This window comes from Streptomyces sp. NPDC126503, from assembly GCF_040302405.1.
GTDB lineage: Bacteria > Actinomycetota > Actinomycetes > Streptomycetales > Streptomycetaceae > Streptomyces > Streptomyces gulbargensis.
Window position 1 is genome coordinate 394,097 of sequence record NZ_JBEORS010000002.1, and the last position, 92,676, is coordinate 486,772.

General features: G+C 73.0%; 90 protein-coding genes and 2 pseudogenes (1 of these 92 running past the window's edge). 64 read left to right on the forward strand and 28 right to left on the reverse strand.

All coding sequences use genetic code 11. From position 1 onward, the window contains the following. The 3 genes from ABTY40_RS04625 to ABTY40_RS04635 form a co-directional block, all read left to right on the forward strand. Window positions 1–568, forward strand: partial view of a type I restriction endonuclease subunit R gene (locus tag ABTY40_RS04625; protein ID WP_352058128.1) — the 3' end only. Its footprint begins 2,993 nt before the window's first position; 568 of the gene's 3,561 nt are visible here — the last part of the coding sequence; the start codon falls outside the window, past its left edge; the stop codon is at window positions 566–568. A gap of 128 nt (window positions 569–696) precedes the next feature. Further along, window positions 697–2,010, forward strand: coding sequence for a restriction endonuclease subunit S (locus tag ABTY40_RS04630; RefSeq protein ID WP_352058238.1), 1,314 nt, complete (start codon window positions 697–699; stop codon window positions 2,008–2,010). Beyond that, entirely contained in the window at window positions 2,010–3,587 is a 1,578-nt protein-coding gene (locus tag ABTY40_RS04635) for a class I SAM-dependent DNA methyltransferase (RefSeq protein WP_352058129.1), read from the forward strand. The genes ABTY40_RS04630 and ABTY40_RS04635 overlap by 1 nt, the downstream gene beginning before the upstream one ends. 94 nt (window positions 3,588–3,681) lie before the next feature. Here ABTY40_RS04635 and ABTY40_RS04640 read toward each other — a convergent pair whose 3' ends face one another. Then, complete coding sequence (locus ABTY40_RS04640; protein WP_352058130.1) at window positions 3,682–4,137, reverse strand: hypothetical protein; 456 nt, start codon at window positions 4,135–4,137, stop codon at window positions 3,682–3,684. A 656-nt stretch (window positions 4,138–4,793) separates the two neighbouring features. Here ABTY40_RS04640 and ABTY40_RS04645 point away from each other — a divergent pair. The 16 genes from ABTY40_RS04645 (at window position 4,794) to ABTY40_RS04720 (ending at window position 19,300) form a co-directional block, all read left to right on the forward strand. Further along, window positions 4,794–5,249, forward strand: a complete 456-nt coding sequence (locus ABTY40_RS04645; protein ID WP_352058131.1) for an RICIN domain-containing protein — start codon at window positions 4,794–4,796, stop codon at window positions 5,247–5,249. Between the two features lie 433 nt (window positions 5,250–5,682). Further along, window positions 5,683–5,970 carry a hypothetical protein gene (locus ABTY40_RS04650; protein WP_352058132.1) on the forward strand — a complete coding sequence of 96 codons (288 nt, stop codon included), beginning with the start codon at window positions 5,683–5,685 and terminating at the stop codon, window positions 5,968–5,970. 150 nt (window positions 5,971–6,120) lie between these two features. Continuing rightward, window positions 6,121–7,008 (forward strand): ABC transporter ATP-binding protein, encoded by an 888-nt coding sequence (locus ABTY40_RS04655; protein ID WP_352058133.1) that lies wholly within the window; start codon window positions 6,121–6,123, stop codon window positions 7,006–7,008. After that, entirely contained in the window at window positions 7,005–8,063 is a 1,059-nt protein-coding gene (locus ABTY40_RS04660; RefSeq protein WP_352058134.1) for an ABC transporter permease, read from the forward strand. Before ABTY40_RS04655 ends, ABTY40_RS04660 begins: the two co-directional genes overlap by 4 nt. Then, entirely contained in the window at window positions 8,060–9,556 is a 1,497-nt protein-coding gene (locus ABTY40_RS04665; protein WP_352058135.1) for a YcaO-like family protein, read from the forward strand. The genes ABTY40_RS04660 and ABTY40_RS04665 overlap by 4 nt, the downstream gene beginning before the upstream one ends. Before the next feature lie 93 nt (window positions 9,557–9,649). Further along, window positions 9,650–10,300, forward strand: coding sequence for a TOMM precursor leader peptide-binding protein (locus ABTY40_RS04670; protein ID WP_352058136.1), 651 nt, complete (start codon window positions 9,650–9,652; stop codon window positions 10,298–10,300). A 210-nt stretch (window positions 10,301–10,510) separates the two neighbouring features. Continuing rightward, a complete protein-coding gene (locus tag ABTY40_RS04675; RefSeq protein ID WP_352058137.1) occupies window positions 10,511–12,139 on the forward strand; it encodes a nitroreductase family protein in 1,629 nt (542 codons plus the stop codon). Next, window positions 12,136–12,855 carry a nitroreductase family protein gene (locus ABTY40_RS04680; RefSeq protein ID WP_352058138.1) on the forward strand — a complete coding sequence of 240 codons (720 nt, stop codon included), beginning with the start codon at window positions 12,136–12,138 and terminating at the stop codon, window positions 12,853–12,855. Before ABTY40_RS04675 ends, ABTY40_RS04680 begins: the two co-directional genes overlap by 4 nt. Window positions 12,856–12,923: 68 nt before the next feature. Further along, complete coding sequence (locus ABTY40_RS04685; RefSeq protein WP_309049837.1) at window positions 12,924–13,088, forward strand: thiocillin family RiPP; 165 nt, start codon at window positions 12,924–12,926, stop codon at window positions 13,086–13,088. A 68-nt stretch (window positions 13,089–13,156) separates the two neighbouring features. Then, window positions 13,157–13,324, forward strand: a complete 168-nt coding sequence (locus ABTY40_RS04690; RefSeq protein WP_309049836.1) for a thiocillin family RiPP — start codon at window positions 13,157–13,159, stop codon at window positions 13,322–13,324. 97 nt (window positions 13,325–13,421) lie between these two features. Next, complete coding sequence (locus ABTY40_RS04695; RefSeq protein WP_309049835.1) at window positions 13,422–13,607, forward strand: thiocillin family RiPP; 186 nt, start codon at window positions 13,422–13,424, stop codon at window positions 13,605–13,607. A 96-nt stretch (window positions 13,608–13,703) separates the two neighbouring features. Then, entirely contained in the window at window positions 13,704–13,883 is a 180-nt protein-coding gene (locus tag ABTY40_RS04700) for a thiocillin family RiPP (RefSeq protein WP_185902699.1), read from the forward strand. Window positions 13,884–14,122: 239 nt separating this feature from the next. Further along, window positions 14,123–15,175, forward strand: a complete 1,053-nt coding sequence (locus ABTY40_RS04705) for a PqqD family peptide modification chaperone (protein WP_352058139.1) — start codon at window positions 14,123–14,125, stop codon at window positions 15,173–15,175. After that, a complete protein-coding gene (locus tag ABTY40_RS04710) occupies window positions 15,172–17,778 on the forward strand; it encodes a lantibiotic dehydratase (RefSeq protein WP_352058140.1) in 2,607 nt (868 codons plus the stop codon). The genes ABTY40_RS04705 and ABTY40_RS04710 overlap by 4 nt, the downstream gene beginning before the upstream one ends. Next, window positions 17,775–18,677, forward strand: coding sequence for a lantibiotic dehydratase C-terminal domain-containing protein (locus tag ABTY40_RS04715; RefSeq protein WP_352058141.1), 903 nt, complete (start codon window positions 17,775–17,777; stop codon window positions 18,675–18,677). Before ABTY40_RS04710 ends, ABTY40_RS04715 begins: the two co-directional genes overlap by 4 nt. Continuing rightward, the gene (locus ABTY40_RS04720) at window positions 18,677–19,300 is read left to right on the forward strand and encodes a GOLPH3/VPS74 family protein (protein WP_352058142.1); all 624 of its coding nucleotides are present in this window, start codon (window positions 18,677–18,679) and stop codon (window positions 19,298–19,300) included. Before ABTY40_RS04715 ends, ABTY40_RS04720 begins: the two co-directional genes overlap by 1 nt. 102 nt (window positions 19,301–19,402) lie before the next feature. On the opposite strand, the gene ABTY40_RS04725 is transcribed toward ABTY40_RS04720, so the two are convergent. Then, window positions 19,403–20,395: a helix-turn-helix transcriptional regulator gene (locus tag ABTY40_RS04725; RefSeq protein WP_502990489.1), complete on the reverse strand. Its 993-nt coding sequence runs from the start codon at window positions 20,393–20,395 to the stop codon at window positions 19,403–19,405. 300 nt (window positions 20,396–20,695) lie between these two features. Here ABTY40_RS04725 and ABTY40_RS04730 point away from each other — a divergent pair, with 300 nt between their 5' ends. Continuing rightward, window positions 20,696–21,391, forward strand: a complete 696-nt coding sequence (locus tag ABTY40_RS04730) for a pyridoxamine 5'-phosphate oxidase family protein (protein WP_352058143.1) — start codon at window positions 20,696–20,698, stop codon at window positions 21,389–21,391. A 201-nt stretch (window positions 21,392–21,592) separates the two neighbouring features. Here the strand turns inward: ABTY40_RS04730 and ABTY40_RS04735 are convergent, their stop codons facing one another. Continuing rightward, a complete protein-coding gene (locus ABTY40_RS04735; RefSeq protein ID WP_345287973.1) occupies window positions 21,593–21,985 on the reverse strand; it encodes a DUF6479 family protein in 393 nt (130 codons plus the stop codon). Between the two features lie 153 nt (window positions 21,986–22,138). Between ABTY40_RS04735 and ABTY40_RS04740 the strand changes: the two genes are divergently transcribed. Together ABTY40_RS04740 and ABTY40_RS04745 are read left to right on the forward strand one after the other, a co-directional pair. Then, window positions 22,139–22,648: a SigE family RNA polymerase sigma factor gene (locus ABTY40_RS04740; protein WP_352058144.1), complete on the forward strand. Its 510-nt coding sequence runs from the start codon at window positions 22,139–22,141 to the stop codon at window positions 22,646–22,648. 104 nt (window positions 22,649–22,752) lie between these two features. Next, window positions 22,753–24,078 (forward strand): hypothetical protein, encoded by a 1,326-nt coding sequence (locus ABTY40_RS04745; protein WP_352058145.1) that lies wholly within the window; start codon window positions 22,753–22,755, stop codon window positions 24,076–24,078. A gap of 139 nt (window positions 24,079–24,217) precedes the next feature. Here ABTY40_RS04745 and ABTY40_RS04750 read toward each other — a convergent pair whose 3' ends face one another. Next, window positions 24,218–25,921, reverse strand: a complete 1,704-nt coding sequence (locus ABTY40_RS04750) for a bifunctional 3'-5' exonuclease/DNA polymerase (protein ID WP_352058146.1) — start codon at window positions 25,919–25,921, stop codon at window positions 24,218–24,220. A gap of 109 nt (window positions 25,922–26,030) precedes the next feature. Next, window positions 26,031–27,275 (reverse strand): LuxR C-terminal-related transcriptional regulator, encoded by a 1,245-nt coding sequence (locus tag ABTY40_RS04755; RefSeq protein ID WP_352058147.1) that lies wholly within the window; start codon window positions 27,273–27,275, stop codon window positions 26,031–26,033. A gap of 141 nt (window positions 27,276–27,416) precedes the next feature. On the opposite strand from ABTY40_RS04755, the gene ABTY40_RS04760 reads away from it, so the two are divergent. Beyond that, window positions 27,417–28,355, forward strand: coding sequence for an NADP-dependent oxidoreductase (locus ABTY40_RS04760; protein WP_352058148.1), 939 nt, complete (start codon window positions 27,417–27,419; stop codon window positions 28,353–28,355). 81 nt (window positions 28,356–28,436) lie between these two features. Here ABTY40_RS04760 and ABTY40_RS04765 read toward each other — a convergent pair whose 3' ends face one another. The 3 genes and pseudogenes from ABTY40_RS04765 to ABTY40_RS04775 all read right to left on the reverse strand — a co-directional run. After that, window positions 28,437–29,003 (reverse strand): GNAT family N-acetyltransferase, encoded by a 567-nt coding sequence (locus tag ABTY40_RS04765; RefSeq protein ID WP_352058149.1) that lies wholly within the window; start codon window positions 29,001–29,003, stop codon window positions 28,437–28,439. Window positions 29,004–29,196: 193 nt separating this feature from the next. After that, a complete protein-coding gene (locus ABTY40_RS04770) occupies window positions 29,197–31,311 on the reverse strand; it encodes an FtsX-like permease family protein (RefSeq protein ID WP_352058150.1) in 2,115 nt (704 codons plus the stop codon). Between the two features lie 191 nt (window positions 31,312–31,502). After that, a pseudogene (locus ABTY40_RS04775) lies at window positions 31,503–32,294 on the reverse strand (ABC transporter ATP-binding protein); the annotation flags it as partial. Window positions 32,295–32,452: 158 nt separating this feature from the next. Here ABTY40_RS04775 and ABTY40_RS04780 point away from each other — a divergent pair. Further along, a complete protein-coding gene (locus ABTY40_RS04780) occupies window positions 32,453–33,586 on the forward strand; it encodes a DUF2786 domain-containing protein (protein WP_352058151.1) in 1,134 nt (377 codons plus the stop codon). 287 nt (window positions 33,587–33,873) lie between these two features. Further along, complete coding sequence (locus tag ABTY40_RS04785; protein WP_352058152.1) at window positions 33,874–35,934, forward strand: FUSC family protein; 2,061 nt, start codon at window positions 33,874–33,876, stop codon at window positions 35,932–35,934. 52 nt (window positions 35,935–35,986) lie between these two features. Here the strand turns inward: ABTY40_RS04785 and rpsN are convergent. Continuing rightward, a pseudogene (gene rpsN / locus ABTY40_RS04790) lies at window positions 35,987–36,291 on the reverse strand (30S ribosomal protein S14). Next, window positions 36,291–36,527: a 50S ribosomal protein L28 gene (gene rpmB / locus ABTY40_RS04795; protein WP_345287948.1), complete on the reverse strand. Its 237-nt coding sequence runs from the start codon at window positions 36,525–36,527 to the stop codon at window positions 36,291–36,293. The pseudogene rpsN and the gene rpmB overlap by 1 nt, the downstream one beginning before the upstream one ends. A 63-nt stretch (window positions 36,528–36,590) precedes the next feature. Here rpmB and rpmG point away from each other — a divergent pair, with 63 nt between their 5' ends. From rpmG to ABTY40_RS04820, 5 genes are all read left to right on the forward strand, one after another. Continuing rightward, a complete protein-coding gene (rpmG, locus tag ABTY40_RS04800; RefSeq protein WP_044382365.1) occupies window positions 36,591–36,755 on the forward strand; it encodes a 50S ribosomal protein L33 in 165 nt (54 codons plus the stop codon). Between the two features lie 6 nt (window positions 36,756–36,761). Continuing rightward, window positions 36,762–37,070, forward strand: coding sequence for a type B 50S ribosomal protein L31 (locus ABTY40_RS04805; protein ID WP_352058153.1), 309 nt, complete (start codon window positions 36,762–36,764; stop codon window positions 37,068–37,070). Next, window positions 37,070–38,197, forward strand: coding sequence for a CobW family GTP-binding protein (locus ABTY40_RS04810; RefSeq protein WP_352058154.1), 1,128 nt, complete (start codon window positions 37,070–37,072; stop codon window positions 38,195–38,197). Before ABTY40_RS04805 ends, ABTY40_RS04810 begins: the two co-directional genes overlap by 1 nt. A 3-nt stretch (window positions 38,198–38,200) precedes the next feature. Further along, window positions 38,201–38,440 carry a 30S ribosomal protein S18 gene (rpsR, locus tag ABTY40_RS04815; RefSeq protein WP_352058155.1) on the forward strand — a complete coding sequence of 80 codons (240 nt, stop codon included), beginning with the start codon at window positions 38,201–38,203 and terminating at the stop codon, window positions 38,438–38,440. A gap of 145 nt (window positions 38,441–38,585) precedes the next feature. Then, the gene (locus ABTY40_RS04820) at window positions 38,586–38,798 is read left to right on the forward strand and encodes a DUF397 domain-containing protein (protein ID WP_309053168.1); all 213 of its coding nucleotides are present in this window, start codon (window positions 38,586–38,588) and stop codon (window positions 38,796–38,798) included. Between the two features lie 93 nt (window positions 38,799–38,891). On the opposite strand, the gene ABTY40_RS04825 is transcribed toward ABTY40_RS04820, so the two are convergent. After that, entirely contained in the window at window positions 38,892–39,419 is a 528-nt protein-coding gene (locus ABTY40_RS04825) for an ATP-binding protein (RefSeq protein ID WP_352058156.1), read from the reverse strand. A gap of 309 nt (window positions 39,420–39,728) precedes the next feature. Here ABTY40_RS04825 and ABTY40_RS04830 point away from each other — a divergent pair, with 309 nt between their 5' ends. The 7 genes from ABTY40_RS04830 (at window position 39,729) to ABTY40_RS04860 (ending at window position 46,137) form a co-directional block, all read left to right on the forward strand. After that, window positions 39,729–40,601, forward strand: coding sequence for a Sco1979 family transcriptional regulator (locus ABTY40_RS04830; RefSeq protein WP_352058157.1), 873 nt, complete (start codon window positions 39,729–39,731; stop codon window positions 40,599–40,601). Window positions 40,602–40,659: 58 nt separating this feature from the next. Then, window positions 40,660–42,117 (forward strand): aldehyde dehydrogenase family protein, encoded by a 1,458-nt coding sequence (locus tag ABTY40_RS04835; RefSeq protein ID WP_352058158.1) that lies wholly within the window; start codon window positions 40,660–40,662, stop codon window positions 42,115–42,117. A gap of 130 nt (window positions 42,118–42,247) precedes the next feature. Beyond that, window positions 42,248–42,790, forward strand: coding sequence for a DinB family protein (locus ABTY40_RS04840; protein WP_352058159.1), 543 nt, complete (start codon window positions 42,248–42,250; stop codon window positions 42,788–42,790). Between the two features lie 47 nt (window positions 42,791–42,837). Continuing rightward, the gene (locus tag ABTY40_RS04845) at window positions 42,838–43,473 is read left to right on the forward strand and encodes a PadR family transcriptional regulator (protein ID WP_352058160.1); all 636 of its coding nucleotides are present in this window, start codon (window positions 42,838–42,840) and stop codon (window positions 43,471–43,473) included. Between the two features lie 91 nt (window positions 43,474–43,564). Beyond that, entirely contained in the window at window positions 43,565–44,518 is a 954-nt protein-coding gene (locus tag ABTY40_RS04850) for an ATP-binding cassette domain-containing protein (protein WP_352058161.1), read from the forward strand. After that, entirely contained in the window at window positions 44,515–45,279 is a 765-nt protein-coding gene (locus ABTY40_RS04855) for an ABC transporter permease (RefSeq protein ID WP_352058162.1), read from the forward strand. Before ABTY40_RS04850 ends, ABTY40_RS04855 begins: the two co-directional genes overlap by 4 nt. Before the next feature lie 159 nt (window positions 45,280–45,438). Further along, window positions 45,439–46,137: a DedA family protein gene (locus ABTY40_RS04860; RefSeq protein WP_345287916.1), complete on the forward strand. Its 699-nt coding sequence runs from the start codon at window positions 45,439–45,441 to the stop codon at window positions 46,135–46,137. A gap of 33 nt (window positions 46,138–46,170) precedes the next feature. Here the strand turns inward: ABTY40_RS04860 and ABTY40_RS04865 are convergent, their stop codons facing one another. Beyond that, the gene (locus ABTY40_RS04865; RefSeq protein ID WP_352058163.1) at window positions 46,171–47,829 is read right to left on the reverse strand and encodes a threonine/serine exporter family protein; all 1,659 of its coding nucleotides are present in this window, start codon (window positions 47,827–47,829) and stop codon (window positions 46,171–46,173) included. A 119-nt stretch (window positions 47,830–47,948) separates the two neighbouring features. Further along, window positions 47,949–48,440, reverse strand: coding sequence for an inorganic diphosphatase (locus tag ABTY40_RS04870; protein WP_309052121.1), 492 nt, complete (start codon window positions 48,438–48,440; stop codon window positions 47,949–47,951). A gap of 102 nt (window positions 48,441–48,542) precedes the next feature. Here ABTY40_RS04870 and dacB point away from each other — a divergent pair, with 102 nt between their 5' ends. From dacB to folE, 6 genes are all read left to right on the forward strand, one after another. After that, window positions 48,543–49,985, forward strand: coding sequence for a D-alanyl-D-alanine carboxypeptidase/D-alanyl-D-alanine endopeptidase (dacB, locus tag ABTY40_RS04875; protein ID WP_352058164.1), 1,443 nt, complete (start codon window positions 48,543–48,545; stop codon window positions 49,983–49,985). A gap of 73 nt (window positions 49,986–50,058) precedes the next feature. Continuing rightward, window positions 50,059–51,198, forward strand: a complete 1,140-nt coding sequence (locus ABTY40_RS04880; protein WP_352058165.1) for an Rv3626c family coenzyme F420 biosynthesis-associated protein — start codon at window positions 50,059–50,061, stop codon at window positions 51,196–51,198. Between the two features lie 221 nt (window positions 51,199–51,419). Next, entirely contained in the window at window positions 51,420–52,463 is a 1,044-nt protein-coding gene (tilS, locus tag ABTY40_RS04885) for a tRNA lysidine(34) synthetase TilS (protein ID WP_352058166.1), read from the forward strand. A gap of 41 nt (window positions 52,464–52,504) precedes the next feature. Next, window positions 52,505–53,044, forward strand: a complete 540-nt coding sequence (gene hpt / locus ABTY40_RS04890; protein WP_309056516.1) for a hypoxanthine phosphoribosyltransferase — start codon at window positions 52,505–52,507, stop codon at window positions 53,042–53,044. Window positions 53,045–53,215: 171 nt separating this feature from the next. Beyond that, the gene (ftsH, locus tag ABTY40_RS04895) at window positions 53,216–55,243 is read left to right on the forward strand and encodes an ATP-dependent zinc metalloprotease FtsH (protein ID WP_352058167.1); all 2,028 of its coding nucleotides are present in this window, start codon (window positions 53,216–53,218) and stop codon (window positions 55,241–55,243) included. Window positions 55,244–55,344: 101 nt separating this feature from the next. After that, window positions 55,345–55,950 carry a GTP cyclohydrolase I FolE gene (gene folE, locus ABTY40_RS04900; protein WP_352058168.1) on the forward strand — a complete coding sequence of 202 codons (606 nt, stop codon included), beginning with the start codon at window positions 55,345–55,347 and terminating at the stop codon, window positions 55,948–55,950. Between the two features lie 19 nt (window positions 55,951–55,969). On the opposite strand, the gene ABTY40_RS04905 is transcribed toward folE, so the two are convergent. The 6 genes from ABTY40_RS04905 to ABTY40_RS04930 form a co-directional block, all read right to left on the reverse strand. Continuing rightward, window positions 55,970–56,452 carry a DUF3180 domain-containing protein gene (locus ABTY40_RS04905; protein WP_352058169.1) on the reverse strand — a complete coding sequence of 161 codons (483 nt, stop codon included), beginning with the start codon at window positions 56,450–56,452 and terminating at the stop codon, window positions 55,970–55,972. Between the two features lie 48 nt (window positions 56,453–56,500). Further along, window positions 56,501–57,100 (reverse strand): 2-amino-4-hydroxy-6-hydroxymethyldihydropteridine diphosphokinase, encoded by a 600-nt coding sequence (gene folK / locus ABTY40_RS04910; protein ID WP_352058170.1) that lies wholly within the window; start codon window positions 57,098–57,100, stop codon window positions 56,501–56,503. Then, window positions 57,097–57,456 carry a dihydroneopterin aldolase gene (gene folB, locus ABTY40_RS04915; RefSeq protein WP_352058171.1) on the reverse strand — a complete coding sequence of 120 codons (360 nt, stop codon included), beginning with the start codon at window positions 57,454–57,456 and terminating at the stop codon, window positions 57,097–57,099. Before folB ends, folK begins: the two co-directional genes overlap by 4 nt. Before the next feature lie 143 nt (window positions 57,457–57,599). Then, window positions 57,600–58,082, reverse strand: coding sequence for a nuclear transport factor 2 family protein (locus tag ABTY40_RS04920; protein WP_352058172.1), 483 nt, complete (start codon window positions 58,080–58,082; stop codon window positions 57,600–57,602). Then, entirely contained in the window at window positions 58,079–58,939 is an 861-nt protein-coding gene (folP, locus tag ABTY40_RS04925; RefSeq protein ID WP_345287889.1) for a dihydropteroate synthase, read from the reverse strand. The genes ABTY40_RS04920 and folP overlap by 4 nt, the downstream gene beginning before the upstream one ends. A 28-nt stretch (window positions 58,940–58,967) precedes the next feature. Further along, the gene (locus ABTY40_RS04930) at window positions 58,968–60,833 is read right to left on the reverse strand and encodes a phosphatidylglycerol lysyltransferase domain-containing protein (RefSeq protein ID WP_352058173.1); all 1,866 of its coding nucleotides are present in this window, start codon (window positions 60,831–60,833) and stop codon (window positions 58,968–58,970) included. 198 nt (window positions 60,834–61,031) lie between these two features. Here ABTY40_RS04930 and ABTY40_RS04935 point away from each other — a divergent pair, with 198 nt between their 5' ends. Next, window positions 61,032–62,141, forward strand: coding sequence for an alpha/beta hydrolase (locus tag ABTY40_RS04935; RefSeq protein ID WP_352058174.1), 1,110 nt, complete (start codon window positions 61,032–61,034; stop codon window positions 62,139–62,141). Here ABTY40_RS04935 and ABTY40_RS04940 read toward each other — a convergent pair. Further along, the gene (locus ABTY40_RS04940; protein ID WP_352058175.1) at window positions 62,138–63,133 is read right to left on the reverse strand and encodes an ABC transporter ATP-binding protein; all 996 of its coding nucleotides are present in this window, start codon (window positions 63,131–63,133) and stop codon (window positions 62,138–62,140) included. The two genes, ABTY40_RS04935 and ABTY40_RS04940, sit on opposite strands and share 4 nt — an antisense overlap. Before the next feature lie 144 nt (window positions 63,134–63,277). Between ABTY40_RS04940 and ABTY40_RS04945 the strand changes: the two genes are divergently transcribed. The 4 genes from ABTY40_RS04945 (at window position 63,278) to ABTY40_RS04960 (ending at window position 66,895) form a co-directional block, all read left to right on the forward strand. Further along, complete coding sequence (locus ABTY40_RS04945; RefSeq protein ID WP_352058176.1) at window positions 63,278–63,964, forward strand: ABC transporter permease; 687 nt, start codon at window positions 63,278–63,280, stop codon at window positions 63,962–63,964. A 1-nt stretch (window position 63,965) separates the two neighbouring features. Next, window positions 63,966–64,727 (forward strand): ABC transporter permease, encoded by a 762-nt coding sequence (locus tag ABTY40_RS04950; protein ID WP_352058177.1) that lies wholly within the window; start codon window positions 63,966–63,968, stop codon window positions 64,725–64,727. Beyond that, entirely contained in the window at window positions 64,720–65,718 is a 999-nt protein-coding gene (locus tag ABTY40_RS04955; RefSeq protein ID WP_352058178.1) for an ABC transporter substrate-binding protein, read from the forward strand. Before ABTY40_RS04950 ends, ABTY40_RS04955 begins: the two co-directional genes overlap by 8 nt. A gap of 130 nt (window positions 65,719–65,848) precedes the next feature. Beyond that, window positions 65,849–66,895: a hypothetical protein gene (locus tag ABTY40_RS04960; protein ID WP_352058179.1), complete on the forward strand. Its 1,047-nt coding sequence runs from the start codon at window positions 65,849–65,851 to the stop codon at window positions 66,893–66,895. 64 nt (window positions 66,896–66,959) lie between these two features. On the opposite strand, the gene ABTY40_RS04965 is transcribed toward ABTY40_RS04960, so the two are convergent. Together ABTY40_RS04965 and ABTY40_RS04970 are read right to left on the reverse strand one after the other, a co-directional pair. After that, window positions 66,960–68,102, reverse strand: a complete 1,143-nt coding sequence (locus tag ABTY40_RS04965) for an NADH-quinone oxidoreductase subunit D (RefSeq protein ID WP_352058180.1) — start codon at window positions 68,100–68,102, stop codon at window positions 66,960–66,962. Between the two features lie 52 nt (window positions 68,103–68,154). Further along, window positions 68,155–69,183 (reverse strand): SAM-dependent methyltransferase, encoded by a 1,029-nt coding sequence (locus ABTY40_RS04970; RefSeq protein ID WP_352058181.1) that lies wholly within the window; start codon window positions 69,181–69,183, stop codon window positions 68,155–68,157. Between the two features lie 97 nt (window positions 69,184–69,280). Between ABTY40_RS04970 and ABTY40_RS04975 the strand changes: the two genes are divergently transcribed. Further along, window positions 69,281–70,483 carry a sensor histidine kinase gene (locus ABTY40_RS04975; protein WP_352058183.1) on the forward strand — a complete coding sequence of 401 codons (1,203 nt, stop codon included), beginning with the start codon at window positions 69,281–69,283 and terminating at the stop codon, window positions 70,481–70,483. Window positions 70,484–70,517: 34 nt separating this feature from the next. Next, window positions 70,518–71,192 (forward strand): response regulator, encoded by a 675-nt coding sequence (locus ABTY40_RS04980; RefSeq protein ID WP_352058184.1) that lies wholly within the window; start codon window positions 70,518–70,520, stop codon window positions 71,190–71,192. 25 nt (window positions 71,193–71,217) lie between these two features. On the opposite strand, the gene ABTY40_RS04985 is transcribed toward ABTY40_RS04980, so the two are convergent. Next, on the reverse strand, window positions 71,218–72,306 hold the full coding sequence (locus ABTY40_RS04985; RefSeq protein ID WP_352058186.1) for a DUF5937 family protein: 1,089 nt from the start codon (window positions 72,304–72,306) through the stop codon (window positions 71,218–71,220). A 100-nt stretch (window positions 72,307–72,406) separates the two neighbouring features. Between ABTY40_RS04985 and ABTY40_RS04990 the strand changes: the two genes are divergently transcribed. Continuing rightward, the gene (locus ABTY40_RS04990; RefSeq protein WP_352058187.1) at window positions 72,407–72,631 is read left to right on the forward strand and encodes a hypothetical protein; all 225 of its coding nucleotides are present in this window, start codon (window positions 72,407–72,409) and stop codon (window positions 72,629–72,631) included. 52 nt (window positions 72,632–72,683) lie between these two features. Here the strand turns inward: ABTY40_RS04990 and ABTY40_RS04995 are convergent, their stop codons facing one another. Next, window positions 72,684–73,973 (reverse strand): threonine aldolase family protein, encoded by a 1,290-nt coding sequence (locus ABTY40_RS04995; protein WP_352058188.1) that lies wholly within the window; start codon window positions 73,971–73,973, stop codon window positions 72,684–72,686. 125 nt (window positions 73,974–74,098) lie between these two features. Between ABTY40_RS04995 and ABTY40_RS05000 the strand changes: the two genes are divergently transcribed. The 10 genes from ABTY40_RS05000 (at window position 74,099) to ABTY40_RS05045 (ending at window position 82,382) form a co-directional block, all read left to right on the forward strand. After that, complete coding sequence (locus ABTY40_RS05000; protein ID WP_352058189.1) at window positions 74,099–75,175, forward strand: Rossmann-like and DUF2520 domain-containing protein; 1,077 nt, start codon at window positions 74,099–74,101, stop codon at window positions 75,173–75,175. Further along, the gene (gene panC / locus ABTY40_RS05005; protein WP_352058190.1) at window positions 75,172–76,263 is read left to right on the forward strand and encodes a pantoate--beta-alanine ligase; all 1,092 of its coding nucleotides are present in this window, start codon (window positions 75,172–75,174) and stop codon (window positions 76,261–76,263) included. The genes ABTY40_RS05000 and panC overlap by 4 nt, the downstream gene beginning before the upstream one ends. After that, window positions 76,260–77,954 (forward strand): L-aspartate oxidase, encoded by a 1,695-nt coding sequence (locus ABTY40_RS05010; RefSeq protein ID WP_352058191.1) that lies wholly within the window; start codon window positions 76,260–76,262, stop codon window positions 77,952–77,954. The genes panC and ABTY40_RS05010 overlap by 4 nt, the downstream gene beginning before the upstream one ends. After that, window positions 77,955–78,980, forward strand: coding sequence for a carboxylating nicotinate-nucleotide diphosphorylase (gene nadC / locus ABTY40_RS05015; RefSeq protein ID WP_352058192.1), 1,026 nt, complete (start codon window positions 77,955–77,957; stop codon window positions 78,978–78,980). Next, window positions 78,980–79,786, forward strand: coding sequence for a type III pantothenate kinase (locus ABTY40_RS05020; protein ID WP_352058193.1), 807 nt, complete (start codon window positions 78,980–78,982; stop codon window positions 79,784–79,786). The genes nadC and ABTY40_RS05020 overlap by 1 nt, the downstream gene beginning before the upstream one ends. Before the next feature lie 139 nt (window positions 79,787–79,925). After that, window positions 79,926–80,534 carry a hypothetical protein gene (locus ABTY40_RS05025; RefSeq protein ID WP_352058240.1) on the forward strand — a complete coding sequence of 203 codons (609 nt, stop codon included), beginning with the start codon at window positions 79,926–79,928 and terminating at the stop codon, window positions 80,532–80,534. Between the two features lie 14 nt (window positions 80,535–80,548). Further along, complete coding sequence (locus ABTY40_RS05030; RefSeq protein ID WP_345288415.1) at window positions 80,549–80,728, forward strand: hypothetical protein; 180 nt, start codon at window positions 80,549–80,551, stop codon at window positions 80,726–80,728. Between the two features lie 109 nt (window positions 80,729–80,837). Continuing rightward, entirely contained in the window at window positions 80,838–81,257 is a 420-nt protein-coding gene (locus tag ABTY40_RS05035; protein ID WP_309053945.1) for a BlaI/MecI/CopY family transcriptional regulator, read from the forward strand. Window positions 81,258–81,266: 9 nt separating this feature from the next. Further along, window positions 81,267–81,845, forward strand: a complete 579-nt coding sequence (locus tag ABTY40_RS05040) for an amino-acid N-acetyltransferase (RefSeq protein WP_352058194.1) — start codon at window positions 81,267–81,269, stop codon at window positions 81,843–81,845. 201 nt (window positions 81,846–82,046) lie between these two features. Further along, complete coding sequence (locus ABTY40_RS05045) at window positions 82,047–82,382, forward strand: histone-like nucleoid-structuring protein Lsr2 (protein WP_352058195.1); 336 nt, start codon at window positions 82,047–82,049, stop codon at window positions 82,380–82,382. Here the strand turns inward: ABTY40_RS05045 and ABTY40_RS05050 are convergent. Beyond that, window positions 82,361–82,951 carry an SCO3374 family protein gene (locus tag ABTY40_RS05050; RefSeq protein ID WP_352058196.1) on the reverse strand — a complete coding sequence of 197 codons (591 nt, stop codon included), beginning with the start codon at window positions 82,949–82,951 and terminating at the stop codon, window positions 82,361–82,363. The two genes, ABTY40_RS05045 and ABTY40_RS05050, sit on opposite strands and share 22 nt — an antisense overlap. 517 nt (window positions 82,952–83,468) lie before the next feature. On the opposite strand from ABTY40_RS05050, the gene ABTY40_RS05055 reads away from it, so the two are divergent. After that, a complete protein-coding gene (locus ABTY40_RS05055) occupies window positions 83,469–85,988 on the forward strand; it encodes an ATP-dependent Clp protease ATP-binding subunit (protein WP_352058197.1) in 2,520 nt (839 codons plus the stop codon). Window positions 85,989–86,059: 71 nt separating this feature from the next. Here the strand turns inward: ABTY40_RS05055 and ABTY40_RS05060 are convergent, their stop codons facing one another. Both ABTY40_RS05060 and ABTY40_RS05065 read right to left on the reverse strand, forming a co-directional pair. Next, complete coding sequence (locus ABTY40_RS05060) at window positions 86,060–88,759, reverse strand: NACHT domain-containing protein (protein ID WP_352058198.1); 2,700 nt, start codon at window positions 88,757–88,759, stop codon at window positions 86,060–86,062. After that, window positions 88,756–89,097, reverse strand: coding sequence for a trypco2 family protein (locus ABTY40_RS05065; protein ID WP_352058199.1), 342 nt, complete (start codon window positions 89,095–89,097; stop codon window positions 88,756–88,758). The genes ABTY40_RS05060 and ABTY40_RS05065 overlap by 4 nt, the downstream gene beginning before the upstream one ends. A gap of 465 nt (window positions 89,098–89,562) precedes the next feature. On the opposite strand from ABTY40_RS05065, the gene ABTY40_RS05070 reads away from it, so the two are divergent. Next, window positions 89,563–90,288 carry a M23 family metallopeptidase gene (locus ABTY40_RS05070; protein ID WP_352058200.1) on the forward strand — a complete coding sequence of 242 codons (726 nt, stop codon included), beginning with the start codon at window positions 89,563–89,565 and terminating at the stop codon, window positions 90,286–90,288. Window positions 90,289–90,302: 14 nt separating this feature from the next. On the opposite strand, the gene ABTY40_RS05075 is transcribed toward ABTY40_RS05070, so the two are convergent. Continuing rightward, complete coding sequence (locus ABTY40_RS05075) at window positions 90,303–90,857, reverse strand: TetR/AcrR family transcriptional regulator (RefSeq protein WP_352058201.1); 555 nt, start codon at window positions 90,855–90,857, stop codon at window positions 90,303–90,305. A 100-nt stretch (window positions 90,858–90,957) separates the two neighbouring features. Here ABTY40_RS05075 and ABTY40_RS05080 point away from each other — a divergent pair, with 100 nt between their 5' ends. Next, on the forward strand, window positions 90,958–92,559 hold the full coding sequence (locus ABTY40_RS05080) for an MDR family MFS transporter (protein ID WP_352058202.1): 1,602 nt from the start codon (window positions 90,958–90,960) through the stop codon (window positions 92,557–92,559). Window positions 92,560–92,676: the final 117 nt, after the last annotated feature.

The window sequence follows — 92,676 nt, forward strand, 5'->3', positions numbered from 1 at the left end:
TCCCCGAGAGGAACGGGCGCGAGAGCAGGTCGACCGCTGGAGCCGCCTGCTCAGGGAAGAACGAGACAAGATTGCGGCGATCTCGATCGCTCTCTCCAGCCCCCGCTCGGTAGGGCCCACCGAGGCGTACGACGCGCTCAAGGAGTTGGCGGACAAGATCCGCCGCCCCAACTTCGCCTGGACCCCTCAGGTCCTGTGGAACTACTACGAGGACCTCGGCCGCGCCACCGAGCAGCCTGGCAGCGAGGCCGGCGTACCTGATCTCATCTCGCTCATCCGGTACGAGCTCGGCATCGATTCGGAGCTGAAGCCGTACCGTGAGACGGTAGAGGAACGCTTCGAAGGCTGGCTGCTCCGGCAGAAGCAGGCTGGCGTGGAGTTCACGGAGGACCAGATGTGGTGGTTGGAGGCCATCCGCGACGTTGTCGCTAGTGACGTCGGCATCGCTCCGGCAGACTTCCGAGCCGAACCATTTAATAAGCGTGGCGGCGGTAAGGGCCTGGCCTTGGCCTTTCCGGGGCGCGACCCTCACGACCTCCTGAATGAGCTGAATCGAGAACTGGCTTGAGAAACACCGAACTGCCGCCGGGGTGGGACCTGGCTCCGTTGGCGGATCTCGTTTCAATCGATGGCGTCCTCAGTGATGGTGACTGGGTCGAAAGTAAGGACCAGGATCCCGACGGCGAGGTTCGCCTTGTGCAGCTGGCGGATGTTGGGGACGGCTTCTTTCGTGATCGGAGCAACCGATCGCTAACCCTTGCAAAGGCCGACGAGCTCCGTTGTACCTTTATTCGGGAAGGTGACGTTCTCGTAGCCCGAATGCCGGACCCGTTGGGTCGCGCGTGTATTTATCCGGGAGGAAATCGACCTGCAGTTACTGTGGTCGATGTCTGCGTCATCAGGCCGGGCCGTCACGGTGTCGACAATCGATGGCTCATGTGGGCTATTAACTCTCCGCAAGTGCGAGGTCAGATTAGCAGCCTTCAGACTGGCACAACGAGGAAGCGAATCTCTAGGAAGAACCTCGAGACGGTTCAGGTCGCGGTGCCGCCGCTTGCAGAACAGCGCCGTGTGGTCGAGGTTCTCGAAGACCACCTCTCCCGTCTTGACGCTGCCGTTCGAGACCTAGAGGCTGCCCACCGCAAGGTCTCCTCTTTCCGTAAGGCAGTCCTGCTGTCGCTCGTGCCGGGGGATTGTCCTGAGTCGTGGGAGGTCACGACGGTTGGCGAGGCAGGCGCTATCGACCTCGGTCGACAGCGACACCCGGACTGGCACCATGGCCCGGAGATGCATCCCTATTTGCGCGTAGCTAACGTATTCGAGGACCGAATCGACACGGCCGACGTCATGGAGATGGACTTCTCTGGGGTGTTCGATCGGTACAAGCTTGAGCCCGGAGACATCCTACTCAACGAGGGTCAGAGTCCCCACCTGGTTGGCCGTCCCGCGCTTTACCGAGGTGAGCCTGCTGGCGTGGCATTCACAAATAGCCTCCTGCGCTTCCGGGCGCGTCCTGATGTCTTGCCCGAATGGGCGTTGATGGTGTTTCGTCGGCACCTGCACGCTCGCCGGTTTATGCGGGAGGTTCGAATTACGACGAACATTGCGCATCTCTCTTCTAAGCGCCTGAAATCCGTGGAGTTCCCGATTCCGCCGTTGGAAGAGCAGAAGCGCCTTGTTCAGCGTTGCGAAGAACTGCTGACAGACGCAGATGCCTTGGAACGCGGGCTGAGCCAGGGCCTCCAGCGCGCTAAGAGTCTTCGCAAGGCCCTGCTTGCCCGTGCCTTCGATGGCGCCCTCGTCCCACAGAATCCTGAGGACGAGCCCGCCAGCGCGCTACTCGAGCAGATTAGGGTCGGGCGAGCATCGTCGAGCAGGGGCGTGGCGACCGGCCGAGGTCGCCGGCCACGAAAGGCGGCGGGCACGACCGCGTCCAAACCGGCTCCGGCTCCCTCGGCCGTCTCGTCCTCCGTCTCCCGTACCGCCGTTCAGCAGGAGTTTGAGCTCTGATGAGCACCACCGAGACCACTTCGACCACCCCCGCCAAGGCGGTCGTCCAGACTAACTCGCTCGTCGCTAAGCTGTGGAACTACTGCAACGTTTTGCGCGATAACGGCTTGTCGACCATCGAGTACGTTGAGCAACTTTCGTACTTGCTCTTCCTCAAGATGGCTGACGAGCTCGCCGCCGATCCATTCGCTGAGGAAGCGGCAGCTCCGATCGTGCCCGCGAACTTGGATTGGCAGTCGCTTGTCTCCAAGCGCGGTGAGGAGTTGGAAGCCCACTACCGCAGGGTGCTCACTGAGCTTGGAAAGCATCCTGGCACCACGTTGGGTACCGTTTTCGCAAAGGCCCAGAACCGGATCACGGAGCCCGCCCTCCTCGAAAAGCTCGTCGTCGAACTAATCGGGAAGACCGACTGGGTCCTCGAAGGCACGGACCTGAAGGGCGACGCTTATGAGGGGCTGCTTGCCAAGGGCGCTGAAGACACTAAGACCGGCGCAGGCCAGTACTTCACTCCCCGACCGTTGATCGACGCCATGGTCCAGGTGATGCGGCCCGGCCCCACGGATACGATCACTGACCCAGCCTGCGGTACCGCAGGCTTCCTGATCGCGGCCCACAGCCACATCCGCGAGCATCACCTCAAGGGCCTCTCGCGTGACCAGCGCCTCGCGCTTGGACAGGGGACAATCTGGGGGAACGAGCTCGTCCCCGGTACCGCCCGCCTCGCCGCGATGAACATGTTGCTGCACGGCATTGGTGAGGCTGGTGGAGAATCTCTCATCACCACGGGTGACGCCCTTGCCGACGCACCTTCTCGGCGTGCCTCGCTCGTCCTTGCCAATCCGCCGTTTGGTAAGAAGTCGGCGATCACTGTCAGGGGTACGGATGGCAAGACGGACCGGGAGGACATCAGTTACGACCGGTCTGACTTCCGTGCGACGACGACAAACAAGCAACTGAACTTCCTGCAGCACATCATGTCACTGATGGAGATGGACGGCCGTGCTGCGGTTGTCCTGCCCGACAATGTGTTGTTCGAGGGCGGGGCCGGTGAAAAGATCCGGCGGCGCCTCCTCCAGGAGTTCAACGTCCACACGATTCTGCGTCTGCCTACAGGCATCTTCTACGCTGGTGGCGTCAAGGCGAATGTCCTGTTTTTCGAGAAGAAGCCCCCGCGGGCCGACGACGTACCCAACACGTCCGAGGTCTGGGTGTACGACTTCCGGACCGGGATGCACTTCACGCTCAAGCAGCGTCCCCTCCGCCTGGCTGACCTGGCCGACTTCATCGAGGCGTACAAGGCGGACGACCGCTCGGCGCGCAAGGAGACCGAGGACGGCCGCTTCAAGCGGTTCACGTACGAGGAGCTCATCGCCCGTGACAAAGTCAACCTCGACGTCACCTGGCTGAAGGACCCGGCGCTCGACGACGCCGACAGCCTGCTCCCTCCCGAGGTCATCGCCCAGGAGATCGTGGAGGACCTCCAGGCCGCCCTCGCCGAGTTTGAGGCCATCGCTGAGGCCCTGGGCGGCGAGGTCAAGCCGGACATCGCAGCCGAGGAAGTCATCGCGGAGGCGTAGGGCAGGGCGGACCTTCGCCGGTGCCGGTCTCGCCCAAGATACGAGGCCGGCATCAGCTTGGTGGGGGAGTGCCTCGTAGGGTCCCTGTTTCTTCTCAGCGGGCTCCCCATCCGCGGTGTGCTTCGGGGCCGTGCGGGCTCCAGCCGTTCAGGTACGGCGCCAGTTCCTCGGGCTTCGGTTCACGAGCGGTGGGCATGGCGGGTAGACGGGTCAGTGGGTCGAGGCTCTGAACGTAACGGCGTGCCCAGGCTAGCCACCCTCGCGCCGAGGCCACCGCCGCCTCGTCTTCTCCGGCCGTCTCTTCCAGCCGGCGCTCCAGGGCGTTGCAGTACGCGCTCAGGTTTGCCGCTTCCTGCCACTGGCTGGCTTGCGCGCGGAGTACCTCGGCATGTTGCTCCTGGGCGGCTAACTCCTTCGCCTTCTCCATGGTCGCCCGCCAGCGAACCTCGCGCTCCGCCTTCGCCCGTTCCTCGTCCGCCTTCCGCTGGGCGTCTTCTACGGCGCGGGTCTCGATCTCCCGGAGCACTGCTCCCAGGATGTCCTCCAGCACCCAGCGCTTGCGCCCAGGGGGACTGACGGCTGGATCGGCTGTAGCCGAGTTCGATCACGAGGCTCTTCGAGCGCTTCGGATCGGTGGACTGGGGAGACTCCTGCTGGATCGTGACGGTGTAGGTGAAGCGGTTCACGACCAGGTCCAGTTCGCCCTCGCGGAGGGAAGGAAGGCCCGGTCGGACATCGTCCCGACCGGGCCTTCTCTGTTGCCCGGGGGCGGGCGGGGGAGGCGACGGCGTCGCGGGGTGGTTGGTTCCGGGCTTGCCGGGATTTCCCTGGCGAGTTGGCGCCAGGGAGCGGGCCGGATTTCGTGGCGGGAGTCGCGGGGATCGCGCCGAACCTGGGGGAGGAAGTCCGCACTCCGGAAAGATGGTCCGCAAGAGTGCAAAGAAGGGCAAACCGGTGCTCCTTTCGCTCCTGTGGACATCGAGGCGGAGGAGTGGACTCCATTTCTGTCGCCCAGAGTGGAGCGTTCCGGGGGGTGTGATCGCTGTGGGTCACCTCCTTAGCAGAGGAGTCGGGCCCGCGTCGCGGAACGCGGATTCTTGGCGCGCGGCCGATGGTGCGGGCGGCGGTATTTCTGAGCGCCGTTGTTGCCGCCGATCGGCCTCCGCTACGTTCATCGCGGCAATCAGCCACAGCGAAGGGGACATTATGTTCAAGCGAAAGAACCTGGTCTCTGCTTTTGCCTCCGTGGCCATGGCGGGGGCCGGCGTTCTCGCCATGACGGCACCGGCACAGGCCTCTGTTCCGGGCACGGAGCAGTTCCAGAACGTCGCCACGGGCTTCTGTCTGGACAGCAACGCCGATCGCGCCGTCTACACGCACTCCTGCAATACCGGTGCCTACCAGAAGTGGACGGTTTCGTCCGTCAGCGGTGGTTACACCGTGCGGAACCAGGCCACCGGATTCTGCCTGGACAGCAACGCCGCGCGGGCCGTCTACACGCATTCCTGCAACGGCGGCAGCTACCAGAAGTGGGTCATCAGCTACAGCGGCACGGGTTACGTGCTGAAGAACGTCGCCACCGGCTTCGTGCTCGACAGCAACGCCAACCGGCAGGTGTACACGCACTCCTACAACGGGGGCAACTACCAGAAGTGGAGCTGACCGCGCGCGGTCGGCGAGCGCGCTGAGCGAGCGCGCGTGCGATGAGACCGAGGCCCGCCCTGTCGCAGAGGGCGGGCCTCGGCCCGTTCATGACGGCGCCCGGCGGGTCTTCGGCGGTCAATCCCCTGGTCAGGCCCTGGTACGGGATCCGGACGGCCGTCCCTGCCGTGGTGCCGTGCCGGACATCCTCCTTCACCTCTCCGGGGGAGGGCAACAGGTCCGGACCAGGAACCCGTCGGCGCCCGTGCCCCGACGGCCGGGGCCGGCCCCCGCGGGCACGGCCGTCACCTGGGGTTTCGTGGGTCCGTCAGCTTGTTGCCGGGGGTTCTGCATCAAGCTGACACCGGAATTCGTGGAGTCCCCCCTGCCCCGCTGGCATTGTCTTCCTCAGCGGAAACGCAAGGGATCACGGAAACGGAACCCAGGGGGAAACATGCGGAACCGATTCACCTCGGCAGCGGTTTGTCTGGCGCTCGGCCTGACCGGCTGGACCATGGCGACCGGCAGCGCGGCGGCCACGGAGCGGAACGGCGACCGGAATGCGGTCGTCACCGCCGCGCCGTACAGCACCGGCACGCACGGCGGTGAGCACATGGAGTGGCCGGGACAGGCCTCGGTGCTCGTACCGCCCGCCGTCACGGAACTGATCTGCGGAATCCAGCAGAGCATCCCGTATCCGGTCCAGATCCCGCACTGCAAGCCGGTCAACGGCTGGCAGTAGTTCCCGGCTTTGCCTCAGACTGCTGATTCGAAGGGCGAGAGCAGAGTGGTCATGACAAGTCGGCTCCCTGGTTCCATGGAATTCGCGGGGCGTTCGGAATCCGTTCTCGAAGTGGCCGGTCTCCGTGTGAGATACGCTGGCGTCGAAGCGGTGGCGGGAATTTCCTTCTCGGTCGCTCCCGGTGAGATCTTCGGTCTCCTCGGCCGCAACGGAGCCGGCAAGACCAGCACCATCTCGGCCATCGCGGGCCTTCGCCGGCCCGACCAGGGACGGATCACCGTCCTCGGTGAGGACGCGCTCGTACGGACCGACGTCCTGCGCGCCTCCCTCGCCCTCCAGCCGCAGCAGGCCAGCCTCTTCCCGAGGCTCACGGTGCGGGAGACCCTGGAGACCTGGGCCGCCCTGTACCCGGCACCCCGGGACGTGGACGCGCTGCTCGACGAGATCGGCCTGGCCGAGAAGGCCCGGGCGCGTGCCGCCCGGCTCTCCGGGGGGCAGCAGCAGCGGCTGCTGCTCGCCACGGCGCTCGTCGGCGACACCCCGGTGGTCGTCCTCGACGAACCCACCACGGGACTCGACCCGCACGCCCGGCACGCCGTCTGGGACCTCATCCGCAGGGCACAGGCCGGAGGCACCACCTTCCTGCTCACCACCCACGCCATGGCCGAGGCGGAGGAGATGTGCGACCGCCTCGCCGTCCTGCACGAAGGACGGATGGTGGCGGCCGGCTCCCCGACGGAGCTGATCGCACGGCACGCGCCCGGCGGCGTCGTGTCCGTACGCACCGGTGACGCCGGCCTCGCCGACCGGGTCCGCGCCCGCTTCGGCGACGTCATGACCGCCGTCGAGTCGACCGGCCGCTCCGGCCGCACGCGGTTCGAGGTGACGGCGGACGACCCGCACGCCACGGCCGCGTGGATCACCGGCCTCGACGCCGGGGCCGACGTACGGCCGCGCCCCGCGACCCTGGAGGACGTGTTCCTCCGCCTCACCGGCACCCCGCTCGGATCCGGAACGGAACAGGAGGAGAAGCGATGACCACCCCTCTCGGTCTCGGCGCACCACCCGTGTCGACGACCCGCCAGTGGCGGGCGCTCTCCCGGGCCATGACCCGCCAGCTCCTCCGCGACCCGGCGGCACTCTTCTTCAGCGTGGTCTTCCCGCTGCTGATGGCGGTCTTCTTCGTCGTCCTCATGCAACTGACCTGGGTACGGGGCCCCTTCGAGCTCGCCGTGGTCGGTACCGGCCCGCAGGCGGCCGCCCTCCAGGAGGCCCTGGGCGACGGCAGTACGGCCGTCGCCGTCCCGCGACCGGGACCGCAGCCGGGCAAGGCGGCGCTGATCGTCCCCGACGAGGCCTCCCACACCCTGCGGATGGCCGTCGACCCCGAACAGCCCTCCGTGGTCGCGGCGGTACGCGCCGCCCTGGACGGCACCGCGTGGCAGGGCTGGGAGGTGACGGCCCTCGGCACCGACGGAACCACCCTCTTCGACCCGATGGCCTTCGTCATCCCCGGAGTCCTGGCCTTCGCGCTGCTCTCGCTCGCCCTCACCGGCACGGCCTCCGCGCTCGTGGCGATGCGGGCCAGCGGAACCCTGCGGCTGCTGTCCACCACACCGGCCCGGCGGCCCGCCGTCCTGCTCTCGCTGCTCCCCGGCCGGGGACTGCTGGCACTCGCCGTGCTCGCCCTGATGGGTGCCGGCGCCGTCGCCGGCGGACTCCTGGAACCGGCCTCGACGCTGCGGCTGCTCCTGACCACGGCCATCGGCCTGGTGATGCTGCTGGCCCTCGGCTACCTGCTCGGCGGACTGCTCTCCTCGCCCGAGGTGACCAACGCGATCTCCGGGCTGCTCACCCCGGTCCTGCTGATGAGCACCGGACTTCTCTTCCCCCTCGAACTTCTCCCCGACGCGGTGGCGGGCCCGCTCTCCTGGACCCCGCTGGCGATGTTCGGAGACGCCCTGCGCCACGACGTGGTCGGCGGGATCACCCGCCACGCCCTGTGGCTGGACTGGACAGTGATGGCGGCGACGGCCGCGGGGCTCACGGCCCTCGCGGCACGGACGTTCCGCTGGGACACGGAGCGTGGATGATGACGGCGGACACGACGACCCCGTACACGGCGGCGGTGACGGGCACGGCGGAGGCGCTGTACGCGCCGGACGCGACGGTGACGGTGACGGGCACGGCGACCGCGGCGCACACGGGCGCCGGACGGGACCGGCGGCACCCCCCGATACCGGAGTCCCTGCTGCGGATCGGCCAACTCGCCTCCCCGTACGGCCTGGTGAACCGGGTGACCCGGCTCCCCGTCGCCGAGGGCGAGCCCGACTTCCCGATCTTCACGGCCTCGCTCGGCAACCCCGGCGAGGTGCTCAGGGAACAGACGGGCTGGGAGCACAACCCCAGCTCGGGGAACTTCGACGGAGCCGGTGGCGACCTCGATCCGGAGCGGGCCGCGCACCTCGCGGTCGCCGAATCGCTGGAACGCTACTCCTCCTGCGCCCGGGATCCCGAGCAGATCATCTGGGCGACCGCCGCCGAGCTCGGCGAGGACGCCGTCACCAGCGACCGGTGGCCCCGCTGCTCGCCGGCCGAACTGGCCGACCCCCGCAGCGGCCTGGTCGCCACCGACCCCGGCGGCCCGATGCGCTGGGTCCGCGGCTGGTCCTTCACCCGCAACCGTCCGGTGTACGTGCCGGCCGTGCAGGTCTGGCTGAAGAACCCGGTCGAGTCCATGGCGGAACGTTTCGTCCATCCGGTCTCCACCGGCTGCGCCGCCCACTCCGACCCGGCCGCCGCCGTCGTCAACGGCATCCTGGAGATCGTCGAGCGCGACGCCATCGCCCTGACCTGGCTGCAGCGACTGCGCCTGCCCCGGCTGGAGTTCGATCCGGCCGAACTGGCACCGGAGTTCCGGGCCTTCGTGGAGCGGGGCAGCAGCCCCCACCTGCGGACCCAGCTGTACGACGCGACGACCGACCTCGGCATCCCGGTCATCTACGGGGTGCAGCTGGCCGACGACGACCGGGTCATCGCCCAGCTCGTGGCCGCGACGGCGGAACTGGACCCCGGCAAGGGCATCGCCAAGCTCTACCGCGAGGCCTCCTCGCTGCGGATCGCCCTGCGCCACATGGCGAAGGCCGCCGAGAAGGACGCCGCCACCGCCTCCGGCACACCGATGGCGGAGGAGGACATCGTGAGCGTCGTGGACGGCGCCCTGCTGTCCGGCCCGCTGTCCCAGCGCCACCGCTTCGACTTCCTCCTGGAGGGCGACCGGCCGGTGCACGGGCTGCGCGACCTCCCCCGGGCCCCGTCCGAGGAGCCGCTGCCGGCCCTGGCCTGGCTGCTGGCACGGCTGCACGCCCGGGGCTGCGAGGTCATCGGCGTCGACCTCACCACCGACGAGGCCGCGCAGGTCGGCGCCACGGTCGTCCGGATGCTCGTCCCGGAACTCATGCCGCTGTCCTTCGTCCACCGCGCCCGCTACCTGGCGCACCCCCGGCTGTACGCGGCTCCCGCCGCCATGGGGCACCCGGTGCGCGGCGAGGCCGACATCAACCCGCACCCGCAGCCCTTCGCCTGACCGGCCGGACCGCGGACGCCCACCGGGCGCCCGCGGCCCCGCCCCCACTCCCCCCCACCCCTGCCGCGAACCACCGACGAGGAGAGTCCGAAGATGACCGATCCGCGCCTGCTGATCCTCACCGCGGGAGCGTTCGGCGCGGCCGTCGCCGAAGGGCTCGGCGCCCGCCACCCCGGGAGCACCGTGCTCGACGTGAGCCAGGGCACCCACCCGAGCCTCTGGCCGGACAGCGACCTGATCGTCCTGGCCGCCGGACAGGACCGCGAGGTGCTGGCCGACATGGTGGACGCCGCCGCCCACACCTGGAAGCGGCCCTGGTTCCCCGTCCAGGCCGGCCCCCTCGATCTGCGGTGCGGACCGGTGGTCGTGCCCGGCCGCACCGCGTGCCACCGCTGCTACACCCGCCGCCGCGCCCAGCACACCCCGCCGACGACCGACCGCACCACCGGCGCGGACACCGGCGCGCAACAGGTCTCCGGGTACGCCCCGCACCACGTCGCCATCGCCGTGGGCCTCGCCGGCCAGGCGGTGCGCGAGGCCCTGGCCGGGCCCGGTGAGCCGGGCGCGGCGGAGGGGATCGGCGCCACGGTCCGTGTCTTCGGACTCGTGGAGGGCACGACCTCCAGCGCCGCCGTCGTCGCCGTGGACCGGTGCGACCGCTGCCGGCCGGCCCGCACCGCCGAGAGCCGCCTGGAGACGTTCGCGGGGCTCGCGGCCGACCTCGCGGCCCTGTCGTCCCGGTGAGCCCGCCGCCCCGCCCGAACCCCTGACCCCGCCCGCCCGGGGGCCGCACCGCCCCCGTACGCCCGGCCGGTACCCGTACCCCGTACGCGTACCAGGCCCGCGTACCCGGCCCCGCTCTCGCACCCGTACCGCTCGACCGGCCCGTACGCCGCGCCCCGCGCGCCTCCCGCGCGCCCCGCCCGTACGTCCCGAACCGGAAAGGAGGCCTCGATGCCGGACCACTCTGTGATCACCGCCGAAGCCATGGCCTCGGCCGCCCTGAACGACCCGCAGTTCCACGTCCCGGCACGGCCCAGGCTCCGGCGCGGGCTCTCCCTGCACCACACGCCCGAGGCCCTCGTCGTCGAAGGAACCCCCAAGAAGCAGCTGCTGCGCGGCGCCGCCGCCCGGGACCTCCTCCCGCGCCTGCTGCCCCTGCTCGACGGCAGCCGCGGCCACGAGGACGTCGCCGGCGCCCTCGGCATCCCGGCCACCACCGTCTTCAAGGCCCTCTCCCTGCTGTGGACCTGCGGCCTCATCGAGGAGGCCGCACCCCCGGAGTCGGCCGCCCGCGCCGCGGCCGTCCCCGCCCCGACGGCCGACTTCCTCTCCCGCATCGGCGACTCCACCGGCGCGAACCACGCCTGGGAGGAAGCCCTGGACCGGCTGGCCCGGGCCCGCGTCGAGGTCTTCGGCACCGGCCCGCTCGCCGCCGCCGCCCACCGCCACCTCACCGACTCGCTCGTACGGGCCGCCACCGGCACCGACCCCGGCAGGGGACCGGCACCCGGGACGACCCTCGCGGTCGCCGCCGGGCTCGGACCGGACGACTCGGCGGCCCTCGCCGCCTCCTGCGCCCTGGCCGGCGTCCCCCTCCTCCGCCTGGCGCTCACCGGCCGCACCGCGCACCTCGGGCCGTACGTGGACCTGGCGTTCACGCCCTGCCTGGCCTGCCGCACCGCCGAGGACCCGGCCGACGACCGGCCGGTGCTGCCCGGTGACGCCGACCTGGCCGCCGCGCTGTTCGCCCGCGACCTGTTCGCCCTGCTCTCCCGCAGCACGCCCGGACCGCTGCCCGCCCAGTGGCGCACGGTCGACCTGGCGGACCTCTCCCAGCAGCGCCGCTCGGCCGCCACCCGGCCCGGCTGCCCGTACTGCTCCGCCGCGCACGGCGGTGACCCGGCGGACCCGCCGCTCGCCGCGCGCTACGAGGCGGCGATCGCCTTCCCGCCCCGCGCGTACGCCGACGGCAAGGCCCACCAGGCCCACTACAAGCCCTCGAACATCGCCCTCCAGAACGACGAGAAGACCTGGCCCGTCGCCGCCGCCGTCCCCCTCCCGGAACCGCCGCTGGAGCTCCTGCGCTCCCCCCGGCCCACCGGCCTCGACGACGCGACCGCCGCCCTGCTCCTCGCCGTCACCGCGGGCCGCCGTGCCGTGCTCCCCGGCCGCGTGCAGCGCTGGACGGCGAGCGGCGGCAACATCGGCTCCGTCGTCGCCCACCTCGTGGTCCGCGACGTGCCCGGCCTGCGACCCGGCGTGTACGGGTACGTGGCCTCCGCGCACCGGCTGGCCCTGCTGTCCGCCGACCCGGGCGCGGTGCCCGGCGAGGCGCCCCTGACGGTCGTCCTCACCGGCGACTTCACCAAGGTGGCGAAGAAGTACTCGGCGTTCGCCCTGCGGATCGTCCTGCTCGACGCCGGCTGCGCCACCGCCACGCTCCGCGCCGCCGCGCACGCCCTGGACCTGCCGTGCGCCGTCCGCACCCGCTGGGACGACGCGGCGGTGGGCGCGGCCCTGGGGATCGACCCCGACCTGGAACCGATCACCACCCTCGTCGACCTGGGAGGAGCCCCGTGAGCGCCCCGCACGAACTGGCCCTGGACATGCTGGCGTCCTTCCGCGAGCAGCCGCCCGCCGCGACCGGCGTGACCGCCCTCGCCACGGCCCCCGCGCCCGCCCCCGTACCGGCGGCGCTCGGACCGGCCGTGACGGCCGCCCCGTACACGCCCCCGGCCGCGCCCCACGACCTGCTGACCACCCTGGAGCACCGGCGCTCGCTGCGCGGCTTCTCCCCCGAGCCCCTGCCGGCCGGACTGCTCGCCGACATCATGGCCCGCGCCCTGGAGCTGGACGCCGGTAGGGACCGGGAGGCGGCACAGCTGCCGCTCGAACTGACCGTCGTCGCCCACCGGCTGACCGGGATACGGCCCGCCGTCCACCGCTTCGACGCCGTCACGCGCGGCTTCACCCCGGTGATGGAACTGCCCACCGGAGCCGCCCGCTACGGCATGACGCTCCAGCCGGAGTTCTCCGACGCCGCCGCGATCGTCTCCCTCGGCGTCCCGCTGGACGCCGCCGCCCACCGCCACGGCGGGCACGGCTACCGGCTGCTGCTGACCCGCGCCGGCGCCGCCGCGTACGCGATGTGGCTGGACGGCGTCGCCCACGGCCTCGTCGGCAGCGTCTTCGCCGGCTTCATCCCGGCCGCCGTCCGCGGCCCGCTGCTCAGCGACGGAACGAGCCGCCAGCAGATCTTCGCGCTGGCCCTCGGCCTGCCGCCGTCGGCGCCCTGAGACTTCCCGCCCCGGTCCGGGGCGGGGGACCCGTGAACCACCCCACGACACCTGAGGAGGTGCCTTCCATGGAGGACATCGAGCTGTACGCCGTCGACGCCGAGGAACTGGCGATCGAGGAGCTGCCCGAGGGCAACGCGCTCGCGAGCTGGGCGTCCGCCGGATCGGCCTCGACCGCGTCCTGCCCGGCGACGTCCGCGTCGTCCCTCAGCAGCGCGTCCACCTACGGATGAGCCGCTGACCCACCGGCCGGCCCGCCCGGCCCCCCGCACCGCACCCACTCGGAGAGGAGAGCAACACCATGGAGAACGAGTTCGAGCTCTACGTCGTCGACGGTGACGAGCTGGCCATCGAGGAGCTCCCGGAGGGCAACGCCCTCGGCTGCTTCTTCTGCGCCGGATCGGCTTCGACCGCGTCCTGCCCCGGCACGTCCGCGGCCACCGCGTCGTCCGCGTCGACCCTGGGCTGACCCGGCCCCGTCCGCCGGAAGACCGCCCCGGCCACCGGCCGCCCCGCCCACCACGTGGCGGACACCCACCATCCACCACCCCTGAAGGGAACCCCTCATGCAGGACTTCGACGACCTCGAACTGGACCTGACCGCCGACGAGCTGGCCTCGGACGCGCTCGGTCTCGAGCCCCTCAAGGAAGGCGTCGCCCTCGGCACCTGGGCGACCGCGAGCACCGCCTCGTCCGCCTCGTGCCCGACGAGCACCGCCTCCTCCTCCGCGAGCGCCTCCAGCTTCGGCTAGAGCGGAGCGCCCTCGCGGCGCCCCTTCCATGCCCCCTCGCCCGCCGTCCGGGCGGACGAGGAACCCGAAGGAAACCCGAGAAAGGAAGTGAACGCCATGAACGAGAACCTCGACACCGAGCTCGAACTGTGGTCGGAGTCCCTGGACCTGGAGGTCCTGCAGGACGCGGTGAGCCCCGGCTTCACCACCGCCTTCTGCGGCGCCTGCGCCGGCTCCGCGAGCTGCCCCGTCGGCTGCGTCGGCTCCATGAGCAGCGTCTCCAGCCAGGGCGGCTGATCCCACCGAGGAACGGCCGGCCCGCCGGTCGAATCCCTGGGCTCCGGGGTGGTCCTAGTACCCCGGGGCCCAGGGCCCCCAGCCCGGTCCGCTGTTCCCGGACCGGACTGAACCCCACCAGGTTAGAACCAGGCGGCCCGGCACGGTAGCGGGCCGGCCGCCGCAGCGGAGGGAGGAACCGCGCCGTGGATGTGTGCACTGCACCCAAACTCCGGGAGGATCTGGAGATCATCAGGGGGATGGACGACCACCCCTTGGTGTTCGACCCGCAGGGCGGGACGTATCACCGGCTCACCAGATCGGCCGCGGCCCTGCTCCGCCAGTTCGACGGGACGCGCTCGCTGGACGAGCTCTCGGCGCTCATGGCCGAGCGCCGGGGCGTCCCCGCCGAGGGCGTGCGCGGTGAACTCGACACGTTCGTCGGGGAGCTCACCCGCAGCGGGCTCCTCGTCGGCAGCGAGCCCGAGCAGACCCCGAAGAAGCGCGCCGGCGGCCGCTTCGGCACCAGCATGCTGATGCCCCGCTTCGTCCTCACCCGTTCCCTCCCGGCGGTCCTGGAGCCCGTGGCCCGGCTGCTCCGCCTGGTCCCGGCCCGGCTGTCGGTCGGCGTCTTCGCCGGCGGCGGTGTCCTCGGCATCCTGCTCGGCCTCTACGCGGTGATCACCGCGGCGCCTGCGGCCCGCGACCTCCTCGGCACCGGGACGCTCGTCGCGATCGGCCTGATGCTGTTCCAGATCCTCGTGCACGAGAGCGCCCACGCGATGGTCTGCCAGGTGCTGAAGGTGCCCGTCCGGGGCCTCGGGGTGGCGCTGCTGTTCTACTTCATGCCGCTCGCGTACGTGGACCGCACCGACGCCTACCGGGTCCGATCCCGTGGCGGACGCGTCCTGCTCGCCCTCGCCGGGCCGCTCAGCGACGGCTGGTTCACCGGCGCCGCCGCCCTGCTCGTCCTCACCACGGACGGCCCGCTCGCCCAGGTCGCCGGGGCGCTGCTGATCTTCCAGATGCTCAACCTCGTCACCAACGTCAACCCCATGCTGCCGAGCGACGGTTACGCGGCACTCGAGGCGGGCTTCGGTCTCGTGGACGCCCGGGGCCGGGCCTTCACCCTGCTCAAGCACCGCCTGCTGGGCCGCCCGCTGCCGGGCTTCCTGGAGCGGATGCCGGCCCGCAGCCGCCGGCTGCACGTGACGTACGGGATCGTGTGCAGCGTCTACACCGTGGCGCTCGCCTACTTCGTGATCCAGTCGCTCGTCTGGTCCTTCGACCTGGTCGGACGGTCGATGCCATGACCGTCCCGACCGCGTCGACCGGCCTGGTCACGCCGACCGCCCCGATCGCCGTGCCCCCCGCGCCCTCCCCGGCCGCCACCGCCCCCGAGATCTCCGGCCCCCTCGTCACCCGGGTGGGCGGCCTGCCCACCGAGGCCCTGGACCTCGTGCCGTCCGCCACCCGCCGGGCCGTGGCCGAGGCCGCCGACGCCCGTGCCGTACGGGAGCGGCTCCGGCCGGCCCTGGAGGACCTCTGCTTCACGCTGGTGCCCCTCCTGGACGACGAGGTGCCGCTGCGCCGCACGGTGCTGGCCGCCAAGCGGGCCGTACACCGGCTGCGGGCGCTGCCCTGGGGCGACGACCTGCCGCCCCGGCTCGCCGAGCGGGCGGGGCCCGAAGCGGCCGAGGCCTTCGCCGGGTGGCAGGCGGCCGTCCGCCGGTGCGAGGAGACCACCGGGCACCTCGACACGCTGCTGGCGGGGGACCGGGCGGCGGTCCCCGCCGCGCTCGCCGCGCACCTCGCGGAGCCGGGCTTCGCGCGGGCCGCCGCGCTGGCCGCCCCCGACTGGCTGCGGCACGGTCGCCCGCGCCGCCGTCCCGCCGAGAGCCGCAACCTGCGGACGCTGTACTCGTACGTGTCCCGGGCCGCCGTGAAGACGAGCCCGTTCTCCACGCTGACCACCGTCGGCGAGGGCGGCGTGCCCGCCGGCGCCGCCGGGTCCCGGCCCGCCGCCCACAGCTACGCCGCCACCGCGCTCGCGCAGCTCGCCGTGCGGTGCCTGGCCCGCGAGCCCGGCACGGCCGGACTGCTGCGCTACCGGCTCGCACCCCTCCGGCCCGGCGGGCCCGAGGCCCCCGCCGGTCTCGTCCTGCTCCCCGAGCCCGTCGCCGACGGCGGCCTGGCCTGGCGGCTGGACCGGGTCGTGGAGGCCGACCACGCGGCGCCCTGGCTCGCCGCCTTCGCGCCCGAAGGCGACCACGGCCTCGAAGGGCTCCTCGCCGGGCTCGGCGGCTCCGACCCCTTCCGCCGCTTCCGGCGGCTCCTCGACACCGGCCTCATCAGCCCCGTACCGCCCTGGCGGCGCGGCGAGGACCCGGTCGGCGCCGTGGCGGAGCTGCTCGCGGACCACCCGTACCCGCGGGGGATGGCCGGCGGGGCGGACGGTGGCTCCCTCCCGGCGGCCGGGAGCGGGGGACCCGGCGGCCTCGCCGCCGAGGTGCGGGAGCTGCGGGACTCCGCCGCCGCGCTCGCGGCGGCCGGGGAGGAGGAGCGCGTCGAGACGCTGACCCGGGCCCGGGCCACCGCCCGGCGCTGGGCCCGCCGGGCGGGCCTGGACCGCTTCGAGTCGGGGGAGGTGCTGTACGAGGACGTGGCCGCGGACCTCGCGCTGCCCGCCGTGCTCGACGTGCCGGAGGTCCGTGCCGACCTGACCGAACTCGGCCGCCGGATGCGGCCCTTCCTCTTCCGTTCCCATCTCTACGACGTCCTCGTGGACCGTTTCACCGCCGCGTACGGGCCGGGCGGCACCTGTGCCGACGTGCTCGGGTTCCTCATGGGGATCGCCGTCGACGGCGACTCCCAGCCCGACCTGGACCGGGCGGCCGTCGCGGACCGCGCCGCCCGGGAGACCGCCGGCGAGCGGGCCTGGCTGCCGGTCGGGCCGAGCAGCGCGCCGCCCGCCGCGGCCGTGCTGTTCCAGCTCGCCGCCTCCGGGCTCCCGGCGGTCCGCGCCGGCGACTACCGCCTCGTCGTCAACCAGTTCAACCCGGGTACGGGCGGGCTCGTCACCCGCTTCGGGCCCCTCCTCGGCGAGGGCTTCCGCGACCGGCTGCACGCCCACGTCCAGGCGTGCTGGCCCGGCCGCGCGTGCCGGGAGCTGGTGCTCTGGACGGAGGTCAACACCGCCCAGTCGCGCTCGGCGGGCCTGCTGCCGCCCCTGCTGCTGCCCGGCGAGACCCCGGGGGACGGCGGCCTCGACCTGGCCGACACGGTCCTCACGCACGATCCGGACGAGGGCACCCTGGCCCTGCGTGACCGCACGGGCGCACCGGTCGGGCTCGCCTACCTCGGCCTCGTCCCGCCGCACCTCTTCCCGCCCTTCGCCCGGCTGCTCGCCGTGCTCGCCGACCCGTGGGTGAACGGCTCGCCGCACTCGGACTACGTGCTGCCGTTCGCGCTCCAGGAGCAGCGCCGTGACGAGGTCGTGCCGATGCCCCGTACGGGCTTCGGCCGCGTCACCACCTCCCGGGCCGCCTGGGTCGTCCCGGCGGCGGCGCTGCCGCTGCCCCGGCCCGGCGAGAGCGACGCGGAGACGGCGCTGCGCGCCGAGGAGTTCCGGCGCCGCCACGGCCTGCCCGAGGAGGTCTTCGTCCACCGCCTGACCGGCTTCGGGCCGGGCGAGCCGGGCGCGGGCACGGACCGCAAACCGCTGTGGGTCTCGCTGGCCTCCCCGCTCTCGCTGTCCGTGCTCGCCCAGTGGGCCGGCCCGGCCACCGGCCACCTGCGGCTGGTCGAGGCCCTGCCGGACCGGTCCGCGCACCCGCTGCGGGACGGAGCGGGCGGCACCCGGGCCGCCGAGCACATTTCGCTGCTGCGCTGGCGGCGGCCGGAGGAGGAGGCATGAACGTGACCGACGGCGGGGGCGTCCCCGAGCGGGACTGGTGGTACGTACGGGTCTATCCCGGCGGCCCCGGGCGCATGGACGCGGCGGTCCGCACCCTCGTGCCGTGGCTGGCCGAGCGGGCGGCGCGGCTCGGCAGCGACGAGTGGTTCTTCCTGCGCTACTGGGATGCCACCGGCCACCACCTGCGGCTGCGGCTGCGCGCCGGGAGCGACGCGGTGGACGCCCTGGACGCCACGGCCCGCGAGGAACTCACGGGCCTCCTCGACACGCTGGAGGAGCGGCCCGAGGACTCGGTCGGCCTGCTGCCCGGCACGCTGCCGCCCGGCTCGCCCGCGCGGGGCGTCGTACCGGCCCTGTACGCGCCGGAACTGGCCAAGTACGGCGGCCCGGACGGCGTCGCCGTCGCCGAGCGCGTCTTCCGACTCGACAGCGCCTTCTGCGCCGGCGGGGACCTGGCCGCGCTGCCCCGCCGCTACGAACGGGCCGCGCACGCCGTCCACTTCGCGCGGGCGCTCGCCGAGCGGGTGCTGACCCCGGAGGAGCGGGACGTCTTCTGGGTGCGCCACCGCACCCGCTGGGGCTGGCAGTTGCGCATGGCGGCCGGAGGCGAGCAGCTGCGCCCGCTCCTCGGCCGGGTCGCGGCGGGCGTCCGGGAGCTGGGGCCGCCCGCGCCCGGTGCGCGGGACCGGATCGAGGCGCACGCGGACGCGGTGGCCGGTCTTCTCCTGCGCGCGCCTGGCGCGCGAGATCATCAGTTGCTCCACCACCTGCACATGGTGATGAACCGGCTGGGCTTCCCGCCCGGTGAGGAAGCGGCGCTCGGGATGCTGGCGGGGAAGACCGCCGGGAAGCCGGCGGACACGGCCGGCGTGGGGCCCGTACGAGAGGAACGTCTGTGATGACCTTGGCAGCCGACATGATCCTGCTCGCCTTCGACGAGGAGGGCGGCAGACTGCCCGTCCGGCAGTCCCTCGCCCCGGCGGTCCGCGGCGCGCTTCTCGCCGAACTTCTCGCCGGGGGGCAACTGGTGGACGAGGACGGTACGGCCAGGGCGGCGGGTGACGCCCCGCAGGACGCCGCGCTGCGGCACGTGTGGCAGCGGGTGACCGCGGAGCCGGGCCGGAAATGGCTGCACTGGGTGCGGAAGGACGGCCGCGAGTCGATCCACGAGGTGCTGCGGGGGATGGCGAAGGACGGGCTCCTGGAGCAGAGCACCAGCCGGGTCCTCGGGGTCTTCCCGCTGAACCGGGCAGAACTCACCCCGGCCGGTCTCGCCGCCGCGGCGGAGGTACGGGCGGCGGTGGTGGCGACCGCCGAGGCGAACGGGACCGGCGCGGGCGGCGACCGGTTCGCCCTGCTGGCCGGCCTCGCCCATGCGGGCGGCCGGCTGGGTACGGCCCTGTCGTCGGACCGGCGCAGGGCGCTCAAGCCGCGCCTGACCGCCCTGTCGGACGGCGCCGCCCCGGTCTCGGCGGCGGTCCGCCGCGCGGTCCAGGACCTCCAGGGCGCGGCCGTGTCCTGACCGGCCGGCTCCGCTCCGGGTGTCCCGGTCGCCTGGCGCCGGCCGGTCCGCCGGACCGCTCCGGCCCGGCTCCGTCCGTCCTCCGGGACCGGATCCCGGCCGTCAGATCCAGCCGCGTTCGCGCGCCAGCAGGGCGGCGTGCGGGCGGCTGGACGCGCCGAGGAGCCGGAGGAGTTCGGCCACGTGGCGCCGGTAGGTCCGTACGGACATGCCCAGGTCCCGGGCACCGATCTCGTCCTTGCCGACGTGGCACATGGACGTGAGGACCTGCCGTTCGATGTCGGACAGCCCGCCGGGGCTGTCCTCCGGTTCCTCGATGACCGACGCCAGGTCCGTGGCCTGGCACCAGATCTTCTCGAAGAGGGCGAGGATGCCGGAGACGAGGCCGGTCTCCTGGGCGACGAGGGCGCCGCGCGAGGTGTCCTCGGGGTCGACGGGGACGAGCGCGGTGCGCCGGTCGTAGACGAGGATCCGCTCGGAGAGGTCGTCGGCCGCTCTGATCTGGGCGCCGTGGGCGGTGAGTTCGCGCAGGTAGCCGACGGTCAGGGGATCGTCGAGCGCCTCGCGCAGCACCACGTTCCGGATGCGGACGCCCCGGCTGAGGCAGCGCATGTCCAGCGGGCGGGAGTGCTCGATGTTCGCCGGGGTGAGCGCGGTGTACGGCTCGACGGAGAGGATCTCCTCGCGGGCGAAGAAGGCGAGGTCGTCGATGCGGCTGCGGATCTGCGCCACGTTCTCCATGCGCTCGACGGCCTGCGGCGCGGAGCGGGCGGGGCACTGCTCGTCGCGGAGTTCCGTGACGAGGTGCCGGGAGCGGGTGACCCGCTGGAGTTCCTCGTGCAGTTCGCGCAGCCGGAGGTCGGTGAGCCGGTCGACGGCGATGGCCGGATCGGTCGGGCAGACGGTGCGCCGGTCGGTCGGATAGAGCAGGCCGAGGGCGCGGAGGCGGTCCAGCGCGGCGGCCACGGCCTCGCGTTCGGCCCGGAGCAGGACGTGGATGTCGCCGTCCGTGGTGTCCGGATTCCGCAGGAAGTGGCGATAGACGCTCTCCTCCAGCGCGGAGATCCCGAGGACCTGCATGCCTGCTGCCACCATTCGAGCTCCCCCAGCTCTGAGTGCATACCGGTGCGGCGTCCCCGCTGGTCAGGCGTGGAAGGCGCGTCCGATGGTGGGATGCACTGTAATGCCCGGGTAAAACCGGCGCACCGCGGCTTGATCCCAATGTGAGGTGGATCACCTTGCGGGCGGGGGTCCTCCCATGTCCTTCCCGTCCCCGGCCGCACCGGACGGCCGGGCGTTCCGACAGATGGGCGGCGGTGGCGGCGACCGGCGGACGGCCCGTACAAACACGGGTGAGCGACCGGTCAGGTCGCGGGGAACCGCCCGAGGGGGATCATGAGCACCGCCACGCCCAGCCCGACACCCGGTGACGAACTGGAGGTCACCGAACGGACCCGGCTGCGCCGGATGCGGCAGAAGGGGAGCCGTCGCAGGGCCGACCTGGACGCCGTGCTCGCGGCCGGCTTCCTCTGCCACCTGGGGGTGACGGTCGACGGGGTGCCCATGGTCGTGCCCACGGTGTACGGCGTCGACGGCGACCGGCTCTACCTGCACGGTTCGGTCGCGAGCCGGAGCCTCGTCCAGGCCCCGGACGCCACCGTCTGCGTCACCGTCACCCACGTCGACGGCCTCGTGCTGGCCCGCTCGGTCTTCGAGCACGGCGTCAACTACCGCTCCGCGATGATCTACGGCGTGCCGGTGGCCGTCACCGACCCGGAGGAGAAGCTCCGCGGTCTGCGGGCGCTCACCGAGCGGTGCGCACCGGGGCAGTGGGAGTACGCCCGGCGGCCCAGCCGCAAGGAGCTGGCCGCGACCGCGCTGCTGGCCCTCGATCTGACGGAGGCCTCCGTGAAGACGCGCAGCGGCCCGCCGGACGACGGCGACTCGCAGGACGCGGCGCTGGGGCTGTGGGCGGGCGAGCTGCCGGTGGTCACCACCTTCGGGGCGCCCGTCCCCGACCCGGTCCTGGCGCCGGGCATCGCCCCGCCCCCGCACGTCGCCGAGCGCGCGGGCCGGGCGGTCGGCGGCTGAGGCGCGGGCCCCGGCGCGACCGGCTCGGAGCGGCGGGAGCGCCCCTGCCCGGGAGGGCGCGGGAACGCCCCGGCCCCGGCGAGGGCGGTGCCTCGTCCGGGGCCGGGTGGGGCGCCCTGCGTGACCGGGGCGCGGGGCGGGAGCGCGGGGGCGTCATGCTCCGGCGGGGCGGCCGGTGCGCCCGGGCGGCCGGCGGCGGCCTCAGTCGCCGTGGCCCGTGCCCCCGCTGCCGAACCCGCCACTGGAGATGCCGCCCCACTTGCGCTTCTCCTCGCTCGGCGGTTCGGGCGAGGTCTCGGTACCGGAGGTGCCGGAGTCCTTCAGCTGGTAGGGCATGAGCCGGTGCTCGCCGTCGGTCTGCGGCATCTCGGCCGGCCGGCGGTACTCGGACATCTCACCCGGGAGCCGGTCGGTCTCCGGGCGGCGCGGCTGCTCCTCGGGCTTCGGCGGCCCGGGCTCGCGGTCACGGATCCGGAAGCCGATCCACACGGCTCCGATGAGGACCACCACGACGATCAGACCGGCGAGGAACTGGCCGAGGCCCGACTGCCAGACTCCAGCGGCCAGGTTCTGTGCTGCGCTGAGAGTGTTCATACCGACAGGCCTACCCCGTACCGGTTCGTCGGATACGTCCCAAAGGCACTGTCTCCCGAAAATCGCGGGCCTGTTTGAAACATTTCCCCTCCGCCGTCGCGTCAGTCAGGTGTACGGCGATCACGCCGGGCGACCGCGAGGGAAGGGAGGGGCATGAGGAAGTCCCGCGCGGACGGATTCCTGGAGTTCGCCTCCGCACGATCGGGCCACCTGTACCGGTCCGCATGCCTGCTGACCAGCGGCGACACCCATCTCGCCGAGGACCTCACGCAGGAGACCCTCGGCCGCATGTACGCCCTCTGGGGCCGGATGCACCGGGTCGGCAACCCGGCCGCGTACGCCCAGACCGTTCTCGTCCGCACCTTCCTCACGCACCAGCGGCGCCGGTCGGCCACCGAGCGCCCGCTCGGCGAGCTGCCCGACCGCGCCCCCGACAACGGCGAGGACCCGGCCCTGCGGATCGCGCTCCTCGACGCCCTGGCGAGCCTCGCGCCCAAGGACCGGGCGGTGGTGGTCCTCCGCTACTGGGAGGACCGCAGCATCGAGGAGACCGCCGACGCACTGCACGTGAGTTCCGCGGCGGTACGCACCCGGTGCAGCCGGGCGCTCGCCACGCTCCGGGGCCGGCTCGGCGGCACCCTCGCGGAGTTCGCCGCCCGCTGAGCCCCCGCACCCGCACCGCCCGCCGGCTCCCGGGCCCGCGCAGGCCGGCTCGGGCCCGCCGACACGTACTCTTCCACCCACCGACCGGAAACGGTGATCTCGGCATGCCTCACGACGACCTCCCCCTTGACCCTTTCGACCGGAATGACCGGTCCGGGCACTTCGAGGACGAACTCGGCGCCGTCCTGCGCACCACCGGCGCCGCCTTCGCCGCCGACAACCGCCCCGAGCTGGTCCCGGGCGGGCTGCGCCGCGGCCGCCGCCGCCTCGTCCGCCGCCGCCTCGCGACGGCCGGCGGCGCGCTCGCCCTCGTCGCGGTCGCCGCCGGCGGGGTCCACGGCGCCGGGCTGTTCGCACCGTCCCGGAGCGGCGCCCCGGCGGCCGTGGCCCAGCGGCCCGCGGACGTGCCGACCGCCCCCGGCGACGCCACCGCCGGGGTGCCGGGCGAGAAGGACCCGCACCGGGCCACGATCCCCGTCGACGACCTGGCCACCGTGCTCAGGGACCACGCCCCCGCCGGCACCTGGCAGATCATGAACGCGGGCGGCACCGGGCACCACGTCTCCGGCGTGTACGACGACGGCCGGGGCCGGGCGGCCGTCACGGTCGGGCTGTACCGCGCCCAGGGCGACGGAGAGGCGGGCGCCGGGCAGGTCACCTGCCCCTCCAAGATCCACACCGGGTACGACTCCTGCACCACCGAGCGGCTGCCGAACGGCTCCCGGCTCATGGTCCTCCAGGGTTACGAGTACCCCGACCGGCACGTGGACACGAAGGTCTGGCGCGCGGTCCTGCTCACCCGGGACAACTTCCTCGTCGACGCCAGCGAGTACAACGCGCCCGCCGAGAAGGGCGCCGCCGTCACCCGCGCCGACCCGCCCTTCACCCCGCGCCAGCTCAAGGCCCTCGTCACCGCCGAGGCGTGGAAGCCGCTGCTGGAGCGCCTGCCCGTCCTCCCGGTGCGGAAGCCGACGGCGGACCCCGGGCGGCCCGCCGAGCCCAGCGGCCCGGCCCTCCAGGCGGCGCTGCGCTCCCTGCTGCCCGCGGACGTCGAGGTCACCGACCAGGGCGGCGACGCCGGTTACGGCTACGCCGTCGTGGACGACGGCCGGGGCAAGAGCCTGATCGAGATCAACGTCCAGCCGGACATGAGCGACGTACGGAGCAGCCTCTTCGGCACCGGGGAGGTCACCACGCTGCCCGACGGGCGTCTGGTCAAGGTCGAGAAGCGGCCGGGGGAGAAGGGCGGCGCGGGCGTCGTCTGGTGGACCGTCGACACCATGACGCCCGCGGGCTTCCGGGTCGTCGTCTCCGCCTTCAACGCCGGCAGCCAGCGCGAGGCGGCCACGCGGCCCGAGCCCGCGCTGACGACGGAGGAGCTGAAGAGGATCGCGCTCAGCCCGAAGTGGCAGAAGCTGTCCGCGAAGTAGCGGCCCCGGGCGGCCCCGGCGGTCCTGGCGATCGGCCCGCCCGGGGATCGCCCGGGGGCGACCCGCCCGTACGCGGGCCGGAGGAGCGGTGGGGTCTCCTCCGGCCCGCGTCCCCCTCCCCCCGCCGGGAGCGCGCCGCCTACTTGGCGTCGGAGTACCGCTCGACCACGGCCGTCGTGAACGGGAAGCGCACCGGCGTCACCCCGAACGTGACCCGCCCCGCCTCGTCCCCGGCCTCCCGGATCGCCTCCGCCACGGCCGCCGCCTCCTGACGCGGGCAGTGCACGATCACCTCGTCGTGCTGGAAGAAGACCAGCTCGGCCCGCATCCCCGCGAGCGCCCGCCGCAGCGCCGCCAGCATCACCAGGGCCCAGTCGGCGGCGCTGCCCTGGACGACGAAGTTGCGGGTGAACCGGCCGCGCGCCCGCGCGTTCCCGGAGGCGTACCCGGGCGTGAACCCGGACCCCGGTCCGCCGTCCTCCGCCGGCAGGTCCGCCGCCTCCTGCGGGATGCCGGCCTCCTCGTCCTCGCCCGCGCCCACCGCCCGGGGGCTGGTCCGGCCGAGCCAGGTCCGTACGAGCCGGCCCTCCTCGCCGGCCTTCGCCGCCTCGTCGACGTAGGCCACGGCGCGCGGGAAGCGGCGGCGCAGGGCCGCCAGGTTCTTCAGGCCGTCGCCGCTGGTCTGGCCGTAGATCGCGCCGAGCAGCGCGAGTTTGGCGTGGTTCCGGTCGCCGGAGAACGCCCGGTCGGACAGGCGCGTGTACAGGTCGTCGGGGTGCCCGGCCACCTCCATGAGCCCGGGGTCCCGGGAGATCGCGGCCAGCACCCGCGGCTCCATCTGGTCGGCGTCCGCGACCACGAGCCGCCAGCCCTCGTCCGCGACGACCGCCCGCCGGATCACCTTCGGGATCTGCAGCGCCCCGCCGCCGCTCGTCGTCCACCGCCCGCTGACCGTGCCGCCGGGCACGTACTCCGGCCGGAACCGGCCGTCGCGCACCCAGTCCGCCAGCCACGACCAGCCGTGCGCCGTCCAGATCCGGTACAGCTTCTTGTAGGCGATCAGCGGCTTCACCGCCGGATGGTCGATCTCCTCCAGCTCCCAGCGGCGCGTGGACCGCACCCGGATGCCGGCCTGCGCGAACGCCTTCACCACGTCGGCGGGCAGGTCCGGACGGACCCGGCGGCCGAAGGCGGCCGACACCTCGTCCGCCAGCTCGGCCAGCCGGCGCGGCTCCCCGCCGCCCGCGTACCGCTCGCCGAGCAGCTCCCGCAGCAGCTCCCGGTGCTCGTCGGCCCGCCACGGCAGCCCCGCCCGGTGCATCTCGGCGGCGACGAGCATTCCCGCCGACTCGGCGGCCGTGAGCAGCCGCATCCGGCCCGGATGCTCGGCCCGGTCGTGCCGGCGCTGCTGCTCCGCGTAGACGGCGAGGAGCCCCTCGAAGGGGACGGGCGCGGCCGGACGCGGCTCGAAGAGGGAGGCCTGCGTGCCCGGTTCGGCGCCGCGCTGCGGAGGGTCGGGTGGTACGGGCGCGTTCCGCAGGCGCGCCCAGGCCGCGGCCGCCGAGCGGGGCTCGCCCAGGCGCCCCTCGTGCCCGAGGAGCAGCTGCTCGGCCGCCTCGACGTCGTAGCACCGCTCGACCCGCACCCCGGCGGCGAGCAGCCGCGGATACACCTCGGCCGTCGACCGCCACACCCACCGGGCGACCTCCGGCCGGGACCGCACCGCCGTCACCGCGTCCGGTGCGCGCCGCGCCTCGCCGGCGGGCAGCCCGTCCGGCCCGAGGGGGACGAGCAGCACGCCGTCCCCTTCCGGCTCGGCGGCCAGCGCCCACCTCTCGCTCATGGGTGCGAGTCTGGCACCCGCCACTGACAGCCCCGCGAAGGCGCCGCCGGGACTCCACCGATCAGGACCGCCACCGGTCAGGACCGCCACCGGGCGGGGCCGCGCGGTCTCAGGCCGCCGCGTGGAAGAGGGCGGCGGCCTCGCCGCGCGAGGCGACGCCCAGCTTGGTGAGGATGTTCGCCACGTGGAACTTCACCGTCGACTCGCTGATGTGCAGCTCCTGCGCGATCCGCCGGTTCCGGTGCCCGAGGGCCAGGTGCCGCAGCACCTGCACCTCCCGCTCGCCGAGTCCGGCCAGCGGGTGCGCGGCCTCCGCCGGAGCCTGCGGGGTGGCCAGCGGGATCACCGCCGTCAGCGTGGTGCCCCACCCGGGCACGGAGTCCACGTCGAGGCGTCCGCCGAGCACCTCCAGGCGGTCCCGGACGGTGCCCGCGCCGACCTCGCAGGAGGACAGGGCGCCCGGCCCGTCGTCCCGCACGGCGACCCGCAGCTCCTGTTCCGTCAGCTGCCAGCCGACGTGGACCCGCCGCACCGGCTCCTGCTCCAGGACGATCAGGAGGAGTGAGCGGACGATCGCCCGCGCGCTGTGGGCCACATCCGCCGGGAGGGAACGCGCCGAGTCGGGCGCCCCCAGGTCGAGCCGGACGGGGCTGTGCCGCAGCAGCGGGCGGAGTTCGTCGGCCAGCCGCCCGAACGCCTCCTGTGCGGGCTCCTCGGCGAGCGCCCGGTCGCGGTGCCACGCGGACCGCGTCTCGACGAGCGCGGTGGCGGCCAGGTCGGTGGCGGTCGCGCGGGCCGTGGTGTCGTCCAGGGCGCGGCTGCGGAGCACGGCGAGGACGCCGGAGAGCGCCGCCGCGTGCGTGGCCGTCAGCTCGGCGATCACCCGCGCCCGGGTGTCGGCCGCCGTCCGCGAGCGGGCCAGCGCACCCGGCAGGGCCTCGCTGGCGAACCGGTCGAAGTGGCTGGTCACCAGGTCCCAGAGGGCCTGTGCGACGGCGAGTTCGTCCGGGCCCGCGGGGGCGGAGCCGTTCTCCCGCACGAGCACGAGGACCGAGCCGCGCAGGGTGGCGTCGCTGGCGACGGCGACGACCGCCCGCTCCCTGCCGCCGACGGTGGCCGTCCCCTGCCAGGGCTTCCCCGGCACGCCCGCGTCGAGGAGCGGTGCCAGTTCGGCGGCGGTGAGCAGCTCCGTACCGCCGGCCGTCTTGAAGGGGGAGTGGGCGCAGTGCGTGGACAGTTCGGCGGCGCCGACGTGCGGGACGATCGGGGCGAGGGCGGCGGAGACCCGGGGCAGGATGTCGCCGAGCGGCTGCCGGAGGATCTCGTACGCGGTGGTCAGCGTGAGCGCGTCCATGGTCGGGAGCCTAGTGAAGCGGCCCGCCCGGGCGGCCGTTCTTTCGGCCAGGTGCGACTGGCCGTCGGGAGGGCGGGGCGCGGCGGGTCCGGGGCGCAGGCTGGGGCTGTCGCGGACGAACGGGCCGCTGTGGAGGGGACGATGGAAGCGATCGTGTACGAGGAGTTCGGCGGGTCCGAGGTGCTGCGCCACGTGACGGACGCGGCCGTGCCGGAGCCGGGGCCCGGCGAGGTGCGGGTCGAGGTTGTGGCGGCCGGGGTCAACCCGGTGGACTGGAAGCGCCGTTACGGATGGGTGGAGGAGTTCTACCCGACGACGTTTCCCGCGGTGCCGGGGCTGGAGTTCGCGGGCCGGGTCGACGCGCTCGGTGCGGGTGCGGCGGAGGCGACGGGGCTGGCCGTGGGGGACGAGGTGTTCGGCTGGACGAAGACCGGTGCCTACGCCCGGTACGCGCTGGCCGACCTGGTCCTGCCCAAGCCCGCCGGCCTCTCCTGGGAGGCCGCCGCGAGCCTGCCGGTGGCGGGGGAGACGGCCCGCCGGGTCCTAAACCTGATCGGGGTCCGGGCGGGCGAGACGCTGTTCCTGCACGGGGCGGCGGGCGTGGTCGGGACGGTGGCGGCGCAGCTCGCGGCGGCGGACGGGATCACGGTCGTCGGCAGCGCGTCGGAGGGCAACCACGCGTACCTGCGGGAGCTGGGCGTGCTTCCGGTGGCGTACGGGGACGGGCTGGCCGAGCGGGTACGGGCGGCGGCCCCGCAGGGGGTGGACGCGGTGTTCGACGCGGCCGGGCACGGGGTGCTGCCGGTGGCGATCGGCCTGCTGGGAGGGGAGGGCCGGGCGGCGAAGGAGCGGATCGTGACGATCGCGTCGCCGGACGCGGCGGAGCACGGCATCGCCTTCTCGGGCCTGATGGCGGACCGGGAGTCGGTACGGTCCTGGCTCACCGCCCAGGCCCGCGCCGCGGCCGGGGGAACCCTGCGGGTCCGCCTGGCCGAAACCCTCCCCCTGAAGGAGGCGGCCCGGGCCCAGGACCTGAGCGAATCGGGCCACGCGCGGGGGAAGCTGGTGCTGGTCCCGTAGGGGGCGGGGCGCCCGCCGGCGCTCCGGGGCCGGTGTCGCGGTCCGGCCCCGGTGTCCCTCAGGCCGGGCCGGGTCCGCTGCTCAGCGGGGCCGGGGCCCGGCGGCGGCGTGCCAGTCCGGGGCGAGGACCGACCAGACCTCCTCGTCGATCCGCCGGCCCCGGTAGTGGTAGCTCTCCCGCAGGACGGCGTCCCGCTTCATGCCCAGCCGGCGGGCGACCGCGATGCTCGGCTCGTTGTCGGCGGACACGACCCACTCCACCCGGTGGACGCCCCGCACCTCGATCGCCCAGCCGATGAGCTTCCGCGCCGCCCGGGTCACCAATCCGCGCCCCACCGCGGCGGGTTCGAGCCAGCAGCCCGCCTCCGCCACTCCCGCGGAGACGTCGAGGGTGCGCAGGATGACCGCGCCGACCAGGGTGCCGTCGAGCCAGATGCCATGGATGCGGCCCGTGTCGGCGGCCGCCTTCTCGGCGTACGCCCGCAGGAACGCCCGGCTCGACTCGAGGTCCTTCACGACGTCCGGCAGCCCGTTGCGCGCGCCGATGAACTCCCGCCCCCGGTCCATGTGCGCCAGGAACTCCCCGGCCTGCCACGGTTCGAGCGGACGCAGCTCCGCCCCGTCGTCACCCAGTCGGGTCGCGTACATGGTCACCCCTCCACGGTCGTGCTCCTGCGTGTACGGCGGTCGGATCCTCTCAACCCCCACCGCCGGTGACCAGGGGCATCCGCCCCGCGTCCACCTGGGGCGCGACCGGGGGGGCCGGGACGCCGGACCCCACGGGGCGGGGCGGTGACCCGGCTCCGACCCCGGTCACCGCCCCGTGTCCCACCATGGCCGCTCAGCGCGTGAGGCGCCACGCGGGGAGGGCCGCCGCCGCGACCGCGGCCGCCGCGCACGTCACGGCCACCGCGCCGACCGTGGCCCACGGCAGGGCGAGGGCGGTCGGTGCCGACAGGGCGGCGAGGCCCGCGCCGAGGGTGCCGAGGCAGAGCGCCGTCACCCCCAGGCCGAGGACCGTCCCGATCGCCACGGCGAACAGCGCCTCGCCCGCCACGACCCGCACGGTCTGCGCGCGGGTGGCGCCGGCGAGCCGGAGCGAGGACAGTTCCCCGCCGCGTACCGAGGTCGCCATGAGCAGCGTGTTGACGAGCGCGATCAGCGCGTAGACGACGGCGATGCCCAGGACCAGGGCCAGGCCGGCCCGCGCCTGCGGGCTGCTCGGGGGGTGGTCGGCGGCCGTGCGCGCCGCGACGGTCGCGACCTGCCCGCCGCTCGCCGCCAGGGCGCCCGTGACCGCCTCCTCCTCGCCGCCACCCGCCTCGATGCGGTCGACGGCCGAACCGGGGGCGTTCGCCCGCGTGACGTAGGGCCCGTTGCCGCCCGTGCCGCGGGCGAGGACGGCCGCCACCCGGAGCCGTACCGGACCCCGCCCGTCCGCCGTCCACACGTCGACGGACTCCCCGACCCGGCGGCGCTCGAACTCCTCGTGGACGACGATCGACCGGTCGTCCAGGTCGCGCAGGTCACCCGCGACGACCGGGAGCCGGGCCAGCTCGGCGAAGGCCGCCGGGTCGTCGACGGCACGGGCCACGTACCGTACGACCGCCTCGGCCCCCTCCCGTACGAAGAGGGTGGTCGCCCCGGAGGCGGACACCACGGTCCCGGGTGGCGCCGCGACCGGCCGCAGCCGCTCGCCCGTCGCCACCCACGAGGCCGCCGTCGCCTCCCGGGCCTCGGCGCCCCTGGCCCGCGTCACGCTCGCCGCCGAACCGAACAGCGTCCCGGCCAGCGCGACGGCCACCAGGACGGGCGCGGCGACGGCGGCGGTGCGGCGCACGGCGGCCCGGCTGTTCTCCCGTACGAGCGTGCCGACCGCCCCGCCCGCCGGCAGCAGGCGGGTCAGGGGCCGGACGAGCAGCGGCGCCAGCAGGGCCGTGCCGCCGATGAGCAGCATCGGGAGGGTCGTGTACGTCTTGCGCTTGAGCAGCGCGGAGGGGTCGGTGGCGTACGTGTGGAGGAGCAGCCCCGCCCCGGTGAGGAGCAGCCCCGCGCCGAGCAGCGCCCGGCCCGCAGGGAGGGCGCCGGCGTCGACGTCGGCCTCGCGCAGGACGGCCGTGGGGCCGGTCCTCCCGGCACGGTGGGAGGCGGCGGCGGCCCCGCTGAGGGCGACGGCCAGCCCCGTCCAGAAGGCCAGGTGGTACGGCCAGGCGGCGTCCCCGGCCCTGAACCAAGCGGGTGCCAGTCCCTGCTCCACCAGCGTCCGGGCGAGGACGGGCGCACCGAGGGAGCCGAGGACGCACCCGGTCGCCGAGGCGAGCGCGCCCACCGCCGCCGCCTCCGTGAGGAGCAGCCGGCGGACCTGACCGGGGGTGGCTCCGGCCGCGCGCAGGAGGCCGAACTCGCGGCGGCGCAGGGCGACCGCGAAGGCGAAGGTGGAGGCGACGACGAAGACGGAGACGAAGACGGCGACGCCGCCGGAGGTGCCGAGGAGGGCGTTGAGGCCGGTGAGCGCCTCGGCGTCCGCCGTGTGGCCGGGGTCGGCGCGGCGGCGGTCGGCGCCGGTGAGGACCCGGGCGCGATCGCCGACGAGGGCGCGTACGCCGGCGGCCGGGGCGTCCACGCCCACGGCGTCGGGCCCGCCGGAGGCGGTGACGGTCCAGCGGGCGCGCAGCTCGCGCAGCAGTTCGCTGTCCACAGGCTGTGGACGGTCGAGCGGCCGGGACACGGTCGCGGTGCCCGGCCCGCGCCGGACGGGCAGGGTGAGCCGGTCCTGCCCTTGGACCACGACGGGCGAGGAGGCGAACCGCTCGGGGGCGCGGTCCGGCGCGCGGAAGGTGGCGGAGAGTCCGAGGCCCGTCGTGACGAGCAGCCCCACGCCGAGGGCGAGGGCCAGGAACCCGCCGAGGAGGGAGGCCCAGCGGGCGCGCAGCCCGGCGGCGGCGACGCTCAGCATTCCGCGCCCTCCGCCGCTCCCGTGGTGACGCGCGGACCGGCGCCGGTGGTTCCGGCCGGGGCGGTGTCCTTTCCGGTGCCCGCCACCGGGCCCGCGCCGCGACCCTCCCACGGGTCTTCCACCGGGCCCTGCCACCAGCCCGCCTCCGAAACCTCCCGCGACGTCTCACCGGCACGTTCCCGGGAGGCTCCCGGGGCGCTCTCCAGGGCGGCCATGCGGGCCGCGACGGCGCCGGCCGTCGGCGCCCGCAGCTCGCCGGTGACCCGCCCGTCGACCAGGAGGACGACCCGGTCCGCGCGGGCCGCCGCCACCGGATCGTGGGTGACCATGACGACGGTCTGCCCGCCGTCGACCAGGCCGCGCAGCAGGTCCAGGACCTCGCGGCCGGTCGTCGAGTCCAGCGCCCCGGTCGGCTCGTCGGCGAAGAGGACGGCCGGGCGGGTGATCAGGGCGCGGGCGACGGCGACCCGCTGGCACTGCCCGCCGGACAGTTCGCCGGGCCGGTGCCGCTCCCGCCCGGCGAGGCCGACGCGGGCCAGTGCCTCCCGCACCTCGTGGCGGGACGGGCGGCGGCCGGCGAGGCGGAGCGGGAGGGCCACGTTCTGCGCGGCCGTCAGGGAGGGGAGGAGGTTGAAGGACTGGAAGACGAAACCGATGAGGTCCCGCCGCAGCAGCGTCAGCCGCCGCTCGCCCAGGCCGTCCAGGCGGACGCCGCCGACCTCCACGCTGCCCGCCGTCGGCCGGTCGAGCCCGGCCGCGCACCGGAGCAGGGTGGACTTGCCGGAGCCGGACGGGCCCATGACGGCGGTGAAGGTGCCGGCGGGGAGGTCGAGGTCGACGCCGTCGAGGGCGCGGACGTCCCGGTGCCGCCGGACGAGGCCCCGGAGGCGTACGGCCACGGGCGCGGCCGGCGCGGCGGGCAGGCCGGGGACACGGGGGGCCGGGGTGGCGGGCGGGTCGGGTGTGGTCGGCGTGGTGGTCATGGCTCCAGCGAACCGTTTCGGCCGGTCCCGGTCACGGCCACTGCCGGGCGTCCCGGGGGTAGGGCCAGGCCTACCTCCGAGGCCCGCGCGGCCCCCGCGCCCCCGCCGCCTGAGACCATCGTGCCGAGACGGACAGGACCGCCGAAGGAGGCACAGCCATGTCGGAGGGGCGCACCGAGGCGACCACCGTCGCACAGGCCCTGCGGGCCGCCCTGCACACCCGGGACGACCACTCCCTCGACACGGCCGCGTCCCGGCTCGCCGCCGACCCGGGCGCGGACGCCGAACTGGCGCGACAGGGCGAGGAGTTCGTACGGACCCTGTGGGAGCGCGGCTGGCAGCCCGCGGACCTGGCGCGCGTGGTGCGGCGCGAGCTGTCGGACGAACACGTCCGTCTCCTGTCCGGCCTGATCGCGAAGGAGACGGCCCGGTACGGGACGCTCCCGCGCCGCTGGCGGGCCCAGCTGGACGAGCTGGAGCCGCCGGGCTGGACGGCCGACCGCTTCTCGTACGCGACGGCCGTCCTGGAGCTCTACCGGCTGCTGGTCCGGCTGCCGCGCCTGGACGCGGTCGGGCCGGTGCCGGGTGACGTCCTGCCGCCCGCCGCGGCCGGGGAGCCCCGGATGCTCAGCCGCATCAGGGCGCTGCTGGCGAAGGCCGAGGCCACCGGCTACCCGCAGGAGGCGGAGGCGCTCACGGCGAAGGCCCAGGAACTGATGGCCCGGCACAGCCTGGACGAGGCCTCCCTCGCGGCGGGCGCGCCCTCCCCGGAGACGCCCGGCGCGATCCGGATCGGGGTGGAGCCGCCGTACGAGCAGGCGAAGGCGATCCTGCTGGACGCGGTGGCCACGGCGAACCACTGCCGGGCGGTGTGGAACGAGGCGTACGGCTTCTCGACGGTGATCGGCTTCGAGGCGGACCTCGACCCGGTGGAACTCCTCTACACCTCGCTGCTGGTGCAGGGCACGGCGGCGATGACGCGGGCGGAGGCGGAGCAGCGGGCGGCGGGCCGCAAGCGCACGAAGTCCTTCCGGCAGTCCTTCCTGCTCGCGTACGCGAACCGGCTCGGCGCGCGGCTGTCGGCGACCTCACGGCGGGTCGCCTCCGAGGCGCCGTCCCTCCTCCCGGCCCTCGCGAGCCGCGAGGTGGCCGTGGCGGCCCGCACCGACCAGCTCTTCCCGGAGACCCGCACGACCCGCGTCCGCGCCGCCTGGGACGAGGCCGGCTGGACCCACGGCGCCACCGCCGCCGACCGCGCCGGCCTCCACCCGGGCCGGCCTCGCCTGCCGTAGGGGCCTGTCGTCCCGGGGTGGGGGTGAGCGGCGGGACCGGCGCCGGGAGGCCTGTCCCTCCGGGCAGGCGCCCTGAGCCGGCCCACCACGGCGCTCCCGCCTCCGCCCGGCACCACGGCGCTCCCGCCTCCGCCCGGCACCACGGCGCTCCCGCCTCCGCCCGGCACCACGGCGCTCCCGCCTCCGCCCGGCCCGGCAGGGCCCCCGCCTTGGGGTCGCCCCTGCCTCCAGCCACCCCCGGCGGGCCGAAATGCCCGATACGACCCCCGCCTGGATACGCTCGGGCCATGAGCTGGCTCCGCGCCCTGAAGCAGACCGCCCGCTCCGGGTTCGCCGTCGAGCGGCGGCGGCTCGAACCTCTGGTGGCCGCGCGGGGGGCGCTCGGCCTCGCGCTCGTCGTCGGGGTGGCGCTCGCGCTCTTCGGGCCGGCCGTCGCCGTGTCCTCGGCCTTCGGGGCCTTCCAGGCGGCGATCGCCACCTTCCAGCGGTCCTGGCGTCCCCGCCCCACCCTCGCGCTCGCCTCCGGGGCGAGCCTCGCCGTGTCGACCTTCGCCGGCTACCTCACCGGGGCCCACACGCTCGCGTTCCTCGTTCTCCTGCTCCTGTGGACCTTCCTGGCCGGGCTCGCCTGGGCGGCCGGCCCCACCGCCGGCCTGATCGCCTCCTCCAACGTGGCGATGATGCTGGTCACGGTCACGCTCCCGACCTCCGTCGCCACCGCCGCGGGCCACGCCGCCGTGATCTTCGCGGGCGGGGTGGTGCAGGCCCTCCTGGTCGTCCTGCTGCCCGTGCGCCGCTGGGGTGCCCAGCGCGACGCCCTCGCGGACGCGCTCGCGGCCGAGGCCGACTACGCCCGGCGCCTGCGGCACGACCCGGTGGCCGCCTTCGACCCCGTACCGCTCATGACGGCCCGCAGCGCCGCCGCCGTCACGCCCCGCGAGGCCCGCCGCCGGCCGGCGGAGCTGCACGGGGCCCGGGGCCTGGCCGAGCGGATCCGCCCGGTGCTGGCCTCGCTGGCCGATCCGGCGGTCGGGGTGCCGCCGGAGGGGCCGCAGCGGGACCGGGTGCGGGAGCTGCTCGGCGCGGCGGCCACCGTCCTGGACGCCGCCGCCCACGCGATCCGGCACGGCGAGCCCGTCGCCCTCCCCGGGCCCGCGCTCGCCGCGCTGCGCACCCCGGACACCGGCGCGATCCTCTCCGGGCCGCCGCAGCGCGCCGCGCTCCGCCTCGCCGCCCTGCTCGGCGACGTCCTGGAGACGGCGGAGCCCCGCACTCAGACCGCCGGCGCCCGGCCGCCGCACCACTCCGCCACCCTCACCCGCCCCACCCTGGTGCGGCTCGTGCCGGTCGTCCTGGCGAAAGTCCGTGCCGAGCTGCGCCCCGGCTCGCCGGTCCTGCGGCACGCGCTGCGCGTCTCGGCGGTCACGGCGGCCGGGTATCTCCTCGGCACGGCGCTGCCGTTCGGCCACGGCTACTGGGCGCCCATGACCTCGGTGATGGTGATGCGCCCGGACTTCACGCAGACGTACGCGCGTTCCGTAGCGCGGTTCGGCGGCACCCTGGTCGGCGTGGCGCTGGCGACGGGGGTGGTGCGGGCGGCGCACCCGGGCCTGTACACGTCCGCCGCCCTCGCGGTGCTGTGCGCCTTCGGGATGTACCTGCTGATGCGGACGGGGTACGCGGTCGCGCAGGTCTGCGTGGCCGCGTACGTCGTCCTGCTGCTCGGCATGGTGGGTGAGGGGCCGACCCAGACCGTACGGGAGCGGGTGCTGCTGACCCTGCTCGGCGGGCTCCTCGCCATGCTGGCGTACGCCGTCTACCCGGCCTGGGAGACGCCCCGGCTGCGCGGCCGGCTCGCGGACTGGCTGGCCGCGGCCGGGCGGTACGCGGCGGCGGTCGCGGCCCGGTACGCCGACCCGGCCGGGGCGCCGGGGTCCGCCGTACGCGAGGCGCTGCTCGGCACCCGGGCGGCGCGGGTCGCGTGGCAGGAGGCGGTGGGGCGGGCGACCCACGAGCCGGTGCGGCACCGGGGCCTGTCGCACGCGGTGGCGGAGGAGGCCGGGCACGCCCTGGCGCAGTTCGGGCGGGCCGCGATGCTCCTGGAGGCGCACCTCCCGGAACCCGGCGCCCCGCCGCTGCCCGCCGCCGCCCGCCTCGCGGAGGCCCTGCGCCGGGTGACCGAGCGGGGCGCGAAGGCGGTCCGGGAGCGGCGCGAGCCGGACTGGGACGAGCTGCGGCGCACGCTCGCGGCCTGGGACACGGAGGTGCCGGACCCGGTCCTGCGCAAGGCGGCCCGCCTGCTCCTGGAGGCCCTGGACGACCTGTCCGGGGCGCTGCGGAACGCCTGAGGGGCCCGCGCCCGCCCGCCCCCGTGACCGGTGCCGGCGGGCCCGGCTCACCTCACCAGGAGGACTTCCGCACCCCGGGCAGGAACCCGGCGTGCGCCTGCTCCCGGACCCGGATCCGGGACAGGCCGAACTTCCGCAGATGGCCCCGGGGGCGGCCGTGACCGCGTCGCGGTTGCGGACCCGGGTCGCGCTCGCGTCACGCGGCTGGCGGCTCAGCTCGCGTACGGCGGCCTCCCGGACGTCGGCGGGGGTGGAGGGGCGGCGGATGAGGTCCTTCAGTTCGGCGCGCCGCTCGGCGTAGCGGGCGACGACCGTCCTGCGCCGCTCGTCGCGGGCGATCTTGCTGCGTTTGGCCATCAGACCTTCACCCCCCGGGCGCGGATGCGGGCGACGGCGGCCTCGATGCCGAGGGTGTCGACGGTCTTGATCCCGCGGGCGCTGAGTGTCAGCCGGACGTACCGGCCCTCGCTGGGGAGCCAGTAGCGCTTGCGCTGGATGTTGGGGTCGAAGCGGCGGGAGCTGCGGCGGTGGGAGTGCGAGATCCGGTTGCCGAATCCGGGCTGCGCGCCGGTCAGCTGGCAGTGGGCGGACAAGGGTGACCTACCTCTCCAGGACGTCATTGGTAATGGAATTCATTTTCATTTACTCTACACGGCATGGCCCGCAACGAACTCCGCCCCGTCATCAAGCTCCGGTCCACCGCCGGCACCGGGTTCACCTACGTCACCCGCAAGAACCGCCGCAACGACCCCGACCGCCTGACCCTGCGCAAGTACGACCCGGTGGCAGGCCGTCACGTCGACTTCCGAGAGGAGCGCTGACCCCGCATGAAGCCCGGCATCCACCCCCCGTACGAGCCCGTCGTCTTCCGCGACAGGGCGGGCGGCTTCGCCTTCCTCACCCGCTCCACGCTCACCAGTGACAAGACCGTGGAATGGGAGGACGGCCGCACCTACCCCGTGGTCGACGTGGAGATCTCCTCGGCGAGCCACCCCTTCTACACCGGCACGGCACGCGTCCTGGACACCGCCGGCCGCGTCGAGCGCTTCGAGAAGCGCTACGGCCGCCGCACCCCGCAGGCCCCCGCGACCCCGGCCCCCGGGGCCGCCGGTTCCCCGGCCGGGGCAGCCCGCTGATGCTGTCCGTCGCCCTGGTCGGGGGACTGCACTCCGACGCCCGCCGCGCCGCCGTGGACCGGCTCCTCGCCACCGTCCCCGGCAGCGTGGCGCTCCACCACGACCTCGCGACGGCCCCGGAGACGGGGACCGTCGCCCGGGTCGTCCGGGACGCCACCGGCACGCTGTCCACCGACGACACCCCGCTCGTCAACGACTGCGCCTGCTGCGCCCTGCGCGAGGACCTCGTCCCCGAGCTGGAGCGGCTGCGCGACTCCGGCCTCACCCGGCTCGCCGTCGTCGAACTCTGGGACTCCGTCGAGCCCAAGGCGATGGCCGAGGTCGTCGCGGCGGCCGGCCTCCGGCTCACCGCCGTGATCACCGCCGTCGACCCGGCCCTGGTCCTGCCGTATCTCGGCAACGGCGACGACCTCGCCGACGCCGGGCTCGCCGCGGCCGCCACCGACCGCCGCACGGTCGCCGACACCTGGGCCCGCCAGCTGGAGTACGCCCCGGTCCTGGCCGTCCTGGACAGCCCCGAGGCCGACGACGAGGACCGCGCGCTCCTCGCCCAGCTCCACCCCACCGCCCACCGCGTCCCCGTCGAGGGCGACGGCCTCGCCGCGGCCGCCTTCGCCGGCTTCGACGTGGAGGCCGCGGCGGCGGCCCAGCACCCGGCCTGCGCGCTGCTGCCGCAGGAGGCCGACGCGAGCGGGGTCGCCACCTTCGTCTGGCGTCACCACCGGCCCTTCCACCCCGGACGGCTGTACGCGGCCCTGGAGGACCTGACCTGCGCGGCGGCCCGCAGCCGGGGCCGCTTCTGGCTGGCGGACAAGCCCGACACCCTGCTCGCCTGGGACGCGGCGGGCGGCGCGCTCTGCGTGGAGAGCGCCGGGCCCTGGCTGGCCTCGCTGCCCGACGCCGCCTGGGAGATGGTGCCGCCGGTCCGCCGCGCGGCGGCCGCCCTCGACTGGCACCCCGAACACGGCGACCGCTGCCAGCACCTCGTCTTCACCTCGCCCGGCCTGGACCGCGACGGCCTCGCCGAGGTCCTCGGCTCCTGCCTGCTCACCGACGCCGAGTACGCGGCCGGCCGCGAGGCCTGGCAGGCGCTGGCGTCCGACTTCGACACCCTCCTGGAGGTCTGAACCGTGTCCCGCACGTCCCCCCGCAAGCCCCCGAAGCCGCGCCCCAACCCGCTGGACCGGGACGGCGTCACGTACATCGACTACAAGGACACCGACCTGCTGCGGAAGTTCGTCTCCGACCGCGGCAAGATCCGCAGCCGTAGGGTGACGAGGGTGAGCGCCCGGCAGCAGCGGCAGATCGCCCGTGCCGTGAAGAACGCGCGGGAGATGGCACTCCTGCCGTACTCGTCGGTAGCACGCTGAGTCGCGCCCCCGCTACAGCCCGCGTGCACGTGCATCTGCTCCTGCATCCGCATGTGAACACAGCTATGATCCGAGGAAGTTGAGTCCTGCACCAACGCATCTCGGGGAGCTACCAGTGCATCACGCGCACCACGCGTACAACGGCATGGCGGCCACGGAGCTGCGCGATGTCGTCTGGCAGAAGAGCAGGCACAGCAACTCCCAGGGATCGTGCGTGGAGTTCGCCAAGCTGCCCGGGGGAGACGTCGCCGTGCGCAATTCGCGCTTCCCGGACGGGCCGGCACTCGTCTACACGCCCGCGGAGATCGAGGCGCTCCTGCTCGGCGTGAAGGACGGCGAGTTCGACCACCTCGTCTGAGGACCCGGGTACGGGGAAGGGCCCCGGCGCCGTGAAGCGCCGGGGCCCTTCCCCGTACCCCTGTCACCGAAGGCCCGTCACGCGCCGGCCCCCTCAGGGCAGCCGGGGGCCGGGTACCGCCTGCTGCTCGGGTCCGATGCGGAACAGCGCCCACACCACCTTGCCCTGGAGCGTGCCCGCGAGCGGGTGCCAGCCCCAGCTGTCGCTGAACGACTCCACCAGGAACAGCCCGCGGCCCGACTCGGCGGCGAAGTCCTCCTCGCCGCCGCGCGCCTCCGGGCTCTCCCCGCTGGGGTCCCGCACCGCGCACACCAGCCGGGAGGCCCACCGCATCAGGTGCAGGCGTACCGGCGGGTTCAGGCCTTCGTCGTGCGCGGCGTCGGCGGGCAGCGCGTGGCGCAGCGCGTTGGTGACGAGTTCCGAGACGACCAGGGCCACGTCGTCGAAGCGCTCGCTCATGTCCCAGCGGTCCAGGGTCGCGCTCGTGAACGTCCGGGCCCCCCGCACGGCCTCGTACCGCGCGGGCAGGGCGCAGGAGGCGGAGGTCGAGACGGCGCCGGGATCGATCGGCGGAAGGCCCTGCCGTAACGGCTCGAGCACGGTCGATCCATTCGTCCCCATGCGAGGCACTCCCGGGAATCGCGACTGTGGTGCGACAACACGACAACACGAACGAGTACGCGGCTGCGCACGGGCCATGGTTCCGAAAGCGCCCACGGTATGCAAGGGCAGATGCACGTGCACGCGCCGGACCTGTCCGAAGCTGTGGTGAATCCGGGCCAAATCTTCCGTGCCCGGCGTGACGGTCCGGTGCTCCCTTCCCGCCATCCGCCACCGCCTTGTGTAACCGGCTGTGTACGGGCTGAAGCGTTTGATGGCAGAATCCGGGGCTCGACGGGGGCTCGACACCGTGAAGGGGAGGCTGGAACCGTGACCGCAGGCGAAGCGGGCGGAGCGAACGGGAGCGTCGTCCGGCGCATCCTCCTGGGCTCCCAGCTGAGGCGGCTGCGTGAATCGCGCGGCATCACCCGTGAGGCGGCCGGGTACTCGATCCGCGCGTCCGAATCCAAGATCAGCCGTATGGAGTTGGGACGGGTGAGCTTCAAGTCCAGGGACGTCGAAGACCTTCTGACGCTCTACGGAGTCACCGACGAGTCCGAGCGCGGAGCCCTCCTCGGCCTCGCCCGCGAGGCCAACCTGGCCGGGTGGTGGCACAGTTACGGCGACGTGCTGCCCGGATGGTTCCAGACGTACGTCGGCCTCGAAGGCGCCGCCTCCCTGATCCGCGTCTACGAGGTGCAGTTCGTCCACGGCCTGCTCCAGACCGAGGCCTACGCGCACGCCGTCGTCAGCCGGGGGATGCCCGGCGCCCCGGCCGCCGAGATCGACCGCCGCGTCGCGCTCCGCATGGAACGCCAGAAGGTCCTCGTCTCCGAGCGCGCCCCGCAGTTCCACGCCGTCCTCGACGAGGCCGCGCTGCGCCGCCCGTACGGCGACCGCACGGTCATGCGGGAGCAGCTGCGGCACCTCATAGAGGTCTCCGAGCACCCCGGCGTCACCCTCCAGGTCATGCCCTTCCGCTTCGGCGGCCACGCGGGCGAGAGCGGCTCCTTCGCCATGCTCAGCTTCCCCGAGTCGGACCTCTCCGACATCGTCTACCTGGAGCAGCTCACCAGCGCCCTCTACCTCGACAAGCGCGAGGAGGTCGCTCAGTACGAGCGCGTGATGGAGCAGCTGCGGAAGGACAGTCCGGATCCGGCCGAAAGTCGTGACCTCCTGCGCGGACTTCTTCAACTCTCCTGACGCGTCAGTACGATGACGCCACATCAGTCGCGCAGGAGCAGGTAGAGGGGTCCCATCCATGTCGCACTTCACCGACCTGGCCCACCAGTACATCGACGGCGAGTGGAAGCCCGGCAGCGGGTCGTGGGACATCATCGACTTCAATCCGTACACCGGGGAGAAGCTCGCCTCGATCACCGTGGCGACGGCCGGCGAGGTGGACCGGGCCTACCGGGCCGCCGAGCGGGCGCAGACCGCGTGGGCGCAGACCAACCCGTACACGCGCCGGCTCGTCTTCGAGCGGGCGCTGCGGATCGTCGAGGACCGCGAGGAGGAGATCTCCGCGACGATCGTCGCGGAACTGGGCGGCACCCGCCTCAAGGCGGCCTTCGAGCTGCATCTCGTGAAGGAGTTCCTGCGCGAGTCGATGCAGCTGGCGCTCCGGCCGGAGGGCCGCATCCTGCCCTCGCCGGTGGACGGCAAGGAGAACCGCGTCTACCGGGTCCCGGTCGGGGTCGTCGGCGTCATATCGCCCTTCAACTTCCCCTTCTTCCTCTCGGTCAAGTCGGTGGCGCCCGCCCTCGCGCTCGGCAACGCCGTCGTCCTCAAGCCGCACCAGAACACGCCGATCTGCGGCGGCACGCTCGTCGCCAGGATCCTGGAGGAGGCCGGGCTCCCGGCCGGTGTGCTGAACGTCGTCGTCACCGACATCGCCGAGATCGGCGACGCCCTCCTCACCCACCCGGTGCCCAAGGTCATCTCCTTCACCGGTTCCGACCGGGTCGGCCGGCACGTGGCCACCGTCTGCGCCCAGAACTTCAAGCGCGCGGTCCTCGAACTCGGCGGCAACAGCGCCCTGATCGTCCTGGACGACGCCGACGTCGACTACGCGGTGGACGCGGCCGTCTTCAGCCGCTTCGTGCACCAGGGCCAGGTCTGCATGGCCGCCAACCGCATCCTGGTGGACCGGTCCGTGGAGGCGGAGTTCACCGAGAAGTTCGTGGCGAAGGTGCGGACCCTGCGCGTCGGCGACCCGGCCGACCCCGCCACCCAGATCGGCCCGCTCATCAACTCCCAGCAGGCCGAGTCCGTCTCCGCGGTCGTCGAGCAGACGATCCGGGGTGGCGCGACCGCGCTGCTGCACGGCACCGCCGACGGCAACCTGGTCTCGCCGTCCGTCCTCACCGGCATCCCCGCCGACGACCCCGTCCTCCGCCAGGAGATCTTCGGCCCCGTCGCCCTGATCGTCCCCTTCGACGGCGAGGACGAGGCCGTACGGATCGCCAACGACACCCCCTACGGGCTCAGCGGCGCCGTCCACACCGGCGACGTCGAGCGCGGTGTGCGGCTCGCGCGGCGCGTCCACACCGGCATGATCCACATCAACGACGGCACCGTGCACGACGAGCCGATCGTCCCCTTCGGCGGCGAGAAGCACTCGGGCCTCGGCCGGCTCAACGGCGAGGCGACGGTGGACGCCTTCACCACCCAGAAGTGGATCTCCGTCCAGCACGGCCGCAGCCGCTTCCCCTTCTGAGCTCCTGAGCGGCCCTCCGGTCCGGCGCGCGAGATTCCTTCCGTAAGTCCGCCTACTAGGACAGCAGTTGTCCTCGTTGGCCCGTAGCGTGGTCGTTGTCGAAGAGATCGCACGACGGAAGGCGGACATCATGGTGGCTCTCGTTCCCGCGGAGGCCCAGGGCGACGAGCGCGGCGCGTTCCTCAACTTCATCGAGGCGCAGCGCGCCGCGATCCGGCGCGCGGCGCGCGGCCTCACCGAGGAGCAGGCGGCGAGCCGTCCGAGCGCCAGTGAGCTCAGCCTCTCCGGGCTGATCAAGCACGTGGCCGAGGTGGAGCTGAACTGGCTCCGCCTCGCCCAGCAGCGGCCGAACGAGCGGCAGCGCACGCAGGAGACCTGGGGCGAGGCCTTCCGGCTGACCGACGGCGAGACGATCCCCGAGATCGTCGACTTCTGGGCCGGGGTCGCGAAGGAGACCGAGGACTTCGTGCGCTCGGTGCCCAGCCTGGACGACACCTTCCCGCTGCCGCCCGCGCCCTGGTTCCCGAAGGACGGGCGGGTGTCCGTGCGGTGGATGCTGCTGCACCTCGTGCAGGAGATGGGGCGGCACGCCGGGCACGCGGACATCGTCCGCGAGTCCCTGGACGGCAAGGTCTCCTTCGATCTGATCGCGGAGGAGCAGGGGCGCGGATGACCCCCGCCCCGCGTACCCTGGTCAAAATTGACTAGGAGGTGTGCGGGATGTCGGCGATCCGGCTTCTCGTCCTGGGCGCGGTCAAGCAGCACGGCCGCGCCCACGGCTACCAGGTCCGCAACGACCTGGAGTTCTGGGGCGCCCACGAATGGTCCAACGCCAAGCCCGGCTCGATCTACCACGCGCTCAAGCAGATGGCCAAGCAGGGGCTGCTGCGCGCGTACGAGCTGGCGCCGAGCACCGTGGGCGGCCCGCCGAGGGTCGAGTACGAGCTGACGGAACGCGGCCTGGAGGAGTACTTCGCCCTGCTGCGCGCGTCCCTGACGACCTACGACCAGAAGATGGACGTGCTGTCGGCGGGCATCGGCTTCCTCGTGGACCTGCCGCGCGCGGAGGCGGTGGAGCTGCTGCGCCGGCGGGTGCGGGCCCTTGACGAGTGGCGGACCTCGGTCACCGAGTACTACACCCCCGAGGGCGGCCCCGGCCAACTCGGGCACATCGGGGAGATCATGCACCTCTGGGTGCACTCGGCCGACGCGGGCAAGGAGTGGACGCTCGGCCTGATCGAACGGATCGAGGCCGGCGCGTACGTCTTCGCGGGCGAGGGCGAGCCCTTCGTCGGGGTCCTCGCCGAGGGGCAGGAGAACCCGTACGCGACCGGCGCCGCCCCGTCCTCTGATTAATCAAGTTTGACTAATGCTCCCGCGGGGGCATACCTTCCTGCGTCGGTGCCCAGTGGTCAAACTTGACTACGAACATCTCGGGAGGAACGGCATGACGGAGGACGCGATCCTCGTGGAAGGCGCACGCAAGCGGTACGGAGAGAAGAACGCCCTGGACGGCCTCGACCTGCGCGTCGCACGCGGCACCGTCCACGGCCTGCTCGGCCCCAACGGCGCGGGCAAGACCACGACGGTACGGATCCTGGCCACCCTCCTCCGGCACGACGAGGGCCTCGTCCGGGTCGCCGGCCACGACGTGCGGACCGAGGCCCGCCGGGTACGCCGCCGGATCGGCCTCCTCGGCCAGTACGCCGCCCTGGACGAGGAACTCGACGGCCGGCAGAACCTGGAGATGTTCGGCCGGCTCCACCACCTCGGCGCGCGCGGCGCCGCCGCCAGGGCCGGCGCCCTCCTGGAGCGCTTCGGCCTCACCGACACCGGCCGCACCCCCGTCAAGCGGTACAGCGGCGGCATGCGGCGGCGGCTCGACCTGGCAGCCTCCCTGATCACCGACCCCGACGTGCTGTTCCTCGACGAGCCCACCACCGGCCTCGACCCGCGCGGGCGCGGCGAGGTCTGGGACTCCGTCCGCTCCCTCGTCGGCGGCGGCACCACCGTGCTCCTCACCACCCAGTACCTGGAGGAGGCCGACCGGCTCGCCGACCGGATCTCCGTCGTCGACCGGGGCCGCGTCGTCGCCGACGGCACCCCGGACGCGCTCAAGACCCGGGCCGGCGCCGACCGGATCGACGTGGTCGTACGGGACGGGGCCCGGCTCGACGAGGCCGCCGCCGCGCTGCCCTTCCCGGCCGCCGCCACCGACGTCGACCGCGACCGGCGCCGGATCAGCGTCCCCGTGCACGACCGCATGGCCTCGCTCACCGCGACCGTCCGCGCCCTGGAGGAGGCCGGCATCGAAGCCGAGGACGTGGCCCTGCGGCGGCCCACGCTGGACGAGGTGTTCCTGAAACTGACCGGCGAGCGGACGGCGGAGGTGGCCGCATGAGCGCGGCGTACGTGGTGAGCGACTGCTGGACCATGACCCGCCGGGAGCTGGCCCACTGGGCGCGGCAGCCGGTGCAGGTCCTCGTCGGGCTCGTGTTCCCGGTCATGATGCTGCTGATGTTCGGCTACCTCGTCGGCGGCGGGCGGGCCGTCGACGGTCCCTACATCGACTACCTGGTGCCCGGCATGCTCACCCTCACCATGGTCTTCGGCCTCGAAGGGACCATGACGGCGGTGACCCGGGACCTGCAGAAAGGCGTCGTCGACCGCTTCCGGGCCATGCCGATGACCGACGGCGCCGTCCTCGTCGGACGGGCCGCGGCCGACATGCTCCAGTCGGCCGTGGGGCTCCTCCTCCTGACCGGCGTCGGACACGCGATCGGCTGGCGGACGCACGGCGGCCCCGGCGCCCTCCTGGGGGCCCTGGGCCTGCTGCTCCTGCTGCGCTTCGCGATGCTGTGGATCGGCATCTTCCTCGCCCTGGTCGCCGGCCGGCCGGAACTCGTCCAGGCCGTGCAGATCCTCGTCTGGCCCGTCGGCTTCCTCTCCAACGCCTTCGCCTCGCCCGACGCGATGCCCGGCTGGCTCGGCACGGCCGTCGAATGGAACCCGATGTCCGCGACCGCGACGGCCGTCCGCGCCCTCCTCGGCAACCCCGGCGGCGAACCCGGCCACCTCACGGCGGCCGTGCTGTGGCCGCTGCTGCTCCTGGTGATCTTCTTCCCGCTCGCCGTCAGGAGGTTCGCCCGGCTCGGGACGTAGCCGGGCGAAACGGGAGGGGCGCCGGCGGGGACGTACGGACCGGCGGCGCCCCCGCACCCCCGTGGGAACCGGGTGGAACCGGGAGGGCCCCCACGGCGTTGATAGCTTGGGGCGCGCACCGTCCCCATGCCCCCACCGAACCGCAGGAGCCCGGAACCCGTGACCACGATTGCCCTCGGACCGAGCTGGCTCGACCCGGACTACCTGATCCAGACCTTCGGTCTCATCGGTGTCCTCGTCATCGTCTTCGCCGAGTCCGGACTCCTCATCGGCTTCTTCCTGCCCGGCGACTCGCTCCTCTTCACCACCGGCCTGCTCGTCACCACCGGCAAGCTCGACTACCCGCTCTGGCTGGTGTGCACCCTCATCGTCGCCGCCGCGATCATCGGCGACCAGGTCGGCTACCTCTTCGGCCGCAAGGTCGGCCCCGCCCTCTTCCGGCGGCCCGACTCGAAACTCTTCAAGCAGGAGAACGTCGAGAAGGCGCACGAGTTCTTCGAGAAGCACGGCCCGAAGTCCCTCATCCTGGCCCGCTTCGTGCCCATCGTCCGCACCTTCACGCCCATCATCGCGGGCGTCAGCCGGATGAACTACCGCTCCTTCATCACCTTCAACATCATCGGCGGTGTGCTCTGGGGCGCCGGCGTCACCCTGCTCGGCGCCTCCCTCGGCAAGATCGACTTCGTGCACCGGCACATCGAGGCGATCCTCATCCTGATCGTCCTGATCTCCGTGGTCCCGATCGTCATCGAATACCTGCGGGCCCGCTCCCAGTCGAAGAAGAACCCCCCGCGCGAGGAGCACGACGGCCCCGGCGCCGCCGCCCAGCCGCGCGGCGGCCGCCACGCCAAGCGCTGACCCCGCCCCCGAAGCCGTACCCGGCCCGCCGCCTCAGAAGCCCCTCGTACGCTTCGCCGCGCGGCGGGCCGCCGCCGCACCCGGCGCCCGCATGAAGAGGCGGGCCAGCTCACCGCCCAGGTTCACCCCGATGGCGATCGCCAGCGCCAGGGCCGACGCCTTCGCCAGCGAGGCGAAGCCCTGATCCAGATTGTTCTGGGCGATCGCCAGCACCCCGAAGTACGTCGCCGAACCCGGCAGCAGCGGACCGATCGCCGCCGTCACGTACGGCAGCGACGACGTGTGGTGATAGCGGGCGATCAACTGCCCGAACAGGCCCACCAGCCCCGCCGCCACCGCCGTCGCCATCACCGTCGACCCCTCCGCGGTCACCGCGATCGACGCGTAGATCACCCACGCCACCCCGCCGTTCAGCGTCGCGAACAGCACCGTCCCGCGCGACTGCTGCAACAGGATCGCGAACGTCGCGCACAGCACCATCGACGCCAGGATCTGCGTCACCGGCCGCTCCACCGCCCGCAGCGTCCCCTCCGGATTCAGCTGCGCGTCGAACTGCACCGCCACGTACAGCACCGACAGCACGCCCACCACGATCGCCACGAAGAAGTAGGCGACCTCCAGTAGCCGGGCCGAGGCCGTGATGTAGAAACCGGTCAGCCCGTCCTGCACCGCCGCCACCAGCGCCCGCCCCGGAATCAGCGCGAACAGACCACCCGTGATCACCGCCGACGGCCGCAGATCCGCGTGCAGCAGCGTCAGCAGCACCCCCATCGCGGCCGGCGGCATCGCCGCCACCAGGAACTGGTAGAACTCCGGCAGCCCCCGCCCCGCGCACAGCCACGCCAGCCGGTCCCCGAGCACCGCGCCCAGCGCCGCCACGAAGAACACCGTCGGCCCACCGCCCAGCAGCACCGACGCCGCGCCCGCGAGCATCCCCGCCGCCGCCGTCAGCACCCACCCCGGATACGGATGCCGGTTCCGCCGGATCTCCGCGAGCCGCCGGTACGCCTCCTCCGGCGACACCTCGTGGTCCGGATCGTTGATGTCCGCCAGGAGCTGGTACACCGCCTCCAGACGCGTGTAGTCCGTCCCCCGCCGCCGCACCGTACGGTTCGCCGTCACCGGATCGTCCACCAGCGACGGCTGGTACGTCACCGACAACAGCGTGAACGTCACCGTCGGCTCGCACCGGTCCAGCCCGTACGAGCGGCAGATCGCGAACATCGCCGCCTCGACGTCCTCCGCGCCCTCCCCGCCGGCCAGCAGCAGCTCGCCGATGCGCAGCGTCAGGTCCAGGACACGCGGCACCGAAGGCCCCGCGTCGTCCTCCTTGCCCGCCGCCTCCGGCACCGGCCGCTCACCCACCGGCAGCCGCAGCATCGTCCGCATCCGGTCCTGCCACGGCGCGTTCCGCGGCAACTTCACCAGCGGCACCCCGTACGCGGGCGTGAACGCCGGCGGCGAGTCCTTCGCCGAGTACGTCGACGGCGGCGCGAACGCCGACCCCTCCTGCTCCGTCGGCGGCTCCGGCGTCAGCCCCTCCGGGAGCGCGAACTCCGACGTCGGATGCTCCTCCTCCGCAGGAGCGGGCTGCTCCACCCCCGGCGGCGGCACGAAAGCGCTGCGCGCCTCGTCCGACGGGGGCTTCCGGTCCCCCCAAGCCTCCTCGGGACCCTCCGGCTCCGCCACCACTCTCTCCGCCTCATCCCCAGGGAATCGTGCATTCCAGTATGAGTGTGCGCCGGACGCGCGAAGGCGGCGCACCCCCCGAGGGGTGCACCGCCTTCACACAGTCTCCGCGGACAGGGGCCTCAGTGGGCGCCCTGCTCCTTGAAGCGCGCGTACGACTTCTCGATCTCCGCCTCGGCCTCGGCGCGGCCGACCCAGTCGGCGCCCTCGACCGACTTGCCCGGCTCCAGGTCCTTGTAGACCTCGAAGAAGTGCTGGATCTCCAGGCGGTCGAACTCCGCCACGTGGTGGATGTCCCGCAGGTGCTCCATGCGCGGGTCGGTGGCCGGGACGCACAGCAGCTTGTCGTCGCCGCCCGCCTCGTCCGTCATGCGGAACATGCCGATGGCACGGCACTTGATGAGGCAGCCGGGGAACGTCGGCTCGTCCAGGATGACCAGCGCGTCCAGCGGGTCACCGTCCTCACCGAGGGTGTTCTCGACGAAGCCGTAGTCCGTCGGGTAGGCCGTCGACGTGAAGAGGCGACGGTCCAGGCGGATGCGACCCGTCTCGTGGTCGACCTCGTACTTGTTCCGCGACCCCTTCGGGATCTCGATGGTGACGTCGAACTCCACGGGTGGCTCCTCCTGAATCAACACAAGTGAATGCTCGCGACGACGCGCGGTGATTAAGTGTCCCTCACGCACGTGTGTGATCGCGAAAGGGGCTGGTCAGCAATGCCTGAACCGAGGACGTGGCGGCTCACGGCGGGCTCCGCCGTACTCGGTCTGGCACTGGCCACCGCGGCGGTCACCGCGGCCGGGCCCTGGGACGGAGGCCAGCGTACGGCCGAACGGGCCCGCGCCGCCGCCCCCGCGGCAGGTGGCGCACATCACGCCCCGGCACCCGCCCCCGCCGCCCCCCACCGCCCCGCCCCAGCCCCCAGCGCCCCCGCCGTCCTCGCCGCCCTCGGCACCGGACACACCCCCGCCGGCGGCGACCGGGCCCCCGCCGCCCCCGCGGAGCCCGCCACCCGTCCGGCCGACCTCACCGCCGCCCTCGTCCCCCTGATGGCCGATCCCGGGCTCGGCGCCCTGCGCACCGCCTCCGTGGTCGACACCGCCACCGGCACCACGCTCTACGCCGAAGGCGCCACCACCCCCATGACCCCCGCCTCCACCATCAAGATCGCCACCGTCACCGCCGCCCTCTCCGCCCTCGGCCCCGACCACCGCATCGCCACCACCGTCACCGCCCACCCCGACGGCCGCACCCTCACCCTCACCGGCGGCGGCGACCCCACCCTCGACACCACCCGCCTCCGAGCCCTCGCCACCACCGCGGCCCGCACCCTCACCGCACGCGGCCACACCTCCGTACGCCTCACCTACGACACGAGCCTCTACCAGGGCCCCACCCTCCACCCCATCGGCCCCGACAACGAGAACCTCGCCCCCGTCACCGCCCTCATGACCCGCGCCGGCCGCCTCGACGACAGCACCAGCGGCATCGCCCCCCGCTCCGCCGACCCCGCCCGCGACACCGCCACCGCCTTCGCCGGCCACCTCACCGCCGCCGGCATCCAGGTCACCGGCCACCCCGCCCCCGGCCCCACACCCCGGGCCCAACCCCTCGCCCGCACCCACTCCGCCCCCCTCGCCGAACTCGCCGAACGCACCCTCACCCACAGCGACAACGACCTCGCCGAAGCCCTCGCCCGCCAGACCGCCCTCGCCCACCGGCAGCCCGCCAGCTTCCAGGGCGCCGAAAAGGCCGTCCACGACGAACTCGCCCGCCTCGGTCTCCCCCTCGCCGGAACCCGCTTCGCCGACGGCAGCGGCCTCGACCGCCGCGACCGCGTCACCGCCGCCCTCCTCACCGGCCTCCTCACCCGCGCGGCCGACCCCGCCCGCCCCGCCCTGCGCCCCGTCCTCACCGGCCTCCCCGTTGGCGGCTTCACCGGCACCCTCGCCACCCGCTACGACACCCCGCCCGCCACCGCCGGCGCCGGACTCGTCCGCGCCAAGACCGGCACCCTCCGCGGCGTCAACACCCTCGCCGGAACCGTCGTCACCCCCGGCGGCCGCCTCCTCGCCTTCGCCTTCCTCGCCGGCACCACCCCCTCCGCCGAACAGGCCCAGCCCGCCCTCGACCGCCTCTCCGCCGCCCTCACCCGCTGACCCGCGCACCCGCGCCGGCGCGAAGCCGCACCGAACCGGTACCGAACCCGCCCGGAGACCGTACGGTTGACACATGACGAGCATCGGTGGCGCAGGCACATCAGGGATGGTCGACTGGAACCTCGCGGTCGCGACCGCGACCCGCCTCGTACGGCCCGGACCCGAGGTCACCCGCGACGAGGCCCGCGAAGTCGTGGCCGAACTGCGCAGACACGCCAAGGCCTCCGAGCAGCACGTCCGCGCCTACACCCGGATGCTCCCCGAGGACTCCGACCACCAGGAGACCCCCGTCCTCGTCGTCGACCGCGCCGGCTGGATCAGGGCCAACGTCGCCGGCTTCCGAGAGCTCCTCACCCCCCTCCTCGGCAAAATGCAGGAACGCCGCTCCGGCAACCCCGGCAGCGCCGTCCTCGGCGCCGTCGGCGGCAAGGTCACCGGCGTCGAACTCGGCATGCTCCTGTCGTTCCTCGCCTCCCGCATCCTCGGCCAGTACGAGACCTTCGCCCCCGCCACCCGCGACCTCCCCGCAGGCCCCGACGGGGGCGGACGCCTCCTCCTCGTCGCCCCCAACATCGTCCACGTCGAACGCGAGCTCGACGTCGACCCGCACGACTTCCGCCTCTGGGTCTGCCTCCACGAGGAGACCCATCGCACCCAGTTCACCGCCGTCCCCTGGCTCCGCGACCACCTCCAGAGCGAGATCCAGGCCTTCCTCTCCGCCACCGACGTCGACCCCGGCACCGTCGTCGAACGCCTCCGCGAAGCCGCCCAGACCCTCGTCGGCGGCCGCCCCGAAGCGGAAGAGGGCGAACCCGGCCCCTCCTTCGTCGAACTCGTCCAGACCCCCGAACAGCGCGAGATCCTCGGCCGCCTCACCGCCGTCATGAGCCTCCTCGAAGGCCACGCCGACCACGTCATGGACGGCGTCGGCCCCGAGGTCGTCCCCTCCGTCGCCGAGATCCGCGAAAAATTCCAGCAGCGCCGCGCCCGCGGCGCCTCCCGCCTCGACCTCGCCCTGCGCAAACTCCTCGGCCTCGACGCCAAGCTCCGCCAGTACCGCGACGGCGAACGCTTCGTCCGCGCCGTCGTCGACCAGGTCGGCATGGACGGCTTCAACCGCGTCTGGACCTCGCCCAACACCCTCCCCACCAAGAGCGAGATCGCCACCCCCACCGACTGGATCGCCCGCGTCCACCGCAGGGCGGACTCCTGAGACGGATGCGGCGCACGACACCAGAACAGCGTGAAACCCCCCACCAATCACCCGTCCGAGGGACCCTGAGCACGGGGTGAGGCGTGCAATGCTCGGGTAAGGGGCCGGGTTCTGTCACCATCGATGCACTCTGCGTGACCGAACTGAGTGACCGAACCCCCCTTCCCGACCGTTAACACTCCGACCGAGGCACCCCACCCCATTCACGAAGGGCACCGGACATGGGTCCCCATCCTGCGGTCGCGGCGATACGCCTGGCGGTCCGCCGCGTACTCCACGACGTCCTCACCGAACACACCCACCGCACCACCGGCACCGGCCACCCCACCGGCCCCACCCCCGCACCCGACGGGACCCCCCTCGTCCTCGTCGCGTGCTCCGGCGGAGCCGACTCCATGGCCCTCGCCTCCGCCCTCGCCTTCGAAGCACGCAAACTCCCCCTGCGCGCCGGCGGCATCACCGTCGACCACGGCCTCCAGGAAGGCTCCGACACCCGCGCCGCCGAAGTCGCCGACCGCATGACCGCCCTCGGCCTCACCCCCGCCGAAGCCGTCACCGTCACCGTCGGCCGCGAAGGCGGACCCGAAGCAGCCGCCCGCGACGCCCGCTACGCCGCCCTCGACGCCGCAGCCGAACGCCACGGAGCCACCGCCGTCCTCCTCGGCCACACCCGCGACGACCAAGCCGAAACCGTCCTCCTCGGCCTCGCCCGCGGCTCCGGCATCCGCTCCCTCTCCGGCATGGCCGCCGTCTCCGGCACCCACGGCCGCTACCGGCGCCCCTTCCTCCAACTCGACCGGCAGACCGTCCGCAAAGCCTGCATCGCCCAGGAACTCGCCGTCTGGGACGACCCCCACAACACCGACCCCGCCTACACCCGCTCCCGGCTCCGCCACGAAGGCCTCCCCGCCCTCGAAAAAGCCCTCGGCAAAGGCGTCGTCGAAGCACTCGCCCGCACGGCCCAGCTCTCCCGCGACGACGCCGACGCCCTCGACACCTGGGCCGCCGACGCCGAGACCGCCGTACGCGACGAAGCAGGCGCCCTCGCCTGCGACAAACTCTCCGGCCTGCCCCCGGCCGTACGCCGCCGCGTCCTGCGCCGCGCCGTCATCGCCGAAGGCGCACCCGCCGGCTCCCTCTTCGCCCGCCACATCGAGGAAGTCGACCGCCTCATCACCGGCTGGCGCGGCCAGGGAGCCATCAACCTGCCCGGCCGCGTCGAAGCCCGCCGCCAGGGTGGCAGACTGGTCATCCGGCAAGGCTGACGCACGCTGCAACGAAAGTGACCCGGGTGAACGAGAAGGACATGGGCACCGACCTCCAGTCGGTGCTCATCACCAAGGAAGAGATCGACGCCAAGCTGGCCGAGCTGGCAGCGAAGATCGACGCGGAATACGCGGGCAAGGAACTGCTCATCGTCGGCGTCCTCAAGGGCGCCGTCATGGTCATGGCGGACCTGGCACGCGCCCTGTCCACCCCCGTCACCATGGACTGGATGGCCGTCTCCTCCTACGGCGCCGGCACCCAGTCCTCCGGCGTCGTCCGCATCCTCAAGGACCTCGACACCGACATCAAGGGCAAGCACGTCCTGATCGTCGAGGACATCATCGACTCCGGCCTCACGCTGTCCTGGCTCCTCTCCAACCTCGGCTCGCGCGAGCCCGCCTCCCTCGAGGTCTGCACCCTGCTGCGCAAGCCCGAGGCCGCCAAGGTCGCCATCGACGTCAAGTGGATCGGCTTCGACATCCCCAACGAATTCGTCGTCGGCTACGGGCTCGACTACGCCGAGAAGTACCGGAACCTCCCCTTCGTCGGCACCCTCGCCCCCCACGTCTACGGCGGCTGAACCCGCCCCGGCACGGGGAACCCGCACCGCCTTCCCTCCGTTGAACCATCGGAAGGCGGTCGCGGGCGACAATGCTGAGGTACCGTCCGAAGAACAGCTTTTTCACAGTGCAGCTCTCACAGCGGCATTTTCCTACGGGCAGGAGGGACGGGGCGAACTCGCTCCGTATGGATGGACGTGAAGCGATACTTCCGTGGGCCGGTCATGTGGATCGTGCTGGCCGTCCTCGCCGTGGTCGTGCTGATGCAGGTCGTCGGCTCGTCCGAGGGCTACAAGACGGTGGACACCGGCAAGGTCGTCCAGGCGATCGACAAGAACCAGGTCAAGCAGGCAAAGCTCACCACCGGTGACGAGCAGATCATCAAGATCGAACTCGTCGACGGCCAGCAGATCGACAAGAGCAGCAAGGTCCAGGCCAGCTACATCGGCACCCAGGGCGCCGACCTGGCCGACAAGCTCCAGGAGAAGTTCGAGGCCGGGCAGATCGAGAAGGGCTACACCGTCTCCCCGACGAAGCAGTCGCCCTTCGTCTCGATCCTCCTCTCGCTGCTCCCCTTCGTCCTCATCGTGGTCGTCTTCCTCTTCCTGATGAACCAGATGCAGGGCGGCGGCTCCCGCGTCATGCAGTTCGGCAAGTCCAAGGCGAAACTCATCACCAAGGACACCCCGAAGACGACCTTCGCGGACGTCGCCGGCTCCGACGAGGCCGTCGAGGAACTCCACGAGATCAAGGAATTCCTCCAGGAGCCCGCCAAGTTCCAGGCCGTCGGCGCCAAGATCCCCAAGGGCGTCCTCCTCTACGGCCCCCCCGGCACCGGCAAGACGCTCCTCGCGCGCGCCGTCGCCGGCGAGGCCGGCGTGCCCTTCTACTCGATCTCCGGCTCCGACTTCGTCGAGATGTTCGTCGGCGTCGGCGCCAGCCGCGTCCGCGACCTCTTCGAGCAGGCCAAGGCCAACGCCCCGGCCATCGTCTTCGTCGACGAGATCGACGCCGTCGGACGCCACCGCGGCGCCGGCCTCGGCGGCGGCCACGACGAGCGCGAGCAGACCCTCAACCAGCTCCTGGTCGAGATGGACGGCTTCGACGTCAAGGGCGGCGTCATCCTGATCGCCGCCACCAACCGCCCCGACATCCTCGACCCCGCCCTCCTGCGCCCGGGCCGCTTCGACCGGCAGATCGCCGTCGACCGCCCCGACATGCAGGGCCGCCTGGAGATCCTCAAGGTCCACCAGAAGGGCAAGCCGGTCGCCCCGGACGTCGACCTCGGCGCCGTCGCCCGCCGCACCCCCGGCTTCACCGGCGCCGACCTCTCCAACGTCCTCAACGAGGCGGCACTGCTCACCGCCCGCAGCGACAAGAAGCTGATCGACAACAAGGCGCTGGACGAGGCGATCGACCGCGTGGTGGCGGGCCCGCAGAAGCGGACCCGCATCATGTCGGACAAGGAGAAGAAGATCACCGCCTACCACGAGGGCGGACACGCCCTCGTCGCCGCGGCCTCCCCCAACTCCGACCCGGTCCACAAGATCACCATCCTGTCCCGCGGCCGCGCCCTCGGCTACACGATGGTGCTCCCGGAAGAGGACAAGTACTCGACCACGCGCAACGAGATGCTCGACCAGCTCGCCTACATGCTGGGCGGCCGCGCGGCCGAGGAGCTCGTCTTCCACGACCCGACCACGGGCGCGGCCAACGACATCGAGAAGGCCACCGCCACGGCCCGCGCGATGGTCACCCAGTACGGCATGACGGAGCGGCTCGGCGCCATCAAGTTCGGCGGCGACAACACCGAGCCCTTCCTCGGCCGCGAGATGTCGCACCAGCGCGACTACTCGGAAGAGGTCGCCGCACTGGTCGACGAAGAGGTCAAGAAGCTCATCGAGACCGCGCACAACGAGGCCTGGGAGATCCTCGTCGAGAACCGTGACGTCCTCGACAACCTGGTCCTCGCCCTCCTGGAGAAGGAGACGCTGGGCAAGGAGGAGATTGCCGAGATCTTCGCCCCCATCGTCAAGCGCCCGGCCCGCCCGGCCTGGACCGGCTCGTCCCGCCGCACCCCGTCCACGCGTCCGCCGGTGCTCTCCCCCAAGGAGCTCGCCCTGACGAACAGCGCGAACGGCACGGCGACGACCACCGCCGGCACGGTCGACACCACCAAGGGCATCGAGGTCGCCCCCGAGGACACCCCGGAGACCTGATCCCCGGACGACCCCGGAATGGCTGCCGCGCCCCCACAGGTTCTAGCCTGTGGGGGCGCGGCATTTTCGCGCCATGTTCAGACAGACGGAACGAGGCACAGATGACCGACCCGGTGACGCTGGACGGCGAGGGCACGATCGGCGAGTTCGACGAGAAGCGCGCCGAGAACGCCGTACGAGAGCTCCTCATCGCGGTCGGGGAGGACCCGGACCGCGAGGGGCTGCGGGAGACGCCGGCGCGGGTGGCGCGGGCGTACAGGGAGCTGTTCGCGGGGCTCTGGCAGAAGCCCGAGGACGTTCTGACGACGACGTTCGACCTGGGGCATGACGAGATGGTGCTCGTGAAGGACATCGAACTGACGTCTCAATGTGAACATCATCTCCTCCCATTCCATGGCGTAGCGCACATTGGCTACATTCCGGCTGAAACGGGCAAAATCACCGGCCTGTCCAAGCTGGCCCGCCTCGTCGACGTTTTCGCCCGCCGTCCGCAGGTCCAGGAGCGACTGACCACGCAGATCGCCGACTCCCTGATGAGGATCCTCGAAGCCCGGGGCGCGATCGTCGTGATCGAGGCGGAGCACATGTGCATGGCGCTCCGCGGCGTCCGCAAGCCCGGCGCGAAGACGACCACCTCGGCCGTACGGGGACAACTGCGGGACGCCACCACCCGCGCCGAGGCTATGTCCCTGATACTGGCCCGCTAGCCGGCGCGGTCGGCGAGTCTCAGGCCCGGGCCTCGCCCGGGCCTTCGTCGTCGTCCTCCGGGAGCTTGCAGACGTGCTCCAGGAAGAGGGCGGCGGCGATCACGCCGATGCCCGCCGCGACCGAGAGGGCCGCGTAGAGGGCCTGGTCGCGGCGGGCCGGGACGTCGAGGGAGGCGAGGAGGAAGACGCCGATGCCTCCGTACATGCCGGCGACGAGCGCGGCGACCAGCGCGCTGGCCTGGCCGAAGACGACCGCCCGGGCCGCCATCAGGGGTTCCACGCCCTTCGCGCCGGGGCGGCGCTCCCGCTGGGCCCTGAGGCGGGCGCGCAGGGAGAGCGCCGTGGCGGCGAGGACCGCCGCGATGACGGCGAGGACGACGGGGGCGGCGAGGGGCACGCTGGGAAGGGTGCCGACGGAGTCCCAGAGGCGGCTGGCGCCCCAGGAGAGGATGCCGGCCACCAGGAACAGTCCGGCGAGCACCTTCAGCCGCAGTTGTTTCACCGGGTGTCCTTCATGTGGTCGCGGAGCGGTCTGCCACGAGCGTAACGATTACTCGGGCAGACGGAGTTCCAGGTCGTCACGGGGGGTGACGTCCGCGTGTCCGAGGGAGGTCAGGAGGTCGGCGACGGCTCCGTGGCCGGGCAGGAGCGCGGCGGGGTCGACGTCGTTCCAGGGGGCGAGGACGAAGGCGCGCTGGTGGGCGCGGGGGTGGGGAAGGGTGAGGACGGGGTCGTCGGAGACGACGTCGGCGTACGTGATGATGTCGACGTCGATGGTGCGGGCGCCCCAGCGCTCTTCGCGGACGCGGTGGAAGGCTTCCTCGACCGCGTGGGCCCGCTCCAGGAGGGAGGAGGGCGGCAGGGTGGTCTTCACGAGGGCGACGGCGTTGAGGTAGGAGGGCTGGCTGCCGGGTTCGACGCCCCAGGGTTCCGTCTCGTAGACGGGGGAGACGGCTTTGACGCGGAGGCCGGGGGTGTCGGCGAGGGCGTCGACGGCGCCCTGGAGGGTTTCCAGGCGGTTGCCGAGGTTGGCGCCGAGGGCGAGGACGGCCCAGCGGGGGTTGGAGAGGGTGGTGTCGGCGGCGTCGACGGTCTCGACGACGGCGGCGGGCACGGGCTGGACGGTGGGGTCGCTCTGGGTCGGCTTCATCGTCGGCTCCGGGTGATGGTGACGGTCACGTCGTCGAAGGGGACGGTGATGGGCGCGTCGGGTTTGTGGACGACGACCTCCACTTCCTGGACGCCGGCGTGGCTGAGGCATTGCTGGGCGATGCGCTCGGCGAGGGTTTCGATGAGGTCGACGGGTTCTCCCTGGACCACGTCGACGACCTCTTCGGCGACGATGCCGTAGTGCACCGTCTTCGTCAGGTCGTCGTCGGCGGCCGCCGGGCGGGTGTCCAGGCCGAGGACCAGGTCCACGATGAAGGTCTGGCCCTCCTCGCGCTCCTTGGGGAAGACGCCGTGGTGGCCTCGGGCCTTGAGGCCGCGCAGCGCGACACGATCCACGCGAATCACTCCTGCTGTCGTAGTTCGGGTGGCCACGCAGCCGGGTGCGGACGGCCGGGTGTCCTTTGTCGAATCTACCCGCGGGCACCGACAGCACCTGTCCGTGGGGGCGTGGTGGCCGGTTGTGGGGGGTGGTGGTGGGGTCAGGGGGTGCCGGGGAGGCCCGGGGCGCCGGGGTCGTCGCCGCCGGGTGTGTCGTCCGTCTCGGTGAGGACGGGGGAGGCGTGGTGGGACCAGATCCGCCAGCCTTCGGGGGTGCGGCGGAAGAGGTTGGTGGCGACGACGAGCTGTCCCATGAGGGGGCCGAGTTCGGCGCCGTCCTCGGCGGGGCCGCCGCTGAGGATGTTCTCGGTGCAGGTGACGAGGGCGGTGTCGCCGGTGACGGTGACGGTGAGGTCGGTGAGGAAGAACTGGATGTACTCCGTGTTCGCCATGATCAGGGCGTAGGAGCGGAGTACTTCCCCGCGGCCGGTGAGGACGGGCCAGCCGGGGTGGACGCAGGTGATGGGGGTGGCGCCGTCGTCGAGCCAGAGCTGGGAGACGGTGTCGAAGTCGCCGGTTTCCATCGCTTCGTAGAAGGCGGTGTTGGCGGCTTCGACGGCGGTCCGGTCGGTGGTGGGGGTCACGCGGCTCCTTCTACGGCCCTGGCGACGCGGACGGCGTCGGCGGTGGCGCGTACTTCGTGGACGCGGACGGCCCAGGCGCCTTCGTGGGCCGCGATGGCGGAGACGGCTGCGGTGGCGGCGTCGCGTTCGCGTGCGGGGGGTGGGGCGGCGCCTTCGCGGGCGAGGACGTGGCCGAGGAAGCGTTTGCGGGAGGCGGCGACGAGGAGGGGGTGGCCGAGGGCGCGGAGCCGGGGGAGGTGGGCGACGAGGGCGAGGTCGTGGGGGGCGTGTTTGGCGAAGCCGAGTCCGGGGTCGACGATGAGTCGGTCGGGGTGGATGCCGCCGTCGATGACGGCTTCGAGGCGGAGGCGGAGTTCGTCGACGACCTCGGTGACGACGTCGTCGTAGACGGCGAGGTTGTTCATGTCCTTGCTGAAGCCGCGCCAGTGCATGACGACGAAGGGGACGTCGGCGGCGGCGACGGTGGGGATCATGCGGGGGTCGGCGAGGCCGCCGCTGACGTCGTTGACGAGGGTGGCGCCGGCGTCGACGGCGCGGGCGGCGACGGTGGCGCGCATGGTGTCGACGGAGACGGTGACGCCTTCGGCGGTGAGGCCGCGGACGACGGGGATGACGCGGCGGAGTTCTTCGTCCTCGTCGACGCGGGTGGCGCCGGGGCGGGTGGATTCGCCGCCGACGTCCACCAGGTCGGCGCCTTCGGCGACGAGGTCGAGGCCGTGTTTGACGGCGGCCGTGGTGTCGAACCAGCGGCCGCCGTCGGAGAAGGAGTCCGGGGTCACGTTGACCACGCCCATGACGGCGCAGCGGTCCCACTCCGGCAGGCCGCGGGCGGTCCCGCGGTCGATCGTCGTACTCATGTGTCCAGCGTAGGGCCCGGGGGTGGGATCAGGCCGCGCGGACCTCCTGCTCGGGGCGGGTGGGTGCGGGCAGGTGGGCGCAGGGGCGGGGGGCGGGGGTGGCCCTGCGGGTGAAGGGGCGGGGCAGGGAGAGGTTGACGAAGCCTTCGGCCTGCATGGCGGCGAAGCCGATGCGGGGGAGGTCGCGGCTCTTGCGGTAGACGACGAAGCGGGGTTCCCAGCGTGGCTGGAACTTGGCGTTGAATTTGTACAGGGATTCGATCTGGAACCAGCGGGAGAGGAAGACGAGGAGGCCGCGCCAGGCGCGCAGGACGGGGCCGGCGCCGATCTTCTCGCCGCGGGCGAGGGCCGCGCGGAACATGGCGAAGTTGAGCGAGACGCGGGCGATGCCGAGGGTGGGGGCGGCCTGGAGGGCGGCGACGATGAGGAGCTCGTTCATGCCGGGGTCGGCGGAGCGGTCGCGGCGCATGAGTTCCAGGGACATGCCGTCGGGGCCCCAGGGCACGAAGTGGATGATGGCTTTGAGGTCGCCGAAGGGGCCGGGGGCGGTGTCGGCGGCATTGTCGGTGTCGTCGGCGTTATCGGTCTTGTGGGCGGTGGCTATGACGGCGTCGCCGTCGCCGGGGGCGCCGATGCGGCCGAGGGCCATGGAGAAGCCGCGCTCGGTGTCGGTGCCGCGCCAGTGGGCGGCGGCGGCGCGGATCTGTTCGAGTTCGGTGTCGGTGAGGTCACGGACGCGGCGGACCTGGGTGGTGTAGCCGTTGCGTTCGATGCGTTTGACCATCTGGCGGACGTTGCGCATGGCCCGTCCGGAGAGGGAGAAATCCGCGACGTCCACCACCGCCTCGTCGCCGAGTTCGAGGGCGTCGAGGCCGGTCTCGCGGGTCCAGACGTGGCCGCCGGTCTCGGAGCAGCCCATGACGGCGGGGGTCCAGGAGTGGGCTTTGGCCTCGTCCATGAAGCGTTCGATGGCGCCGGGCCAGGCTTCGACGTCGCCGATGGGGTCGCCGCTGGCGAGCATGACGCCGGAGACGACGCGGTAGCAGACGGCGGCCTTGCCGCTGGGGGAGAAGACGACGCCCTTGTCGCGGCGGAGGGCGAAGTGGCCGAGGGAGTCGCGTCCGCCGTGCTGGGCGAGGAGGGCGCGCAGGCGTGTCTCGTCGTCGTCGGTGAGGCGGGCGGCGGGGTGCTCGGGGCGCAGGGCGAGGTAGATGGTGGTGAGCGCGGTCAGCATGCCGAGGGCGCCGAGGGAGTAGCCGACGGTCCAGTCGACGCCGTGGGTGTAGGCGATGGGGCCTTCGACGCCGAAGAGTCCGTACAAGACGTGTTCGAGGCGGTCGGAGAGGCTGGGGTCGCCGACGACCCGGCGGGGGTGGGCGCTGACGATGACGAGGCCGAGGGCGAGGGAGCCGGCGCCCATGACGATGAAGTTGGCGAGGGCGCGCCAGCGGCTTCGGGGGTCGGGGAGGGCGGCGAATTCGCCGCGGTGGCGTACGAGGAGGGCGAGGAGCGCCAGGGAGAGGAGGGCGCCGAGGACGGAGTGGCGCCAGATGAACTGGGCGGCGGCGCCGAGGGGGAGGAGGACGACGGCGGCGCGCCAGGCGCGGCGCTTGTGGCGCTTGAGTCCGTGGGCGAGGAGGAGCAGGAGGACGCCGGCGCTCAGGGAGAGGGCGGCGGAGAGGGGGCCGAGGGTGCCGGGGAGGACTTCGGCGATCGCGTGGACGCGGCTGGCGCGGAAGCGGGGGAAGACTCCGGCGGCGATGTCGATGAGGCCGATGAGGGTGCAGGCCGTGCCGACGAGGGAGGGGACTTTCTCGGGTCGGGGGCCGCGGAGAATCCGGCGTACCCGAACCGGAACCAATCGTGATTTGTCCCCATCTACCGTGACAGACATCCGCTTCCCGTGCTTCCCGTGGTCCTGCGAGGGGTTCTGGACCGGGTCGTGCTCCGCGGTGTGTGTGGCGGGCCGGCCCGGTTGGTGCGCCTTCTAGGACGGCGGTGGGCGGGGGTGGGTTCACTCTCCCTCAGGAAATTCTCACGCAGTCGGGCGGACACGGCGTCCGGCACATCGGAAAGAAGGCTCGGTCGTCCCATGGGTCTCACCAGCAGCAGTGTTCTCGTGTTGGCCATGGTGGTGGCCGTGTTGTTCTTCGGCGCGACGGTCGTGTGGTGGCCGCGGCTGGGGCGGCGGAGTGCGGGGGCCGTGGCGGGCCGGGTGGGGTTGCTGCTGGTGACGCAGGTGGCGCTGTTCGCGGCGGTGGGTCTGGCGGCGAACCGGTCGTTCCTCTTCTACGGGTCGTGGGCGGACCTGTTCGGGCAGGAGCAGGAGATGGGTGTGGTGGTCGACCACTCGGCGGGTTCGAAGGACCTGCGCGTGGTGGGGACGCAGGCGCTGGACGTGCCGGGTGGCGGGCGTCCGGCGGTGGCGGGCCAGATCCAGAAGGTGCTGGTCGCGGGGGAGCGGTCGCGGATCTCGTCGTCGGCGTACGTGTATCTGCCGCCGGAGTACTTCCAGAAGCGGTACGCGGGGCGGAAGTTCCCGGTGTCGGTGGTGCTGACCGGGTATCCGGGTACGGCGGAGAACCTGATCAAAGGGCTGAAGTATCCGCGGACGGCGTACCTCCAGGCGAAGGAGGGCCGGATGCAGCCGATGGTGCTGGTGATGATGCGGCCGACGGTGGCGCCGCCGAGGGACACGGAGTGCGTGGACGTGCCGGGGGGTCCGCAGACGGAGACGTTCTTCGCGGAGGACCTGCCGAAGGCGGTGGCGGAGACGTACCGGGTGGGGACGGGGCCGCGCAGCTGGGGTGTCATGGGGAACTCGACGGGCGGGTACTGCGCTCTGAAGATCGCGCTGCACCATCCGGACCGGTACGGGGCGGGGGCGGGTTTCTCGGCGTACTACCGGGCGGCGGAGGACGTGACGACGGGGGACCTGTTCCACGGGGACGACCGGCTGCGCAAGCGGGCGGACCTGCTGTGGAGCCTGGACCACCGGCCGCAGGGGAGGTCCTCGTTCCTGGTGACGACGTCGAAGCGGGGCGAGGACAACCGGAAGGGCACGCTGGAGTTCGTGAAGAAGGTGCGGAGTCCGGCGCGGGTCTCCTCGATCACGCTGGAGAGCGGTGGCCACAACTTCAACACGTGGAACCGTGAGATCCCGCCGGGCCTGGTGTGGATGAGCGGCCGGCTCTCGGCTTAGGGCCGTTCCTCCGGAGCTTTCCGGGCTTGCGGCGCGGAGGCGCGGCGCAGGGCGCGGTGGACGCCTTCGGGGGTGAGGACGCCGAGGGGCCGGCCGTCGTCGCCGGTGACGGCGAGGCGGCCGGTGTCGTGCTGGAGGAGGGCGGCGAGGGCGTCTTTGAGGGACGTTCCCAGCGGTACGGGGGCGGGGGCGCCGGCCGGGTCGGGGGAGGGCGGCAGGGGGTCCAGGTCGGCCTCGGTGACGGGGGTGACGGCGAGTCGCTTGAGGCCGCGGTCGCTGCCCACGAAGTCGGCGACGTAGGGGGTGGCGGGGGCGCCGAGGACGGTGGCGGGGGTGTCGAACTGCTCGATGCGGCCCTGCCCGTAGACGGCCATGCGGTCGCCCATGCGGACGGCTTCCTCGATGTCGTGGGTGACGAGGAGGACCGTTTTGCGGACGGTCGCCTGGAGGGCGAGGAACTCGTTCTGGAGGCGTTCGCGGACGACCGGGTCGACCGCGCCGAAGGGTTCGTCCATGAGGAGGACGGGCGGGTCGGCGGCGAGGGCGCGGGCGACGCCGACGCGCTGGCGCTGTCCGCCGGAGAGCTGGGCGGGATAGCGGGAGCCGTAGGTGGCGGGGTCGAGCCCGACGAGGTCGAGGAGTTCGGCGGCGCGGGCGCGGGCGGCGGACTTCTTCCAGCCGAGGAGGGCGGGCACGGTCGCGGTGTTGTCGAGGACGGTGCGGTGGGGGAAGAGGCCGACCTGCTGGATGACGTAGCCGATCTTGCGGCGCAGCGCGACCGGGTCGACGCCGGCGATGTCCCGGCCGTCGACGAGGACGCGGCCGGAGGTGGGTTCGACGAGCCGGTTGACCATCATCATGGTGGTCGTCTTGCCGCAGCCGGACGGCCCGACGAGGGTGACGAGTTCGCCCTCGGCGACCTCGAAGGAGAGGTCGTCCACGGCCGTGGTGCCGTCGGGGTAGCGCTTGGTCACGTGCTCGAACCGGATCATGGTTCCCCATTCTGGCCCCTGGGAGCCGGGGGTGTGTGAAGGGTGTGTTGCCGGGGGGTGGCGGATTCCGGCGGTTGTCGGTGCCCCGGGTTAGGGTCGTCACACAAGCGTTCGGGAGGGCGGACGACCACGGGGGGAGGGCGGATGAGCGCGCCGAACTGTCTGGTGACGAACGACTGGATCTGCGGCGAGTACCTGCGCACGCGGGCCGGGGAGCTGACCGACGCGCTGCTCCAGCACGTGGGGATCACGGTGGTGTCGGTGCTGCTCGCGCTGGTCGTGGCGGTGCCGCTGGCGCTGCTCGTGCGGGCCAGGCCCCGCTTCGCCGGCCCGGTCCTCGGGCTGACGACCCTGCTCTACACGGTGCCGTCGCTCGCGATGTTCTCGCTGCTGCTGCCGCTGTTCGGCCTGTCGGCGGCGCTCGTCGTGACGGGTCTCGTGCTGTACGCCCTGACGATCCTCGTGCGCAACGCCCTGGCGGGGCTCGCGGCGGTGCCCGCCGAGACCCGGGAGGCCGCGCGGGGGATGGGGTACGGGCCGTGGCGGCTGCTCTGGGAGGTCGAACTGCCGCTGGCGCTGCCGGTGCTGATGGCCGGGGTGCGGATGGCGACGGTCTCCACGATCGCGCTGACGACGATCGGGTCGGTGGTGGGCCGGGGCGGGCTCGGCAATCTCATCGAGGACGCCCTGCCGACCTTCTTCAAGGCGCAGGTGCTGGCCGCGTCGGTGCTGTGCGTCCTGCTCGCCGTCGTGGCCGACCTGCTGCTCCTGGGCCTTCAGCGGCTGCTCACGCCCTGGGCCCGGATACGGACCGCGCCGGGAGGTGGGTGAGGTGGGGGTCGTGACGGACGCGTGGACCTGGCTCACCACCGGCGCGCACTGGACGGGCCCGGAGGGGGTCGGGCAGCGCCTCGCCGAGCACGTGTACGTGAGCGGGCTGGCGCTGCTGATCGCCTGCGCGGTCGCCCTGCCGGTGGGGCTGGGCCTGGGGCACGCGGGGCGGGGCGGCGCGCTCGCGGTGAACGTGTCGAACGTGGGGCGGGCGGTGCCGGTCTTCGCGGTCCTCGCCCTGTTCATGGTCTCGCCGCTGCGGAACGCGGGGTATGTGCCGACCGTGGTCGCCCTCGTCCTGTTCGCGATACCCCCGCTGCTGACCAACGCGTACGTGGGGGTGTGGGAGGTGGACCGGGCGGCCGTGCGGGCGGCGCGGGGCATGGGGATGACCGGCGGGCAGGTGTTCCTGCGGGTCGAACTGCCACTCGCGCGGCCGGTGGTGATGACCGGTGTGCGGTCGGCCGCCGTGCAGGTGGTGGCCACGGCCACGGTCGCCGCGATGGTCGGGCAGGGCGGTCTGGGCCGGGTCATCACGGCCGGTTTCGCCCTGTACGACACCGCGCAGGTCGTCGCGGGGGCGATCCTCGTGGCGGCGCTCGCCCTCGTGGTGGAGGGCGTCCTCGCGGGCGCCGACCGGCTCCTGGGGGCGGGCCGCCCCGGGACGGGCACGGCGCACGGGCGCGGTGCGCGAGCACGGCGGACGCACACAGCCGGACCGGCGGAGAGACCGGCGGCCGGACCGACGAAGGGGAATGGGTGATTCGGTGAACGGGTTCTCGCGGAGTACGCGCGCGGTGCTGGGGGCGGCGGCGCTGGCCGTGGCGCTCACGGCCTGCGGCGGGGAAAGCCTGGAGCAGGGCAAGGACGGGACGGCCGGCGGCTCGGGCGGGTCCGGTGGCGGGGGCAAGGGTTCGCTGGTGGTGGGCGCGGCGGCGTTCACCGAGTCGAAGGTGCTGGCCGAGCTGTACGCCCAGGTGCTGCGGGACGCCGGTTACACGGTCTCGGTCACGACGGTGAAGAACCGTGAACTGTACGAGCCGTCCCTGGAGAACGGTCAGATCGACGTCGTACCGGAATACGCGGCGACCCTCGCGGAATTCCTCAACGCGAAGGTGAACGGCCCGAAGGCGCCCGAGGAGAAGCCGGTCGCGTCGGGCGACGCGAAGGCCACCGTGGAGGCGCTGCGGAAGCTCGCGGAACCGCGCGGACTGAAGGTCCTGGAGGCCGGCGGAGCGGTCGATCAGAACGCGTTCGCCGTGTCGAAGGAATTCGCGGCGAAGAACAAGCTGAGCACGCTTTCCGATCTCGGCCGCGCGAAGCTGAAGGTCAGGATCGCGGCCGGTGACGAATGCGCGGTGCGACCCTTCTGCGCGCCCGGCCTGAAGGCCCGGTACGGAATCGACGTGGCGGGTGTCGACCCCAAGGGCGTGGGCACCCCGCAGGCCAAGCAGGCCGTCAAGGACGGGGTGGACCAGCTGGTTCTGACGACCACCACGGACGCCACGCTCGACAGCTTCGGCCTCGTCCTCCTGGCCGACGACAAGAAGTTGCAGAACGCCGACAATGTGCTGCCGGTGGTGAACGCGAAGGACGCCGGAGCGCCGGAGATAGCCACCGCCCTGAACAAGATCACCAAGGTGCTCAGCACGGCGGATCTCGCCGAACTCAACCGGAAGGTGGACGCCGAGCGCGCGAAGCCGGAGGACGCGGCGAAGGCCTATCTGCAGACGAAGGGGCTGCTCAGCAAGTAGGGAACGCGGAAGGGAAGTCGGCCCCAAGTGGAACCGGAAGGGTGGGATCCCACTTCTTCCGGTGAGAAGTGGACAGGAGTTTGCCGGGCCGACCCCCCACTCGGCGCCTACGCACGGTAAATTTCAGGCCATGCCACGTGGACGCCACCGCCATTCCCCGCCTCTGCACAAGCTGCTGCCGCCCTCCGCGGTCGCCGGCGCCGCGGTCGTGTGCGCCGCGGCGGCCTGGCTTCCCGGCGACCTCGTGGTCGTCCGGCTGCTCGCCGCCGCGGCGGCCGGAGCCGCCGTCACCGGGGCCGTGCTCATGCGCAGTTGGGACCGGAGCGCCGGCCGCCAGGTCGCCGAGCTCCACCGGGCCCGGACGGCCGACCAGTGGAAGGCCGACGAGCGGACGGCGGAACTGGAGGCGGACCTGGAGGAGTCGCGCGCCCTGCGGGCCCGGCTGGACGCCAAGCTGCGCGCCAAGCGGGTCGAACTCGCCGCCCTGCGCGGCGAGCACGCCGACCTGCTGCGCCGCTACGCCACCGCCGAGACCGAGCGGGCCAGCGCCCTCGAGGGCCGCCGCGTCCTCGCCCTGGAGGCCACCGCCGCCACGGCCGGGGACCCCAGGGCGCTCCCGGCCGCCGGTTCGACGCCCACCCCGGAGGCGTACCGCCGCGCCGCCGCGGCCCTGCGCGACCTGCCGCGCAACGCCGCCGCCCAGCGCGCCCGCCGCACCGCCGGGCGGACGGCCGGCGCGACGGAGGAGGACCCGGAGGAGAAGCACCCGGCGGCCGGCGGGACCGAGCAGCACACCCGCAGCCAGGCCCCCGCCCTCGCCGCCGCGCCGCCCGCCGGCACCGCCGAGACCGCCGCCGGCGGGACCGCGCCCGCCGCGCCCGTCACGCCGCCCGCTCCGGTCGCCGCCGCCGTCGTCCCGTACACCGCCCGCCGGCCCGCCCCGCGCCCCGAGGGAGGCTTCGACTTCTTCGGTACGCAGAAGGCCGCAGCCGCCATCGAGGCGGTGCAGGACACGGACCTCGCCGACGTCGTCGGGGACGAGGTCCTCCAGGACGCCCGCGTCACGCCCCTGACCCCGGCCCCGCCGCGCACCGCCGGCCAGGTCATCGACCTCACCGCGCACGACGAGACCGAGCAGCTCGACGTGGCCGAACTGCGCGGGGCGGTCAACTCCTGACCCGCCGCGAGAACGACGGAGGCGCCCGCCGGACCGGCGGGCGCCTCCGTCGTCGTACGGGCGGCTACTTGTCGATGTCGCCGACCACGAAGAACAGCGAGCCCAGGATCGCCACCATGTCGGCCACCAGCGTCCCCGGCAGCAGCTCGGCGAGAGCCTGGATGTTGTTGTACGAGGCGGACCGCAGCTTCAGCCGGTACGGGGTCTTGTCCCCCTTCGACACCAGGTAGTAGCCGTTGATGCCGAGCGGGTTCTCGGTCCAGGCGTACGTGTGCCCCTCCGGCGCCTTCAGAACCTTCGGCAGCCGCTGGTTGACCGGCCCCGGCGGCAGCTCCGCCATCCGGTCCAGGCAGGCGTCCGCCAGGTCCAGCGCGTTGTGCGTCTGGTCGAGCAGGCACTCGAACCGGGCCAGGCAGTCGCCGTCCTGCCGCACCGCGACCCGCAGGGTGTCCCGCAGCTCCCCGTACGCGAGGTACGGCTCGTCGCGCCGCAGGTCGAAGTCCACGCCCGAGGCACGGGCGACGGGCCCCGACACCCCGTACGCGTGGACGGTCTCCGGGCTCAGCACCCCCACCCCGCGCGTGCGGCCCCGGAAGATCTCGTTGCCGAGGACCAGGCGGTCGTACACGTCCATCCGCGAGCGCACGTCCGCGACGGCCTGCCGCGCCCGCCCCGTCCACCCGGCGGGCAGGTCCTCCTTGAGACCGCCGACCCGGTTGAACATGTAGTGGATGCGGCCGCCCGAGACCTCCTCCATCACCGCCTGGAGCTCCTCGCGCTCGCGGAAGGCGTGGAAGACCGGGGTGATCCCGCCCAGCTCCAGCGGGTACGAGCCGAGGAACATGAGGTGGTTGAGGACCCGGTTGAGCTCGGCGAGGAGCGTACGGGTCCACACCGCCCGCTCCGGGACCTCCATGCCCAGCATCCGTTCGACCGCCATGACGACGCCGAGTTCGTTGGAGAAGGCGGAGAGCCAGTCGTGGCGGTTGGCCAGCATGATGATCTGCCGGTAGTCCCGCGCCTCGAACAGCTTCTCCGCCCCCCGGTGCATGTAGCCGACCACCGGCTCGGCCTCCCGGACGACCTCGCCGTCGAGCACGAGCCGGAGCCGGAGGACACCGTGGGTCGAGGGGTGCTGCGGCCCGATGTTGAGCACCATGTCGGTGCTCTCCGCCGCGCCGCCGATTCCGACCGTCGTCTCCGTCATGCGGCCAGTATCCCCTGCCGCCCCACGCCTCCCCGGCGGCCCCGCCCGCCGCTCACCGCCCGGGTCCCGCCGGTGCCGCCGGGACCCGCTGGATCAGCCACAGGAAGTCGCCGAGCCCACCGGGAGCGGTCAGTTCGGCCGCCTCGCCCGCCGCGGCGAGCGCCCGCACGTAACCCGCCGGGTCCGTCGAGGCCAGCGCGAGCGGCGGCCGCGCACCGCAGACCCCGAGCCGCCGCAGCGCCTCCCGCTGCGTCACCAGCTCCGGCTCGGGCAGCAGCGAACCGCTCCGGGCCACCGCCCCCGGCGCCGCCCCGCACGCGTCCAGGGCCACATGCGCCGTCAGATCGCAGCTCCCGTCCGGTACGGGCGGGACCTCGCGGCCCTCCCGGAAGCCGGTCAGCGTGCCGAAGGGCGGCCGGGAGGCGCGTACGTGCGCGTAGTCCACGGCCACCGCCCGGCCCGCCGCCAGGCAGGCCACGGCCTCCGCCCAGGCCCGGTCCCGGGGGCGGCCGATCTCGGCGCGCGCCCCCGGCTCCCGCAGCGGCCACCAGCGGGCCAGCCACTCCGCGTCCGGCCCCGTGACCGGGGCGCCCGGCCGCTCCGTGCCGTCCGGCGCCACCTCCACGTACCGCGCCACGCCCGCCGCGTCCGTCTCCGCCACGTCCACCGGCACGTTGTCGAGCCACTCGTTCGCGAACAGCAGCCCCCGCACCCCCCGCGGCACCCGGTCCGTCCAGACGATCCGGGGGTCGAGGCCCGCCGGCCGGGCCGCCCGCTCGACCGCGTACGCCCGCACCGCGAGCCCCGCCCCCGCCGCCGCCGCGAGCACCCCCGTCACCAGCTCGCCCCGCCCCGCGCCCACGTCCACGAACGCGGGCTCGTCCGTGCCCAGCTCCGCCGCCACCTCGCCGAGCAGCCGCGCCACGGCCGCCGCGTACAGCGGGGAGGCGTGCACGGAGGTGCGGAAGTGCCCCGCGGGCCCCTCGGGGCGCAGATAGAAGCCGCCGGGGCCGTACAGCGCACGCTCCGCCGCCTCGCGCCAGCCCGTCCGTTCCCGCCGTCGACACGTCTCATCCGTCACAGTCCCCAGTCTCCACCTCGGGGAGTACGGGGCCCGCGCCCAGGATCGGCCCCACGGTTGATCCCCCCACCCGCCCCTCTTCCCTACTCTGGGTGACGTGCAGCGCCTCTACGACTTCCTCCGCAGACACCCGACGGGCGTCGACACCTTCTGGGCCGTCGTCCTGTTCGGGCTGTCGCTGCTGTGGGTGGGTTCGACCTATCCGTCGGTCGACCGGCCCGCCGCGTACGGGGTGGTGGCCGCGCTGTTCTCGCTGGTCGTCGCCCTGCGGCGGCGGGCGCCCGAGAAGATGCTGGTGCTCGCGGTCGTCCTCGGCGTCGCCCAGCTCGCCTTCGGCATCGTGCCGTTCATGGCGGACTTCGCCATGCTCGTCATCATCTACACGGTCGCCGCGCACGACGGGCCCCGCTGGGCCTCCCGCCTCGCCCTCCTCGGCGGCCTCAGCGCCGCCACGCTCTCCCAGCTGCGCTGGCCGGTGGACAACCCCGCCTCGGGGGCCGCGCAGATCTTCTTCACGGTCATCATGACCGTGCCCTTCGCCCTCGCCTGGGTCCTCGGCGACTCCCTGCGCACCCGCCGCGCCTACTTCGCGCAGCTGGAGGAACGGGCCTTCCGCCTGGAACAGGAACGCGAGGCCCAGGCCAAGGTCGCCGTCGCCGCCGAACGCGCCCGGATCGCCCGCGAACTCCACGACGTCGTCGCCCACAACGTGTCCGTGATGGTGGTCCAGGCGGACGGCGCCGCCTACGTCATGGACTCCTCCCCGGAGACCGCCAAGCAGGCCCTGGAGACCATCTCCACCACCGGCCGGCAGGCGCTGGCCGAGATGCGCCGGCTGCTCGGCATCCTGCGCACCGGCGAGCACCAGGAGGCCGGGGAGTACGTGCCGCAGCCGGACGTGCGGCAGATCGAGGACCTGGTGGAGCAGGTCAGGGGCGCCGGGCTCACCGTCGACTTCACCGTCGAGGGCACCCCGCGCCCGCTGCCCAGCGGCGTCGAGCTGACCGCGTACCGGATCGTCCAGGAAGCCCTCACCAACACGCGCAAGCACGGCGGGCCCGACGCCGGCGCCAGCGTCCGCCTCGTCTACTTCGACGACGGCCTCGGCCTGCTCGTCGAGGACGACGGGCGCGGAGCGCCGCAGGAGATGTACGAGGACGGGGGCGCCGACGGACGCGGCCACGGCCTCATCGGCATGCGGGAGCGCGTCGGCATGGTCGGCGGCACCCTGGACGCGGGGCCGCGCCCCGGCGGCGGCTTCCGCATCAGCGCCCTCCTGCCCCTCAAGCCCGCCACCTGACCCCCGAGCCCCTCCCACCCCGAAGGAAACCCGTATGTCCATCCGCGTGATGCTCGTCGACGACCAGGTGCTGCTGCGCACCGGTTTCCGCATGGTGCTCGCCGCCCAGCCGGACATGGAGGTCGTGGCGGAGGCGGGCAACGGCGTGGAGGCCCTGGAGGTGCTGCGCTCCACGGCGGTGGACGTCGTCCTGATGGACGTGCGGATGCCGAAGCTGGACGGCGTGGAGGCGACCCGGCGGATCTGCGCGCAGCAGGACCCGCCGAAGGTGCTGATCCTGACCACCTTCGACCTGGACGAGTACGCGTTCTCCGGCCTGAAGGCGGGGGCCAGCGGGTTCATGCTGAAGGACGTGCCGCCGGGCGAGCTGCTCGGCGCGATCCGGTCCGTGCACAGCGGGGACGCGGTCGTGGCGCCGTCCACCACGCGCCGGCTCCTGGACCGGTTCTCGCCGATGCTGCCGTCCTCGGGCCGCGAGCCGCAGCACAAGGAGCTGGAACGGCTCACCGACCGGGAGCGCGAGGTCATGCTGCTGGTCGCCCAGGGCCTGTCGAACGGCGAGATCGCCGCCCGCCTCGTCCTCTCCGAGGCCACGGTCAAGACGCACGTCGGGCGGATCCTGACCAAGCTGGGCCTGCGCGACCGCGTGCAGGTCGTGGTCCTCGCGTACGAGACGGGCCTGGTCCGGGCGGGCGGCGGCGCCGGGTAGGGGCGGGCCGCCCGGCCCTGGGGGTTCAGCGCAGCACGCTCTCCAGGAAGTCGCTCCCGAGGCGGGCGGCGACCGTCACGTCGAGCTGGTGCAGGACGTACCGGCCGCGCCGCTGGGTGGTGAGCAGGCCGGCCTTCCTCATGACCGCGAGGTGGCGGGAGACCTCCGGGGCCGAGAGGTTGTACGCGTCGGCCAGTTCGCTCGTCGTGTTCGCGCCGCGCGCGAGGCTCCGGCAGAGCCGCATCCGCATGGGGTGGGCGAGGGCCTCCAGACGCCGGGCGACCGCCTCGACGGAGGCCGCGCCGCCGAGGTCCCGGTCGGCGACCGGGTACTGGACGACGGGCTGCCAGCCCGGCGCGTGCAGGGCGAACAGGTGCGGCCAGCCGAACGCGGTCGGCAGAAACGTCACGGCGGAGCCCTGGGCGCTGGTGCGGCCCTGGACCAGCTTGTCGACGACGATCCGCCGCCCGTGCTCGTCCTCCTCCAGCGTCATCGCGCCGGACGCGGCGGCCACGGCCTCGGCCAGGCCCTTGCGCCGCAGCAGCTCCGTCTTGTGGCGGGCGTCGGCGGCGAGCTGGATCCGGACGCGCCGCCAGGTGTCCGCGAAGAAGGCCTCGTCGCAGTCCTCCAGGAGCCTCCGCAGCCACGCGCGCGTGCCGGTGGGATCGGCCAGCATCCGCTCCACGAAGGCGGCCTGCCGGGGACCGCGTGCCGCGCCCAGCTCCAGCGCCCGGCGGCGCATCCGCTCGTCGACGAGCGGGGAGGGCGCGCCGTGCGTGTACCGGCTGTTGCAGGAGATCTCCAGGGCGGCGCCGACGTACTGCTCGTCGTCCATGCGGTCGAGGTCGTCGAGCTCCTCGGCGAGGGTCTCCCGGGGGCGCGGCGGCAGCAGCAGGTCGGAGCGGGTGGTGTGCCACATGAAGTCGGCCTCGTGGAGCCGGTCCGCCAGTTCCGGCTTCAGCGCGGCCGCCGTGGTCGTGGTCCAGGCGTGCAGCCGGGGGTGGTGCGCCGGTTCGGCCAGCGCGTGCAGGGCCGCGCCCAGTTCGGCCAGCGGTGAGGGGCAGAAGGTGATCCGCTCGTGCGGCAGTCCGGTGATGTCGATGGTCACGCTCACCGGACCATGGTGGGGGGTGGGGCGGGGGCCGTGTCCCGCCGTTTGACGAGGGCCGTCAATCGGCGGGCCGGGGGCGGGGGACCGCGCGCACGGTGAGGTCATGAACGCGCTGCACCAGTACTTCTTCGACGCCTACCGCGCCGCCCGCCTCGGTGAACCCCTGCCGCCCGCCCCCGGTACGTACGACGTGGCCCTGTTCCGGGCCGCCGTGGACCGCCGCCGCTTCGAACGGGTGCTCGCCGCCCGCCCGGCCCGGGGCCGCCTCCGGCTCCGCCTGGCGGCGGCCCTGCGCCGCCGCCGGGCCGGTGGCCCGGGGGCCCGCTGACACCCGGGCCCGCCGAACCGCCGCCGTCCGGGATCCCCCGGCCCCGCCCGGCTCAGGTCCGGACGCGCGTCAGGAAGTCCCCTACCGCCTCCCGGACGTCCTGCGCCGTCCACTCCAGACCCGGGCCCGTCACCGTCAGTTCCGTGAAGGCGACACCGGGCGGCCCGCCGGCGCCGGGGGTGAACCAGCGGCGGAACAGGGCCGTGCCGGTGGCCTCGGTCTGGGCGAGGGCGGCCGCCGTGAGGACCTCCGCGGGGTACGGCAGCCACACCTGGAACTGGTGGGTGTCCGGCTCCTCCGGGTGCACCCGGAACCATCCGGCGCCCGCCTGGGTCAGGGCCTCCCGCACGGCGTCCGCCACCACGCGCGCGTGCGCCACGTAGGCGGGCAGCCGGGGCAGCTCCGTGTCGAGGCCCCGGAGCGCGGCGAGGGCGGCCGGGTACTGCTGGAAGACCAGGCCTCCGTACCGGTGCCGCCAGACCCGGGCCTCCTCCACGAGGTCCTCCGGTCCGGCGAGCGCGGCACCGGACAGGCCGCCGAGGGACTTGTAGAACGAGACGTACACGCTGTCCGCGAGACCCGCGATCTCGTCGAGCCCGCGGCCGAGACGCGCGGGGCACTCCCACAGCCGCGCGCCGTCGAAGTGGACCACCGCGTCCCGTTCGCGGGCGGCCGCCACCACGTCCGTGAGCTCCTCCCAGGTGGGCAGGACGAAGCCCGCCTCCCGCAGCGGCAGCTCCAGCATCAGCGTCCCGAACGGTTCGGGATGGTCCCGGACCTCCTGTGCCGTGGGCAGCCGGGGCGCGTCCGTGGGGTGGACGGTGCGGAGCCCGGCGACCGTGCCCAGCGCGTCGTCCTCGTGGACCTCGGGATGGGCGAGCGGGTGCAGGGCCACGACGGGGTTGCCGGTGCGCCCGGCCCAGCAGCGCAGCGCCACCTGCTGCGCCATGGTCCCGGTCGGGAAGAAGACGGCGGCGGGGTGACCGAGCGCGGCGGCGACCCGCCGTTCCAGGACCTCCACCACACCGTCGCCGTACGTGTCCACCACGGCGCCTCCGTGGGCGGAGGCGTCCGTCCAGTCGGCGAGGTCGCGCAGACGCTCCGCCAGGGTGGCGTCGGTCGGGGACTCCCACAGTTTGCGCCGGGCCCCGCCCCACACCTTCGCCCGGTAGAGCCGGGCCGTCTCCTCGTCGAGCCCCGCCAGGCCGTCCGGACCTCCGCGGTGCTCCGGGGCGTCCGGAGCCGCCGGGCCCGCCGCACCGTCCCGGCCCCCCGGATCCCCGGGGTCCTCCACGCCGTCCACAGCCTTCGCGCCGTCCATGCCCTCTCCCCTCACGTCCATGGGCCGATCATCACACCGTCACCCACGCCCTGTGGACAGTCACGGAGCGCTGGGAAACGCTGGCGTAGCATGACCAGAAATCGTCCGGTACCCGCCGAGGACTGGAACGGAAGGCCGTCCCCACCGTGAACGCACCAGCAGCGCCAGAGGCCCGAGTCGAGGACCGACCGGCCCGGCTCACCGTCGGAGTCGTCGGCGCGGGCCGCGTGGGCCCCGCCCTCGCCGCCTCGCTCCGGCTCGCCGGGCACCGGCCCGTCGCCGTCTCCGCGGTCTCCGACGCCTCCCGGCGGCGGGCCGCCGCACTCCTGCCCGAGATCCCCGTGGTCGAGCCCGCCCAGGTCCTGGCCCGCGCCGACCTGGTCCTCCTGACCGTCCCGGACGACGCCCTGCCGGGCCTCGTCGAGGGCCTCGCCGAGACCGGTGCCGTACGGCCCGGCCAGCTGATCGTGCACACCTCCGGGCGGTACGGGGTCGGGGTCCTGGACCCGGCGCGCCGGGCGGGCGCCCTGCCGCTGGCCCTGCACCCCGCCATGACCTTCACCGGCACGGCGGTGGACGTGCAGCGGCTCGCCGGCTGCTCCTTCGGGGTGACCGCGCCCGAGGAGCTGCGGCTGGCCGCCGAGGCGCTGGTGATCGAGATGGGCGGCGAGCCCGAGTGGATCGCCGAGCAGGCCCGCCCGCTCTACCACGCGGCCCTCGCGCTCGGCGCGAACCACCTGGTCACCCTGGTGGCCCAGTCGATGGAGCTGCTGCGCAAGGCGGGCGTCACCGCCCCCGACCGGATGCTCGGCCCGCTCCTCGGCGCCGCCCTGGACAACGCGCTGCGGTCCGGCGACGCGGCCCTCACCGGTCCCGTCGCCCGCGGGGACGCCGGCACGGTCGCCGCCCACGTGGCCGAGCTGCGCAAGCACGCCCCGGGCACCGTCGCCGGATATCTGGCGATGGCCCGGACGACCGCCGACCGGGCCCTCGCCCACGGCCTGCTCAAGCCGGAACTGGCCGAGGACCTGCTGGGCGTCCTCGCCGAGCCGTCCCCCGCCGCGCCCCGGCCCGGTGCCGCGGGTGCCCCCGGCGGGCCGGCCGCCCCCGGCACCGGTCCCGCGTACGACGGCCCCCCGGAGTCCGACGACGCCCCCCGCCCCGACGACGGCCCCGGTACCGGCGGACCCGGCACCGACGGGCCGCGAGGAGACGACCGATGAACCTGTTCGCCCGTGACCGCTCCGCGGACGCCCGGCCCGTCCGCCACGAGCCGGCCGAGCTGGTCCCCACGGTCGAGGACCTCGAGTACGCCGTCGCCCACTGGGCGACCCCCGGCCGCACGGCCGTCGTCATGACCATGGGCGCCCTGCACGAGGGTCACGCCACCCTGATCCGCACCGCCCGCGAGCGCGTCGGCGACAAGGGCTTCGTCGTGGTGACTGTCTTCGTCAACCCGCTCCAGTTCGGCGCCGGCGAGGACCTCGACCGGTATCCGCGCACGCTCGACGCGGACCTGGAGATCGCCTTCGGCGCCGGTGCCAGTGTCGTCTTCGCGCCGCCCGTGGACGAGGTCTACCCGGGCGGCGAGCCCCAGGTCCGGATCACCGCCGGCCCGATGGGCGAGCGCCTCGAAGGCGCCTCCCGGCCCGGCCACTTCGACGGCATGCTCACCGTCGTCGCCAAGCTGCTCCACCTCACCTCGCCCGACCTGGCCCTCTTCGGCCAGAAGGACGCCCAGCAGCTGGCGCTGATCCGCCGGATGGTGCGCGACCTGAACTTCCCGGTCGAGATCGTCGGCGTGCCGACCGTCCGGGAGGCCGACGGCCTCGCCCTGTCCAGCCGCAACCGGTACCTGTCGGCCGGGGAGCGCCGTACCGCGCTCGCGCTGTCCCGCGCCCTCTTCGCCGCGCGGGACCGGCTCGCCGCCCAGGAGGCGCTGCGCGCGCGGGCGACCTCGCTGCCCGGCGCCCAGACGCGGGCGGAGACCCGGGCCGAGGCACTGTCCCGGCTCGGCGAGGCCCGGGCCGCCGCCGACGCCCACGCCGTCGCGCAGGCCGCCGAGGGCGGTGGGGGCGCCGACGCCGTACGGGCCGCCGCGCGCGCCGTCCTGGACGACGCCGCCCAGGCCGATCCGCCGCTCGTCCTGGACTACCTGGCCCTGGTCGACCCGGCCGACTTCACCGAGGTGCCCGGGGACCACGAGGGAGAGGCGATCCTCGCGGTCGCCGCGCGCGTGGGCGGCACCCGGCTGATCGACAACATCCCGCTGACCTTCGGAGCGGTCCGGGGAAAGGACGCCGACAAGTGACCGGAATACGGCTGCACGCCCCCGCGCCGGGCTGGGCCATCGACGCCGACGTGGTGGTGGTCGGCTCCGGTGTCGCCGGCCTGACCGCCGCCCTTCGCTGCACCGCCGCCGGGCTCCGTACGGTCGTCGTCACCAAGGCCAACCTGGACGACGGCTCCACCCGCTGGGCCCAGGGCGGCATCGCCGCCGCGCTCGGCGAGGGCGACACCCCCGGGCAGCACCGGGACGACACGCTGGTGGCGGGCGCCGGGCTGTGCGACGAGGAGGCGGTACGGCTCCTGGTCACCGAGGGCCCCGACGCCGTGCGCCGCCTCATCGAGACCGGCGCCGACTTCGACCGGACCGCCGGCGGCGAGATCGCGCTGACCCGCGAGGGCGGCCACCACCGCCGCCGCATCGCCCACGCGGGCGGGGACGCGACCGGCGCGGAGATCTCCCGCGCCCTGGTGGAGGCGATACGCGACCGGGGCGTGCGGTTCATCGAGCACGCCCTCGTCCTGGACCTCCTCACCGACGCCGGCGGCCGGACGGCCGGCGTCACCCTGCACGTGATGGGCGAGGGGCAGCACGACGGTGTGGGCGCCGTCCACGCCCCCGCCGTGGTCCTCGCCACCGGTGGCATGGGCCAGGTCTTCTCCGCCACCACCAACCCCGGTGTCTCGACCGGCGACGGCGTGGCACTGGCCCTGCGGGCCGGGGCGGAGGTCTCCGACCTGGAGTTCGTCCAGTTCCACCCGACGGTCCTCTTCCTCGGCGCCGGCTCCGAGGGCCAGCAGCCGCTGGTCTCCGAGGCGGTACGGGGCGAGGGCGCCCATCTCGTCGACGCCGGCGGGGTCCGCTTCATGCTCGGACAGCACGAGCTGGCCGAGCTGGCGCCGCGCGACATCGTCGCCAAGGCGATCACGCGCCGGATGCGGGAGCAGGGCGCGGACCACATGTACCTGGACGCGCGCCACTTCGGTGCCGCCATGTGGGCCGAGCGCTTCCCCACCATCCTGGCGGCCTGCCGGGCCCACGGCATCGACCCGGTCACCGAGCCGATCCCCGTCGCCCCGGCCGCGCACTACGCCTCCGGCGGCGTCCGCACCGACCTGTACGGCCGGACCACCGTGCCCGGCCTGTACGCCTGCGGCGAGGTGGCCTGCACCGGCGTCCACGGCGCCAACCGGCTCGCCTCGAACTCGCTCCTGGAGGGCCTGGTCTTCGCCGAGCGGATCGCCGAGGACATCGCGGCCCGCGCCCCCCGCGCGGCCGGCGCCCCGGTGCCGCACCCGGCCCCGGTGACCCTGCCGCTGCCGGTGGCCGGCGCCCGCATCCGCATCCAGCGGGTCATGACGGCCGGCGCCGGGGTGCTGCGGTCCGCGGAGAGCCTGCGGGAGGCCGCCGAGGCACTGGACGCGCTCCACGAGGACGCCCTCGCGGGCGGCACCGACGACTCGAAGGCGGCCGCGCCCGGCGTGGAGGCCTGGGAGACCACCAACCTGCTGTGCGTGGCCCGGGTCCTCGTCGCCGCGGCCCGGCGCCGCGAGGAGACCCGCGGCTGCCACTGGCGTGAGGACCACCCCGAGCGGGACGACGCGGCCTGGCGCCGTCATCTCGTCGTACGCCTCACGCCGGAGCGGGCCCTCGACGTCCGGACGACCGGCACGCATGACTTTCCCCCCACCGCCGACGCCCCCAGGGAGCAGTAAGTGAGCACGCCCGAGGAAAGCCGTCCCGAACCCGTGGACGTCCCTCTCATCCAGATCAGCGCCCCCTCGGCCGCGGCCGGGGAGTCCGGTGGCTGCGGCGACGGCTGCGGCTGCGGCGGCGAGGAGGAGTTCGAGTGCGGGCTCGACCCCGACCTCGCCCAGCTGCTCGCGGACGCCGGTCTCGACCCCGTCCAGGTCGAGGACATCGCCCACCTGGCGATCGCCGAGGACCTGGACGGCGGCGTGGACGTGACGACCGTGGCGACCGTCCCCGAGGACGCCGTCGCCACCGCCGACTTCACGGCCCGCGAGGCCGGTGTCGTGGCGGGCCTGCGGGTCGCCGAGGCGGTCCTGTCGATCGTCTGCACGGACGAGTTCGAGGTCGAGCGGCACGTCGAGGACGGCGAGCGCGTCCGGGCCGGGGACACGCTCCTCAGCGTCACCGCCCGCACCCGCGACCTGCTCACCGGCGAGCGCAGCGCCCTGAACATCCTGTGCCGCCTCTCCGGCATCGCCACCGCCACGCGCGCGTGGGCGGACGCCCTGGAGGGCACGAAGGCCAAGGTCCGCGACACCCGCAAGACGACGCCGGGCCTGCGCGCCCTGGAGAAGTACGCGGTCCGCTGCGGCGGCGGCGTCAACCACCGCATGTCGCTGTCCGACGCCGCCCTGGTGAAGGACAACCACGTGGTGGCGGCCGGCGGGGTCGCCGAGGCCTTCAAGGCGGTGCGGGAGCGGTTCCCGGACGTGCCGATCGAGGTCGAGGTCGACACCCTGCACCAGGTCCGCGAGGTCCTGGACGCGGGCGCCGACCTGATCCTCCTGGACAACTTCACCCCGGACGAGACCGCGGAGGCCGTGACCCTGGTGGCGGGCCGCGCCGTCCTGGAGTCCTCGGGCCGGCTGACCCTGGAGAACGCGGCGGCGTACGCGGCGACGGGCGTCGACTACCTGGCGGTCGGCGGCCTCACCCACTCCTCCCCGATCCTCGACATCGGCCTCGACCTGCGCGAGGTGCGGGGCTGATGCTGCTCACCATCGACGTCGGCAACACCCACACGGTGCTCGGTCTCTTCGACGGCGAGGAGATCGTCGAGCACTGGCGCATCTCCACGGACCCGCGCAGGACCGCCGACGAGATGGCGGTCCTGCTCCAGGGCCTCATGGGCATGCACCCGCTGCTCGGCGTCGAGCTGAGCGACGGCATCGAGGGCATCGCGATCTGCGCGACGGTCCCTTCGGTGCTGCACGAGCTGCGCGAGGTGACCCGCCGGTACTACGGGGACGTGCCGGCGGTCCTGGTGGAGCCGGGCGTGAGGACGGGGGTGCCGATCCTCACGGACAATCCCAAGGAGGTCGGCGCCGACCGCATCGTCAACGCGGTCGCGGCGGTCGAGCTGTACGGCGGCCCGGCGATCGTCGTGGACTTCGGCACGGCGACGACGTACGACGCGGTCAGCCCGCGCGGCGAGTACGCGGGCGGCGCCATCGCGCCGGGCATCGAGATCTCGGTGGAGGCGCTGGGCGTCAAGGGCGCGATGCTCCGCAAGATCGAGCTGGCCCGCCCGCGGAGCGTCATCGGCAAGAACACGGTCGAGGCGATGCAGTCGGGCATCGTCTTCGGCTACGTGGGCCAGGTGGACGGCGTCGTGGCCCGCATGAAGCGCGAACTGGTGGGCCCCAAGGGCGACCCGTCCGCCGTCACGGTGATCGCGACGGGCGGCCTGGCCCCGATGGTCCTCGCCGACTCGAAGGAGATCGACGAACACGAGCCGTGGCTGACCCTGATCGGTCTCCGCCTGGTGTACGAGCGCAACGTCTCCCGCATGTGACACGGGGGTCCGGGCGCTCTCCCGGGCCCGGTGGGCCGCCCGGACCCCTACCGGCGCGCCGCGATGATCGCTAAGCGAAATTTGTCCGATTAGCGCGTATCGTCGGCCCATGCCCACGCCATACGGATCCCGCGGCGGCATGGCGTTCAGCGCGGACGAGCTGCGTGTGCTCCGACGCGCCCTTGCCATCGCCCTCCACCCCGCCCCACTCCAGGACGAGGACGTACAGGACTGCCTGCGCCTGGCCGAAGCCGTGGACGAGGCCGTGCGCGAGGCCGGTCGGCTGCGCGCCTTCCTCCTCGCGGACCTGGCCCGCTACCGCGAGGCCCTGCCCGGCTCGCTCCCCGGCTACCTGGAACTCCTCCAGGACGCGCTGGCCGCCGGGTACGACCCCGGGGCCGACGACCTCGCCGCCCTGCGGGCCCTGCGCGGCAACCCCGCGGCCGCCGCGCTGCTCACCCGCTGCCAGATCCTCGCCGAGCGCTCCGTCCGCGCCCGCCTGGCCCGCGTCGCGCAGGCCACGGGGTCCGCGGCCGCCCTCGCCGGCCCCGCGCCCGTGCCGTACGGCTCCGTCCCGCGCGCCCGGCTCCTCGCGCTTCCCGGCGGGCGCGCGGCCGAGGAGCCCCGGCCGAAGCCGCCGCCCTCGCCCACCCCCGGCGAGCGCCCGGTGCCGAAGCCCTCCGAGGTGTTCCCGCCACGCCGGAGGCCCGTACCCCCGCCCCCGTCCGAGGGACGGGCGGCCGGGTAGCTAGTCTGGACGCCATGGACTACGTATCCGCGCTCCTGCCCCCCATCGTGATGGCCGCGTTCTTCATCGGCCTCGTCGTCACGATCGTCAAGAGCCAGGGCGGCCCCAACAAGGCCAAGGAGGACGCGGTCGTCGACGCCGCGCTCGCCCGCGCCGAGGCCGCCCGCCAGGCGAACGGCACCGTCTCCTCGTAGCGCCGCCGTGCCCCCCGGGGCGTACGACCCGTTTCGGTCGTACGCCCTTTTTGTTGCTTTTCTCCGGTCAATGAGCCGCCACTCCCGAAACTCCCACTAGGGTGGCCCTGTGCCCCGCCCCTTGGGAGAACTCGAAGACGCGGTGATGACGCGCATCTGGCAATGGAACCGGCCGGTGACCGTCCGGGAAGTCCTGGAAGACCTCCAGCGGGAACGTTCCATCGCCTACACCACCGTCATGACGGTGATGGACAATCTCCATCAGAAGGGCTGGGTGCGCCGGGAAGTCGAAGGCCGCGCCTATCGATATACGGCGGTCTCCACTCGCGCCGCTTACTCGGCCGCACTGATGAACGAGGCCTGGGCCCGCAGCGACAACCCCGCCGCCGCCCTCGTCGCCTTCTTCGGGATGATGTCCCCCGAGCAGCGAGAAGCGCTCAACGACGCCTTCCGTATCGTTCAGGGCGACAACCCGCCGCCCGCCGCGCCGGAGGAGGGTGGCGAAGGGACGGAAGGCCGGGAGCGATAGCGTCCCCCCATGTCGACGTCCGCTTCCCCGGCCCCTTCGCCTTCCCCTTCCGAACGCCCCGTGTCCTCGCCGGGCCCTTCCGCGAAAGCCGTCACCGTACGCCGGGCCCGCACCAGCGATGTCGCCGCCGTGCGGCGCCTCGTCGATCCGTACGTGCGCCGGGGCATCCTGCTCGACAAGGCGACGGTGACGCTTTACGAGGACATCCAGGAGTTCTGGGTCGCGGAACGCGACGACGACGCCACCGTTGTCGGCTGCGGCGCCCTGCACGTGATGTGGGAAGACCTCGCGGAAGTGCGTACTCTCGCCGTCGATCCCGACTTCAAGGGCGCCGGCGTGGGGCATCAGGTGCTCGACAAGTTGTTGCACACCGCCCGGTGGCTCGGGGTCCGGCGGGTATTCTGCCTGACCTTCGAAGTCGACTTCTTCGCCAAGCACGGCTTCGTCGAGATCGGGGAGACACCGGTGGACGGAGATGTCTACAGTGAGCTCCTCCGTTCCTATGACGAGGGTGTCGCCGAGTTCCTCGGTCTCGAACGAGTGAAGCCGAACACCTTGGGCAACAGCCGGATGCTTCTGCACCTGTGATCGCGGACCCGCTCAAGGCGGGCTCAAGGCACTCCCGGCAAGCGGAGCTCTGCCCCGGGATCAAGCCGGTCCGGAACCCTATGTCCGAATCGCGCACGTTTCCCGCGTTGCCGGGGTTCTGAACCTCTCCCAGGGGTTTGTGTTTTTCCGGGAAAAGCGGTTTCCTTTCCGCGTACTGCATTTTCGATGAAAGGAAATCCGGTGGCACAGAAGGTTCAGGTCCTTCTTGTCGACGACCTCGACGGCGTCGAGGCGGACGAGACCGTGACGTTCGCGCTGGACGGCAAGACCTACGAGATCGACCTCACCACCGCCAACGCGGAAAAGCTCCGTGGCCTGCTCGAGCCGTACACCAAGAGCGGTCGCCGCACCGGTGGCCGCACCACCGGCGGGCGCGGCAAGGGCCGCACCGTCGCGGCGGGCAACCCCGACACCGCGAAGATCCGCGCCTGGGCCAAGGAGCAGGGGCTGAACATCAACGATCGCGGCCGCGTGCCCGCCGAGATCAAGGCGGCCTACGAGGACGCGAACCGCTGAGGGAGAAGCTGCTGAGCCGCCGGCCTCCGGGCCCGGGCACTCAGCAGCCGCACCCGGTGGCACTCCGCCGCGGCGGCGGCCACGAGACGCACCAGACACGGGGCACCCTCATCGCCCCAGGGGGCGGACCGCAGGGCCGGCAGTGAGGACTCCACCTCGCGGCCCGGCAGCGGGGCCCGCAGCCACACGGCGGCGCCCGGCGCGCCGGGGCCGCCCCACCCCGGGGGAGGGGGCGCGGTCATCCGGCCGCCGGCGCCCAGGGCGGCGAGGTCCAGCGCGATCCCGCCCCACTCCAGCCAGTCGAGCAGTCCCGGGAGCTCCTCCGCGCTCCCCGCGGCCACCAGCAGCCGCATCCGCCGGCCCGCCAGGGCCACCGGACCGGTCGCCGCGCCCACCCGGCGCAGCACGGTCCGGCCGGCCGCGGCCGGCAGCTCCAGGACGTCGAAGCGGAGCCCCGTGACGAGCCGCACGGGCGGCCCGGGCTCCGTCGCCCAGCCGAGCTCCCGCTCGTACCACCGGGCCGGATCGGCGTCGATCGGCGGGCGCGGGGAGGGGACGGTGAAGGCCATGCCCGGGCAACGGGCGGGCGCCCCCCTCGGTTACGCCCGCCGGACCTCGGGAAGTCCCGGCGGGGGACTCGGGGAAGTCCCGGAGACCTTCCGGCGGCCACCCCGAGTTCACCCCCGGACGCTCCCCGTGTCCGGGATGGGGCGTACGGGTGCATTCGTCGGCGCAAGGGTGTTCGCTGGTAGCGGAGGGAACCGGGGTGCGCCGCATGGAGTGTCAGTCCTTACGGGTAAGACATTCCTAGTGGGAGAGGGGCGACTCGCGGGCTTGGGCGTCTCACGTTCGCCATCGGCGTACTGATGGCGCGGGTAACTGCTTGGCCTGCGGGAACATCGTCTCGCACCATCGGGTTGGAGCATTTGTCGGCTGTTCGGCAGCAGGTCTCCCCGCGGACAAGGGGGTGATCCGGACGGATGTCGGCAGTTGGAATGAGCGGTCCCCGCTTGCGGGACTAAGCTGCGGAAGGACAGGGAGGGGATCGACCCCTAACTGACTGACCGCTCTGAGGAGCGATTAACGATGTTCGAGAGGTTCACCGACCGCGCGCGGCGGGTTGTCGTCCTGGCTCAGGAAGAAGCCCGGATGCTCAACCACAACTACATCGGCACCGAGCACATCCTTCTGGGCCTTATCCACGAGGGTGAGGGTGTCGCCGCTAAGGCCCTGGAGAGCCTCGGGATTTCGCTCGAGGCGGTCCGCCAGCAGGTGGAGGAGATCATCGGCCAGGGCCAGCAGGCCCCGTCCGGGCACATCCCCTTCACCCCTCGTGCCAAGAAGGTCCTGGAGCTGTCGCTCCGGGAGGCCCTCCAGCTCGGCCACAACTACATCGGCACCGAGCACATCCTGCTCGGCCTGATCCGCGAGGGCGAGGGCGTCGCCGCCCAGGTCCTCGTGAAGCTGGGCGCCGATCTCAACCGGGTCCGGCAGCAGGTCATCCAGCTGCTGTCCGGCTACCAGGGCAAGGAAGCCGCCACCGCCGGCGGCCCTGCCGAGGGCACGCCCTCGACGTCCCTGGTGCTCGACCAGTTCGGCCGCAACCTCACCCAGGCGGCCCGCGAATCCAAGCTCGACCCGGTCATCGGGCGCGAGAAGGAGATCGAGCGGGTCATGCAGGTGCTGTCCCGCCGGACCAAGAACAACCCGGTCCTCATCGGCGAGCCCGGCGTCGGCAAGACCGCCGTCGTCGAGGGTCTGGCGCAGGCGATCGTCAAGGGCGAGGTGCCCGAGACCCTCAAGGACAAGCACCTCTACACCCTGGACCTCGGCGCGCTGGTCGCCGGCTCCCGCTACCGCGGTGACTTCGAGGAGCGCCTGAAGAAGGTCCTCAAGGAGATCCGCACCCGCGGCGACATCATCCTGTTCATCGACGAGCTCCACACCCTCGTGGGTGCGGGCGCCGCCGAGGGCGCGATCGACGCCGCCAGCATCCTCAAGCCGATGCTGGCTCGCGGTGAGCTCCAGACCATCGGTGCCACCACCCTCGACGAGTACCGGAAGTACCTGGAGAAGGACGCGGCCCTCGAGCGCCGCTTCCAGCCCATCCAGGTCGCCGAGCCGTCGCTGCCGCACACCATCGAGATCCTCAAGGGTCTGCGCGACCGGTACGAGGCCCACCACCGGGTCTCCATCACGGACGAGGCCCTCGTCCAGGCCGCGACCCTGGCCGACCGGTACATCTCGGACCGCTTCCTGCCGGACAAGGCGATCGACCTGATCGACGAGGCCGGCTCCCGGATGCGCATCCGCCGGATGACCGCGCCGCCGGACCTCCGCGAGTTCGACGAGAAGATCGCCTCCGTCCGCCGGGACAAGGAGTCCGCGATCGACTCGCAGGACTTCGAGAAGGCCGCGTCCCTGCGCGACAAGGAGAAGCAGCTCCTCGCGGCGAAGGCCAAGCGGGAGAAGGAGTGGAAGGCCGGCGACATGGACGTCGTCGCCGAGGTCGACGGCGAGCTGATCGCCGAGGTCCTCGCGACCGCCACCGGCATCCCGGTCTTCAAGCTGACCGAGGAGGAGTCCTCGCGTCTGCTCCGCATGGAGGACGAGCTCCACAAGCGCGTCATCGGCCAGAAGGACGCCGTCATCGGTCTGTCCCGGGCGATCCGCCGCACCCGTGCGGGTCTGAAGGACCCGAAGCGCCCCGGTGGCTCGTTCATCTTCGCCGGCCCGTCCGGCGTCGGTAAGACCGAGCTGTCCAAGGCGCTCGCCGAATTCCTCTTCGGCGACGAGGACGCGATGATCTCCCTCGACATGTCGGAGTTCAGCGAGAAGCACACGGTTTCCCGCCTCTTCGGTTCGCCGCCCGGATACGTCGGCTACGAAGAGGGCGGCCAGCTCACCGAGAAGGTGCGCCGGAAGCCGTTCTCGGTCGTCCTCTTCGACGAGGTCGAGAAGGCCCACCCCGATATCTTCAATTCCCTTCTCCAGATCCTGGAGGACGGTCGCCTGACCGACTCCCAGGGCCGGGTCGTGGACTTCAAGAACACGGTCATCATCATGACGACCAACCTCGGGACCAGGGACATCTCGAAGGGCTTCAACCTCGGCTTCGCGGCCCAGGGCGACACGAAGTCCAACTACGAGCGGATGAAGGCGAAGGTCAGCGACGAGCTGAAGCAGCACTTCCGCCCGGAGTTCCTCAACCGTGTGGACGACGTCATCGTCTTCCCGCAGCTGACGCAGGACGACATCCTCCAGATCGTCGACCTGATGATCACCCGCGTCGACGAGCGCCTGAAGGACCGGGACATGGGCATCGAGCTCTCCCAGTCCGCGAAGGAGCTGCTCGCCAAGAAGGGTTACGACCCGGTGCTCGGCGCCCGTCCGCTCCGCCGGACGATCCAGCGCGAGATCGAGGACACGCTGTCGGAGAAGATCCTCTTCGGCGACCTGCGTCCCGGTCACATCGTGGTGGTCGACACGGAGGGCGAGGGCGAGGAGCGCAAGTTCACCTTCCGCGGCGAGGAGAAGGCGGCCCTCCCGGACGTCCCCCCGGTGACGGCGGGCGGCACGGGCCCGAACCTCTCGAAGGACGCGTAAGGCCTGGCGCCTGAGGCCCCAAGGGGCGGCCCCGGAACCATTCGGTTCCGGGGCCGCCCCTTTCGGCAGGGTCACCCGACGGTGAGGCGGTCCCCCAGGGCGTCGGCGCCGATGATGTCCTTGCGGGTCATGCCCGCGACCGACACCCGGACGGCCGGCAGACCGATGAACGGGGTCAGATCGGTCAGTTGGAGACAGTCGCTGATCTGCACGTGCCGGAGCTGGGAGCAATCGAGTGAGCGCAGCACGTCGGCCGTCATGAGGTGATTGAAGGCGATCGCGAGGTGTCGCAGAGGCCGGTCCCCCAGATACCGGGTGATCTCTTCACAGGGGAGCGGGCCCACCAGGATCACGGCATCGATGTCGGGTAGGTCGGCAAGGAGTCGCAGTTGTTGGACGCTGCTGATGAGCACCGGTTCCAGGCGTGCCAGATGGGACAGCACCTCCCGGGCGAAGGCCTCCGGCGGGAAGGAGAGCCAGTAGCTGGCGAACCTGTCGGCTTCTCCCGCCTCCGCGAAGGCGCGGGCGTACGGCAGGGCTTCCCGTCCGCCGATCAACGCGATCAGGGTCGTCACCGCTTCTACGGCGTCGTTCGCCACGTCCGCGGGTCCCGGCAGTAGCGGTAGCACGTATCCGCCCAGGCGGAGCAGCGATGTCATCTGATCAGGGCTCCGCGGAGGGATCACCGACTTCACCGCCTTTCGTACCCGCGTGTGCAGGCTCCCGTCCAACCAGGCCGCGTGCTGGGCCGCCAGGGCGGCGAGGACGTACAGCGTCGTCTTGAGGTCCCGCTTCCTCGTGGCCGAGCCGGCCGCGAGGAGGCCCTCCACCAGAATCGGGAGATCGCGGCGGGTGCAGTGGCCCGCGGCCAGCAGGAGGACGTCGTGCCACTGCTGGTCGTGGGCGTGGCGGAGGGCTTCCGCTAGCTGGTCGTCCTCGACCAGCTCCTTGGCGGCCAGGAAGTCCTGAAAGGTGCGGTGCGCGAAGTGGAAGACGTCGTCCGTGCGCTCCTGGAGCAGGCCGCTCCGGTTCAGCAGGTGGGTGAGGATCTCCTCAGGACTGCCTTGGCCTGTGACCCTCGGCATGCCCGGCAGAGCGCGAGCCAATTGCCGTAGGGCCTGTTCGCGGGTGAACTCGGTCTGGCCGCCCCGTACGAGCCAGGCTGCGAGCCGTTGGAGGAGCTGGGAGTGCTCCTCCACCGACATGCGGATGCCGTCGGGCGCGTCGATCCGGCGCCGCTCGTCCCGGACGCCGAGCAGCATCTGGAGTGCGGAGCGGTAGAGCTCCCACCGAGTCTCGGGGAGGAAGCCCTCCCGCAGTCTGTGCAGGGCGCAGATGACCGCGCAGAGGAGCGGGGTTCGGGCGAGGTCCGCAAGGGTCGGGTTGTGGCGGAACTGCTGAGCCAGGTCGTGTTCCAGCTCCGTCAGGTTCTCGTGTGCGTCGCCGTCCGCGTCCAGCCGCGCGGCCTCGTGCCAGGCGTGGACGAAAGCCTGGATGTCGGAGTCCCGGAGGGGGAGGAGGGTCAGCTCCTCGAACCGTTCCGAGCCCAGCCAGTCGGGGGCGACGGCGAAGGGCCGTACGGTCGCGACGCAGCGTGTCCGCGGGTAGCGGGCCAGCAGCCTGGAGAGCCACGCGTGCGCGGCCTCGCGCTCGTCGCCCGGGACCTCGTCGAGCCCGTCGACCAGGAGCAGGCCCCGCCCGGCGGCCAGTACCCGGCCCGCCCAGCCGTCGGGCGCCGGGTCGACCATCAGCCCGGCGACGCTGGGCAGCTCGGCGGGGGAGGGGTAGCCGGCCCCCTGTGCGCGGAGTGTACGCAGCGGTACGACGAAGGGGACGAGGCCGTTGAGCTCGGCGAGGTTCCGGCCGAGCGTCCCGGCGGCGGCGTGGGCGGCGAGCCACCAGACGAGCGTGGTCTTTCCGGCCCCGGCGTCGCCGCGCAACAGGACCCGGGGACGGGAGGCGAGCAGATCATCGATGCGCTGCGGCACAGCGACGGCGTCCGGCTCCCGGGTGGTGGCCTCCAGGGAGAGGTAGGCCGTGTCGAGGTCCCACTCGGAGGCGCGTTTGCCGAGCTCGTCGAGGCCGAAAATCCGGGTGCGGCGATAGATGGAACCGATGGCCTCCCCGTAATCCTCCTCGTACGGCTGATCATGGCTGTGGGTGCCCGTGACGGGGGTGAGGGAGGTGTGGGGGGCCATCAAGGCCTGGGCGTCCGCCCTCGCGAGGACGGCCTGGAGGGGCACGCATTCCAGTCGGCGGTGTCCGCGTCCCCGTGGAACGGCCCGCACTATGCCGATGAGGCTGTTGTTCGCGAAAACGGGGGCCCCCGACAGGCCGGCAAGCGGTGATGGACCGTCCTCAGCGGCTGTCGAGGGCGGCCCGTCCAGTTCGATGGTCAGAACGCGGCGGAGGAGGCCGGCCATGGGCAGAGCGGTGCCGGTGAACTGATCGAGGTCGGGTTTCTGCCCGTCGTACCTCTGGATGTGGGGAAACCCCAAAATTTCACAGCCGGGGACCGGACGATCGGTGGCGATGGCACTCAACCTGGGCGCCGGCCCGAGGCGAGCGGGACTGCGTAGCAACGCGGCGTCGAGCTGCTCGTCCGACCAGATCACCTGCGACCGGCTCGGAGGCCGGAGCGCCGGTATGACCGTGGCCTGGTAGACGCCTCCGAGAACATGGGCGCTGGTGAGCACCAGGTCGGGAGCCACGAGGACGCCGCTGCCCTGGTGTTTGCCCTGAACCAGAACGACGCTGCGGACGACCGTCACTGTGTCCCGTCCACTTCGGGATGCCCACCGAACCCTGACAGGTCCGCCTCGTTCTCGTTCCCGACGAGCCAGCTGCCGCCCGTCGCCACGTTCCGAGGCTTGAGAGTGAAGGTGACTCGGTGCGTTTCGCCGCGGATGTGCGAGGCGTCCGTGCCGGCCTCGACGACCCAGGCTTTGACCTTGCCCCCGGCCTTGACCTCCCTGCGGAGCTCGATGGTGAACTCCATTTCGATGTCGCCCACCTCGAAGGCGAGGGGCTGCCCGGCCGCGCGGGTGGCGGCGGTGACGAGCTGGTCGCGTACGGATTCGACGGCTTCGGCGAGTTCGATCTCTGTCATGCCCGGAAGCTACCGGTGCGCGACGAGTGGCGGAGGGGGTTTCAGGCGGTCCCGTCGCGTGACCCAGGTCCCATTCGCGGGGGTCGCGCGGTGACAAGGCGCACAGGCGATTTGGAGGGTACTAGCCGGATTAGTGCTGTGGTTTCGGGCTGAATCGGGACGTTCAGGTATCAACCATCGGGGGGTGGGGGCGGGGAGGCGTGGAACCCGTGCCGGGGCCGGTCCCGGGCCTGCGGTCCGGGGGGTGACGTGCGGCTAAACCCCTGAAACTTGGGCGTAAATGTCCGTTTCCATGCGGGTGATCCAGGGGTGTCAAGAGCGGTATTCCGGGGGAGATCGCTACGACGTGATGTCGTAGATGGGGTGTTTTGGGATGGCCTGGGAGTCGGGTTACCAAGGATGAGCAAGCCCGGCGCGCCGCACCGTTCGCGCCGGGTCCCGTACGTCCCGGAGGTTTTCCCCCGTATGTCGAAGCGCGTCATGAACCCCGCTGCCCGTGTCTCCGCCGTCGCCCTCGCCGCCGCGGGTCTGGGAGCGACGATGGTGGCCGGAGCCGGGTCCGCCTTCGCCGCCGAGGGCAAGGCCGCCGCCCCGGCCGCCGTGACCGCGTCCGCCGCGGTCGCCGCCCAGGCCGATGCCCAGGCCCAGGTCGCCGCCCAGGTGAAGGCCGCGGCGGCGCAGGCGAAGGCGGCGCAGGTCAAGGCGGCCCAGATCAAGGCCGCCGCTGTGAAGGCCAAGGCCGCCACGCCCGTGAAGAAGGCCGCCAAGAAGGCCGCCTGGGTCAAGCCCGTCAGCTCCTACACGCTGTCCGCCAGTTACAACCAGGGCGGCGCCATGTGGGCACACAAGCACTCCGGCCAGGACTTCGCCGTCCCGGTCGGCACCCCGGTCAAGGCCGCCGGCTTCGGCACCGTCGTGAAGGCCGGCCCGTACGGCGGCGGCGACGGCCCCGCGTACGGCAACGCGATCGTCGTGAAGCACGCCAACGGCACGTACTCGCAGTACGCGCACCTGTCGAAGATCAAGGTCCGGATCGGCCAGAAGGTCGCCGCCGGTCAGCAGATCGCCCTCTCGGGCAACACCGGCAACTCCTCCGGCCCGCACCTTCACTTCGAGATCCGTACGACCCCGAACTACGGTTCCGCCGTGAACCCGGCCGCCTTCCTGCGCGCCCACGGCGTCACCATCTGACCCGAACGGGTCCGTCAGGCCCGGTAGGCCTGCCCGATCAGATCGAGGGCGACCTCGAGGACGGCTTCGTGCTTCTCCTCGGGGTCGCCCTCGACGTTCTGCATGAAGAACGTGCCCGCGTGCAGGGTGAAGATCGCGCTGATGGAGCGGACCTTGTCCGTCATCGTGAAGTCCGGCTCCTGGACGAGGCCGGTCAGCGTGATCATGCGCTCCTTGAAGGTCAGGCCGATGCTGAGCTGGCTCACGGTGGCCTGGTTCTCCTGCATGAAGCGGAACAGCGGGGTCGCGGCGAGCAGCGCCCGCTGGTAGCGGCGCAGGATCTCCCGCTTGGTCTCCAGGGTGCGCGGCTGGGTGCCCGCCCACTCGATCAGCTCGTCCATGGGCCGGGTGAGGTCCTGGAAGATGCCGATCAGGATGTCTTCCTTGGTCTTGAAGTGGTAGTACAGCGCGGCCTTGGTGACGTCGAGGCGTTCCGCGATCTCGCGCAGCGAGGTCTTCTCGTATCCCTGCTCGGCGAAGAGTTCGAGGGCCACGTCCTGGATGCGCTGGCGGGTGTTGCCTCGGGCCATGGGTCTGCTCCCTCTCGCGGAAACTTACTTGACGCCCGGCTAGTGCGGGTCTACCGTCCCCCAGTGTAGTAACTAGCCGGGCGGCAAGTAAGGGAACGACATGGTCACCACCGAACCGAAGAAACCCCAGACTCCCGGGGAGGGGGAGAGGAAACAGCGCAGCGTCCGCGTCGTCCTCCTCGCCCTGATGATCGCGATGCTGCTCGCGATGCTGGACAACATGATCATCGGCACCGCCATGCCGACGATCGTCGGCGAGCTGGGCGGTCTGGAGCACCTCTCCTGGGTCGTCACCGCCTACACGCTGGCCACCGCCGCCTCCACCCCGATCTGGGGCAAGCTCGGCGACATGTTCGGCCGCAAGGGCGTCTTCCTCGTCTCGATCGTGATCTTCCTGATCGGTTCGGCGCTCAGCGGCATGGCCCAGGACATGGGCCAGCTCATCGGCTTCCGCACCGTCCAGGGCCTCGGCGCCGGCGGTCTCATGGTCGGCGTGATGGCGATCATCGGCGACCTCATCCCGCCCCGCGAGCGCGGCAGGTACCAGGGCATGATGGCCGGCGTCATGGCCTTCGCCATGATCGGCGGCCCGCTCGTCGGCGGCACCATCACCGACCACTGGGGCTGGCGCTGGTCCTTCTACATCAACCTGCCGCTCGGCGTCGTCGCCCTCGCCATGGTCACGGCCGTGCTGCACCTGCCGAAGAAGCGGCGCGCGACCGGCACCCGGATCGACTTCCTCGGCGCGGGCCTGCTGACCGTCGGCATCACCGCGATCGTCCTCGTCACCACCTGGGGCGGCACGGAGTACGCGTGGGGTTCGGCCACCATCGTCGGCCTCTCCGTCGCCGGTGTCGCCGCCCTCGCCGTCTTCCTGTACGTGGAGACCCGGGCGAGCGACCCGATCATGCCGCTGCACATCTTCCGCAGCCGCAACTTCACCCTCATGTCCCTCATCGGCTTCATCACCGGGTTCGTGATGTTCGGCGCGGTCCTCTACCTGCCGATCTTCCAGCAGTCCGTGCAGGGCGCCTCCGCGACCAACTCCGGTCTGCTGCTCCTGCCGATGCTGCTGTCGATGATGGTCGTCTCGCTGCTCGTCGGCCGCTTCACCACCAGCACCGGCAAGTACAAGGCCTTCCCCGTCGTGGGCGGCGCCCTCATGGTGATCGGCCTCTTCCTGCTGGCCCAGATGGACACCGGCACCTCCCGCCTCGTGTCCGGCGTCCACATGGCGCTCCTCGGCGCCGGCATGGGTTTCCTCATGCAGATCACGATGCTCGTCGCGCAGAACAGCGTCGAGATGAAGGACATGGGCGTCGCGTCCAGCTCCACCACCCTCTTCCGGACCCTCGGCTCCTCCTTCGGCGTCGCGATCATGGGCACGCTGTTCACGAGCCGCGTCCAGGACGAGATGGCGGCGCGCGGCGGCTCCGCGCTCACCGAACGGACCGCCCAGCTCGACGCGGCGAGCCTGGCCAAGCTGCCGGAGGCGGTGCGTGAGGCCTACCAGCACGCGGTGGCCGCGGGCACCCACTCCGCCTTCCTGGTCGGCTCGGCCGTCGCCGTCCTCGGCTTCGTCCTCGCCTTCTTCGTCAAGGAGGTGGCGCTGCGGGGCGCCGGACCGGCCGCCGCGGAGCGGAAGCCCGCCGAGCCGGAGGGGACGGGCGGCGGGGCCGCCAAGGTCGCCGAGACGGTCTGACCGGTACGGACCGGCCGCGCACGGCCGGTCCGAGCGGTGGTACGGCCGGGGGCCGGGAGTTCGGCGAGGTGACGAGGGTGCCGATCCGCAGCCGCTCGGTGGCCGTGGCGGCGGCGG

Bases quoted from the DNA above. Each gene is read 5' to 3' on its own strand.
- ABTY40_RS04635 (WP_352058129.1), top strand. From the start codon at position 2,010: ATGAGCACCACCGAGACCACTTCGACCACCCCCGCCAAGGCGGTCGTC.
- ABTY40_RS04645 (WP_352058131.1), top strand. From the start codon at position 4,794: ATGTTCAAGCGAAAGAACCTGGTCTCTGCTTTTGCCTCCGTGGCCATG.
- ABTY40_RS04650 (WP_352058132.1), top strand. From the start codon at position 5,683: ATGCGGAACCGATTCACCTCGGCAGCGGTTTGTCTGGCGCTCGGCCTG.
- ABTY40_RS04660 (WP_352058134.1), top strand. From the start codon at position 7,005: ATGACCACCCCTCTCGGTCTCGGCGCACCACCCGTGTCGACGACCCGC.
- ABTY40_RS04665 (WP_352058135.1), top strand. From the start codon at position 8,060: ATGATGACGGCGGACACGACGACCCCGTACACGGCGGCGGTGACGGGC.
- ABTY40_RS04670 (WP_352058136.1), top strand. From the start codon at position 9,650: ATGACCGATCCGCGCCTGCTGATCCTCACCGCGGGAGCGTTCGGCGCG.
- ABTY40_RS04675 (WP_352058137.1), top strand. From the start codon at position 10,511: ATGCCGGACCACTCTGTGATCACCGCCGAAGCCATGGCCTCGGCCGCC.
- ABTY40_RS04685 (WP_309049837.1), top strand. From the start codon at position 12,924: ATGGAGGACATCGAGCTGTACGCCGTCGACGCCGAGGAACTGGCGATC.
- ABTY40_RS04690 (WP_309049836.1), top strand. From the start codon at position 13,157: ATGGAGAACGAGTTCGAGCTCTACGTCGTCGACGGTGACGAGCTGGCC.
- ABTY40_RS04695 (WP_309049835.1), top strand. From the start codon at position 13,422: ATGCAGGACTTCGACGACCTCGAACTGGACCTGACCGCCGACGAGCTG.
- ABTY40_RS04700 (WP_185902699.1), top strand. From the start codon at position 13,704: ATGAACGAGAACCTCGACACCGAGCTCGAACTGTGGTCGGAGTCCCTG.
- ABTY40_RS04705 (WP_352058139.1), top strand. From the start codon at position 14,123: ATGGACGACCACCCCTTGGTGTTCGACCCGCAGGGCGGGACGTATCAC.
- ABTY40_RS04710 (WP_352058140.1), top strand. From the start codon at position 15,172: ATGACCGTCCCGACCGCGTCGACCGGCCTGGTCACGCCGACCGCCCCG.
- ABTY40_RS04715 (WP_352058141.1), top strand. From the start codon at position 17,775: ATGAACGTGACCGACGGCGGGGGCGTCCCCGAGCGGGACTGGTGGTAC.
- ABTY40_RS04720 (WP_352058142.1), top strand. From the start codon at position 18,677: ATGACCTTGGCAGCCGACATGATCCTGCTCGCCTTCGACGAGGAGGGC.
- ABTY40_RS04725 (WP_502990489.1), bottom strand. From the start codon at position 20,395: ATGGTGGCAGCAGGCATGCAGGTCCTCGGGATCTCCGCGCTGGAGGAG.
- ABTY40_RS04730 (WP_352058143.1), top strand. From the start codon at position 20,696: ATGAGCACCGCCACGCCCAGCCCGACACCCGGTGACGAACTGGAGGTC.
- ABTY40_RS04735 (WP_345287973.1), bottom strand. From the start codon at position 21,985: ATGAACACTCTCAGCGCAGCACAGAACCTGGCCGCTGGAGTCTGGCAG.
- ABTY40_RS04740 (WP_352058144.1), top strand. From the start codon at position 22,139: ATGAGGAAGTCCCGCGCGGACGGATTCCTGGAGTTCGCCTCCGCACGA.
- ABTY40_RS04745 (WP_352058145.1), top strand. From the start codon at position 22,753: ATGCCTCACGACGACCTCCCCCTTGACCCTTTCGACCGGAATGACCGG.
- ABTY40_RS04750 (WP_352058146.1), bottom strand. From the start codon at position 25,921: ATGAGCGAGAGGTGGGCGCTGGCCGCCGAGCCGGAAGGGGACGGCGTG.
- ABTY40_RS04755 (WP_352058147.1), bottom strand. From the start codon at position 27,275: ATGGACGCGCTCACGCTGACCACCGCGTACGAGATCCTCCGGCAGCCG.
- ABTY40_RS04760 (WP_352058148.1), top strand. From the start codon at position 27,417: ATGGAAGCGATCGTGTACGAGGAGTTCGGCGGGTCCGAGGTGCTGCGC.
- ABTY40_RS04765 (WP_352058149.1), bottom strand. From the start codon at position 29,003: ATGTACGCGACCCGACTGGGTGACGACGGGGCGGAGCTGCGTCCGCTC.
- ABTY40_RS04770 (WP_352058150.1), bottom strand. From the start codon at position 31,311: ATGCTGAGCGTCGCCGCCGCCGGGCTGCGCGCCCGCTGGGCCTCCCTC.
- ABTY40_RS04780 (WP_352058151.1), top strand. From the start codon at position 32,453: ATGTCGGAGGGGCGCACCGAGGCGACCACCGTCGCACAGGCCCTGCGG.
- ABTY40_RS04785 (WP_352058152.1), top strand. From the start codon at position 33,874: ATGAGCTGGCTCCGCGCCCTGAAGCAGACCGCCCGCTCCGGGTTCGCC.
- rpmG (WP_044382365.1), top strand. From the start codon at position 36,591: ATGGCCCGCAACGAACTCCGCCCCGTCATCAAGCTCCGGTCCACCGCC.
- ABTY40_RS04805 (WP_352058153.1), top strand. From the start codon at position 36,762: ATGAAGCCCGGCATCCACCCCCCGTACGAGCCCGTCGTCTTCCGCGAC.
- ABTY40_RS04810 (WP_352058154.1), top strand. From the start codon at position 37,070: ATGCTGTCCGTCGCCCTGGTCGGGGGACTGCACTCCGACGCCCGCCGC.
- ABTY40_RS04820 (WP_309053168.1), top strand. From the start codon at position 38,586: ATGGCGGCCACGGAGCTGCGCGATGTCGTCTGGCAGAAGAGCAGGCAC.
- ABTY40_RS04825 (WP_352058156.1), bottom strand. From the start codon at position 39,419: ATGGGGACGAATGGATCGACCGTGCTCGAGCCGTTACGGCAGGGCCTT.
- ABTY40_RS04835 (WP_352058158.1), top strand. From the start codon at position 40,660: ATGTCGCACTTCACCGACCTGGCCCACCAGTACATCGACGGCGAGTGG.
- ABTY40_RS04840 (WP_352058159.1), top strand. From the start codon at position 42,248: ATGGTGGCTCTCGTTCCCGCGGAGGCCCAGGGCGACGAGCGCGGCGCG.
- ABTY40_RS04845 (WP_352058160.1), top strand. From the start codon at position 42,838: ATGTCGGCGATCCGGCTTCTCGTCCTGGGCGCGGTCAAGCAGCACGGC.
- ABTY40_RS04850 (WP_352058161.1), top strand. From the start codon at position 43,565: ATGACGGAGGACGCGATCCTCGTGGAAGGCGCACGCAAGCGGTACGGA.
- ABTY40_RS04855 (WP_352058162.1), top strand. From the start codon at position 44,515: ATGAGCGCGGCGTACGTGGTGAGCGACTGCTGGACCATGACCCGCCGG.
- dacB (WP_352058164.1), top strand. From the start codon at position 48,543: ATGCCTGAACCGAGGACGTGGCGGCTCACGGCGGGCTCCGCCGTACTC.
- ABTY40_RS04880 (WP_352058165.1), top strand. From the start codon at position 50,059: ATGACGAGCATCGGTGGCGCAGGCACATCAGGGATGGTCGACTGGAAC.
- tilS (WP_352058166.1), top strand. From the start codon at position 51,420: ATGGGTCCCCATCCTGCGGTCGCGGCGATACGCCTGGCGGTCCGCCGC.
- hpt (WP_309056516.1), top strand. From the start codon at position 52,505: ATGGGCACCGACCTCCAGTCGGTGCTCATCACCAAGGAAGAGATCGAC.
- ftsH (WP_352058167.1), top strand. From the start codon at position 53,216: ATGGACGTGAAGCGATACTTCCGTGGGCCGGTCATGTGGATCGTGCTG.
- folE (WP_352058168.1), top strand. From the start codon at position 55,345: ATGACCGACCCGGTGACGCTGGACGGCGAGGGCACGATCGGCGAGTTC.
- folK (WP_352058170.1), bottom strand. From the start codon at position 57,100: ATGAAGCCGACCCAGAGCGACCCCACCGTCCAGCCCGTGCCCGCCGCC.
- folP (WP_345287889.1), bottom strand. From the start codon at position 58,939: ATGAGTACGACGATCGACCGCGGGACCGCCCGCGGCCTGCCGGAGTGG.
- ABTY40_RS04930 (WP_352058173.1), bottom strand. From the start codon at position 60,833: ATGTCTGTCACGGTAGATGGGGACAAATCACGATTGGTTCCGGTTCGG.
- ABTY40_RS04935 (WP_352058174.1), top strand. From the start codon at position 61,032: ATGGGTCTCACCAGCAGCAGTGTTCTCGTGTTGGCCATGGTGGTGGCC.
- ABTY40_RS04940 (WP_352058175.1), bottom strand. From the start codon at position 63,133: ATGATCCGGTTCGAGCACGTGACCAAGCGCTACCCCGACGGCACCACG.
- ABTY40_RS04945 (WP_352058176.1), top strand. From the start codon at position 63,278: ATGAGCGCGCCGAACTGTCTGGTGACGAACGACTGGATCTGCGGCGAG.
- ABTY40_RS04955 (WP_352058178.1), top strand. From the start codon at position 64,720: ATGGGTGATTCGGTGAACGGGTTCTCGCGGAGTACGCGCGCGGTGCTG.
- ABTY40_RS04960 (WP_352058179.1), top strand. From the start codon at position 65,849: ATGCCACGTGGACGCCACCGCCATTCCCCGCCTCTGCACAAGCTGCTG.
- ABTY40_RS04965 (WP_352058180.1), bottom strand. From the start codon at position 68,102: ATGACGGAGACGACGGTCGGAATCGGCGGCGCGGCGGAGAGCACCGAC.
- ABTY40_RS04980 (WP_352058184.1), top strand. From the start codon at position 70,518: ATGTCCATCCGCGTGATGCTCGTCGACGACCAGGTGCTGCTGCGCACC.
- ABTY40_RS04990 (WP_352058187.1), top strand. From the start codon at position 72,407: ATGAACGCGCTGCACCAGTACTTCTTCGACGCCTACCGCGCCGCCCGC.
- ABTY40_RS04995 (WP_352058188.1), bottom strand. From the start codon at position 73,973: ATGGACGTGAGGGGAGAGGGCATGGACGGCGCGAAGGCTGTGGACGGC.
- panC (WP_352058190.1), top strand. From the start codon at position 75,172: ATGAACCTGTTCGCCCGTGACCGCTCCGCGGACGCCCGGCCCGTCCGC.
- ABTY40_RS05020 (WP_352058193.1), top strand. From the start codon at position 78,980: ATGCTGCTCACCATCGACGTCGGCAACACCCACACGGTGCTCGGTCTC.
- ABTY40_RS05025 (WP_352058240.1), top strand. From the start codon at position 79,926: ATGGCGTTCAGCGCGGACGAGCTGCGTGTGCTCCGACGCGCCCTTGCC.
- ABTY40_RS05030 (WP_345288415.1), top strand. From the start codon at position 80,549: ATGGACTACGTATCCGCGCTCCTGCCCCCCATCGTGATGGCCGCGTTC.
- ABTY40_RS05040 (WP_352058194.1), top strand. From the start codon at position 81,267: ATGTCGACGTCCGCTTCCCCGGCCCCTTCGCCTTCCCCTTCCGAACGC.
- ABTY40_RS05050 (WP_352058196.1), bottom strand. From the start codon at position 82,951: ATGGCCTTCACCGTCCCCTCCCCGCGCCCGCCGATCGACGCCGATCCG.
- ABTY40_RS05055 (WP_352058197.1), top strand. From the start codon at position 83,469: ATGTTCGAGAGGTTCACCGACCGCGCGCGGCGGGTTGTCGTCCTGGCT.
- ABTY40_RS05065 (WP_352058199.1), bottom strand. From the start codon at position 89,097: ATGACAGAGATCGAACTCGCCGAAGCCGTCGAATCCGTACGCGACCAG.
- ABTY40_RS05070 (WP_352058200.1), top strand. From the start codon at position 89,563: ATGTCGAAGCGCGTCATGAACCCCGCTGCCCGTGTCTCCGCCGTCGCC.
- ABTY40_RS05075 (WP_352058201.1), bottom strand. From the start codon at position 90,857: ATGGCCCGAGGCAACACCCGCCAGCGCATCCAGGACGTGGCCCTCGAA.
- ABTY40_RS05080 (WP_352058202.1), top strand. From the start codon at position 90,958: ATGGTCACCACCGAACCGAAGAAACCCCAGACTCCCGGGGAGGGGGAG.